114 protein-coding genes, 3 tRNA genes, 1 other RNA gene and 1 pseudogene (2 of these 119 cut by a window edge) are annotated in these 115,343 nt (G+C 33.8%); 87 read left to right on the top strand and 32 right to left on the bottom strand.

Annotated elements, in window-relative coordinates; all coding sequences use genetic code 11:
* On the top strand, nucleotides 1–157 hold the end of the coding sequence (locus ACMAWV_RS01160; RefSeq protein WP_412470496.1) for a hypothetical protein. 551 nt of this gene lie to the left of the window's left edge; only the last 157 of its 708 coding nucleotides appear in the window; its start codon lies beyond the left edge, outside the window; the stop codon is at nucleotides 155–157.
* Here ACMAWV_RS01160 and ACMAWV_RS01155 read toward each other — a convergent pair.
* On the bottom strand, nucleotides 141–1,202 hold the full coding sequence (locus ACMAWV_RS01155) for a glycosyltransferase family 4 protein (RefSeq protein ID WP_412470495.1): 1,062 nt from the start codon (nucleotides 1,200–1,202) through the stop codon (nucleotides 141–143). The genes ACMAWV_RS01160 and ACMAWV_RS01155 overlap by 17 nt on opposite strands.
* A 137-nt stretch (nucleotides 1,203–1,339) precedes the next feature.
* Here ACMAWV_RS01155 and ACMAWV_RS01150 point away from each other — a divergent pair, with 137 nt between their 5' ends.
* On the top strand, nucleotides 1,340–2,119 hold the full coding sequence (locus ACMAWV_RS01150; protein WP_412470494.1) for a glycosyltransferase family 2 protein: 780 nt from the start codon (nucleotides 1,340–1,342) through the stop codon (nucleotides 2,117–2,119).
* On the opposite strand, the gene ACMAWV_RS01145 is transcribed toward ACMAWV_RS01150, so the two are convergent.
* Entirely contained in the window at nucleotides 2,105–3,028 is a 924-nt protein-coding gene (locus ACMAWV_RS01145) for a phytanoyl-CoA dioxygenase family protein (RefSeq protein WP_412470493.1), read from the bottom strand. The genes ACMAWV_RS01150 and ACMAWV_RS01145 overlap by 15 nt on opposite strands.
* Entirely contained in the window at nucleotides 3,029–3,652 is a 624-nt protein-coding gene (locus ACMAWV_RS01140) for an acyltransferase (protein WP_412470492.1), read from the bottom strand.
* A gap of 2 nt (nucleotides 3,653–3,654) precedes the next feature.
* On the opposite strand from ACMAWV_RS01140, the gene ACMAWV_RS01135 reads away from it, so the two are divergent.
* From ACMAWV_RS01135 to ACMAWV_RS01095, 9 genes are all read left to right on the top strand, one after another.
* On the top strand, nucleotides 3,655–4,926 hold the full coding sequence (locus tag ACMAWV_RS01135; RefSeq protein ID WP_412470491.1) for a polysaccharide biosynthesis C-terminal domain-containing protein: 1,272 nt from the start codon (nucleotides 3,655–3,657) through the stop codon (nucleotides 4,924–4,926).
* 81 nt (nucleotides 4,927–5,007) lie between these two features.
* Nucleotides 5,008–5,898, top strand: coding sequence for a methyltransferase domain-containing protein (locus tag ACMAWV_RS01130; RefSeq protein WP_412470490.1), 891 nt, complete (start codon nucleotides 5,008–5,010; stop codon nucleotides 5,896–5,898).
* Nucleotides 5,899–5,916: 18 nt separating this feature from the next.
* A complete protein-coding gene (pseB, locus tag ACMAWV_RS01125) occupies nucleotides 5,917–6,933 on the top strand; it encodes a UDP-N-acetylglucosamine 4,6-dehydratase (inverting) (RefSeq protein ID WP_412470489.1) in 1,017 nt (338 codons plus the stop codon).
* Complete coding sequence (pseC, locus tag ACMAWV_RS01120) at nucleotides 6,930–8,066, top strand: UDP-4-amino-4,6-dideoxy-N-acetyl-beta-L-altrosamine transaminase (RefSeq protein WP_412470488.1); 1,137 nt, start codon at nucleotides 6,930–6,932, stop codon at nucleotides 8,064–8,066. The genes pseB and pseC overlap by 4 nt, the downstream gene beginning before the upstream one ends.
* Nucleotides 8,067–8,145: 79 nt before the next feature.
* Nucleotides 8,146–9,003, top strand: a complete 858-nt coding sequence (locus ACMAWV_RS01115) for an aldo/keto reductase (RefSeq protein ID WP_412470487.1) — start codon at nucleotides 8,146–8,148, stop codon at nucleotides 9,001–9,003.
* Nucleotides 9,000–9,755, top strand: a complete 756-nt coding sequence (locus ACMAWV_RS01110) for an SDR family oxidoreductase (RefSeq protein ID WP_412470486.1) — start codon at nucleotides 9,000–9,002, stop codon at nucleotides 9,753–9,755. Before ACMAWV_RS01115 ends, ACMAWV_RS01110 begins: the two co-directional genes overlap by 4 nt.
* Nucleotides 9,749–10,474: a cytidylyltransferase domain-containing protein gene (locus ACMAWV_RS01105; RefSeq protein WP_412470485.1), complete on the top strand. Its 726-nt coding sequence runs from the start codon at nucleotides 9,749–9,751 to the stop codon at nucleotides 10,472–10,474. The genes ACMAWV_RS01110 and ACMAWV_RS01105 overlap by 7 nt, the downstream gene beginning before the upstream one ends.
* A gap of 113 nt (nucleotides 10,475–10,587) precedes the next feature.
* Nucleotides 10,588–11,586, top strand: coding sequence for a UDP-2,4-diacetamido-2,4,6-trideoxy-beta-L-altropyranose hydrolase (gene pseG, locus ACMAWV_RS01100; protein WP_412470484.1), 999 nt, complete (start codon nucleotides 10,588–10,590; stop codon nucleotides 11,584–11,586).
* Nucleotides 11,583–12,017 (top strand): GNAT family N-acetyltransferase, encoded by a 435-nt coding sequence (locus ACMAWV_RS01095; protein WP_412470483.1) that lies wholly within the window; start codon nucleotides 11,583–11,585, stop codon nucleotides 12,015–12,017. Before pseG ends, ACMAWV_RS01095 begins: the two co-directional genes overlap by 4 nt.
* Here the strand turns inward: ACMAWV_RS01095 and pseI are convergent, their stop codons facing one another.
* Nucleotides 12,018–13,052 (bottom strand): pseudaminic acid synthase, encoded by a 1,035-nt coding sequence (gene pseI / locus ACMAWV_RS01090; protein ID WP_412470482.1) that lies wholly within the window; start codon nucleotides 13,050–13,052, stop codon nucleotides 12,018–12,020.
* A gap of 81 nt (nucleotides 13,053–13,133) precedes the next feature.
* On the opposite strand from pseI, the gene ACMAWV_RS01085 reads away from it, so the two are divergent.
* Genes ACMAWV_RS01085 through ACMAWV_RS01075 form a run of 3 tightly spaced genes read left to right on the top strand, consistent with a single transcriptional unit; the run spans nucleotide 13,134 to nucleotide 16,031 of the window.
* On the top strand, nucleotides 13,134–13,814 hold the full coding sequence (locus tag ACMAWV_RS01085) for a formyltransferase family protein (protein WP_412470481.1): 681 nt from the start codon (nucleotides 13,134–13,136) through the stop codon (nucleotides 13,812–13,814).
* Between the two features lies 1 nt (nucleotide 13,815).
* Nucleotides 13,816–14,472 carry a PIG-L deacetylase family protein gene (locus tag ACMAWV_RS01080; protein ID WP_412470480.1) on the top strand — a complete coding sequence of 219 codons (657 nt, stop codon included), beginning with the start codon at nucleotides 13,816–13,818 and terminating at the stop codon, nucleotides 14,470–14,472.
* Between the two features lie 41 nt (nucleotides 14,473–14,513).
* On the top strand, nucleotides 14,514–16,031 hold the full coding sequence (locus ACMAWV_RS01075) for a hypothetical protein (protein WP_412470479.1): 1,518 nt from the start codon (nucleotides 14,514–14,516) through the stop codon (nucleotides 16,029–16,031).
* On the opposite strand, the gene ACMAWV_RS01070 is transcribed toward ACMAWV_RS01075, so the two are convergent.
* Both ACMAWV_RS01070 and ACMAWV_RS01065 read right to left on the bottom strand, forming a co-directional pair.
* Nucleotides 16,026–17,183, bottom strand: coding sequence for a hypothetical protein (locus ACMAWV_RS01070; RefSeq protein ID WP_412470478.1), 1,158 nt, complete (start codon nucleotides 17,181–17,183; stop codon nucleotides 16,026–16,028). The genes ACMAWV_RS01075 and ACMAWV_RS01070 overlap by 6 nt on opposite strands.
* Nucleotides 17,180–18,400, bottom strand: coding sequence for a UTP--glucose-1-phosphate uridylyltransferase (locus tag ACMAWV_RS01065; protein ID WP_412470477.1), 1,221 nt, complete (start codon nucleotides 18,398–18,400; stop codon nucleotides 17,180–17,182). Before ACMAWV_RS01065 ends, ACMAWV_RS01070 begins: the two co-directional genes overlap by 4 nt.
* A 92-nt stretch (nucleotides 18,401–18,492) precedes the next feature.
* Between ACMAWV_RS01065 and ACMAWV_RS01060 the strand changes: the two genes are divergently transcribed.
* From ACMAWV_RS01060 to ACMAWV_RS01030, 7 genes are all read left to right on the top strand, one after another.
* Entirely contained in the window at nucleotides 18,493–19,683 is a 1,191-nt protein-coding gene (locus ACMAWV_RS01060) for an O-antigen ligase family protein (protein WP_412470476.1), read from the top strand.
* Nucleotides 19,676–20,704 (top strand): glycosyltransferase family 4 protein, encoded by a 1,029-nt coding sequence (locus ACMAWV_RS01055; protein WP_412470475.1) that lies wholly within the window; start codon nucleotides 19,676–19,678, stop codon nucleotides 20,702–20,704. The genes ACMAWV_RS01060 and ACMAWV_RS01055 overlap by 8 nt, the downstream gene beginning before the upstream one ends.
* Before the next feature lie 276 nt (nucleotides 20,705–20,980).
* A complete protein-coding gene (locus tag ACMAWV_RS01050; protein ID WP_199177559.1) occupies nucleotides 20,981–21,250 on the top strand; it encodes a helix-turn-helix domain-containing protein in 270 nt (89 codons plus the stop codon).
* Between the two features lie 46 nt (nucleotides 21,251–21,296).
* Nucleotides 21,297–22,019 (top strand): polyprenol monophosphomannose synthase, encoded by a 723-nt coding sequence (locus tag ACMAWV_RS01045; protein WP_392994144.1) that lies wholly within the window; start codon nucleotides 21,297–21,299, stop codon nucleotides 22,017–22,019.
* A gap of 4 nt (nucleotides 22,020–22,023) precedes the next feature.
* Nucleotides 22,024–22,962 (top strand): glycosyl transferase family 90, encoded by a 939-nt coding sequence (locus ACMAWV_RS01040; protein ID WP_412463521.1) that lies wholly within the window; start codon nucleotides 22,024–22,026, stop codon nucleotides 22,960–22,962.
* Nucleotides 22,963–23,233: 271 nt separating this feature from the next.
* The gene (locus ACMAWV_RS01035; RefSeq protein WP_412470473.1) at nucleotides 23,234–23,995 is read left to right on the top strand and encodes a hypothetical protein; all 762 of its coding nucleotides are present in this window, start codon (nucleotides 23,234–23,236) and stop codon (nucleotides 23,993–23,995) included.
* A gap of 9 nt (nucleotides 23,996–24,004) precedes the next feature.
* Nucleotides 24,005–24,403 carry a hypothetical protein gene (locus ACMAWV_RS01030; RefSeq protein ID WP_412470472.1) on the top strand — a complete coding sequence of 133 codons (399 nt, stop codon included), beginning with the start codon at nucleotides 24,005–24,007 and terminating at the stop codon, nucleotides 24,401–24,403.
* Between the two features lie 28 nt (nucleotides 24,404–24,431).
* On the opposite strand, the gene ACMAWV_RS01025 is transcribed toward ACMAWV_RS01030, so the two are convergent.
* Nucleotides 24,432–25,640 carry a hypothetical protein gene (locus tag ACMAWV_RS01025; RefSeq protein WP_412470471.1) on the bottom strand — a complete coding sequence of 403 codons (1,209 nt, stop codon included), beginning with the start codon at nucleotides 25,638–25,640 and terminating at the stop codon, nucleotides 24,432–24,434.
* Nucleotides 25,641–25,841: 201 nt separating this feature from the next.
* Between ACMAWV_RS01025 and ribD the strand changes: the two genes are divergently transcribed.
* From ribD to ribE, 4 genes and pseudogenes are all read left to right on the top strand, one after another.
* Entirely contained in the window at nucleotides 25,842–26,975 is a 1,134-nt protein-coding gene (gene ribD / locus ACMAWV_RS01020) for a bifunctional diaminohydroxyphosphoribosylaminopyrimidine deaminase/5-amino-6-(5-phosphoribosylamino)uracil reductase RibD (RefSeq protein ID WP_392993919.1), read from the top strand.
* Nucleotides 26,975–27,625, top strand: a complete 651-nt coding sequence (locus ACMAWV_RS01015) for a riboflavin synthase (RefSeq protein WP_412470470.1) — start codon at nucleotides 26,975–26,977, stop codon at nucleotides 27,623–27,625. The genes ribD and ACMAWV_RS01015 overlap by 1 nt, the downstream gene beginning before the upstream one ends.
* A pseudogene (gene ribB, locus ACMAWV_RS01010) lies at nucleotides 27,618–28,217 on the top strand (3,4-dihydroxy-2-butanone-4-phosphate synthase); the annotation flags it as partial. The gene ACMAWV_RS01015 and the pseudogene ribB, both read left to right, overlap by 8 nt.
* 40 nt (nucleotides 28,218–28,257) lie before the next feature.
* Nucleotides 28,258–28,725 carry a 6,7-dimethyl-8-ribityllumazine synthase gene (ribE, locus tag ACMAWV_RS01005; RefSeq protein ID WP_103218567.1) on the top strand — a complete coding sequence of 156 codons (468 nt, stop codon included), beginning with the start codon at nucleotides 28,258–28,260 and terminating at the stop codon, nucleotides 28,723–28,725.
* A gap of 168 nt (nucleotides 28,726–28,893) precedes the next feature.
* On the opposite strand, the gene ACMAWV_RS01000 is transcribed toward ribE, so the two are convergent.
* The 6 genes from ACMAWV_RS01000 to mfd form a co-directional block, all read right to left on the bottom strand.
* Complete coding sequence (locus ACMAWV_RS01000) at nucleotides 28,894–29,637, bottom strand: TrmH family RNA methyltransferase (RefSeq protein ID WP_412470468.1); 744 nt, start codon at nucleotides 29,635–29,637, stop codon at nucleotides 28,894–28,896.
* Entirely contained in the window at nucleotides 29,634–32,441 is a 2,808-nt protein-coding gene (uvrA, locus tag ACMAWV_RS00995; protein WP_412463526.1) for an excinuclease ABC subunit UvrA, read from the bottom strand. Before uvrA ends, ACMAWV_RS01000 begins: the two co-directional genes overlap by 4 nt.
* Entirely contained in the window at nucleotides 32,438–33,289 is an 852-nt protein-coding gene (locus tag ACMAWV_RS00990) for a PdxA family protein (protein WP_412470467.1), read from the bottom strand. Before ACMAWV_RS00990 ends, uvrA begins: the two co-directional genes overlap by 4 nt.
* Before the next feature lie 6 nt (nucleotides 33,290–33,295).
* Entirely contained in the window at nucleotides 33,296–34,216 is a 921-nt protein-coding gene (locus tag ACMAWV_RS00985; protein ID WP_412470466.1) for a hypothetical protein, read from the bottom strand.
* Between the two features lie 90 nt (nucleotides 34,217–34,306).
* On the bottom strand, nucleotides 34,307–35,113 hold the full coding sequence (locus ACMAWV_RS00980; RefSeq protein ID WP_412470465.1) for a peptidylprolyl isomerase: 807 nt from the start codon (nucleotides 35,111–35,113) through the stop codon (nucleotides 34,307–34,309).
* An 85-nt stretch (nucleotides 35,114–35,198) separates the two neighbouring features.
* Nucleotides 35,199–38,693: a transcription-repair coupling factor gene (gene mfd, locus ACMAWV_RS00975; RefSeq protein WP_412470464.1), complete on the bottom strand. Its 3,495-nt coding sequence runs from the start codon at nucleotides 38,691–38,693 to the stop codon at nucleotides 35,199–35,201.
* A 152-nt stretch (nucleotides 38,694–38,845) separates the two neighbouring features.
* On the opposite strand from mfd, the gene ACMAWV_RS00970 reads away from it, so the two are divergent.
* The 18 genes from ACMAWV_RS00970 (at nucleotide 38,846) to ACMAWV_RS00885 (ending at nucleotide 56,722) form a co-directional block, all read left to right on the top strand.
* A complete protein-coding gene (locus ACMAWV_RS00970) occupies nucleotides 38,846–39,262 on the top strand; it encodes an NADH-quinone oxidoreductase subunit A (RefSeq protein WP_103218560.1) in 417 nt (138 codons plus the stop codon).
* A complete protein-coding gene (gene nuoH / locus ACMAWV_RS00965; protein ID WP_412470463.1) occupies nucleotides 39,262–40,470 on the top strand; it encodes an NADH-quinone oxidoreductase subunit NuoH in 1,209 nt (402 codons plus the stop codon). The genes ACMAWV_RS00970 and nuoH overlap by 1 nt, the downstream gene beginning before the upstream one ends.
* A gap of 18 nt (nucleotides 40,471–40,488) precedes the next feature.
* On the top strand, nucleotides 40,489–41,022 hold the full coding sequence (locus ACMAWV_RS00960; protein ID WP_393056979.1) for an NADH-quinone oxidoreductase subunit J: 534 nt from the start codon (nucleotides 40,489–40,491) through the stop codon (nucleotides 41,020–41,022).
* A complete protein-coding gene (nuoK, locus tag ACMAWV_RS00955) occupies nucleotides 41,019–41,324 on the top strand; it encodes an NADH-quinone oxidoreductase subunit NuoK (protein WP_103218558.1) in 306 nt (101 codons plus the stop codon). The genes ACMAWV_RS00960 and nuoK overlap by 4 nt, the downstream gene beginning before the upstream one ends.
* A 21-nt stretch (nucleotides 41,325–41,345) precedes the next feature.
* Complete coding sequence (locus ACMAWV_RS00950) at nucleotides 41,346–43,529, top strand: NADH-quinone oxidoreductase subunit L (protein ID WP_103218557.1); 2,184 nt, start codon at nucleotides 41,346–41,348, stop codon at nucleotides 43,527–43,529.
* An 18-nt stretch (nucleotides 43,530–43,547) separates the two neighbouring features.
* Nucleotides 43,548–45,080: a complex I subunit 4 family protein gene (locus ACMAWV_RS00945; protein ID WP_233189724.1), complete on the top strand. Its 1,533-nt coding sequence runs from the start codon at nucleotides 43,548–43,550 to the stop codon at nucleotides 45,078–45,080.
* 18 nt (nucleotides 45,081–45,098) lie between these two features.
* Nucleotides 45,099–46,574, top strand: coding sequence for an NADH-quinone oxidoreductase subunit N (locus ACMAWV_RS00940; RefSeq protein WP_412470462.1), 1,476 nt, complete (start codon nucleotides 45,099–45,101; stop codon nucleotides 46,572–46,574).
* Nucleotide 46,575: 1 nt separating this feature from the next.
* On the top strand, nucleotides 46,576–46,875 hold the full coding sequence (locus ACMAWV_RS00935; protein WP_103218555.1) for a hypothetical protein: 300 nt from the start codon (nucleotides 46,576–46,578) through the stop codon (nucleotides 46,873–46,875).
* A 26-nt stretch (nucleotides 46,876–46,901) separates the two neighbouring features.
* On the top strand, nucleotides 46,902–47,726 hold the full coding sequence (locus ACMAWV_RS00930; protein WP_103218554.1) for a hypothetical protein: 825 nt from the start codon (nucleotides 46,902–46,904) through the stop codon (nucleotides 47,724–47,726).
* Nucleotides 47,727–48,154: 428 nt separating this feature from the next.
* A complete protein-coding gene (locus ACMAWV_RS00925; RefSeq protein WP_103218552.1) occupies nucleotides 48,155–48,415 on the top strand; it encodes a hypothetical protein in 261 nt (86 codons plus the stop codon).
* Nucleotides 48,412–49,698 carry a hypothetical protein gene (locus tag ACMAWV_RS00920; protein WP_412470461.1) on the top strand — a complete coding sequence of 429 codons (1,287 nt, stop codon included), beginning with the start codon at nucleotides 48,412–48,414 and terminating at the stop codon, nucleotides 49,696–49,698. Before ACMAWV_RS00925 ends, ACMAWV_RS00920 begins: the two co-directional genes overlap by 4 nt.
* Complete coding sequence (locus tag ACMAWV_RS00915; RefSeq protein WP_392993893.1) at nucleotides 49,695–50,534, top strand: hypothetical protein; 840 nt, start codon at nucleotides 49,695–49,697, stop codon at nucleotides 50,532–50,534. Before ACMAWV_RS00920 ends, ACMAWV_RS00915 begins: the two co-directional genes overlap by 4 nt.
* A complete protein-coding gene (locus tag ACMAWV_RS00910) occupies nucleotides 50,524–51,513 on the top strand; it encodes a hypothetical protein (protein WP_412470460.1) in 990 nt (329 codons plus the stop codon). The genes ACMAWV_RS00915 and ACMAWV_RS00910 overlap by 11 nt, the downstream gene beginning before the upstream one ends.
* 31 nt (nucleotides 51,514–51,544) lie before the next feature.
* A complete protein-coding gene (locus ACMAWV_RS00905; protein ID WP_412470459.1) occupies nucleotides 51,545–54,712 on the top strand; it encodes a hypothetical protein in 3,168 nt (1,055 codons plus the stop codon).
* Between the two features lie 59 nt (nucleotides 54,713–54,771).
* Nucleotides 54,772–54,857 (top strand) — tRNA-Ser (locus ACMAWV_RS00900).
* A 14-nt stretch (nucleotides 54,858–54,871) separates the two neighbouring features.
* A tRNA-Ser gene (locus ACMAWV_RS00895) sits at nucleotides 54,872–54,959 on the top strand.
* A 120-nt stretch (nucleotides 54,960–55,079) separates the two neighbouring features.
* The gene (locus ACMAWV_RS00890) at nucleotides 55,080–55,643 is read left to right on the top strand and encodes an outer membrane beta-barrel protein (protein WP_103218547.1); all 564 of its coding nucleotides are present in this window, start codon (nucleotides 55,080–55,082) and stop codon (nucleotides 55,641–55,643) included.
* 98 nt (nucleotides 55,644–55,741) lie between these two features.
* Nucleotides 55,742–56,722 carry an alpha/beta fold hydrolase gene (locus ACMAWV_RS00885; protein ID WP_412470458.1) on the top strand — a complete coding sequence of 327 codons (981 nt, stop codon included), beginning with the start codon at nucleotides 55,742–55,744 and terminating at the stop codon, nucleotides 56,720–56,722.
* Nucleotides 56,723–56,728: 6 nt separating this feature from the next.
* Here ACMAWV_RS00885 and ACMAWV_RS00880 read toward each other — a convergent pair whose 3' ends face one another.
* The 3 genes from ACMAWV_RS00880 to ACMAWV_RS00870 all read right to left on the bottom strand — a co-directional run bounded on the left by ACMAWV_RS00880 (nucleotide 56,729) and on the right by ACMAWV_RS00870 (nucleotide 60,521).
* On the bottom strand, nucleotides 56,729–58,225 hold the full coding sequence (locus tag ACMAWV_RS00880) for a bacteriohemerythrin (RefSeq protein WP_103218545.1): 1,497 nt from the start codon (nucleotides 58,223–58,225) through the stop codon (nucleotides 56,729–56,731).
* 137 nt (nucleotides 58,226–58,362) lie between these two features.
* A complete protein-coding gene (locus tag ACMAWV_RS00875) occupies nucleotides 58,363–59,649 on the bottom strand; it encodes a MipA/OmpV family protein (RefSeq protein WP_103218544.1) in 1,287 nt (428 codons plus the stop codon).
* On the bottom strand, nucleotides 59,646–60,521 hold the full coding sequence (locus tag ACMAWV_RS00870; RefSeq protein WP_412470457.1) for a phospholipase A: 876 nt from the start codon (nucleotides 60,519–60,521) through the stop codon (nucleotides 59,646–59,648). Before ACMAWV_RS00870 ends, ACMAWV_RS00875 begins: the two co-directional genes overlap by 4 nt.
* A gap of 134 nt (nucleotides 60,522–60,655) precedes the next feature.
* Here ACMAWV_RS00870 and ACMAWV_RS00865 point away from each other — a divergent pair.
* The 15 genes from ACMAWV_RS00865 (at nucleotide 60,656) to ACMAWV_RS00795 (ending at nucleotide 71,706) form a co-directional block, all read left to right on the top strand.
* Nucleotides 60,656–60,732 (top strand) — tRNA-Arg (locus ACMAWV_RS00865).
* Nucleotides 60,733–60,761: 29 nt separating this feature from the next.
* Entirely contained in the window at nucleotides 60,762–61,517 is a 756-nt protein-coding gene (locus ACMAWV_RS00860; protein ID WP_158246911.1) for a tRNA threonylcarbamoyladenosine dehydratase, read from the top strand.
* A gap of 82 nt (nucleotides 61,518–61,599) precedes the next feature.
* On the top strand, nucleotides 61,600–62,178 hold the full coding sequence (locus tag ACMAWV_RS00855; protein WP_392993881.1) for a hypothetical protein: 579 nt from the start codon (nucleotides 61,600–61,602) through the stop codon (nucleotides 62,176–62,178).
* The gene (locus ACMAWV_RS00850) at nucleotides 62,168–63,013 is read left to right on the top strand and encodes an LPP20 family lipoprotein (RefSeq protein WP_103218540.1); all 846 of its coding nucleotides are present in this window, start codon (nucleotides 62,168–62,170) and stop codon (nucleotides 63,011–63,013) included. Before ACMAWV_RS00855 ends, ACMAWV_RS00850 begins: the two co-directional genes overlap by 11 nt.
* A gap of 10 nt (nucleotides 63,014–63,023) precedes the next feature.
* On the top strand, nucleotides 63,024–63,629 hold the full coding sequence (locus ACMAWV_RS00845) for a CsgG/HfaB family protein (RefSeq protein WP_103218539.1): 606 nt from the start codon (nucleotides 63,024–63,026) through the stop codon (nucleotides 63,627–63,629).
* Between the two features lie 4 nt (nucleotides 63,630–63,633).
* On the top strand, nucleotides 63,634–65,097 hold the full coding sequence (locus ACMAWV_RS00840; protein WP_412470456.1) for a hypothetical protein: 1,464 nt from the start codon (nucleotides 63,634–63,636) through the stop codon (nucleotides 65,095–65,097).
* Nucleotides 65,098–65,303: 206 nt separating this feature from the next.
* Nucleotides 65,304–65,849, top strand: coding sequence for a PilZ domain-containing protein (locus ACMAWV_RS00835; RefSeq protein WP_393099625.1), 546 nt, complete (start codon nucleotides 65,304–65,306; stop codon nucleotides 65,847–65,849).
* Nucleotides 65,850–65,872: 23 nt separating this feature from the next.
* Nucleotides 65,873–66,328 (top strand): nucleoside deaminase, encoded by a 456-nt coding sequence (locus tag ACMAWV_RS00830; protein WP_199177556.1) that lies wholly within the window; start codon nucleotides 65,873–65,875, stop codon nucleotides 66,326–66,328.
* 46 nt (nucleotides 66,329–66,374) lie between these two features.
* Complete coding sequence (locus tag ACMAWV_RS00825) at nucleotides 66,375–67,643, top strand: hypothetical protein (protein WP_412470455.1); 1,269 nt, start codon at nucleotides 66,375–66,377, stop codon at nucleotides 67,641–67,643.
* A gap of 43 nt (nucleotides 67,644–67,686) precedes the next feature.
* Nucleotides 67,687–67,783, top strand: an RNA gene (ffs, locus tag ACMAWV_RS00820) — signal recognition particle sRNA small type.
* Nucleotides 67,784–67,854: 71 nt separating this feature from the next.
* Nucleotides 67,855–69,666 (top strand): DNA polymerase III subunit gamma/tau, encoded by a 1,812-nt coding sequence (gene dnaX, locus ACMAWV_RS00815; RefSeq protein WP_412470454.1) that lies wholly within the window; start codon nucleotides 67,855–67,857, stop codon nucleotides 69,664–69,666.
* A 14-nt stretch (nucleotides 69,667–69,680) separates the two neighbouring features.
* Nucleotides 69,681–69,995, top strand: coding sequence for a YbaB/EbfC family nucleoid-associated protein (locus tag ACMAWV_RS00810; RefSeq protein ID WP_103218533.1), 315 nt, complete (start codon nucleotides 69,681–69,683; stop codon nucleotides 69,993–69,995).
* 12 nt (nucleotides 69,996–70,007) lie between these two features.
* Entirely contained in the window at nucleotides 70,008–70,601 is a 594-nt protein-coding gene (recR, locus tag ACMAWV_RS00805; protein ID WP_392993869.1) for a recombination mediator RecR, read from the top strand.
* A gap of 9 nt (nucleotides 70,602–70,610) precedes the next feature.
* On the top strand, nucleotides 70,611–71,102 hold the full coding sequence (locus ACMAWV_RS00800; RefSeq protein WP_103218531.1) for a hypothetical protein: 492 nt from the start codon (nucleotides 70,611–70,613) through the stop codon (nucleotides 71,100–71,102).
* A 10-nt stretch (nucleotides 71,103–71,112) separates the two neighbouring features.
* A complete protein-coding gene (locus ACMAWV_RS00795) occupies nucleotides 71,113–71,706 on the top strand; it encodes a GTP-binding protein (RefSeq protein ID WP_103218530.1) in 594 nt (197 codons plus the stop codon).
* Here the strand turns inward: ACMAWV_RS00795 and ACMAWV_RS00790 are convergent.
* On the bottom strand, nucleotides 71,695–72,921 hold the full coding sequence (locus tag ACMAWV_RS00790) for an esterase/lipase family protein (protein WP_103218529.1): 1,227 nt from the start codon (nucleotides 72,919–72,921) through the stop codon (nucleotides 71,695–71,697). The two genes, ACMAWV_RS00795 and ACMAWV_RS00790, sit on opposite strands and share 12 nt — an antisense overlap.
* A 145-nt stretch (nucleotides 72,922–73,066) precedes the next feature.
* Here ACMAWV_RS00790 and rsmH point away from each other — a divergent pair, with 145 nt between their 5' ends.
* The 14 genes from rsmH to ftsZ all read left to right on the top strand — a co-directional run bounded on the left by rsmH (nucleotide 73,067) and on the right by ftsZ (nucleotide 89,172).
* Nucleotides 73,067–74,074 carry a 16S rRNA (cytosine(1402)-N(4))-methyltransferase RsmH gene (gene rsmH, locus ACMAWV_RS00785; RefSeq protein ID WP_412470453.1) on the top strand — a complete coding sequence of 336 codons (1,008 nt, stop codon included), beginning with the start codon at nucleotides 73,067–73,069 and terminating at the stop codon, nucleotides 74,072–74,074.
* Nucleotides 74,075–74,091: 17 nt separating this feature from the next.
* Nucleotides 74,092–74,424 (top strand): hypothetical protein, encoded by a 333-nt coding sequence (locus ACMAWV_RS00780; RefSeq protein WP_103218527.1) that lies wholly within the window; start codon nucleotides 74,092–74,094, stop codon nucleotides 74,422–74,424.
* 5 nt (nucleotides 74,425–74,429) lie between these two features.
* The gene (locus ACMAWV_RS00775; protein WP_103218526.1) at nucleotides 74,430–76,352 is read left to right on the top strand and encodes a penicillin-binding transpeptidase domain-containing protein; all 1,923 of its coding nucleotides are present in this window, start codon (nucleotides 74,430–74,432) and stop codon (nucleotides 76,350–76,352) included.
* Nucleotides 76,345–77,658, top strand: a complete 1,314-nt coding sequence (locus tag ACMAWV_RS00770) for a Mur ligase family protein (protein WP_412470452.1) — start codon at nucleotides 76,345–76,347, stop codon at nucleotides 77,656–77,658. The genes ACMAWV_RS00775 and ACMAWV_RS00770 overlap by 8 nt, the downstream gene beginning before the upstream one ends.
* Entirely contained in the window at nucleotides 77,655–78,965 is a 1,311-nt protein-coding gene (locus ACMAWV_RS00765) for a UDP-N-acetylmuramoyl-tripeptide--D-alanyl-D-alanine ligase (RefSeq protein ID WP_412470451.1), read from the top strand. Before ACMAWV_RS00770 ends, ACMAWV_RS00765 begins: the two co-directional genes overlap by 4 nt.
* A gap of 25 nt (nucleotides 78,966–78,990) precedes the next feature.
* On the top strand, nucleotides 78,991–80,067 hold the full coding sequence (gene mraY, locus ACMAWV_RS00760; protein ID WP_103218523.1) for a phospho-N-acetylmuramoyl-pentapeptide-transferase: 1,077 nt from the start codon (nucleotides 78,991–78,993) through the stop codon (nucleotides 80,065–80,067).
* 3 nt (nucleotides 80,068–80,070) lie between these two features.
* Nucleotides 80,071–81,453: a UDP-N-acetylmuramoyl-L-alanine--D-glutamate ligase gene (murD, locus tag ACMAWV_RS00755; protein ID WP_103218522.1), complete on the top strand. Its 1,383-nt coding sequence runs from the start codon at nucleotides 80,071–80,073 to the stop codon at nucleotides 81,451–81,453.
* A gap of 93 nt (nucleotides 81,454–81,546) precedes the next feature.
* A complete protein-coding gene (locus tag ACMAWV_RS00750) occupies nucleotides 81,547–82,014 on the top strand; it encodes a hypothetical protein (RefSeq protein WP_412470450.1) in 468 nt (155 codons plus the stop codon).
* A 62-nt stretch (nucleotides 82,015–82,076) separates the two neighbouring features.
* Nucleotides 82,077–83,207 carry a putative lipid II flippase FtsW gene (gene ftsW, locus ACMAWV_RS00745; protein WP_103218520.1) on the top strand — a complete coding sequence of 377 codons (1,131 nt, stop codon included), beginning with the start codon at nucleotides 82,077–82,079 and terminating at the stop codon, nucleotides 83,205–83,207.
* A 51-nt stretch (nucleotides 83,208–83,258) separates the two neighbouring features.
* Nucleotides 83,259–84,635, top strand: a complete 1,377-nt coding sequence (gene murC, locus ACMAWV_RS00740) for a UDP-N-acetylmuramate--L-alanine ligase (protein WP_412470449.1) — start codon at nucleotides 83,259–83,261, stop codon at nucleotides 84,633–84,635.
* On the top strand, nucleotides 84,628–85,536 hold the full coding sequence (murB, locus tag ACMAWV_RS00735; RefSeq protein ID WP_103218518.1) for a UDP-N-acetylmuramate dehydrogenase: 909 nt from the start codon (nucleotides 84,628–84,630) through the stop codon (nucleotides 85,534–85,536). The genes murC and murB overlap by 8 nt, the downstream gene beginning before the upstream one ends.
* The gene (locus ACMAWV_RS00730; RefSeq protein ID WP_103218517.1) at nucleotides 85,536–86,273 is read left to right on the top strand and encodes a hypothetical protein; all 738 of its coding nucleotides are present in this window, start codon (nucleotides 85,536–85,538) and stop codon (nucleotides 86,271–86,273) included. The genes murB and ACMAWV_RS00730 overlap by 1 nt, the downstream gene beginning before the upstream one ends.
* Before the next feature lie 92 nt (nucleotides 86,274–86,365).
* Nucleotides 86,366–87,619 (top strand): cell division protein FtsA, encoded by a 1,254-nt coding sequence (gene ftsA, locus ACMAWV_RS00725; RefSeq protein WP_103218516.1) that lies wholly within the window; start codon nucleotides 86,366–86,368, stop codon nucleotides 87,617–87,619.
* 14 nt (nucleotides 87,620–87,633) lie between these two features.
* Complete coding sequence (gene ftsZ, locus ACMAWV_RS00720) at nucleotides 87,634–89,172, top strand: cell division protein FtsZ (protein WP_392993849.1); 1,539 nt, start codon at nucleotides 87,634–87,636, stop codon at nucleotides 89,170–89,172.
* Between the two features lie 63 nt (nucleotides 89,173–89,235).
* Here the strand turns inward: ftsZ and ACMAWV_RS00715 are convergent, their stop codons facing one another.
* From ACMAWV_RS00715 to udk, 4 genes are read right to left on the bottom strand one after another with little or no spacing between them, the layout of a single operon-like run.
* Nucleotides 89,236–89,622, bottom strand: a complete 387-nt coding sequence (locus ACMAWV_RS00715) for a hypothetical protein (RefSeq protein WP_103218514.1) — start codon at nucleotides 89,620–89,622, stop codon at nucleotides 89,236–89,238.
* A 10-nt stretch (nucleotides 89,623–89,632) separates the two neighbouring features.
* Nucleotides 89,633–90,148 carry a hypothetical protein gene (locus ACMAWV_RS00710; RefSeq protein WP_103218513.1) on the bottom strand — a complete coding sequence of 172 codons (516 nt, stop codon included), beginning with the start codon at nucleotides 90,146–90,148 and terminating at the stop codon, nucleotides 89,633–89,635.
* Nucleotides 90,149–90,166: 18 nt separating this feature from the next.
* Nucleotides 90,167–91,774: a ribonuclease J gene (locus ACMAWV_RS00705; protein WP_412470448.1), complete on the bottom strand. Its 1,608-nt coding sequence runs from the start codon at nucleotides 91,772–91,774 to the stop codon at nucleotides 90,167–90,169.
* Complete coding sequence (gene udk, locus ACMAWV_RS00700; RefSeq protein WP_103218511.1) at nucleotides 91,774–92,424, bottom strand: uridine kinase; 651 nt, start codon at nucleotides 92,422–92,424, stop codon at nucleotides 91,774–91,776. Before udk ends, ACMAWV_RS00705 begins: the two co-directional genes overlap by 1 nt.
* 114 nt (nucleotides 92,425–92,538) lie before the next feature.
* Here udk and ACMAWV_RS00695 point away from each other — a divergent pair, with 114 nt between their 5' ends.
* The 10 genes from ACMAWV_RS00695 to ACMAWV_RS00650 all read left to right on the top strand — a co-directional run bounded on the left by ACMAWV_RS00695 (nucleotide 92,539) and on the right by ACMAWV_RS00650 (nucleotide 101,132).
* A complete protein-coding gene (locus ACMAWV_RS00695) occupies nucleotides 92,539–94,059 on the top strand; it encodes an ABC transporter substrate-binding protein (protein ID WP_412470447.1) in 1,521 nt (506 codons plus the stop codon).
* Entirely contained in the window at nucleotides 94,043–95,011 is a 969-nt protein-coding gene (locus ACMAWV_RS00690) for a 50S ribosomal protein L11 methyltransferase (RefSeq protein ID WP_103218509.1), read from the top strand. Before ACMAWV_RS00695 ends, ACMAWV_RS00690 begins: the two co-directional genes overlap by 17 nt.
* A 3-nt stretch (nucleotides 95,012–95,014) precedes the next feature.
* Nucleotides 95,015–95,737 (top strand): RsmE family RNA methyltransferase, encoded by a 723-nt coding sequence (locus ACMAWV_RS00685; RefSeq protein ID WP_103218508.1) that lies wholly within the window; start codon nucleotides 95,015–95,017, stop codon nucleotides 95,735–95,737.
* A 34-nt stretch (nucleotides 95,738–95,771) separates the two neighbouring features.
* Nucleotides 95,772–96,485, top strand: coding sequence for an RDD family protein (locus ACMAWV_RS00680; RefSeq protein WP_103218507.1), 714 nt, complete (start codon nucleotides 95,772–95,774; stop codon nucleotides 96,483–96,485).
* The gene (rfaE2, locus tag ACMAWV_RS00675) at nucleotides 96,485–96,943 is read left to right on the top strand and encodes a D-glycero-beta-D-manno-heptose 1-phosphate adenylyltransferase (RefSeq protein WP_103218506.1); all 459 of its coding nucleotides are present in this window, start codon (nucleotides 96,485–96,487) and stop codon (nucleotides 96,941–96,943) included. Before ACMAWV_RS00680 ends, rfaE2 begins: the two co-directional genes overlap by 1 nt.
* The gene (locus tag ACMAWV_RS00670; RefSeq protein ID WP_103218505.1) at nucleotides 96,944–97,249 is read left to right on the top strand and encodes a hypothetical protein; all 306 of its coding nucleotides are present in this window, start codon (nucleotides 96,944–96,946) and stop codon (nucleotides 97,247–97,249) included.
* A gap of 239 nt (nucleotides 97,250–97,488) precedes the next feature.
* On the top strand, nucleotides 97,489–98,322 hold the full coding sequence (locus ACMAWV_RS00665; protein WP_103218504.1) for a flagellin: 834 nt from the start codon (nucleotides 97,489–97,491) through the stop codon (nucleotides 98,320–98,322).
* Between the two features lie 442 nt (nucleotides 98,323–98,764).
* Nucleotides 98,765–99,595, top strand: a complete 831-nt coding sequence (locus ACMAWV_RS00660) for a flagellin (protein WP_103218503.1) — start codon at nucleotides 98,765–98,767, stop codon at nucleotides 99,593–99,595.
* Between the two features lie 112 nt (nucleotides 99,596–99,707).
* Complete coding sequence (locus ACMAWV_RS00655) at nucleotides 99,708–100,379, top strand: PilZ domain-containing protein (RefSeq protein WP_103218502.1); 672 nt, start codon at nucleotides 99,708–99,710, stop codon at nucleotides 100,377–100,379.
* 30 nt (nucleotides 100,380–100,409) lie between these two features.
* On the top strand, nucleotides 100,410–101,132 hold the full coding sequence (locus ACMAWV_RS00650; protein WP_412470446.1) for a UDP-2,3-diacylglucosamine diphosphatase: 723 nt from the start codon (nucleotides 100,410–100,412) through the stop codon (nucleotides 101,130–101,132).
* A gap of 2 nt (nucleotides 101,133–101,134) precedes the next feature.
* On the opposite strand, the gene ACMAWV_RS00645 is transcribed toward ACMAWV_RS00650, so the two are convergent.
* The 11 genes from ACMAWV_RS00645 to fliD form a co-directional block, all read right to left on the bottom strand.
* Nucleotides 101,135–102,031 (bottom strand): NAD(+)/NADH kinase, encoded by an 897-nt coding sequence (locus ACMAWV_RS00645; protein WP_103218500.1) that lies wholly within the window; start codon nucleotides 102,029–102,031, stop codon nucleotides 101,135–101,137.
* Entirely contained in the window at nucleotides 102,032–102,394 is a 363-nt protein-coding gene (locus ACMAWV_RS00640) for a response regulator (protein ID WP_103218499.1), read from the bottom strand.
* Complete coding sequence (locus tag ACMAWV_RS00635) at nucleotides 102,375–103,880, bottom strand: sensor histidine kinase (protein WP_412475811.1); 1,506 nt, start codon at nucleotides 103,878–103,880, stop codon at nucleotides 102,375–102,377. The genes ACMAWV_RS00640 and ACMAWV_RS00635 overlap by 20 nt, the downstream gene beginning before the upstream one ends.
* A complete protein-coding gene (locus ACMAWV_RS00630; protein WP_103218497.1) occupies nucleotides 103,829–104,449 on the bottom strand; it encodes a hypothetical protein in 621 nt (206 codons plus the stop codon). The genes ACMAWV_RS00635 and ACMAWV_RS00630 overlap by 52 nt, the downstream gene beginning before the upstream one ends.
* A complete protein-coding gene (locus ACMAWV_RS00625) occupies nucleotides 104,446–106,119 on the bottom strand; it encodes a glycosyltransferase family 9 protein (protein WP_412470444.1) in 1,674 nt (557 codons plus the stop codon). The genes ACMAWV_RS00630 and ACMAWV_RS00625 overlap by 4 nt, the downstream gene beginning before the upstream one ends.
* A gap of 9 nt (nucleotides 106,120–106,128) precedes the next feature.
* Complete coding sequence (locus tag ACMAWV_RS00620) at nucleotides 106,129–106,269, bottom strand: hypothetical protein (protein WP_158246910.1); 141 nt, start codon at nucleotides 106,267–106,269, stop codon at nucleotides 106,129–106,131.
* Nucleotides 106,253–107,896, bottom strand: a complete 1,644-nt coding sequence (locus ACMAWV_RS00615) for a glycosyltransferase family 9 protein (RefSeq protein WP_412470443.1) — start codon at nucleotides 107,894–107,896, stop codon at nucleotides 106,253–106,255. The genes ACMAWV_RS00620 and ACMAWV_RS00615 overlap by 17 nt, the downstream gene beginning before the upstream one ends.
* Before the next feature lie 9 nt (nucleotides 107,897–107,905).
* A complete protein-coding gene (locus tag ACMAWV_RS00610) occupies nucleotides 107,906–108,604 on the bottom strand; it encodes a hypothetical protein (RefSeq protein WP_412470442.1) in 699 nt (232 codons plus the stop codon).
* Nucleotides 108,605–108,712: 108 nt separating this feature from the next.
* Complete coding sequence (locus ACMAWV_RS00605) at nucleotides 108,713–109,123, bottom strand: hypothetical protein (RefSeq protein ID WP_103218493.1); 411 nt, start codon at nucleotides 109,121–109,123, stop codon at nucleotides 108,713–108,715.
* Nucleotides 109,123–109,512, bottom strand: coding sequence for a flagellar export chaperone FliS (fliS, locus tag ACMAWV_RS00600; RefSeq protein ID WP_103218492.1), 390 nt, complete (start codon nucleotides 109,510–109,512; stop codon nucleotides 109,123–109,125). Before fliS ends, ACMAWV_RS00605 begins: the two co-directional genes overlap by 1 nt.
* Before the next feature lie 14 nt (nucleotides 109,513–109,526).
* The gene (gene fliD / locus ACMAWV_RS00595) at nucleotides 109,527–110,894 is read right to left on the bottom strand and encodes a flagellar filament capping protein FliD (RefSeq protein WP_392993819.1); all 1,368 of its coding nucleotides are present in this window, start codon (nucleotides 110,892–110,894) and stop codon (nucleotides 109,527–109,529) included.
* Between the two features lie 357 nt (nucleotides 110,895–111,251).
* On the opposite strand from fliD, the gene ACMAWV_RS00590 reads away from it, so the two are divergent.
* The 5 genes from ACMAWV_RS00590 to lepB form a co-directional block, all read left to right on the top strand.
* The gene (locus ACMAWV_RS00590; RefSeq protein ID WP_146037877.1) at nucleotides 111,252–112,661 is read left to right on the top strand and encodes a hypothetical protein; all 1,410 of its coding nucleotides are present in this window, start codon (nucleotides 111,252–111,254) and stop codon (nucleotides 112,659–112,661) included.
* A 138-nt stretch (nucleotides 112,662–112,799) separates the two neighbouring features.
* Nucleotides 112,800–112,961 (top strand): hypothetical protein, encoded by a 162-nt coding sequence (locus ACMAWV_RS00585; RefSeq protein ID WP_158246909.1) that lies wholly within the window; start codon nucleotides 112,800–112,802, stop codon nucleotides 112,959–112,961.
* Between the two features lie 453 nt (nucleotides 112,962–113,414).
* Entirely contained in the window at nucleotides 113,415–114,017 is a 603-nt protein-coding gene (locus tag ACMAWV_RS00580) for an SAM-dependent methyltransferase (RefSeq protein ID WP_103218488.1), read from the top strand.
* A gap of 4 nt (nucleotides 114,018–114,021) precedes the next feature.
* Nucleotides 114,022–115,233 (top strand): penicillin-binding transpeptidase domain-containing protein, encoded by a 1,212-nt coding sequence (locus ACMAWV_RS00575; protein WP_146037876.1) that lies wholly within the window; start codon nucleotides 114,022–114,024, stop codon nucleotides 115,231–115,233.
* Nucleotides 115,230–115,343, top strand: partial view of a signal peptidase I gene (gene lepB, locus ACMAWV_RS00570; protein WP_103218486.1) — the 5' end (the start) only. The gene runs 612 nt beyond the window's last position; 114 of the gene's 726 nt are visible here — the first part of the coding sequence; the start codon lies at nucleotides 115,230–115,232; its stop codon lies beyond the right edge, outside the window. Before ACMAWV_RS00575 ends, lepB begins: the two co-directional genes overlap by 4 nt.

Here is a 115,343-nt window from a genome sequence, read left to right as displayed (position 1 = left end):
TCAGGTTTGTTTAGCGCGTGATCTTGTTCTAAGTTATAATAGTGAATTGCTTGGTGTTTGGTCTCCACCTGGAGCGCCTTTTGTGTGTATTGAACCGTGGTGGATAAGTCCTAGTAGTATAAGAAATTTCAATTATTCCATTAGATTGTTATATTAAAATATTTCTTACTCATTCTATTAAATGTAATTAAATTAAAAAATGTGAAAAGCACGATAAACATCGACGTAATGACGATTTTTCCTGTAATTCTATGTAGAGCGATTGCGATTATGATACAGGCTGTATTAATTGCAAATAGAATTAATGCAGCTTGAATATGGCTTAACCCTTTTTTCAGTAATATGTGATGTAGATGATTTTGATCTGGTGTAAAAGGACTTTTCTTATTTAGAATTCTAATAAACATTACTCTTAATGTATCTAGTAGTGGAATGAAAACTACGGCAACTGCGATCGATGGTGCAGATCTAAATTCGAGTATTAAATTAGTACTTTTATGATTTAAATTTATGAACCTTATTAAAAGATAAGAAATTGTAAGGCCAATAAGAAGTGAGCCAGTGTCGCCCATAAAGATCTTAGCTGGTGTTTTATTAAATTTTAAAAATGCTAATAATGAGCCGATTAGTGAAAGAGTAATACCTAATTCTACTTCAAAACCATTGATTCCAAACCAGGTGGCCAGAAATAAACACGCCGATAGAGAAATGAGTCCTGCGAGCCAATTAATACCATCTATTAAATTGAAAGCGTTAATAAGCCCAACAAATGTTAAAGTTGTGATTATATTTGATTCAATTTCATTTAATGCACCCATTCCAAGGACATTGTAGAAGTTATCAATCTTTACGCCCGAATAGAAAAATATGATTTGTGCACAAATAATTTGTACTAGTAATTTCTTTCTTGCAGACAATACAAATATGTCATCTTTTAAGCCGAGGAAGAAAATAATAAACTGTGTGGCTAATAAATATTGAATTGTCCCAAATTCACTATTTGGAGTTAGTAGAAGAGAAGAGAAGCAAATACCCATGAAAAGGGCAATTCCACCTAGCGATGGAATAGGTGTTTCATGACAAGTTCTATGATTTTTCTCTGCATATAGTCGCGTGAATTCTGCAAACTTAATAAGAATTGGGATTGTTACATAAGTAATAATAAAGGCAGAAAATAGATAGAGTAAAACTTTAAAAATCATAATGTAATTTGCTTTATGTTCAATCAATAATTGAACTTTTAAATATTTGAATTTAGATCTTATTATTAAACATTTTTTTGCTATAATCTACATGATATATCTTATATTCCAATTATTTGAATCAATGGCAATTTAAAATGAACAAATTAGTCTCAGTTATAATCCCAGTATACAATGCTTCGCAGTACATTATTGAAACTTTAGCGTCGGTTGTAGTTCAAACTTATAATAACTTAGAGATCATCGTTGTTGATGATTGTTCAAAAGATAATTCTGTTGATGTTGTTCAAGATTATCTGTCCAAGTGTGATGTGAAATTCATATTAAAGCGATGTGAAAAGAATTTTGGAGGACCAGCTGGACCTAGAAATATTGGAGTAGAATGTAGTTCGGGCGATTATATAGCTTTTCTTGATGCTGATGATATCTGGCACCCAAAGAAATTAGAGGTGCAAATCAAATTGTTAGAGAATTCTAATGCCTTATTAGTTTCATCTTTGAAGTATGATTTTTTAGATGGAGACAATTATTACTTTAATAATAATTTGAATAAACTCGAAACTGAAATAATTACTTATAATAGAACTCTTTTTAAAAATACTATCTATCTCTCTTCTGTATTAATTAGTCGTAAAAAGCTGATATATAAGTTTAATGAAGCAAAGGAATTTAGTGGTGTTGAGGATTACTACTTATGGTTGTCTTTATTGAAAAATGGATCAAAGGCTATTTTGATTAAAGAAAATTTGATAGCTTATCGTATTCTTCTTAGTAGTCTTTCGCGTAACAAGTTCAAGCATTCACTTAAAGTTTTACGTGTTTTAAAAAGCTATAAAACTTTAACTTTCCCATTTTACTTCATGACTTACTTTATAATTAGTTATTTTAGAATTTTTAAAAAATCATTCGTTAAATAATTGATAAATTGATTTATCATAAATTTTCTTTTCTTTAAGACTGTTGATAAATAGTGGAGCTTTAACGTTCTCGTATTCTTTTCCAAATGTTGAGTTACTAAATTGTAACTGAAAAATACATCTCGAGTCTTTAAGGATAGGATCACCTTTGTGAATACATCTTGTGTCTACTGCAATAATTGAACCTGGTTTTCCGGTAATTTTAACTTCTTTGTCTGCTCCATATGCTTGAGCAACTTCTTTATCAGTAAAGCGGCCCTTCTTTCTAAGTTTAAATGGAAGCTTGTTATGTGAGCCTTTGAATAGACAGTGTGGTCCATTGTCCATTTCTACATCTGTTAGATAGACAAAGAATTTGATAAACTTAATTTTATCCATATCGAAGTGATACATTTGTGCATTGATATTTTTAAGATCATTGTTCTCGGTAGGGTATGACCACCACAGTGTAATTAAATCTAATATTGGCTTCGTATCTAGATAGTTTTGCGCTAGTTTTACAAGTGTTTGTGATGATGAAAGATTAATTAACTCTTCAATTTTAAGAATTCGATTAGATGATAGATCGTAGCGATTTGATTCTGGAGATAGATTGAAATCTTTATAATATGCTAGCTGATTACTATCAGTAACATTTCTAACATTATATTCTTGTTTGGTGATTTCTTTATTTATTTCCGTTACTAAGTTTTCTGGAAGCTTATAATTGAAAATATAATAACCATTTTCTTTCATTGAATTTAGGAAAAATGATTCTTCATCTTGTAGTTTAAAAAAAGGATCCTCTTGTAAAATGTTTACCTTTTTTTTCTTTTTAAAAACATTAATTAGGAAGCTTAGAAAATCATTCCAAAGTCCACCTGTAATAATAAACAATGCTCTGTGTAGTAAATATAAAAAACGAGACATTTACATATCCTTTCTATTTCCAATGATTTTATTATTTCCAACTACAATACTATAGCTTGGAATATCTTTTGTGATAACAGAATTGGCTCCAATAATTACACCGGTTTCTATGTTAACGCCTTGAGAAATATATGTTCCAGTGCCGATCCAAACGTCATCACCAATTTTAATTTTTTTATTATATTTGTCTTTAATATGACTATATTTTGCATCTTGATGTTTTATTGGCATCATTGGTTCTTCTTTGAAAATATGTGTTCCCGAAGAAGCAAAAACATTTGGCGCAAATAAAACATTGGAACCGATTTCAACGTCTCCGATTAAATGCGTACCATCCTGAATACTTGAATTGTCTCCAAGTGTAATCTTCTGATTTCCAGTTGTTGTTAGGCTTACTCTTTTTCCAACCCAGCAGCCTTTTCCAAAGGAGACACTGATATGATTCTTTTGTTTGTTGAAAATTCTAATTTCAGTATCTTTACCTATCCCCATCCAGAATGGAATTTTAACATTTTTGTATCCATTGCACTTCATCTTAAGTCTGTGTGGATTTCTTATCCAAAAAAGTAATTGGTTTAAATTGTAAGTTATTACATTAAAAATTTTTTGTGATATTTTATTCATAAATGAATTCTCTCAATACAAAAATTTACTCTAACATTATATGGCAATTCTTTCCAAGTGTCTTGAGAATAGCTATTTCTTTTGTTGGTACGATGTATGTTGCCAATCAAATGTCTAAGGCAGATTTTGGTACTTTTCAATATCTAACATCGTACTTTTATATCTTCTTAATGTTTGAACATCTTACACATGGCAATATATTAAAAGAATACTTCCTTGAAAGTAATGATGATGACACAAGTCGATTATTCTCTTCAATATTTATTAGTATGGCTTTTTGTCTACTTGCTTTAATGATGAGTATGTTCTGGTTTAGAGAAAGCCAAGAGTGGTATCTGTGGTCATTTTTCATGATTGCTTTATTTTTTAGGTCTTTTAGTCCTATTTCTTATTATTTTGATAGCCTTTTATTGTCTAAATATGGCTCTACATCTCAATTAGTAGGTAGTTTATCATTTAATTTGCTAAGACTTTTAAATCCTATAAGTCTTTCATTTCAATGTGCAGTTTTCTCACTGCAATTTGTTATCGTTTCTTTAATCAACATATTCACATTTAAGGCTAAGATTAATAATTTTAAAAATATAAAATTACCTAGTTTTAATATTATTAAAAATATTTTTATTAAATCATTCCCACTGTTTATCTCTGTATTGTTAGTGCAATTAACGCAACGAATTGATGTGTTTATATTAAAAAACTACTTATCTTTTGAAGATGTTGCAGATTATAGTGTAGCTGTTAAATTTGCAGAGCCTTGGATGTTTTTGGCCTCGTCAGTAGTGGTATCAGTTTTTCCTAAACTGATAAGTATCAGTAAAGAAGATGTATTACTTATTAATACCTCGTACAATTTTGTTAATAAAATTTTAATTATTATCGGCGCACTTATAGCTGTCGTAACATTACTGTTCTCAGCACCAGTATTAGAGTTTGTTTTTGATCAGAAATATAATGAAAGTATAAAGCTTTTAAATATTTATATTATTTCAACACCTTTTTTATTCCTTAATTTAGTGCAACAAATATGGGAGCAAAAAAACAATTATTTGTATTTTTCAGTTATAAGGCTATGCATTGGATTAGTATCAAATGTGTTATTAAATATATATCTGATTCCAAAATATGGTACTGAAGGTGCTGTATATGCAACTTTACTTTCTTACTTTTTCTTTAGCGTGTTTTCAAATTTGTTAACAATGAAGAGTCGTGAATACCTGGTGATTCAATTATCAATTTTAAAAATTTCAAAATATAAGATGTTTTTTAAATAGGTGTTTCCAATCTTATATTTTTGTTTAAAAGTTAGGATATAACTATATAATATTTAAGTTAATATTTATTATGGAGCAACAGTGCAATCTAAAGTTAATATGGCCGAGCTAAGGGAGCTCTATAGTCAAAATGTAAATATAATACATTACTTAGAAAAGAATTATAGTTATCTAAAAAAAACCGAAATTATAAAAATTAGTTACGACCTACAAGCCGGAAGCTATATCGAATACGCAAACGCAAATAAAGAATTTTTAAATGAATATACTAGCCTTATTGCTAAGGAGCTAGAATCATTCAAATTCAGTAATATTATGGAAGTCGGTTGCGGCGAAGCCACTACATTAAAAAATGTAGTTAAAAAACTAAATGCTCCAGTTGAGTATTTAGGATTCGATATTTCATTATCTCGTCTATTATATGGGAATCAATATCTACAAGACTTAGAAAATAATGGATGTCTTTTTACTGGTGATCTGTTTAATATTCCATTATTAGATAATTCTGTTGATATTGTTTATTCATCGCATAGCCTTGAGCCAAACGGTGGCTCTGAAGAAATGATTTTAAAGGAGTTATACCGTATTGCGAAAAAGTATATTGTTCTATTGGAACCTACATATGAATTTGCAGATGAAATAGCTAAAGAAAGAATGGTTTCTCATGGTTATGTCGTTGACTTGTATAAGACAGTTTGTGAACTAGGTTATAAAATAATTGAGCATAGAAAATTTGAAACATATTCAAATCCTTTAAACCCAACAGGAATAATTATTATTGAAAAAGATGCAGAGTGTATTGAGGAAAAAGGTGAATACTTTAGATGTCCTCTTAGTAATTATCCATTAACTAGGAAAGGTGATGTATATTATTCAAAAAATGGTGGGTATGTGTATCCTATTATCAGTAACATACCTTGTTTATTAAGTGATAATGCGGTACTTTCTACTCATTACGAGAAATTTATTTAGAATAAAAGTGAGTTATTTATGAATTATAAATCAATATTAGTAACAGGTGGTACAGGGTCTTTTGGGAAGAGGTTTATTTCTAGAATTCTTGAGGACCATCCAGAGATTGAAAGAATTGTTATATTTTCTCGTGATGAATTAAAGCAATTTGAAATGTCAAACCTTCCAGAGTTTAAAAAACATGCAAGAAAACTTAGGTTCTTCATAGGTAACGTAAGAGACGGTGAAAGACTGAGAAGAGCTTGTGAAGGAATCGATGTAATTGTTCATGCTGCTGCACTTAAGCAAGTACCTGCTGCAGAATATAATCCGATGGAATGTATTAAAACTAATATTCTTGGTGCTGAAAATGTCGTTAATGCTGCATTAGATTGTGGTGTTAAAAAAGTTGTAGCCTTATCAACAGATAAAGCAGCCGCTCCAATCAACTTATATGGTGCAACTAAGTTATGCTCAGATAAATTGATTGTTGCAGCAAATAATATGCGTGGTAATAGAGAAGTAGACTTCTCAGTAGTCCGTTATGGTAACGTAATGGGATCACGAGGTTCTGTAATTCCATTCTTTATGAAAAAAGCAGCAGAAGGTGTTCTTCCTATAACAGATGCAGACATGACTAGATTCAATATTACACTAGATCAAGGTGTCGATATGGTTCTTTATGCTATGGAGAACGCATGGGGTGGAGAAATTTTTGTCCCTAAGATTCCTTCTTATAGAATACTCGATGTAGCAAATTCAATTGCACCAAACTCAGAAAAACCAGTTATTGGGATTAGGCCTGGGGAGAAGCTGCATGAGGAAATGATTACGGAAACAGATTCATTTTCTACAATTGACTGTGGAAAGTATTATGTAATTTTACCATCTGTTCTCCCATGGAATGTTGATGAATATATGAAGCATTTCAATGCTGAATATGTTGAAAAGGGATTTAAATATAATTCAGGAACAAATACTGAGTGGGTTACAGTAGAAGAATTAAGAAAACTGATTAAGGATCATGTTGATCCAAATTTTAAGGTTGTTGAATGATACCGTATGGTAAGCAAGATATTAGCACTGCAGATATTGAAGCAGTAGTTGAAGTATTAAAATCACCCTTTCTTACACAAGGTAAATGTGTACCAGAATTTGAAGGGGGTCTCGTTAGATATACTGGTGCAAAATATTGTTCAGTGATGAACTCTGCAACTAGTGCGCTTCACTTAGCATACTTGGCTTTAGGTGTTGAGCAAGATGATATAGTTTGGACTACTCCGATCACTTTTGTTGCAACATCAAATGCTGCAATAATGTGTGGTGCAAAGGTTGATTTTGTTGACATTGAAGCTGACACATTAAATATGAGCACTAAGTCTCTTGAGGATAAGCTAATCCAAGCGAAAATAGATGGTAAACTTCCTAAAGTTGTTGTGCCTGTTCATATGTGTGGCCAAAGTTGTGATATGTTCGAAATATTTGAACTATCTAAAAAATATGGATTTAAAATTGTAGAGGATGCTTCTCACGCGGTTGGTGGCGAATACTTAGATACAAAAGTTGGTTCATGTAAGTATAGTGATATTTGTATTTTTAGTTTCCATCCAGTTAAGATTATCACGACTGCTGAAGGTGGAGCACTTCTTACAAATGATTCTGAAATTGATAAAAAAGTTAAGCTTTTAAGAACTCATGGTGTAACAAAAGAAAATCTTCATAACCCTAATGAAGGGCCTTGGTATTATGAACAACATGAATTAGGTTATAATTATCGAATGACTGAGCTTCAAGCTGCACTTGGGGTGTCTCAATTAACTCGCCTAGATTCTTTTATTGAAAGAAGAAATGAAATTGCGAATATCTATATTTCATTTTTAAACGAAGAGAAAATTGATTTTATAAAGGTTAGGGAAGATCGTAAGAGCTCTTATCACTTATTTGTAATTAAAGTTGCGGCCGTAAGACGTAAGGAGATATTTGAAAAACTACACTCTTTAAATATTGGAGCTCAAATACACTATTATCCTGTACATAAGCAGCCATATTATAAGGGAATAGCTAAATATTCTAACTTAGAAACATCCGAAATAACTTACGAGCAGATTATTTCCATTCCGATGTATCCCACACTTAATTTGGACGAAATTAATTATATTTGCAAGAGTTTATCAGAGTTACTCATATAGTATTAATTAATACTTCATTAGTTATACACGGCTTTGTAAATATAAAAGTATTTTGATTAAATCAATAAGGGGATTATGTATGAAGCTAGCTTTAGGAACTGCCCAATTTGGATTGGATTATGGAATTTCTAATAAATCCGGTAAAACTAACGTTACAGAAATCGAGAGAATTCTTTCATATTGTAAAAAAAATAATGTGGGCTTAATTGATACTGCATATGCATATGGAGATAGTGAGCATCGCTTAGGAATGTTTGAGCATTTATCAGATTTCGATATCGTAACTAAGTTACCATTAGAAGTTGTGAAGAGTGGTAGTGTGCATGAATATTTTAATGAATCCCTTAGAAGACTTGGGGTAAATCATGTTTCTACATATATGCTACACAATTCTGCAATTTTAAGTTCATCTAAAGGTGATAAAATTTATAATGAAATGCTCCGCTTAAAGAACGAAGGGTTTATAGATAAAGTAGGCTGCTCAGTATACACATCTCAAGAACTCGATTCCTTAATTGAAAGATATGATTTTGATGTGTTTCAAGTGCCATTTAGTCCTTTTGATCAAGAGATCTTAAATTCCAAATACATTAACAACAGAAAGCAAATTGAAATTCATGTGAGATCAATATTTTTACAAGGTTTATATTTTATAAGTATTGATGATATTCATCCATATTTCGAACCTGTTAAAGATAAGATACTAAAATATAGAGAAATATTGAATTGCAATAACTTTTCAGTTCAAGAATTTATTTATGGATTCTTAAAAAGCTATGATAGCATTTTGAGTTATATACTTTTGGCCGTTGAGAATGAGGAACAACTTAAAGAGAATATTGATTTTTACAGAAGCTCAAAGCCTTTAGATATAGATTATAGTGTATTTGACTTTGGGGATAACGCATTTAGAAAAGCTAATAGTTGGAAATTATGAAAAAAATAGATAATAAAATTATTTTGATTACTGGTGGTTACGGATATCTTGGGAGAGAAATTTCTAAAGGTCTTGCACTGGAAGGGGCGAGAGTAATTGTAGCTGGTAGAGATGTTGAAAAGTTTAATTTATATTTCTCTAACAACCCAGAAATTGATTTTGTTGAAATGGATATACTTGATCGTAACTCTATAGAGAATGCGGCTTTATTGATTAAAAATAAGTATGAGTATATAGATGGATTAATTAATAATGCATTTTCATTGCAGGGTGGAACAGTTGAAAATAGTACATTTGAAAGAGGTATATTAGGATCATTATCATCAGTAGAAATAGTTACAGATAGATTTTTACCACTACTTCTTGAATCATCTTCAGCTAGTATTATTAATATTTCTTCAATGTATGGCGTAGTAGCACCTGACTTTACGATTTACGAAACTTGTAAAAGTCAAGAAAGTCCAATTGCGTATGGAGCAGCTAAGGCAGGCGTAATTCAGTTAACAAAATATTATGCGAGTAAGTTAGGTCAAAAAGGAGTTAGGGTTAATAGTATTTCACCTGGTCCATTTCCAAACATCGAAAATGTTACGGATTCTAAATTTTTAAGTGAATTACAAAGAAAAACACTTCTTAAGAGGGTTGGAAATCCTGAAGAGTTGATTGGGCCGTGTGAATTTTTAATATCAGATTCAAGTTCATTTATGACTGGTCATAATTTGATTGTAGATGGTGGCTGGACAGTATGTTAAATGGAAAAAGAATAGTAATTATACTACAAGCTAGACTTTCTTCTAGTCGCCTACCAAATAAGGTTTTATTACCAATAGGCGCAAATTTTGTACCAATGCTAAGAATATTGACAGAGTCAATACTATTACTAGATTGCGTAGATTCGTGTTACGTTGCGATTCCTAATAATGAAGAGTCAAAACTTCTTTCCAATAATATTGCATCTTCTGTAAATATATTTAAAGGAGATTTGTATAATGTATTTAGTCGCTTTTATAGTATTTGTGAAAATGAAGAAGAGTCTATTGTAATAAGGATGACTGCTGATAATCCTATTATTATTGAAGACCTTTTTTCTGAGGCTGTATGCAAACATATTGAAAGTGAAAATGACTATACATATACTGAAGGATTACCTTTGGGATGTAATTTTGAAATATTTAATGCATCTTCGATGTTAAAAATAGAAATGAATGACCTAACTGCTTCTGAATTGGAACATGTAACACTTCACTTTAAAAATAGTGATAAGTTCAAAACAGGCACTATAAAGTTTGAGACATCTATAAAAGATTACAGATTAACTCTAGATGAATTTAGTGATTATTGTTTCGTTCAAGCACTCTCAAATAAAATAGAGCTAGGTTTAGTGAACTATAAAAATCTTGAACAAATTTTATTAGAGAATGTATATTTAAAAAATATAAATACTCATGTTGTTCAAAAGGTTTGTAATTGATAATCCTAGAAAAAAATTAAGCTTTGTTCCTTATGTTGTCGATTCTTATCTAATACAATATATAGTTTTTTAAAAAAATTGGCATAAAGTAGAATTCACGTTTAGGAATTTTGATGAAAAAAGTACTATTTAAAGTAGATGCATCTGAAGATATCGGATATGGACATTTTTTTAGATGTTTAAATTTAGCAAAATTTTTATATGCTAACAACTATGATATTTCTTTCTTGTGTCAATCTGAGAAAGGAAACATTAATCATATTATTCCAAAAGAATTTCATAAAATAGAAACAAATATTTTTGGTTATGTTGACCCATCAGAAGTGATATCTATTATTCGTAACAAATCTATAGATTTTCTAATTATGGATAATTATGAAATTGATTATTTTTATGAAAAAGCTATTCTTGAGCAAACCAGTGTTAAGTATTTAGCATTAGATGATATTGGTAGAGAACATTATTGTGATATTATTGTGGATCAAAATATAAATGCTCATGAATCCCAATATATTAATGATAGAGTGAAAAAAGTTCTTTGTGGTTTAGAATATGTAATTCTTGGTAATCACTTTTTAAGTAATATAGAAAATATAAAACCTAGAAAGAGTATTAATAAAGTTCTTGTTTTCTTTGGTGGTTCTGACATGACCCAAGAAACGAAAAAAGTTTTAGATGCTTTGTGTGAGTGCGATTATAATTTAAACTTTACTGTTATTAGTAAGGAAGCAAAAGAGCTTAGAGAGTTATATCATAATTTGAAAAATATTTCTTATTTCGAATTTGTAGATAACATGGCCACTACTATGTTGGAACATGACCTAATGTTTGGAGCTTATGGTACGACGACATGGGAACGTTTTTATCTAGGTTTACCTTCTGCTTGTGTCACAATTGCAGACAATCAAGAAGAAAATGCAAAGTATTTAACACAGAAGGAATTGGTAACATTTGTAGGCGATGGAAGGTTTACAACTAGTAATGATTGGATAAGAGTAATTCAAAGTATTGCTTCAGAATCTTCTAGGTATATAAAGAATTCTAAGAAAATTTTAGAGCTAGTTGATGGTAGAGGTCTTACAAGAATTAAAGAAGAAATGGAGAAATTATGATTGATTTTCATTTGAGAAAAGCTTTGATTGAGGATAGTGAGTTTTTATTAGAAAATAGAAATAATCCAGAAATTTATAAATACTTTCATAATAATAAACCTGTTGAAAGAAGTGACCATGAGAAATGGTATGCGTCTGCTTTAACAAGTAATAATAACTTAGTTTATATTGCTGAAAGTGATAGTGAGAAAGTTGGTGTGATTCAATTGAGAATTATAGATTCAACTGGCTTAGTAAGTATTTATATTTCACCGATCCATCATGGTAAAGGTTACGCATTGAGATCTTTGAATGCTCTTAAAGTCTATGCACAAGAAATGGGATTAAAGAATTTAACTGCTGAAGTAGTAATTGAGAATGAAGCCTCTCAGAGACTTTTTGAAAAGTCTGGCTTTAATAAAAGTTACATAACCTATACTTATAATTTATAATTAATCAAAGTCTTCCCAAGAAGTTGCTTGAGCAAATTTTACTGATATTTTCAGTTTTTTACCAACTACATCATTGTACAGCTTTGCAGGAATTCCATAACCAGGTCTAACTCTTTTGATGTCTTCTTCTTTAATTGTGGCACCAGCTTCAAGATCTTTAATGTAATAAATAGATCTTCGAAATTTTAAGTTTGTTAATTCTTTCTCACCTCTTCTAATTCCATGTACACCAAGAGCTTCCCATGCAGCTTTTGTTAATTTACAAAGCTCTGTAAGTTCATCTGGTTCAAGAGAGAATTCAGAATCTGGTCCTTTATCTGTACGAGATTTGATAAAGTGCTTTTCTATTACTGTCGCACCTAAAGCTACACTAGTGATTGAGGCAATATTAGAAAGAGAATGATCTGATAATCCAACATTAATATTAAATTTTTCTTTAAGATAAGATATGCTATTTAAATTGAATTCGTTGTATTCAGCAGGATAACTACTTACACAATGTAGAAGAACAACATTTCTGTGATATTTGAATATCACATTTAATGCGTCAGAAATTTCATCAATATTAGACATTCCTGAAGATATAATAATAGGTTTACCTGTTTTGGCAATATACTCAATCAGAAGTAGATCAGTCATTTCAAATGATGCTACTTTGTATGCAGGTACATTTAGGCTTTCGAGGAAATCAACAGCTGATTCGTCAAATGGAGTACTAAATATTGTTATACCTAATTCTTTAGCGTAGTCAAAAAGCTCTTGATGCCACTCCCATGGTGTGTAAGCTTCTTCATACAGATTATATAGAGTATAGCCATCCCATAATCCACCCGTGATTCTAAAATCTTCAGTATCTGCATTCAATGTCATCGTGTCAGCTGTATATGTTTGAATTTTTACTGCATCAGCTCCAGATTCTTTTGCAAGCTTAATGAGTTCTTTTGCTTTTTCTATGTCACCATTATGGTTTGCAGATACTTCTGCAATGATATATGGATTATTATTTAGACCAATTTCTCTATTGTTGATTTTCATACTATTAACCTCTGTGTATGATGATTATATATTAATTATTTTGAAAAATATAGATGACGAGCTGTTTCATAGGGAGAAAATTTGGATAAATTTGTTATTGCAACTTGGGGGGAGTGGAATGTTAAAAACTACGAAAAAAACTTCTCTAATGACGATAGATATATCTTAATTAAGGAGAAACATGAATTAACTCAGGAATATTTAGAAGATGTTAATCCAAAATATGTTTTTTTTCCTCATTGGTCGCATATTATTCCGAAGTCAATTTACGAAAATTTTGAATGTGTAGTATTTCATATGACTGATCTACCTTATGGAAGAGGAGGGAGTCCATTACAAAATTTAATTGTGAATGGACAGACTGAAACGAAAATTTCGGCAATTAAAGTCGTGAAAGAATTAGATGCTGGCCCAGTTTATTTTAAGTTACCTCTAAGTTTGGAAGGAACAGCGCAAGAAATATATACTAGAGCCTCTAGTGTAATATTTGAAAAATTAATTCCAATGATTGTTACTGATAATCCGCAACCAGTTGAACAAGTTGGTGAAGTTTTTAATTTTAAGAGAAGAAAGCCCGAAGATGGCAACTTGGAAAATTGTAAAGGTATAAATCAGATTTATGATTATATTAGAATGTTAGATGCAGAAGGTTATCCCAATGCATTCTTAGAATTTAAAGATTATGTTTTAACATTCAAAAAAGCTCAATTACTAAACGGTGAAGTTAAAGCAGAGGTTATCTTTAAGCGAAAAGAGGATTAATATGGAAGTATTAGTTATCGTAGCTCATTCTGATGATGAAGTAATAGGATGTGGCGGTACAATTGCAAAGCATGTATCTAATGGAGACACCGTTTCATTATTAGTAATGACTGACGGTGTAAGTGCTCGTGGAAGTTCAGATAAGGCAGAATTACGCGAATCTGCACTTTCAGCTTCTTGTAAAAATTTAGGAATAACTGAGTATAAGCAGTTATCATATCCGGATAATGAAATGGATAGCGTCAGTCTTTTATCTATTGTTAAGGGGATTGAAGATTTTGTTGAAAACAAAAGTCCTCAAATAGTTTATACTCATTCAAGTAAAGATTTAAACGTTGATCATCAACTTACTATGAGAGCTGTAATGACTGCGTTTAGGCCACAACCAAATAGTTCGGTTGAAAGTATTTATGGTTTTGAAGTATTGTCTTCAACTGAATGGAATACCGATCAATTTCATCCAATGATGTTCAATGTCTTAGAGAATGAACATATAAATAGATTAGAAAAATCATTGAAGATTTATAAAGATGAAATGAGAGATGAACCACATTCTAGATCAATTAAGAATATTATTAGACAACGTGAATATCGAGGTTCATGTGTTGGTCATAATTATGTAGAAGCTTTTGAAGTTTATAGGGAAATCAAAAAATAATGAGAGTAGGTTTAATTAATTTTTTTCCAATGCGTCCGCATGTGGAACATATGTATTTTATTTCGAAATGTTTAGATAAACTAGGTCATGAGGTTCAATATTTATCATGTGCTGGTGGTGAAGCTAAATGCTACTATAAGATTATTTCACAAAAGTCGGACAAACTTGCATGTCTTCAATGTAAGTTAGGTGGATTTAAGTCATACGATAATTCAAATATCTCATATATTGATATTGATAGAAAAGTAGAAGTAGATCAAAAGATGTTTGATTGGCCTAGATCTTCTAGTTATACAGCATTCAGAGTTGAAGAAGGTTTTGAAGAGATTTTCATGGAAAAATCCAATGAACTTTACAACGAATTACTTTTATCTGTAGCAAGTGTATATGAACAGACTAAAGAGTGGATTCAAAATAATAATATTGAATATGTTATGGTTTTTAATGGGAGGATGGACATTTTACGTGCTTCTCTAGAAGCTTGCAGTGATCTAAATATACCTGTTAATACAGTTGAACGTACATGGTTTGGAGATGGTATACAGTTAAATTTTAGAGGAAATTGTTTAAATTTAAAAGATATCACATTTCTACATGAAGGTTTTAAAGACAAGCCCTTAACAAAATTACAAATAGAAAAGGTTAAAAGTGCATTTCTTCCAAGGTTTAGTAATGAAGATAATAATGAGTGGAGAAATTATAATAGAAATAGATCTGATTATGAATGGAGTTCTTCAGAATCAGGTTTGAAATGTTTAATCTTACCATCAAGTAAAAATGAGGTACTAGGTCATCCTGACTGGATGAATCCTCATAATGACAGTTATAAAGATGTATTTTTAAAATGTATCGATAAGCTTGGAATTGAAAGACATAATGTTATTCTACGTGGTCATCCTAATTGGTCAGAAAGAATCGGCTCTGCAGAGGGCATACATATAAATAATGATTTTAAAAAATGGGCATCTGAAGTTGGGATTAATTATATTGAATCTCACGATTCTGCGGATACTCTTGGATTAATTAAACAAGCAGATGTTGTACTACTTAATGGTAGTTCTTCTGTATATGAAGCTGCATTTCTTGGAACCCCTGCGGTTTTAGTATCGCCTTGTTTTTATCATAGTGCAGGGATTAGTACGAATGTGTTTACAGAACAGGCTATTGATAAACTAGATTTAAGTTTTATAACAAATTATAATCATAGTGACACCCTTGCTAAAGCTGCTCGCTTTATCTATACGCATGGTTTTAGATATGCACAATTTAGTGAAAGTGTTAAGGCAATTACTACGACGGAATACATTTATAATTTTGATGAAAAAGTAATGTCAAAACTAAAATATATTCTAGAGAAGAATGACATCATTTCAAATGACGAATCTTATAGTGACTCAACAAAAGATGAAGATGATTTCGTTAAAGCAATCATAAATGGAGACTTTAGTTACACTCGCAATCAAAATACGATTGAAGAGGGATTTGTAAAAATTAATCGTAGGTTTTTTTATAAACCAGTTGACTGGATAAGATCAATTATGAAAAGAGGCGATTTATAATTTGTTATTTTTTTTTGTAAGTCCAATGACGTAGTAACAAATCAATGCACCACTAGGTATATATCTCATTATTGGTGTAAAGATCATTGTTAATAGGATTAGAGTTATTAAAGCTGTATCTTTGAATACAAGGTTTTTAATACTGAGAACTAAATATCTAGTAAGTATTCCATAAAACAATAAAAATGGAACTAGTCCTTGATTTATTAATATTTCAAAATATTGAAAATCTGATTGAATATATTTTCCTGAGAAGTTGATAAGGCTGAACTTGATTTGATTAACTGAACTTAGCTGCGCAGTTCTATTACTTAGACTAAGCGATGTTGTATATTCAAGATCTATTATATTACCAATATATGGTATTTTACTTAATAATATTTTTAATAAGTACATATTGAATAAATGTGGGAATGACATATGAATTAAAAATATTATTGATGTCATTAGAGTTATGAGTTTTAAATAGATACTTATACTTTTTTTCAAATTTCTATTACTTATTTGTAGTTTAATAATAAATATATGGACTATTGCTAGGTAAATAATAATGGCTGCAAGTGACCCACAACTAACTATTGCAATATTTAAAATAATCATATCTATATAATTAAACTCTAATCCTTTTTCTTTGAATCTTAGACTACTGTTTAGTTTAAGAGTCGTGTAAAAAAGTAATATAAAATAGAAGTTAGAAGGTGAGCCTAAAGCTCCAATCATATCTTGTGATTCCCATGGTGAGAGAGGGAAAAATACTAAGCCAAATAGAATAGAGAGTCTTAAGTTAAATAATATGAAATTGTAAACTTTCTTGCTTTCAAAACAATTTAAAATATTACCTATAACGATTGAGTATAATAAATTTCTTTGATGGATAAGAATGTTTGTATTAAATGTTATAGCTAAGTTCGATAACGTGGGGGCAATAATTGCTATAGAAAAAAGGTTGCTAAATGATTTTAAAATATATTTTACATTTATTACGAGTATGGAAATGACAATTAGGTCTTTTATTCCCTTGATGTATTTTGGAGCAAGTGAAGTACCTTGTTTAAAATCAAAAAAATATATGTAAACTAAATAGTAAAATAATAATGAAAATAAACAAAGAGTAATATTTTCAATTGTATAATACTTCGAAATCTTTCTCATGTTTGTATATGATTGAAATGAAAAATCTTTTCATTAAAGCTTTGATTATCTAGTATAAAATCAAAGTCATCCATCTTCTTAATAGGGTTAAAAAACTTAGTTCTATTTTCTTTATTTACATTTAAAATGTGAACTAATTTTTTACCTTCATCGCGTGATAGGCGGTCTGAATTAAGAAGTACTGAGCCCATTGCTCCTTCAAGCTGTACAAATTCGCCTTTTTGATTCTTAATCAAATCAGGAAGTGCAATTTTACAATCAGAAAGGGCATTGAAGTTCACGAGTACTAGATTCGTATTGAAAAATGCATCTTCATCTTCTTTACGAAGACCGAGCTTTTCAAAATATTCTAGTTGCCCAGCTTGTTCAGCTTGAGCTTTTTCTACAATTGTAAGATATGTTTTATCGCCTTCGACTTTAAGAGCAATTTGTCCGCCCTTCATATCCCTTTTTGTCTTTGTTGTAGTAACCATTACGACAGGAATATTCTCTGTTAGCATCCAATTTACAATTGCACGATCAGGTGTTGAGCTCAAGTCTTCACCATTTCCAATACATGCAATTAGATTTTCACCTTCTGGACGATGACCTTTGAAGACTTCATAGCCAAATATGCCGTGGCCAGCTGGTGCAATTCTTTGAGTTGTAAGTTCGCCATTCTTAATAGTTGGAAGCTTTTGTTGAACAACAGAAGTAAGTCTTTGGAAGTCTTCATTTAAAAGGTGAGAGTGTTTATCCCACATCTCATCAAGTATTGGTTTTACCTCATTGTTAACTAGGTCCTGTAGGACCACTTTTCTGAATGAACTAGTTTTTTTTGAGGCTTGTATAATTTGCGCTTCAGCTAATGAGATAGCGCCAAATTCTTTAGTTTCAATATAAAGATCAGTAGATTTTGAGCCTGGAGTGATACGGCCGTACTTTTTAAGATAGTCAGAACGATCAATACTTGAACCAAGGCCACCGTGCATTTTCCTAAGCCACAAGGTGCAATCAACTACGTCTTTTGTAGAGTAGCGCTGTTTTATATCTTCGTATGAATGAAAAGGTAGCTCTTTTCTCATTAAATCACGGGGAGCAATAGCAGTAGGATAAACGCCTGTATCATATTCAGGTGTTGCTATTGTTAAAACCTGCTTCTTATCATCTAATTGTGAAAGTAGGCCTTCGAAGTATTCTAGTTCTATTGGATTCGTGATAATTTCTTTTAAATTCATAAGAAACAATAATATCAAAAGGTAGACAGGATTTGAAATAAATATGTAAATATAGCTTTACTAATATAATTAGGAACATTTAGCATTTACATATGAACTACCTCATCTTTTTCAGTATTGTCTTTACGACATTAGGGATTTGTTTTTCACCATCATTGCTTGGAGTTGGTGATATCCTAATGCTTTTTCCTATAATATACTCAGCATATTGGGCATATAAGAATAAAATTAAACTTCCTGTGGCTAGTAAATTCTTAATTCTAACTTTTGCAATTTCTTGTATCATGAGCTTTATAGCGATTGATGATACTAGTCTTGCGATTAAGGCAGTCAAGAAATCTAGGTATTTTCTTATAGGAGCATTAAGCTTTTATCCTCTATATCACTTTTTCAATAGTAACAATAAGTTAAAAGATTTTGTCAAAAAGTACTATATGGGATTTTTTCTTGCATGTTTTGCAACATCTTTCGCATATGGTCTTTTTCAAATTATTCAAAATGAAGGGAATATATTTGCACTTTTAAGCGGTGCTAGAATGCCAGGATCTATTCATATTACCAAGTTTGCGTATATTAGTTCTTTTACAGCAAGTTTAGTGATTTCATTTATCTCATTATTGAAGTTAGATAGAGGAAACAAAAAATCTGCAATTGCTTTAGCAGCTTTATCAGTAGTAGGTGTTCTTGTAGCAAAAACAAGAGGGGCATTACTCTCTTTATTAGTAAGTTTAAGTGCAACAATATATTATAAATCTAAAAAGCTAGCGCTTGTATTATTTAGTGCATTTATCATTCTTATTGGCTTAATGATTGCTCTACAGTCGACAGAATTTGCTAAGTCGACTCGTTTTCTAACTCTAAAAAATAACTCAACTTCATACAGAATCTCCTTATATGAAGCTGGGATTAAAATTTTTCAAGAAAAGCCTCTTACAGGTTATGGTTACAAACAATCAGTAAATGAAATTGAAAGAGTTAAAACTCAATATAATATAGACCATCCTCAATTTATTGAAAGAATCCACCACACATTCTTAGAAATTGCTGCCGATATTGGTATCTTCGGCTTATTAGCATTTAGTGGCTGGTTCTTTTCTTGGGGATACTTAACTTTAGTAAGTCCGTCTGCATTCACAAAGTCTACTTTGGCTTTGGTTATTAATGCTTTTGTCTGTGCGCAATTCGATGTTTTTAATCAAACAGTAATGTTTGCTTTCATTTTACTAGCTTTTAATATGAGTCTTGTAACTGATAGGCTAGCGAGGAATAAGCTTAATGAATGATGTAATTATTGATTTAGAAAGACTTAAGGATTTTCACTCAGGCCTTGGGCAATTCTCGCATCATTTATATAAGAATATTTCTTCTATGACTAAAGCGAGCTATCTGATTGATCGCTCTAGCGCTGATTTGTTTTCAAAGGATGACACTCTTTTTTATACAAATCCTTTACAAAAACTGGGGTTGTTTCTGCCTAAAGCTAAGGTGTGGCATTCGACTCATCAGGATTCATCATATTTTCCTTATAGTAAGAAGCAGAAGACGATCTTAACTGTTCATGATTTAAATTATATTCATCAAAGAGCTCACCGAAAAAATAAGGTAGAGTCTTACATGAAGTATATTGAAAAAAAATTGAAGTATACGGACGTTCTGACTTTTATTTCTGAAAGTACTAAGAAAGATTTTGAAAAGTATTTTGATATATCGAATATTGAAAATCATATAATTTACAATGGGCTTACACTTGATTTAAGTTCTGAGCCGAAGAAGCCTGATTTCAATTTTGAAGGTGAATTTTTATTCACCATTTCTAAGCTTCTCCCAAAGAAGAATATTCACGCTATCTATCCACTAATCGAAGCTTATCCAGATTTAAAGCTTATTATCGCAGGTGATAATTCAACTGGGTACGCTAGTGAACTAGTTGAAAGAGCAAAAGAGCTAGGTATCTCTGATCGTGTATTTCTAATCGGAAAGGTTTCAGAAGGTGAAAAATCTTGGTTATATGAGAATTGCAAGGCCTTTTTTATGACAAGCCTTCTTGAGGGATTTGGCCTTCCTGTTCTTGAAGCTCAGTATTTTAATAAACCAGTTTTTATAAGTAATAAGACCTCTCTTCCAGAAATTGGTGGTGATGCAGCTATTGCTTTTGAATCATTCGATGCTGATTCGATGCAGAATTTATACAAGTCTACAATGGAGACGTTTGACGCTAGTACTTGGGAAGCCAAGTGTAGAGAGAACTTGAATAGATTTTCTTGGGAATTAAGCGCACAAAAGTATATCGAATTATATAAGTAAGAAAAAATATTCAGTTTAATGCATAATTTTTATTCCTTGGAGTGCATATACAAACTTCATATTTACGTTTTATGCACACAAGTGAATATTTTGTGGATAATGCTTAGATATATGCACTTAAGTACATATTAGATTGAAGGCCGTGATTTATATTCACTAGAGTGAATACTTGAGTGCTTCGATATGCATTGTAAGGAATAGTCGCACAAAATTTGATTCATGTTATAATTATAAGAAATCAATATCTGTTTTACGGATGAAACAGGGAGAAACTTAATGAGTTATGACAACTTAGACCTCGAGTTTTTTGAGTATGCCAAGACGGCCATCAAACAAAACGATTACTATGACATTGACCTAAAGGCCTTAAGAAAATCACTCGGTTTGAAACAAACTGATCTTATTGGTATTGATCAGCCAGATGTTTCAAAAATTGAAAGTCGTCTTGATTTAAAATTATCGACTTTAAATAAGTATGCCAAGGCGTGTGGGCTTGAGATGGAGATCGTATTTAAGGCTAAAAACTCTGGAAAATTGGTGCAATAAACGATATCTTGAATCCTCATAAATTATGGAGAAATCAGTGAATCAACTGCCTTGGAACAAGTCGTTAATTATCATTCCTACTTATAATGAAATCATGAATATCGAGCGCATGATCGATACTATCTTTGAAAAATACCCAGAGGTATCTCTACTTATTATTGAAGATGGCTCACCAGATGGAACGGCCGATATCGTGAAGAAGAAAATGGAAACAAATTCAAATCTTCACATCATTGAAAGAAAAGGAAAGCTTGGTCTAGGAACTGCATATATCACAGGGTTTAAGTGGGCCCTTGAAAGAGAGTACGATTTTGTTTTTGAAATGGACTGTGATTTTTCTCATGATCCAGACTCAGTAAAAGATCTTTTAGCTGCTGCTCAAGAAAATGATCTTGTCATCGGTTCACGCTATATTGATGGAATTAGAATTATCAATTGGCCGTTTAGAAGACTATTACTATCATACTGTGCTTCAATTTATACGAGATTCATGACAGGTATTCCTGTTCAAGATACGACTGGTGGATTTAAGTGTTTTACACGAAAAGCTCTATCATCTCTGAATCTAGATGGAATAATTTCTAATGGATATATCTTTCAACTAGAGCTTAATTATAAGGTTTGGGCAAAAGGTCTTTCAGTAAAAGAAGTTCCAATCATTTTCTATGAACGTCGTGATGGACAATCAAAGATGGGTGGCGGAATTATTTTTGAAGCTTTCTTTAACGTAATTAATTTAAGACTTAGAAAGATTTTTGGTATTTTATAAATAAATGAAACACTTCTATTATATAAAAAATGCTTTTAAATTTCTGATTCCAAAATGCTGGTATCAAAGCAAAGCACGTAAAATCTTAAGTGCTTATGAGCAAACGCCAGATCAATATATTGAAGATCGAGTCAGCTATTATAATAAGTTAAAAGAACCATTTAAGTTAGAGCTCGAAAATGAAAATACAAATAGAAGACATATTCCTCACGCATTAAAAATTAAAGATTTTAAAAAAGTAGATGGTACAACATACTACTTTGATATTCTTGAGATCATTAGAAACTTCTCTGGCAATTATATGTTTCGTTATGAAGCAGGTGATGTCATTGAAGCACCAACAATTCCAACTATCGTAAAGAGTAGGCCTGTTGTCGACAATGAGAACTCTGTTGTTTTAAAACTTAATAAAGTGAGGCACTTTAATTTCATACAAGACAAAATCTCATTTGAAGAGAAGCTTGATAAAGTTGTATGGCGTGGAACTAATACAATGCCACATCGAGATATTGTCATTAAGCAGTTCTACGATCATCCACTATGCGATATCGGACAAACAGCACCTAAAAAAGATGTTGCTTGGCTTAAAGATTTTCTAAGTATTGAAGATCAACTTCATTATAAATTCATACTATGTATGGAAGGTAATGATGTTGCTACAAATTTAAAGTGGGCCATGTCTTCTAACTCTCTTTGCATTATGTCGAAACCTAAATATGAAACTTGGTTCATGGAAGGTAGATTAGTGGCCGGCAAGCACTATGTAGAAGTGAAAGATGACTACTCTGATCTACCAGAGAAAATCGAATATTATTTAGCACATCCAGAAGAAGCAAAGCTCATCACTAAAAATGCAAATGAGTGGGTAGAGCAGTTTAAGGATGAGGATAGAGAATTTCTAATCTCACTTTTAGTTGCAAAAAAATACTTTTCATTACAGTAAATTCAGTAAGATACTCCATTAATAGTAATTATTTTATAGTTGTCCTGTCATAATTACAGCTACTTACAGTATCAGTTATTCCAATTTGAAATAAATCATTCCACTTTCGAAAAAATCGAGAAATTTCACTTATGAAATTTTATTTATGTCCCATCAAATACTTAACAATAAGTTTTATTAATAGTTTTTACAGTGTTCATAAATTCTATTGGATTCTGTTGTATGAAGAACTACTAAACAACATTGGGATTAATAGAGAGAGGAGAGCAGAATGGACAAGGTTTTTTTAGAAAGACCTTCGGTTAACGAAGTTTTGCGGGACAAGATCAGAAAATACAAAAAAGAGCACTCCCGCTTAAGTAGCAATCAAATTGCTAGAAGGCTTGGACTTCCACCTTCAACATTTCATCGACTAGAAATGGGTGATGTTAAAAACCCTGGACTCGATATTTGTGTCACAGTCCTCAACGGCCTGTGCTCAAAGAAAGAGACAGCTGAGTTTGTACGTGAGTACTTCCCGGAAGTGCATGAAAGTTTGTATGGGCATTTTCAGGAGTCACAAACACTTGAAGCTTTTGATGAGTCTGAAGAAAGATATTTTCATGATGATTCAACGTATAGAATGATGATTCTTGCGACAACAAAGGCAGGCTTATCTGAGAATTATGTTTTGCAAGAATATGGACGTAAAGGGCATGCAAAGTTTATGAAGCTTGCTGCAAAAGGGATTCTTACAAATAAAAATGGCAATTTTTATGCTTCAAAAGATAGCGGATTATTATCAGATTATACGTTGAATAAATTATTAACTTTTGTTCATACAGATATGTGTAATGAAATAAATGAACTCGGTTCCCCTGTTAGTACCCTTAGAAATACTTGGTATGCTTCTGTTGACTTAAAGAAGGTTAGTTCAGAATTTACGCAGTTAACGGATGAGTATATTTATCAGATTCGAAGAATAATGAACAAAGAAGAGTATAAAGGTAATGACGTCGTTTTAATAAATAATTTAATAAGACATGTTAAATAGGAAAATAATATGAAAAAGATAGTTTTAAGTTTTATTGCTGTGTTTCAATTTATCAATGTTAATGCATTGAATTTAAGCTTAGTAGGCGAAACAGGTGGAAATTCAAATACTTTACCAATTGAAAGAATAAAAGAAATATATGACTTTGATAAAGATAAATGGAATATTGGAGATTATAGTTATGATTCATATTTAAATAGATGGATATTGAAGACAAAGACAAGAGTACTTAGTGTAGACAGTATTGAAATGGTTGATATGTACACAGATAAGCAAACAGAAGTACTAAACGTTTCAAATGATTTTAAAAATAAGTATAAAAACAAAGTTCCAGCAAAGCTTTTAGAAAAAAGATTGAAAATGAAAGTTAAGTTTAAGGATTATAAAATTGATGATTTTAAATATTAAAAGTAGGAGAGGTTTTACCTCTCCTTTTTTATTTACAGAATTCTAAGTTATATTTTTTAAAAGTTTTAGGATTGTATAGATATTTGATTTTTTCTTGTCTCGTAGTGTTGTCATTAAAGCCTCTTAGAGTAGGACCATTAATTTCAGTTTTTGTAAAATCTAATTTAACATCTTCAATATCACCATCGTAGAGGTAGTAATCATAATCTTTAAAATCAGCATCATTTAAAATAAAAATATCTGAGCGTACGATATAGGCACTATGACTAATAGAAGATAAAGTTGTCTTCTCATTTATTTCAAAAATATTATTATCAAAATTGATGTTATAGTTAGAATCAATACTTGTACTTTGAGGTGCTTTTGTAAAACATTTCGTTTTAGTTACGAATCTATTTGGTTTAATAAAGTTAATATCAAGTAATGAGTCTTCAAGTTCCATTAGTGGATATTCCATAGCAAACATTCCAATAGCGAAAGCGTCTGAAGAATCAAGATTTATAGTTATATTATCAATCTTAGATATTATATCAATTTCAACCTTATCCCCCTCAAGACTAATCCCTTCATACAACGCAATCTCTTCATGCTTCTTAGTTAAAAAACCAATGACATTTCCATCTTGAGAAATTAGTGAACCGTCTTTTACCCCATCACAGTTTTTGATATTTAAGAGTTGTGATTCATTATCAAATGAATTGGCATAGGCGAGTGAAGCGTAAGTGATTTCACAGCTTTGTTTTGTGAGAGCTCCATACTTATCAAAAGCTAGAACTTCTACAAAGTTGTTATCTGAGTTTGGAATAGATATAGATGCCGAGTTTTTAATTTCTTTGGCCGTCGTAAGTTTAAGAACCTTGTCATTGAATTCGTTTGAAAGCTCTTCTTCTACTGATTCAACTTTTACGATTTCGCCATCAGTTGTTTGTATGTGAAAAGTCTCATTTGTGTCGGCACAGTTTTGAGAGATCAATACTTCTGTTTCTGACTTTATAATTCCTGGGCAAGTTACTGATTTATCGAGTGTTTTAACCGCTACAATGCCTTCTGGACAATCCTGTCCTTCACAGAAATTGTTAAGCTTTGCATTTAAAATGATCTTATCTGAATCATTAACAACTGGCCCAACTGGAGATTGAGTTGGAGTGTTGGACTTGATAATTTTTTGCGTATCTTTCGAACACGAGGCTATAGAGAAGGCAAAAATTAAGATAAGTGGTGCGATTAACTTGTTCATAAAACCAATTTATCTAATATTTGAGAATTAGTGTTTGTTAGTGAAATTTATTTATAGGGTGTAAAGAAGTAGAACACGTAGTAAGTGCCTGATTTTATGAGTATTTGTGTGTCGTTCGGGCCTATAGGTCCATTAGTGTCAAAAGTACCAACGTGCTGAATTTATGAGTGCGACTTATGGCCAGATATGTTATGAAAAGGCATGGAAAATCAGGCTTCTAGAGATATTGCTTATATGCAAATGGCGCTTAATCTTGCGAAATTGGGTGAAGGAACAACTTCTCCAAATCCAATGGTAGGTGCTGTCATTGTTAAAGACGGAATTGTACTTGGAAAGGGTTGGCATAAAAAAGCCGGGCTTCCACATGCAGAGCCTGAAGCAATTGCTGATGTAGCTGAAGAACAAAAGGGCGAACTTAAGGGTGCCACAATTTATGTAACTCTTGAGCCTTGTTGCCATACAAATAAAAGAACACCTCCATGTGCACACGAACTTTTAAAACACGGTTTTGCTCGTGTTGTTGTTGCTTGTCTTGATCCAAATCCTCAGGTTGCAGGAAATGGAATCAAGATATTGGAAGCTGCGGGGATTGAATGTGAAGTAGGCGTTCTTGAACAAGAGTCGATGGAGCTTAATCGCGTTTTCTTTAAATCGATGAAAAGTAATCTTCCTTTTGTTCACCTTAAACTTGCACAAACTCTTGATGGAAAGCTTTCAACAATGACCGGGGACTCGAAATGGATTACTGATGAGTCTGCACGAAAGATGGTTCATTCTTTTAGAAAAAGATACGACGGGGTTATGGTTGGTCGTAAAACTCTTAATAACGATGATCCAAGTTTAAATATTCGTTTTGGTTTAGATGATAGTGGAAAGATTCCTTATCGAATTGTGATGGGGTCAATTTCTAAAATGGATCCTCTTTCAAAAGTATTCAATGATCAATACACAAAGAAGACTATCATTGTAACAACTGGAGCAGATTACCAATCAGCACCAGATGATGTTGTTAAATTCTTTACTGAAAAACAGATTCGAATTGTTTTTGCGAAATGTGAAAGAAATGAAATTGTTATTGAAGATGCACTGGCACAACTAAAAGCAATTGGTGTTCATTCGATTCTTGTTGAAGGTGGTGGGATGCTCGCTTCGACTATTTTGAAGAAGCAACTTGCAGATAAGATGACAATTTTTGTAGCGCCTAAAATTTTAGGAAATGGCATAGGTTATTACGATGAACAACTTGATTCGATGGCCGATGCTTTAAATTTTAAAAACGTTGAAGTTAAAAATATAGGATCTCAAGCAATGTTTGAGATTGATACGAGGTCATAGTGTTTACTGGACTAGTTAAAGAAATTGGAAAAGTTGTAAGTGTACGCTCAAATGCTGAGGGGAAACTTATAGAAGTTAGCTGTAAAGAGCTTCTTCCAGAAATTGAAATTGATGATTCAGTTGCAATTAATGGCGCCTGCCAAACTGCTGTTAAAATTACTGATTCTACATTTGTTGTGCAAACAGTACATACTAGTTTGGAGAAAACGACACTTGGAAATTTAAGATCTGGAGATGAAGTTAATCTCGAGCTTGCGCTACGTGCAAGTGATCGACTAGGTGGACACATTGTTCAAGGTCACGTTAATGACGTTGGTCAAATTGTTCAAATTCAAAGCCGCGGTAACAACTATCTGGTGACAATTAAAGTTAACTCAAAGCAAATGAAATATATTGTGAAAGAAGGTTCAATAACAATTGATGGAATTTCACTGACTGTAGCGGATGTATTTAAGGCCGACTCGTCATTTCAACTATCAATCATTCCACATACTTGGCAGAACACAGTTCTAAGAAACCGCAGTGTTCAGAGTTTGGTGAATATTGAAGTGGATATCCTGGGAAAATATATAGAAAACTTGCTTTTTAACGGTGCTAGACGTAGTAATGGAGCAAGCACACAAAATTTGGAGTCATTCCTAAATGATTAAATTTGATAAAATTGAAGAGGCCATTGAAGATATTCGTCTTGGGAAGATGGTAATTGTAATTGATGATGAAGACCGTGAAAATGAAGGAGACTTTGTTATGGCGGCTGACCGAATTACTCCTGAGGCAATTAACTTTATGGCGACAGTTGGTCGCGGATTAATTTGTGCTCCTATTACAAAAGAGCGTGCAGATGAATTAGATCTTCCACTAATGGTGAAAGAAAACGACTCTGTTCATCACACAGCATTCACTGTTTCAATTGATGCTGCAAATGGTGGTACTGGTATTTCATGCCAAGATCGTGCATTAACGATTTCACTACTTGCTAATAAAAATTCGACGGCCGATAGTTTTATGAGACCAGGTCACATCTTTCCACTTATTGCAAAAACTGGTGGTGTTTTAGAAAGAGATGGTCACACTGAAGCTGCTGTAGATATGGCCAGAATTGCTGGTTGTTACCCTGCTGGTGTGATTTGTGAAATCATGAGCGCTGATGGGACAATGGCAAAAGCTCCTGAGCTTTCTAAGATTGCTGAGGAACATGGTTTAAAATTTGTAACAATTAAAGACTTAATTAAATATAGAAAAGAAGCACTTGGTGAAAGTGCTGATAATTTGGGAGAAACACATGCCTAGAAATCTAGAAGGTAACTTAAATGCATCTGGAAAGAAATTTGCTGTAGTAGCAGGACGTTTTAACGAACTAATTACAAGCAAACTATTAGGTGGTGCAATTGATTGCATTAAAAGACATGATGGAAATATTGATGAAATGGATATTGCTTGGGTACCAGGTGCCTTTGAAATTCCTTTAATTGCTCAAAAACTTGCTGCTTCGAAAAAATATGATGCTGTAATCACACTTGGTGCAGTTATTCGTGGATCAACTCCACACTTTGATTTTGTTTCTAATGAAGTTGCTAAAGGTATTTCAAAAGTATCACTTGAAACAGGTGTTCCAGTAACATTTGGTGTTTTAACTGTTGATACAATTGAGCAAGCAATTGAAAGAGCAGGAACTAAAGCTGGAAATAAAGGTTGGGAAGCTGCAATGTCTGCAATTGAGATGGCGACACTTCTTAAATCAATCGACTAATCAAATTTGAAAATATAGTAAAAGAAAAGGCCACTCGACAGTGGCCTTTTTTATTGGAAAAAAACGAAAAAGATACAAACTCTATCGGTGTGTGGTGATGAGCTTATGGGCCTAAGTTATAGACTATCATCACCAATGTCAGGTTAATAAATATAAATAAAAATCTAATTAAAAGATCGAGTGATAAAGAAAAATTGAAGCTGCACTTGCTGCATTTAAGTGTGCAACGTAATTTGTTATCGGAATAAATAGCTTCTTATCACAAGCGTCAATTACTTCACGATCCATACCATTGCCCTCATTTCCAATAATTAAAGCAACTTTTTGTGGATACTTGTATTCAGTAATCGATAAGGCACCTTCTTCATTGGCCGTAGCACAAACTGCATAGCCAAGTTTTTGAAGTAAAGAAATGTCATCAATTAAGTTAAGTGACTTACATATATTAGCTTCAAATGCATTTCCCATTGAAACTCTGATACAACGTCTTAGATAAGGAGATGCACTTTTTGCATCATAGATAATGTTATCAAAACCAAAGGCCATTGCTGCCCTCGTCATCGTTCCTACATTTTCTGGAGAAGTTACTCCATTAAAGATAAGTATTCGATCACCAAGCTCATTAATTTTTTTAAGTCCATTTGTTTTAACTTTAGCAAGAATTCCATGATGAAGTTTAAAGCCTGTAATCTCCTCTAAATCATTCTTGTCTTTTATTAGAACGTGCTTGCAGTTGTTATCAATCAACTCTTTATTTGAATCATAAAATTCTTGAGTTGCTATAATCTTTTCAACTTCATGATTTGATCGTAGTGCTTTACACACAACTTTTTCTGTTTCAGCGATACAATAATCTTCTTTAATTAGATTCTTATCTTTTAAATTATAGAATTCTTCAAAACCATTTATCACTTCAGAATTTCCTTTAAAAATTTACCCGTATGAGAAGCTTTAATCTTTGCAATCTCTTCTGGTGTTCCTGTTCCAACAATTGTTCCACCTCGATGACCACCTTCAGGTCCTAGATCAATTATTTGATCAGCTACTTTTAGTACATCTAAGTTATGTTCAATGATAAGAACAGAATTATCACTTTCTACAAGTTCATTGATTGCTTTCATTAATACTTTAATATCTTCAAAGTGAAGACCAGTAGTAGGCTCATCAAGAACATAAAGCGTGTGGCCTTTCGTCGACTTTGCTAATTCTCTAGCTAATTTAAGCCTTTGTGCTTCTCCACCTGAAAGTGTGGTTGCTGGTTGACCTAATGTCATATAACCAAGACCTACATCATTCATCGTCTTTAGAATTTTTCCAAGCCTACGATGATTTTTGAAGAATTCATACCCTTCTTCAATCGTCATTTCTAGAATATCAGCGATAGACTTACCTTTATAAAGAACTGAAAGAGTTTCATTATTATAGCGACGTCCATTACATTCATTACAAGTTACATAGACATCAGGAAGAAAGTGCATTTCAATTTTCTGTGTTCCATTTCCTTCACATTCTTCACAACGGCCACCTTTAACATTAAAACTAAAACGTCCTTGCTTATAACCGCGGATTTGCGACTCGTTTGTTGCTGCAAATAGCTTTCTTACATCATCAAAGAGACCTGAATATGTAGCCGGATTTGAGTGGGGAGTACGCCCAATAGGTGATTGATCTAATTCAATTACAGATTTAATTTTATCGAGTCCTGTAATTGATTTGTAGTTTGCTTTCTCATAAATTGAGCGATTGATTCGAGTTAGTTTACTCTTAACTGCTGGAATTAAAACTTCGTGCACAAGAGTTGATTTACCTGAACCAGAAACTCCACTAATACAAACAAGTCCTCCTAGAGGGAAGTCGACATCAACCTTTTTGAGGTTATTGTGTTCAGCTCCGCGAAGTTTAATAAACTCGTTAAGTTTGCGACGCTCTTTTGGAACTTCAATTTTTACTTTATGATTTAAATAGTCTGCAGTCAGAGATTTCTTCTTTAAGAAGTCTTTAGTTGTTGCATGTGCAACAATTTCTCCACCGTGAACACCTGCACCTGGTCCCATATCAATAATATAATCACTAGCTTTCATTGTATCTTCATCATGTTCAACGACAAGAACAGTATTACCAAGATCACGTAACTCTTTAAGTGTATGAATAAGCCTTACGTTGTCTCTTTGGTGAAGACCAATGCTTGGCTCATCTAGAACATAGAGGACGCCAGAAAGAGCTGAACCAATTTGAGTAGCTAGGCGAATACGTTGTGATTCTCCACCACTTAGTGTTCCTGCCGAGCGATTAAGTGTTAAATAGTCCAGGCCAACATCATTAAGAAATTTTAAGCGTGATGTGATTTCAACGAGAAGCTTAGCACCAATCTTTTCTTTAATGCCTTCTAGTTTTAAATTATCGAAATATTGATAAGTTTCACTTAAAGGTACTTCACATAATTCAATAATATTCTTTTCCCCAACTTTAGTACTTAGAGCAATAGTGTTAAGGCGGCGACCTTTACACTCTGAACATTTTTGAACACGCATGCTTTTTTCAAGCTCTGAGCGTACTCGCTCAGAAGTAGACTCTTGATACTTCTTATCTAGCCAGTTGATAAGACCAGGGAATGGTTTGGAAAATTCAAAAACTGAATTTTCTGACTTAAATTTATATGTATAAACCTTATCAGTACCTTCAGTAAGAATTTTAAAAATCTTCTTTGGCATTTTTGACAGAGGAAGTTTTAAATCAAAACCTTCTTCTTTAAGCATGCACTCTACCATTTTATGAAGAAAATTATTCTTCTTCGTAAGAAGAGGGATCGCCCCCTTTAAAACCGGGAGTGAGTCATCAAAGATAATTTCACTTAGAACAAATTCTTTTGATTCACCTAGGCCATTACATTTTCCACAAGCTCCAACAGGTGAGTTGAAAGAGAATAGCCTTGGCTCTAGATCAGGAAATACTTCTCCGGTTACATGAGACATATTGATTTCAGAGTATGTGTGGTATTCATCATCAATCATGACGTGAATAATTCCATTTCCTAGCTTTAGTCCTAACTCAACTGAATCAGTTAAGCGTTTTTCTATATCTGCTTTAACTAAGATTCGATCAATAACGACAAGAATTTCATCAGATGCTTTTAATGATTTGATTTCACTACTATCAAGTAACATGATTTCATCATTTACAATAAATCGTGAAAATCCCATTGAAAGATACTTGGCCATTTGCTGCTCAAGTGCTTTTTTGGTTTCATCTGTTATTTCAACTGTAATATGTAATTTTGTCTTTTCAGGTAAATCCATTAGGTCTCTAGTAATCTGACCCGGCGTATAGCTAATAACTTTTTCACCATTGTTTGGATCGTAAAGATCACCTACTCTCGCAAAGAGTACTCTCATATAATCGTAAACTTCAGTAATTGTTCCAACAGTTGATCTTGGGTTTTTACTTGTGGTCTTTTGGTCAATGGCAATGGCCGGAGAGAGACCAGTTATTGATTCAACATCCGGAGCTTGTTGTTGACCTAAAAATTGTCTGGCATACGAAGAGAGTGATTCAATATAGCGTCTTTGTCCCTCAGCATAGATTGTATCAAAGGCCAGTGAACTCTTTCCTGAACCAGAAGGACCTGTAATGACAGTTAATTGATTTTTAGGAATATTGATAGTGACGTCTTTCAAATTGTGAACACGTGCTTTTACTACTTTAATTTCATTATTCATTTTTTAATAACCTTTAATGCTAACTTTAAAACATAATAGCAGCCCATATAATTGGCGCTATCCTTTCCAAAGAGATCAAATGCCGTACCGTGATCAACACTTAGGCGAAGGTAGGGCATTCCCAGAGTGATATTTGCTCCCTTAGATTTAAAGATCGTTTTAAATGGCGCTAATCCCTGGTCATGGTACATGTAGACGTAAAGCTTATCGCTTGCAAAACTATCATTTAGAAAGAGTCCATCAGCAGGAAGTGGGCCAATAATTCTCTCTCTCAGATCAAGATCTTTAATAGCTTTAACAATTTCTTTTTCTTCTGTTCCTAGTATCCCACCTTCACCAGCATGGGGATTAATACCAGAAATAATGACATCGTTTAAATGTCCGAAATATTTTTTGTAATTATCAACACAGATTTTAATTTTACTGTGAATAAGCTCATGATTTATTTTTGTTGCGACTTCTCTAAGCGGTATATGATCGGTAATTAATAAAACATTTGCATCATATGACTTAAAGAACATCACGAGATTTTCGTTTTGATATCTTTTACGAAAGTATTCTGTGTGTCCTGAAACAGATTTGCCATCAAAGAAAAGTTCATTCTTAGTTGTAGGCATTGTTACGAGAATGTCATTTGGTCCACATCGGTCACAAGCCTGTTCTAGTGCGTTGTGAGAATAGGGTTTTTGAACAAGTGTATATTTTAATTCGGATGGTAGATCGTTTTTGAATTCATCACCAACAAAGAGGTGAAATTCTTCCTGCTGACTTGATGAAAGAAGGCTCCAAGCTTTTAAAAAAACTTCAAGTCCTATTCCTCTTTCATGGCCAGCAGTAACATAGATCATTTTCTTTTATAATGTTTTTACGTAGTGATTAGCTTTTTCACGCTCAAACCACATTTGTGTAACTTCTTTCGCTTTTGATTCATATAGAAGCGCTCTAATTCTATTCTTTGCATTTTGAAATAGAGAAGATTCAACAACGTCACGTGTTTTTACATAGAAAATATGTGTTTCACCCATCATATTGATTGGTTGAGTGAATTGCCCTTCTTGTGTCTTATTAAGAAGCTTTTGTAAGTCTGCAGTTAAACCATCTGCTGTGATATCTCCAAGTGTTGAAGTCTCAATAGATCCATACTTGCTAGGTAGTGGCCCACCTTTTTGGAAAGATTCCATTGTCTTCTTAAAACTTGCATAGTCTTTCTTTGTTACGATTGATTCATCAATAGAGAAGTCAACTAATGTGTATCGGTATGAAACAGTTTTATTGTTTACATTTTCTTTAAAGAATTCATTTTTAATTTCTTGTTCACTTACAGAAATTAATGGAATGATAACAACTGAATTAAAGTGATTGAATTCAATCGCTTCTTTGTTGAGTTCAAAGAACTCTTCAAAATTCGTATTAGACTTTTTTAGAAATGCGATTAGATCGTTACGACTAAGTCCTAGTCTTTGCTCTTTTCTTTTAATTTCTTTCTCTACTGTTGCATCTGAAATTACATAACCTTGTTCTGCGAGAGTAGAGCGAATAATAAATTTTCTAATGATAAGATCAGCAACTTCCTTGTCTGTATACTTCATTTCTTTCTTATAAATGAAAGGAGAAATATTCTGACGAATTGGAAGCGATTTCTTAACACGTTCGATCATCGACTTTGTTATGACATGTTCATCAACAACGGCCGTAATTTTATCTAATAATTTTGTATTTTTTGCTTGTAGATTTAATGTTGAAAAAAGTAGGGCCAAAAAAAGAAAAAGCCTCATGAACACCTCTTATTACTGTTCTTATATGTGCGATATATAGAACAATAATTTATCGTGCCCATGAGGCTTGTGCAAATTATTTAATCTTATTTACTTTAGATTTTTGTCTAAAATTTTAATATTGGCTTTTTTACGTAAGCCTGCGAAATAATCTTCGATGATTTTATCGCGCTTCCTGTCATAAACAAACTTTTTGTAAACGCCAAGATTGATATCTTCATACTTTTTCACACCAAGTACCTTGATTACATGATAACCAAGTTGTGTGCGTACTGGACGAGTGATAAATCCGTCTTTCTTACCCTTGATGGCCGCAAAATACTCAGGTGCCATAAAGAAAGCTGGTTGATATCCTACATCTCCACCAGTGTGAGCATTTGGTGATTGTGAGAATTTGTTTGCAAGTTCAGCAAATTTAGATGGCTCTTGCGTAACTTGTTCATGAATTTCGAAAATCTTCTTTTGAGCAGCATTGATCTCATTTTCTGAAGGAGCAACTCTAACTCTTAGTAAGATATGAGCTGTACGGTACTCTGGGAAGTCACTATAGAATCTCTTTACATCTGCATCAGTTACCTTAATTTTCTGGAATTCTCCTTCCAGATCTTTTGAAACTTGTGCATTGAATATAACTTCTTCAAGTTTTTTTACAACAATTGGATCTTGATCTAACTTTGCTTTCTTCGCTTTTTCCACACCTAATTTTTTATTAATAAGGTCTGTAAGCACTTTTTTCATTGTTACAGGATCATCAGAAACAACATACTTATTTAATAAGTAAGCTTGATCTAACTCTTCTTTTGTAATTTTCTGACCATTAACTTCTGCTACAACTTTTTTTGGTGCAGCTTCTAGTCCTAGTGCAAGTAGTAAAACTAAAATGATTTTACCGTACATATAGATATCCTTTTCAAATTATCGAAATCAAATTCTTAAACTATATCTAATTGTACCAAAAATTCTTAAAAACTTATAAATTTCACTAAGATGGAACTATTTTTTCCGCAATTTCCTGACAGAACTCGACTAATCCACTCGGAGATATTGTCGTTTTATTCGTAAAAATTAGCTTGAAGTCCGGTGTGAAACGATATTTTCGAGGCATTGCTAAGAAGTTATTTAAAATATTATTTCGAAGCTGTTCATTGGCTTCAACCATATTCTGATCAAATTGAAATACGATAGTATTGTCTATTAATTGCGCTGACTTTACACCACAAGGCATAAGGTGAGAGCGTGCCTCAAGAATAGCAATAAGCTGATTAAATTCCTCAGGGCCTGGCCCATAGATATCAAAGATTGTTTCTTTCAATGCAGTAATTTCATCGATCGATTTTGAGTTAGATAGCTGCTTGTAATATTTTAAGCGCTCACTCGATTCACTAATAAAGTGAGCAGGAATGAATGCTGCAAACGGAGTATTGATTTCGATATCCTTCGTGATAACTTTCTTTTCACCGCGAAGTTCTTGAATTGCTTCTGTAAGAAGTTCCATATAAAGCTCAAGACCAATGGCCTCGATATGTCCTGATTGGTGAGCACCGAGAATATCTCCTGCACCACGAATTTCAAGGTCACAATTTGCAATTTGAAAGCCACTTCCCATGTCAGCATAAGTTTGTAGTGCCTTTAGTCTTTTGGCCGCTACTTCAGTTATATTGCGATTATTTGGAACGACAAAGTAACAGTAAGCCTTCTTGTCTGATCGACCAATTCGTCCACGAAGTTGATGAAGCTGCGCTAGTCCATAGCGATCTGCACGATCAACAATCATTGTGTTTGCATTTGGTATATCAATTCCAGATTCGATAATTGTCGTTGAAATAAGGATTTGGTAAGCACCACTATAGAAAGCAGAGATTCGAGACTCGAGTTCTTTTTCGGCCATCTGTCCGTGAGCAAAAACAATCTTTGCATCAGGAACTAGCTCCCTAATATATGCAGTGTAATTTTCTATATCTTGAACGCGATTGTGTACGATAAAGACCTGGCCACCACGCTTTAATTCACGATTAATGGCCGATTGAATCGTATGATCGTCTTCTTTAATAACATAAGTTTTAATAGACTGCCTTCTTGGAGGAGCCGTCTTAATTAGTGCAAGATCCTTAAGTCCTAAGAAAGATAATTGTAACGTTCTAGGAATTGGAGTTGCTGTTAACGTTAAGAAATCAACTGATGACTTAAGCAGTTTAAGTTGGTTTTTATGGCCAACACCAAAGCGTTGTTCTTCATCGACAATAACAAGACCTAAATCTTTATAACGAATAGTTTTACCAAGAAGTTTATGAGTACCAACGATAATATCAATTTCGCCTTTTTCTAATTTTTCCTTTGTTTCTTTCTCATCCTTTCCAGTTTTAAAACGTGAAAGATAATCAATTCGAACTGGAAACTTTTCAAAGCGTTTAACAAAAGAATTATAATGTTGAAGGGCAAGAACCGTTGTTGGAACTAATACTGCTACTTGTTTTCCATCAAGTACTGCTTTAAAAGCCGCTCGCATGGCCACTTCTGTTTTACCAAAACCAACGTCTCCACACACAAGAAAATCCATCGCTGTACTTGCTTGCATTTTATCAATTACTGAATCAATGGCATTTTTCTGGTCTGGAGTTTCATTGAATGGGAATGAAAGCTCAAACTCTTTATAGTCATGATCAGGAGGAGAAAATTGAAAAGCCTTAGCAGAAGCTCTTTCTGCTTGAAGCTTTAAAAGATCAAAAGCTAACTTTTTAATCGATTCACGTGCTCTAGAAGTTAGTGCAGAGAACTTATTAGTTCTTAAGCTATCGACATTAACATTAAGTTCGCCGCCAGCATGCTTTTGAATTAGATTCATCTTATAAATTGGTACGAATACTTTATCATTACCTTTATAAAGAAGAACCAAATAGTCTGTTTTAGAACCACCAATGTCCATTGCTTCTAAACCTAGATATTTTCCAATACCGTGCTTAGAGTGGATGACATAGTCACCTTCTTTTAGTGAAGCAAGTTGTTCTGCAAAGAGATCGTAGTCGTGAATTTTTGAAACCTTGGCCTTATCTCTTCTAATTGAAAATAGATCACTATCTGAAATAGTAAGTAATTTATCACTAGGATAGAAGAAGCCTTCACTTAATTTAAATGGTACAAACTCAATTCGTTTTTTAATTTCACCATCAACTTCAAATGTTTCAATTAAGTGTTCAATTTCTTTGCGTGAATTTTCATTTTGAATTGTGAAAATTATTTTTCCAGAATATTTAAATTCACTTTTAATATGCTTAAAAAGACCTGTTAAAAATTCCTTTTTAACTAAGTAATTAATATCGTGGAAAGAGATATAAGATTTAAAAGGTCTAAATCCTAGATCGACAATATTACTGTCATTATCAAGGTTAACAGTAATATTTAAATGGTTGAGATTTAGACAAGCAATATCTCTCAGTCGCTCAATTGTTGATAAGTCATAAAAATATTTTGGTTCAGGAAGTAGCTCTTCACAGGCTTCAAAATCTTTCGCTAGCTCATCACAATAATTAGAATAAAAGTCTTCTACATTATCGCGATCAAAAATTGAAACTAGCCAATTATCATCTATATAATCGAGTAGTGTGCGTGTTTCTTCTGTATTAAAAAAGAGTGGTGTATAAATCGGATGATTTTCAAAAAGCATTCCACTTGAAAGCTTACTGAAGATATCATTTCTTTTTTCTAATAACTCTCTTTGATTTGCTCTAGGTCGCGGAATATTATTTCTTAGATTATTTGAATACTGAGATTCACAAAAAATAGTTGGCCCAGGTGCTATAATAATTGAATCAAGTTTTTTATCTTTAATAGTCTTTAATGTTTCTTTATCAATTTCATAAATTTCTTCAATCATTTCATCGAAGTAATGAATTCGAATTGGATGATGACCAACTGGATAAATATCAAAGATTTCACCTTTCTTAGAAAATGTCCCTTGTTCCTCAACAGTGAAAGAAGAACTGTAGCCAAGTTGAACTAATTTTCCTGCTAACTCGTCAGGAGAAATTATATCAGATTCATTAATTTCAATTTTTGTATCGCTAAAGAAATTAGCTGGTGGAACTTTTAGTCCAAGAGATTCTATTGAAGTGATAACTATTATTTCTCTATATTCTGAACGGATAATTTTTTCTAATGCTGAGTGTCGGGCAAGTTGTGCACTTTCTGACGCAAACATTCCTGAATATGGTGACGCGTCTAGTCCTGGATAGAAAACAAGTTTTGTTTTAGAAAAGCTTGTTTTGACTAGCTCATAGAATTGTTCTGCATCATCATAATCTTCAAAAATAAATAAATTCGATGGATTAATTTTACCATTTTTTTCTTGTAACAAGAACTTAGCAAATGCCCAGTGCTCCCTGTTAATACCGTCAATGGTAAGGTCGTGTTGCCTAGTGTCTAACCAGCTTTCTAGTTTTGTGCGTAGTGGTGCAAATAAATCCATGTCGTTTTTTAACATAAAATATAGTGAGAACAAAGAATTTATGCATTGGCCCATGCGTTACTAAATAGAAGATATTACTCAAAAAAAGAGGGGCCAATTTATTTCCAAAGTGCTAGTAATCGTGTAATATTTGGGAACTTACTTTACTTATACATGGAGATAAATCGATGTCGCAAAACTTTGACGTCTATATGCCGGTGTTAATTTTAGCCGCTGTAGCAGTAGTCGCTTTCTTTGGAACATTACTTGTCGGTCGTCTTGTAAGGCCAAATAATCCAACAGAATTGAAACTTACGCCATATGAATGTGGTGAGGAACCAACTGGTACTGCGTGGTCTAACTTTAACGTACGTTTCTATGTTATCGCTCTAGTATTCTTAATCTTTGATGTTGAAGGAGCTTTAATGTTCCCTGTTGCAACAGTTTATAAAAACTTTGTCGACATCGGACAGGGTGGTGCAGTTCTTGGATCACTTCTTCTATTCATTGTTATTTTAAGTTTAGGTTTAGTTTATTGCTGGAAGAAAGGTGACCTTGATTGGGTAAAATCTTTCCAAGCAAATATTAATGGAAAGGATAAATAATGAATTCAACGATTGTATCGTATTTATCACAAGCACCAGGCTACTCAATGGCCGTGGATGCACTATCAAAACTTTTAGGAACTGATGCAACTGGAATCGTAACGTTTTTACTTTTCTTAGTTTTCTCATTAATCGTTGTTGGAGCTCTTGCTACAGTTGGTGGTCTTGGTACTTATGCTGAAAGAAAGATTTCTGCTGACCTTCAAATGAGACAGGGTCCTAACCGTGTTGGTCCTTTTGGTATTCTTCAGTTTTTAGCTGATGGTGTGAAGATGATTCTTAAAGAGGACGTTGTTCCACGTGATGCGGACAAGTTCTTATTTAACATTGCTCCTCTACTAGCGTTAGTAGGTGTTTTCATGTCACTTGCTGTTGTACCATTCTCAAGTGGATTTACTCTAACTCACCTTAGTGTTGGTGTTTTCTACTTACTAGGTGTTTCATCATTAGTAGGTGTAGGTATTTTCCTTGGTGGTTATGCATCTAACTCTAAATGGTCAATGCTTGGTGGTATGAGGGGTGCTTCACAAATCATCTCTTACGAAGTTCCAGTAACTCTTTCAATTCTAGCAATTGTAATCATGACTGGTTCATTATCATTTAAAACAATTACAGAAGCTCAGGGTGGATTACCACACCAATGGTTTGTTCTTCATAACCCATTTACATTTATTGGGTTCTTCGTACTTTTTATTGGTGCACTTGCTGAAACAAACAGAGCTCCTTTTGATCTTCCTGAAGCGGAATCAGAACTTGTATCTGGTTACCACACTGAATTTACAGGTATGAAGTTTGCATTCTTTGCACTTGCAGAATACATCGAAGTTTTCGTTGTTTGTGGTGTTTGTGCTGCTTTATTCCTAGGTGGTTATCAAGTTCCTTTCGGTCTTGGTTCAGGTGAATTCGTAAATAAACTTATTCCTTCAGCTCACCCTATGATCGGTAAGCAAATTGGAAACTTTTTACAACTTGGATCTTTCGTAACTAAGACTCTTGCTCTTTATTACGTTGTAATTTGGATCAGATGGACACTACCAAGAATGAGAGTTGACTCTCTAATGGTACTTTGTTGGAAATATCTAACTCCAATTGCACTATTTAATATGATTGGTTGTGCTGTATGGCTTTACCTATTTAACGGTAAGTCTATGTGGGCAATTCTTGGAAAAGTTATCGCATCTGCATCTGCTGGTGCGGGCGGACACTAATATTTAAGGATATTTGAAATGTTTATTAACACAATGTTTTTAATTTCAGCAGCGGCTACAGTTATAGGAGCATTCCTTGTCGCCGTTTCAAAAAATTTAATGCATGCATGTATCTACCTACTACTTACTCTTTTTGGAGTAGCTGGTCTTTATGCAACTTTAGGAGCTGACTTCTTAGCTGCTACTCAATTAGTTGTATATGCAGGTGGTGTTGTAATTCTCATGCTATTTGCCATCATGTTAACTGGTGGGATCGAACAAGCTTACAATAAGCTAGGGATCAAGAAAGTAGCAGCAATGGGAACAACTAAGACATACACTATTGCAGCAATCATGATGCTTGTAATCAGTTTTGTATTAATGAAAATCCTAGCACCTGTACTTAAAATTCAAAAACATGTGCAACTGGAAGATATGCAATCAACAGTAGAAGAGATCGGAACTAAGCTAATTACAGATCACGTACTAGCTTTCGAAATTTCTTCAATCCTTCTTTTAGGTGCACTTGTTGGTGCTGCAGTAATTTCTAGACCAAGGAGATTAAAAAAATGATGACTTTATCTTCTTACTTACTAATTTCTTTCTTCTTATTCCTTGCAGGTATTGCAGTAATGGTAGCGAGAAAGAATATTATCGCGATCCTTCTTGGTGTTGAGCTAATTTTAAACGCAGCTGCTCTTAACTTTGCTGCGTACACAAGATACGCAAACCAGAATATTGACGGAAATATCATGTCACTATTCATTATTATTGTTGCTGCTGCTGAAGCGGCCGTTGGTTTAGCAATCGTGATTCGTTTCTTCCAAGTTAAAGATTCGATTCATATTGATGATGCAACTGAACTAAAAAGTTAATTAGAGATATAAGGGAAAAAAATGGATTATACGATTTCAAGTATTGCTCCAATTGTTCTACTACCGTTCTTTGCTTTCGTGATAAATGCGTTTATCGCTTCACGTTTTACTAGAACAGCTGTAGCAATCAGTTGTGCAGCAATCGCAGGTTCGACAATTTATGCGTGGAGAATTTTTAGCGACTTCGTTTTCGGAACGTACTCTGCTAATTATCACATTCACAAAGTATTCACTTGGTTTGACCTAACTGGTGGTGGGCAAGAGTTCGTAGTAAACATGGGTATCTATATTGATAACATGACTGCTGTACTTCTTATGATGGTTACGGCCGTTGCTACACTTATCCACGTTTTCTCAACTTGGTATATGAAAGATGACATGAACTACGGTAGAAACGGTCGTTTCTTCACTTATATGTCACTCTTTACTTCTGCAATGCTTGGTCTTGCACTTTCAGATAACTTATTTTCAGTATTTATCTTTTGGGAGCTTATGGGATTCTGTTCATACTCTCTAATTGGTCACTACTACGAGAAAGAAGTTGCTGGTGCTGCTAACGTTAAGGCCTTCATGACAACAAGAGTAGGGGATGTTTTCTTCCTTCTAGGTATTGTTGCTCTTTGGACTGTTGTTGGTTCAGTAAGTTTTGTAGACCTATATAAAGCAATCGATGCTGGTGGATTAGCTGGTCAGGCGGTACTTGGTATCCCTCTAGCAACATTTGCAGGTTTCTGTATCTTTATGGGAACAATTGGTAAGTCAGCGCAATTCCCTTTAAACGTTTGGCTACCAGATGCGATGAATGGTCCAACTCCATGTTCTGCACTTATCCACGCTGCGACAATGGTTGCTGCTGGTGTTTATCTTTCACTAAGAATTTACCCGCTTCTTGATGCTGGTGGACTATTAACTCTTGTTGCTTATATCGGTGGTATTACTGCTTTCGGTGCTGCAACAATTGCACTAGTTCAAACAGACTTTAAAGCGGTACTAGCTTTCTCAACAATCTCTCAACTAGGTTACATGGTACTTGGTATTGGTGTTGGGTCATATAATGCTGCATTCATGCACCTGATTACACACGCTGTTTTCAAGGCATGTTTATTCCTAGCTGCTGGTTCTGTAATTCACTCACTTCACGATCACCACACGCATGCTCACGTACAAGAGATGCCAAGAATGGGTGGTCTAAGACATAAAATGAAATTTACTTGGATTGCAATGTGGTGTTGTACTCTTGCAATTGCAGGTATTCCTTTCTTCTCAGGTTTCGTATCGAAAGATAGAATTCTAGGAGATGCTTTAATTGAGGCACTTCACTCACCAGTAATGATTGCTCCGGCAGTTCTTGGTTTCATGGGTGCACTTCTTACAGCTTTCTATATGTGTCGTATGATGTTCCTTGCTTTCCACGGTAAGCCAAGAGACAAAGAAGTTTACGATCACTGTCATGAAGAAAAGCTTACTTGGAACAGAAACGTACCTCTACTTATCCTTGCGGTATTTACTCTTGGTGTTTGGTTCTCTGGTTCATTAACAGGACAAGGTTTTGTTAAAGTTGCAGATAAAGCAAACGGAAAATATGAGTGGTTCCAAACTTTAATTCAAAAACCTAAGAAAGGTCAGTTTGAAAATTATAAGCGTGAGCAACTTGGACAAATTGATGTACGTGAAAAAGGTACATTTACAACTTCTAAGTACGACTCAACTTACGGACTTTCTGAAGAAGAAGCACACCACATCCACCAGGTTCACTATATTGGTGCTGGTATGTCGATTGTGATTGCTTTTTCTGGTGTATTCATCGCGATGATGATGTACCTATGGGGTAAATGGAATCCAGGATTCTGGGTTAATTCGTTTAACCGTTATTACAGAACTCTACAGAATAAATACTTTATGGATGATCTTTATATTGGTGGATTCATCAAGAAGGGATTACTTCCATTTAACAACCTATTAGCTAAGTTTGACATGGGATTCTATGACAGATACGCCGTTGATGGTTGGGCTTCAGTTACGAAGTTTATTATGAGAGTTTCTGCGTGGTTCGATAACTTATTTGTCGACACAATGATGGTAGATGGTACTGGTGCAAGTGTACGTTTATTTAACGTTATCTTAAGAACTTTCCAAAACGGGAAGATCCAGTTCTACATCGCAATGATTATTTTAGTACTATTTGGTTATATTTTAGCTTTATAAGAGAATTAAGGAGTTACAGTGAACGCACATTCTAATCTATTAAGTTGGATTCTGTGGATGCCTATGATCGGTGTTCTTGGGGTACTTTTATTACCTAAGACGAAAGAGACGGCAATTAGAGTATGGTCTTTGATTAATACTGTGATCACGCTGGTTTTATCAGGTTGTCTATACATGAAATTCGACAACACTGTGCCAGGTATGCAAGAAATGTTTACAATTAAACATTCTTGGATTTCACAGTTTAACATTTTTTATCACCTAGGAATTGATGGTATTTCATTACCAATGGTTCTTTTAACTTCGCTACTTTTTGCGATCTGTATCCTTTCTTCATGGACAGTTAAAAAGCAAGTTAAGGGATACTTTGCATTACTACTAATGCTTCAATCAACTGTTTACGGTGTATTCTTATCAATGGATTTCTTCCTGTTCTATGTTTACTGGGAAGTAATGCTAATCCCAATGTTCTTCCTTATCGGTATTTGGGGTGGTGAGAACAGAGAATATGCAGCTGTTAAATTCTTCTTATATACATTCTTTGGTTCAATCCTAATGCTTGTTGGTATGGTTGCACTATACTTCGTAACAGGACAAGGTGTTGATTCATTCAATATTCTAGCGCTTTCAGGCGGTAAATTTGTAAACGAAACTGTAAATATCTTTGGTATGGCACTTCCATTTGCAAAAGTATTCTTCGTAGCACTTTTCATCGGTTTTGCAATCAAGGTTCCAGTTTTCCCATTCCATACTTGGCTACCACACGCTCACGTACAGGCACCAACAGCGATCTCAGTTATCCTTGCCGGTGTACTACTTAAGATGGGTACTTATGGTTTCCTAAGAATTGCATTCCCAATCTTCCCATCAGCTTCTGTTTACTTTGCAGATGCTATCGCATGGCTAGGTTTAATTAACGTTATTTACGGTGCGTTCTGTGCAATGGCACAAACAGATGTTAAGAAACTTGTTGCATACTCTTCAGTTTCTCACATGGGATTCGTAATGCTAGGTCTTGCTGCTATGACAGTTCAAGGTATGAACGGTGCTGTTCTTCAGATGTTCAACCACGGTACTTCAACAGCTATGATGTTCCTTCTTATTGGTATTCTTTATGAAAGATCTCACCACAGATGGATCGTTAGACCAGACGGAACTAAAGGTTTTGGTGGTCTTTATACACAATTACCAAAATTCTCGATTGTTTTCATCATTGCGATGTTCGCATCAATGGGTCTTCCAGGACTTTCAGGTTTCATCTCTGAAGCTCTAATTTTCCTAGGGATCTACAATAGATTTACAACAATTACTGTTCTTGCAGTTATTGGTCTTCTTCTTGGTGCTGCTTACCTTCTATGGATGTTCAAGAGAATGTTCTTTGGTGAAGTTATTGAAGAAAACAAATCTTATACAGATATGAATGCTAGAGAAATCTTCTACATGGTTCCACTATGTATCGCAGTAATCCTATTTGGTATTTGGCCATCTCCATTACTAGATATGATGAAGGCTTCTGTAGGTAAACTAGTTTCATTATTAGCGACTTTTTAATAGTCAATAGGTGAAGTGATGGCTTTAAATTATTTAGCGAGTATCTCACATTATATTCCGGAGCTTTTAGTATGCTTCACGATGGGGGCCTTAATCCTCATCGAAGCTACTTACGGAAATGATGAAAAAGGTAGCTCAAAGAACATGTTTTACTGGGGTTCAATGCTTGGACTACTTTGTGCGCTTATTTATCAAGTCAAAGGACTTGGTGTTGAGCCGACACAAATTTTTACTAAGTCTTTAGTTATTGATCACTTCTCAGGTTTTGCAAAGATCGTAATGATCCTAAGTACAGCTGGTGTTATTTATCTTTCTAAGATTTCAAAAGATCTTTACGAAGGAACTAAAGCTGAATACACAATCCTTGCAATGGGAGTTTTAGTCGGTGGGATGCTTCTAGCTTCTGCAAACAATATGCTTCTATTCTACTTAGGTATTGAAACACTTTCACTACTTTCATATGCAATGGCCGCTCTTAAGAAGAACGATGAACGTTCAACTGAAGCAGGTCTTAAGTATGTTCTATATGGTGGTGTAACAGCTGGTATGATGTTATTTGGTATGAGTCACATCTTTGGTGTACTTGGAACGATTAACTTCTCTGAACTTATGCCAATGCTAACAACTCTTTCAACTGAGCAAACAGCAATTCTTATTCCTTCATTTCTACTTTTCTTTGTAGGGATTGGTTATAAGATTTCTTGTGTTCCTTTCCACATGTGGTCTCCAGATGTTTACGAAGGTTCACCTCTGCCAGTTACAGCATTCTTCTCACTAGTTCCTAAGTTTGCAGGTATCGTAGCATTTGCTCGTCTTACTCAAGTATTCTTTGGTGGTGATGTTGGTGTTCTTAAGGACTCTTGGTTAGTTCTTCTAAGTATTGTAGCTGCTCTTACAATGACAGTTGGTAACGTATCAGCAATCGGTCAGCGCTCAATTAAGAGAATGCTAGCTTTCTCTTCAATCTCACACGCTGGTGTAATGATGCTTGGTGCGATCGTACTTGGTAAATCAGGATGGACTGCAATTCTTTTCTATTCTGTAACTTACTTATTTATGACACTTGTAGCTTTCTATGTTGCTTCATTTATTCAAGATCACTACGGTAATGATCACATCGATCGTTTCTCTGGTCTTATTAAAAAGCATCCGGCTATGGCAATTGCTATGGCAATTACAATGTTCTCTTTAGCAGGTCTTCCTCCTTTATCTGGATTCGTTGCAAAGTTCAACATTCTAGCTGCAATTATTGATAAGAAATTCTACGTACTAGCGGTAATCACAGCTCTTAACTCTGTAATCTCTCTTTACTACTACATGAAAGTTGTTCGTGTAATGGTTCTTAAAGATGCTGAGTCTGATGAGCAAATTGGTGGCCTAGGATTCGTAAACCAACTAGTAATCGGAGCTTACACGCTTCCAGTTGTACTTCTTGGTATTTTCTGGCAAAAGCTTATCGCTCTTGCTAACGGAGCATTGCTCCTAATTAAGTAGTATGGAATTAGTACTACTAACATCTTTAATTTTCTTTTTAATTCTTGGGGTAGTCTTAGGCTACCCCTTGTTTTTCAAACCTAAAGTGGCCCAGGCTCCATTTAAGAAACTTAATCGCGAGTCTCATCTGGCCAAATCTAATTTAAAATCACTTAAAGCTACTTTTAAACTTCTTATTGTCTTTCAAGTTGTGGCCATGATTACAGTAGTGATTCTAGGTGCTCAAACCCTAGATTTTTACAAAGAAGCGTATTCAATATTGATTGGTCTTGCTACAATTTTAATACTACTAATTTTGTAATTATCTAAAATTAAAGAGGATAGTTCTTGGAACTAATTATTACTTTGCCACTATGGCTTATCGTTATTCAATTAATGGGTTCTCTTCTTAATTCAAAAGAGATACTACCGATCTTAAGTTTAAAGAGGTACTTAGCTTCAACTCACAATATTGAAAGAGTTGATGCTCTAAGTTTTAATTCTTTTATAGTTATTTTGTTTTTAGCTATTTTTGGACAAACACTTAGTGCATATTTCTTATTAACTAATGAAATACGCTACATCTTGCCTTTTTATGCTCTAATTATTGCAACTACAGTTTTTGTAGGTATTTTCAGATTTAGGCTATCACTTATTCGTTCAGAAATAATTGAAAAAACACAAATTGTACTTACTCAGGCAATTATCCTAAGCATATTATTATTAGTTTATTCCCTGATTCAATCAAATATCTTTCTCTTAAAACTCTGTTTCAGCTTACCGTTATTAATTCTTTTTTATACTACTGAAGTTGAAGTTATTAAGGCCGGCACTATTTATTCAGATAAGAAGTATATAAGCATACAGTGTTCTTACGTTAGACTCTTATATCAGTGTTTAGTTACTTTATTCTTTATCAATTTAACTTTTACTAATAGTGATTGGTCACATTTATTTAAAGCTAAATTTGATTCAGTACCACTATATTATTTTGTCTTAACGTTATTTGTACTCTTTTTTCAGGCAGTGTTAATTATTTTAAGTAATACATATTTAAAATTTCAGCCTTTGAAAGATTACTCGACAATACTTCTTAGTGCGAGAAGTAGAACTGTCTATAGCTTAGTGGTTGTTATGATTCTATGTATAACAAAGGTATTCAATGTATTTTAATATCTTAATTATAATATTTTTCTTATTAGCGGCATTCTCTAGAAAGAGATATACAATGATTATCTATCCAATATCTCTTACGATGTTACTTCTAAATTTTCTAGGAGTATCTTCAACGGTATTATTGTATTTCTTATTTATTTTCTTATCACTTTTTATATTAATCTTAAGTGTTATTGAATATTGCTTTCCAACCTCAGAAGTACGCTTTAAGCGTTTTGAATACTTACCGTACTTTTTATTTACGACAATTATACTAGGTGTGTTTTCTGTTAATATTTATCACCTTAAAAGTTCTGGTGGTTTAATTGGGGCCATTAATAACTTTAATGTCGATACACATGTTGATTGGACAATATTACTGAAATTTAGTGTTTTGCTTGTGTTTATAGCATTTTTATCAATTGTAAATTTAGATGGAGATAAGAATGCATAATATCGATCCATTTTCACTTCTTTCAATTTTATTTGTTATAAATATTGGCGTTTATCTTTTTACGAAGAGATTTACTAAGAAGCTGTTTTCTCTTTTTACTATTATCACAATTTTTCTACTACTGATCGATTTAAGAGTACAAGAGTCGATTAGCTTAGGAGATGGTGTGATGATCTTTATTTATTCTGCACCAATCTTCTTAATCATTAATTCTATTTTTAAAGAGTTTAAAGTAAGGCAGGGGTTAAAATGATTTATATAAATATCTCATTATTTATCCTTTCTCTAATAGGATTACACTTTAGTAATCGTATAAATAATTATGGAAAAGCATTTATTAGTATTTTTCCTATTTTATTGAACTTTATTTATTTCTTCTCCGGTGTCGAGTTTGATTTTTTCAATACAATTATACCTTTCGTTCTCTCATATCTAGTTATTGATCAGGGGCAACGTAAGGTTTATGAAGTACTTCCATTTGCAGTTTTACTTCTGCCAGTTGATATAAATCTAAAGATAATTGGTTTTAGTGCATGTAGTTTATTTAATTTTGCCAAGCCTGATTTAAAATATCGCTCTTTGGATATTTTGAAGATTGCAATTATTTGCTTTTTAACTTTGGTTGATAAATCTACATCTTTTAAGTATTTATTTACAGTATATTTAGTTTTAAGTTTTATGCATTCAAGCGACGAAGATTTTGCAATTACTGACGGTGTGATCATGTCGGTGTTATTGCTTTCTAATATTCAGCATATATCTCCAACGCTTAATGTTTTTCTGATTTCATTGTCAATTTTACTATTTATAACTGTAATCAGTAAGGCAACTATATTTAAAACAGTTTTCTTACTTTCTTCAATCATAGCGGTACTATTAAATTTAGAAACCTTACTTATGTCGATTATAGTTTTTTATTACGTAAGTAAGTCACTTATTACAACAAAGAATCTATTAGTTTTAGAGTCAGAAGTACTAAAAAAGTACTTTTCTTATGAGCTTTTTGATCAGATCTGGATAGTTGGTTTACTCACATTAGCTTTCTCTATTCAAAATTTAACAATTATTATTTTGAGTTTTGTTATTGCCATCATAATCTTATTACTGAATACGGATTCAACAATACACAATAAGTTCGGATTACAATGGTTTGAGTTTCTTTATAGTTTGATAACAATGAGCCTAATTTCATTCGGTTTAATTTTATTTCAAGGGGCCATCGGTGAGGTTGATAAGACTTCTATTTATTATGCGATTAGCTCTTATCTTATATTGAGTCTTATAGTGTTTGGATTTGTATCGAAATTACCGGTTAGTGTTTCTTTAATCGGAACAAAAATTAATTTAGGTAACTTAAAGCGATTTGCATTTTTAGATGGAGTATTTGCTCTTAAGGATAGCTCTAAGCAGCAGTTTAATATTCAAAAATCGCATTTGGGCGTATTTGCTCTATCATATCGTAGTGTACGAGCATTAAGCATGATAATTATGGCCACTTATTTTCTAGTATTAATTATTCAGGTGGTAACTAAATGAGAATAAATAGAGATCATCTAACATTTGCGACTTCGATCATCCTTTCTACACTTCTGTGCTTCTTCTTAAGTGGCGTAATGTATTACACTGGTTTTTCAGGATTAAGTTTAGGGATAAACTTTGGTTTTCTTCCTGTGGTTGGGGCGCTTTTTACTCTATATTTAATGAGAAAGTCAGATTCATTAAGTTTAACACTGATGGCACCGTTGTCCTTTGTCACATTTGGTGCAGCAAACTTGGCAACATTTGTACTGGCATCAATGTCGCTACTATCAATTGCTAAGTTACATAACTTTAAGTTTTTAGCTTATTTATTTATAAATTTATTAGGACTGTTAATTTTTAAAGATAAGTTTTATTACCTTTTTTACGCGCTTGTCATATCATCTTTGATTTTCATATTTTTCTCTAAAGACGATAGTGTTTTTTTATCACTTTTCATCTTAAAATATTTAACTTTAATTAATTATTCTGATTATGTTGTAAGTACGTCTTTGTTAGTAATACCACTAATTGTAATTTTATTAGTTTTTCTTCACTTCAGAGAAGGCGTTACTAATTCAATTAATATCCTTGCGATATCTATTTTATTATTAAATGAAGTTCATGGCCTACCGTTATTATTAACGGCTTTAAGTTTACTCGGCCTATCTGAATTTATTAAGGGATATAAGGATCGCTTACAATTTATCATTACATCGAATATAGCGATGCTAACGATTATTTTATCCCTTTCATTTCTTACTGGACTAGCGAAACTAATACCGTTAGTTGTTCTACTCTCAATTTTTGTCGAGTTCTGTAATAAGAGTGTGGAGTTAAACCATGCAAGCTAGTTTTTATTCATTACTACTTTTTTATCCTGTAACATATTTTTTAAATTCAATTTTAGAAAAGTATTCTGGAATTAATGAGAAGCAGAGAACTTCAATACTATCAATAATATTTCTGGGTGTTTTCTATTTCTTATTTAAAGACTATGTTTTTTCTTCAACAGAAAGAAGCTACTTCGCTGTAATGGCCGTAACTTTCTCTTTTTTCTTTTTTAATAGTAAGGGAGATCTTCGATCTTTATTCAAAGGTTTTACGCTCCTTTGGTTCTCACTTTTTAATATTTGGAATTTTACAGGTGTTACGGATATTGTTCTTCTCTTAGGGGCTTTATGTTTCTTCGATACAGATAAAAAAAGCGAACATAGTTTATTTTATATACTTGCTTGGATTGTAATTGCTGTTGTTTATTTCTTTGTGAAAGAATTTCAAGGCGTAGAGTTGGGTAACTTCTTTTACGAAATTTTGATTGTCGTAACAACGGCACTACTAATGCCTAAAGAGAAGAATCGTCCTTATCTATCGATTCTACAGTATATTTTCTGTCTTTCAGTATTAGAGAGATTTATTGGTTTAAATATTGAGCTTAGTCCTTATTTCTATCTTCTATTCCTAAGTCTGCAAGTTATCTTTTCTTTTATTAAAGTAGATACTCGCTTTCAAGCGATTCAATTGATGTCGATTTGTTTAGCAAGTGCAATTATCTATTTGCCGACTTTTGGTCTTGATAGTTTTTATCAGTTATTTCTAGTCGTATATTTGTTAGTTTTTGCAAATAAAGTTGATTATTCGCCACTAGTTTCTAAGCTCATGAGCATTATTCATGTAGCTTATCTATTTCTTATTGGGCATATAGTTTATTTGCATATTGATTATTTAACGAATTTACAGTTACTTTCAACGATATTCCTGATTATTTCGCTAGCTTACAGGCAAAATATTTTTGGTATTGTGAAAAATAGTCCACGCAAAGCCTATATTTGATTTAATTTCATATACTTAGGATAATAAAGGCATGATAAAGTTTCGTGTCAAAACCAAAGCAAATAAGGTTTTGGGCCCCTTTGTATTTTCCGAATTAATTGAGCTGGGTCATAAAGATGCAATCGATGATTCGTGTCTATTCCAAAAATTTCCAACAGGGGATTGGGCCCCTGTAAATGCTATTCCAGAACTTAGTGACCTTTTCAGAAAAATAGAAGAGCCTACACAAGTTAAAGATAAAACAGAAAAAGAAGTGAAATATGCTCAAACAGATAGTGAGCAAAAACATCATACGTTAATAGGCGAAGATAAAACCGCATTTAATGAATTCAAATTTTCGAAAGATAAAGATATTGATATTGACTATCAGGAAATTGAAGAAAAATTTAAAGCGAAAAAAGAGCTTGAAGATGAAGCACGAGACGAAGTCGAATTAGAGGAAGAGCCTCCTGCAATTGATAAAACAGTTCTTGTTAATGTTTCAAGTCTCAAAAAACAAAAGCAGCAAGCAGATGACGATAAGGATATCGCAAAGACGGTTGTCATCAATAATTTCAAAGATGAATTTGATCTTGATGACGAAGATGATGATAATGGTGAATCAGGTGAATCCAAAGAAAAAGAGCCTGAGCCAGAGCCTGAAGAAATCGTAGATGCAGATGCTGCAACACAGATGTTTAATCTTGCAGAACTTAAGAGGGAAGAGCTTCCTACAAAAACTGAAGATTATAGTGATATTGAACTTCAGATTATGCAAGAAGAGCGTAGACTCAAAAAGAAGCCTAAAAAGAAAATTATCGAGAAGAAGGCCGAGAAAAAAATAGTAACAAGTAATAAGAAAAGAAACCTTACTGTTGCACTCTTTTTGGTCGTGGCCATTATATTTTTAATGCCGGAAGAAAAGAAGGAAATTGAGACAGTAGTTGTTCCAAAAATCTCCTTTCCTGTTGCAACTGAAATCGCACAGCCTCAAAAGGCTCAAATTGCTTATACAGAAGGTTTGGCATTTTTTAAAAAAGATGGATTCGTAAACAGAATCAGTGCTGCAAACAAATTTAATCTTTCACTTCGATATAAGTTCTCAGGTAATCCGGCGATAAGTAAACTAATTCATTCGTATAGTGATTTACTAATTGATACTCAAAATAAGTTTGAAGCGGGACAAGTATTATCGAAGTTGATTAGAATCGAAGACTCTAAGCTTTTATCTGATATTGACGTTGTAATTGGTGCAGCTCAATTCTATGCTTACTTTCAAAAGTATGAAACTGCCATATTTACAATAGAAAGATATAATTATTTAAAATCAAATAAACCATCGATTAAGCTATTTTCAATTTATCTAAATTATCTACTTAAGGCGGGAGAGCTTGAAAAGGCAAAGATTGTCTATGATAAGCTTTTTAACGCAAAAATTAGAACCGTCGAATCTATCGATGCGATGGTTAATTATTTGCTTTTAAATGAAAATAGTACTCAGGCCTTAAAGCTTATTACAGAGAATCAGTCTAAATTTCAAAGTGATTATAGATTTCTAATCATCTATGGTGATTTACTTTTAGAGTTAGAAAAGATGGGGGAGCTTAATAAAATTGCATCAATTTTGATTGCAAAATACGGTGGTGGATCTCCTTATAATTTTGCTCAGGGTTTAAAATTTATGGGCTTTGTTAAAGCTTATAATAAAGACATCCAGGGGGCGACTAAGCTTTTTCAACAATCATTAAAAATATATGATGACGAATCTCTACGCGATACACTAGCAACTTTGGATGTTGCAGGTAGTGATCTTACACAGAAGGTTATTTCAACGAGTAAGATAAAAGTCTTAATTAGACAATCTAAGGACGAAGTCGCTCTTCTAAACTGGGATAGAGCATTTGAGTTGGCCCTTAGAGCTGTTTCATTAGATGAAACAAGTATTGATGCAAAACTCTACTTAGCAGAGTTGCAAGTTAAAAGAGGGTATTTTGACTTTGCTATCACGACGCTTACAAAGCTAAGAGCATTACATCCAGTTAACCCACGTATCAACTACGCACTTATTAAGGCCAATATAATGTCTTATAAGAAGGATGAGGCCAAACGCTTATTATCGGCACTTTCAACAAGTGAGAAGTTTAGAGAGACCTTTGAATTTCATATGTTACTTGGTCTTTACTACAATCTTATTTCAAATGATAAAATGGCATTTGATAAATTTAAAGCAGCCATAAGAGTTAACCCATTAAGTGATGTTGCTCAATTTGAAATGGCCAAAATTGCTTTTAAGAATAAGAGATTCAAACAAACTAAGATTTTCCTTAATGAAGCGATGGGACTGAATCCTTCTAATATTGATTATAAGATTTTAAATAGTAAGGTCCTTTATGAAACAGACGGTGTTACAACCGCTATTGGATATCTACGCCAAGAATTATTAGAGCATAGAGATAATCCAAAGTTATATGGCCAAATTGCTGTCTTCTACTATCGTGATCAAAACTATGAAGCTTATCGTGAAATGAAAGAAGTGCTAGATCGTCTTAATAAGAAAGATGGTGCACTTTATTCTTACTTAGTAGAAGTTTCAGAAATTGAAAGAAATTATAAAGAACTTGTAGAGAATGCTATTAAGTTACTTGTCTATGAGCCTGGAAATCTTCTTGTAAGAGAGAAGTTGATTATTACTTATATTCATATGAATAATTTTGGCCTTGCTAATCAACATATCGATATTTTAGAAAAGAGATTACCTACATATCCTAGAATTAATTATTATCGTTCTAAAATTTTATTCAGCCAGAGAAAGTTTAAAGAAGCAGAGAAAGCAGCACTTGTTGAAATTGAAAAGCATCCTAATTCTGAATTTGGTTACTATGTACTAGGAGAAATTTATTTAATAGGCAAAAAAGTTCAGGAGGCCAAAAAGAATTTATCTAAGGCAATCCAGATTAATAAGAACTACTTTGATGCGATCTTTTCAATGGGTAAGCTAACGTTTCAAACACGAGAGTTTGTACCCTCGCTACAGTTCTTTCAGCGCGCTAACAGGCTTAATCCGAACGATGCGGACTTAAATAAGATGATGGGATTTCTCTATAAAGAGCTAGGTCAACCTAACCTTGCGATTGATAAATTTCAGAGATATTTGACGCTTAGCCCAGCTGCAAGAGACAGGGAAAATATTCTTGCATTAATAAATGCATTAAAGCGTTGACAAATGTGTGTAAGAATCTTAATAATATATCTCACGAATGCAAAATATTTGTATTTTGCGGAGGATTGGCTGAGTGGTCGAAAGCGGCGGTTTTGAAAACCGTTGAGCGCGAGCTCCGCAGGTTCGAATCCTGTGTCCTCCGCCACTTTTTTTCTTAATGGAGAAGTGGGAGAGTGGCCGAATCCAGCACCTTGCTAAGGTGTCGTACCTCCGGGTACCGCGAGTTCAAATCTCGCCTTCTCCGCCATTTTAAAATTCCCAATTATTATCAGATCGCAAAAGCGATCTTTTTTTGTGCCTAAATTTAAGGTTAGGCCAAATTTACCCCTTCGATACGTTGCCCCTATAGACATGCGATAATAAGCTCATGAAGACTCAACTATTATTAGCAGTACTGACAATTATTATTTCTCTTTCTACTTTTGCTCAAGGGCGAAGTTTTGGTGGCTTTAAAAGTGGCAATCTAGAAATTGAACCAGTTGTAGGATATGAGCGTGTACAAAAAATTCTTCCTACTCCTCATACGTCTAGTCGTCTGTTTTATGGCCTTAGAGCTAATTATGGACCAAAGTACCTATCACTTGAAGCAGAGGTAACTCAGGCCAAGGAAGATGAGTCATTTGATTCAGGTATTGATATTAGTGATTCATCGACAAATTATATGCTTGGGCTTAGAAGTTCATTTAATCTTGGACGTGCACTTAATTGGTATTTGAGAGCTGGTGCTCATGCTAGAGATAGTAAGTACGAAAGAACAGAAGCCGGTGTAACGACGATTGTAGAGCCTGCTACCTATGTTAATCCATACGCTGGTACAGGTCTTGCGATAAATCTAATGAATGTATTTACACTAAATGCAGGTGTAAATGTTATCTTCACTGATGATAAAGAAGAGCTCCAGTCATCATTAGGATTTGGTATCCGAATCTAATATCCGAGTTAAACATTTGATTTGTTAACTCTTTGTTAGATGGGTTTACATCCTTGTTAGTCATTTTTAAAATTTAGAAAGCTAACAAAGGATGTAAAATGAAAATTATAACTACGCTAATTCTAGCGGTGTTTCTTGTATCTTGTTCCACTAATACAAAAAATAAATTGAGCTTTGACGCTGAATTAACTGAATTTAGTTATCCATTTCCTGTAAAGACTTTTGAACTTTCGTCACAAAGGCAAAAGCTAAAAATGCGCTATATGGATATAGGAAGTTCGAAACATAAAGTAGCTGTACTTCTGCACGGTAAAAATTTTGCAGGATTTTATTGGGAGAGAGTCGCAAATGATCTTGTAAAGAAAGGTTACAGAGTTATCATTCCTGATCAAATTGGCTTTGGGAAAAGCTCTAAACCAAAGAGCTATAGCTACAGCTTTCCTCAGTTGGCCAAGAACACTCATGAACTTCTAAAATCGATAGGCATAAAAAAATATACTCTTGTTGGTCACTCTATGGGAGGGATGCTTGCAGTAAATATGGGTTCAATGTATCGAGACATTAAAAAAATTATTCTAGTAAATCCAATCGGTCTTGAAGCCTATCTGGATTATGCTGAATATAAAGATCCTGACTTCTTTTATAATATTGAAAAAAATAAAACAGTTGATGGTGCGAGAAACTATCAAAAGAAAAACTACTATGATGGCACTTGGGCCGATTCTTATGAAGAGCTTCTGACTCCTTTTAAAGGATGGCTAAATGGTCCTGATTATGATGTTGTTGCCTGGAATGCCGCTTTAACTTACGGGCCAATATTCAATGATAATATTGTTGTTAAATTTCCAAAAATTAAAGCAAAAACAGTTTTAATTTTAGGAACTCGTGACCGAACTGGTCCAGGTCGCGGGTGGAAGAAAAAAGGTGTGAAGAGAAAACTTGGTCAATATCAAAAACTTGGTAAAGACATAAAGAAAAATAACCCTAAGCTAAAATTGATTGAATTAGATGGCTTAGGGCATATGCCTCAATTTGAAAATTATTCTCGATTCGCGAAAGTTTTTTATCCCGAATTCTAATTTTGCTTAGGCAGCGAACTTTGTCGTTCGCTGCTTTTTCGCATGATCTGCATATTTAGTATCAATACCCATAATATGTGTAAATAACCAGTTCTTTAAGAAACTTGCTAGCTTATCTTTTTCTAGCGTTCCATTGTGTAGCTGTTGTTCAAAACGTGCTACGGCAGATAGAAGTTTCTCGTGTACCCTTTTATGTGATTCATAAGAAGGGTAGTTAATGCTTAACATGTATTCTTCTTCTTCATCAAAATGGAACACAGTGTATTCTTTAAGCGTCTGGAAAGCTTCTTTCATACCTCTACCAGTATTCATTGAATTAATAAGGCCATTAATTTTACGTAGTAATTCTTGGTGTTCACCATCTACTTTTGAAATTCCAATGTTGTACTTATCTTCCCAAGGGATTAATTCAATGTTTTCATTAATTGTAATATTTTGTGTTTTCTTAGTGTTATTAATAGATCCCGAAAGTTCACCTAAGTACTGACTAATTGTATTTGCTAGATTTAGTGTTTGCGATACAACAAGTGCACTTCTTTGAGTCGAGTTATTAATTGCGTGAATTGCATCACGAAGTTCGATAACACCATTCTCCTGTTCCTTCGCCGCAATTGTTACTTCTTGAATTTGCTCGTTCATCTTCATTGTTTCATCATTAGTTTGATTAAAACTGTGTCTAAATTCTTGAAGTGTGTTGTCACAAGAGTCAGCTGTTTGATCAAGCCTTTCGTTTAGGCTTTTGCTGTTCTCTTGAATATTTGAAATTAGAGTATTAAGTTTTAATTGTGCTTCATGAAGAGTCGCATTGATCGCCTCAGCACTTTCTCCACTAGTTGATGCAAGCTTACCGATTTCTTCCGCTACAACTGAAAACCCTTTTCCGTGCTCACCTGCACGTGCGGCTTCAACCGAAGCATTGAATGAAAGTAGTTTTGTTTGGAAAACAATATCATTAATAAGCATTGCTTTTGATTCAACGTCAGTAAATGTTGATAGGAATCCATTTAGATTAACAACGATATCACTAAGAGAATTAGTAATATCACGACTTGTTGTTAAACTTGATTGGATATTCTTTTCAAGTTTAGATAGAGAGTGATCACTTCTACTGATTAGTCCATTGATCTCTTTTATATTTGCTTCAAATGAGTCAATAGATCCTGTCGTTTTAGTAATCATGGCACTGATTTCATCACTCGTTGCACTTGTTTGAATAACGGCACTTGCTTGCTCTTCTGTACTTTCGTCTAGTTGCTCACATGATTCAAAAAACTGTGCATTCGTTCCAACGATATTTCGTTGTAAGTAATCTAGCTTTTGTACAAATGATTGAAGATTAATTCGATGCTTTCTTCTTTCTTTAACTGCAAAGATTGTGAAAGGAATAAGTGCACTAAAGAAAGCAAGTCCTTGAGTTAGACTAATCTGACTATAGTAAACGCTAAGTCCTGTGATAGTGGTCGATAAAAATAATGGAGTGAATACATAGTTTATATTTTTCATGCACCCATTATCGGATGAATATCATGTTTCTAGAGCGAAATTTTACTGATAATAGTCAGGAAAGAAGAATTTTCCACTATAGAGATTATTGAAATCATTGAGTTTTTCAACTTTTTTAATTTAAACCTTCGGGGATTCTACAGATCTTGTTGAATATAAGTTCCTATGTAGTTACTACCACCTTTGATTCTTCCAAACATAGATGATGATTCAAAAATTGCTGAGCGATGATGAATCATAAGTCCTAGCCAAGTATGTTTAAGGCCGGCCTTTTCTAAGCTAAAATCGATTGAAAAATCTAAGTAATTCATGAACTTACTACTTCGATATCCCTTTCCTGAAATATCGAATTCTTCGATATAGGTAATTTGATCAGCATATGAAATACCTTCGGCCAAACCAAGACGCCAGTTAATCGGCCAGTGAAATGGAATAAAGATCTTTACTGCTAATGCAAATTCATTACTTCTTTCTTGAACTTCACTTTTAAGGTGACCAACATATTGTGGCAGTAGATAAACGGGAATATCTGATCCAAGAAACTTATCGGCCATTGGAATACCATAGGCAAAAGAAACCATGTCATTATTATATTTATCAGTAGCCGTATGAAAAGAAAGGATATCGCTTAGGTTTGATGGAGTGGCCATTGCATAAGCAGCTCTAACAAAAGTTTTAGATTTTAGCTTAGTGCGCTTTGAAATATCATGACCATTCATATGAATTAAGTGAGGGTCCATGAAGCCAATACCTAAAAAGGTTTCAGTATTTACTTGGTTGCGAATAGTTGGAGCATCTGCTGTTTCATTATCCAAAGTACTTACTTTTACATGAGTAAGAATGTTGAAGTCTTTATGTACTCTAATGGCGGCTTTTACACCTGTTCCAATTTCATAACCTGTCCCAGGTCTTGATACATCTAATCCATAATACTTATTATTAAATTCAGCACTTCTTATTGTTAAAAAAGCATATGGGCGAAAGAATACATTCTTCCATACATAATCCGCTTCAGTTTTTAACGTTAAATAACTTCTAGTTGAATGATCTGCTAGAAGTTGAGCACTTGTTCTCCACATTTTTGAGTGTTCATATTGTGCTTCGAGACCGTAGTCAAAACCGGCATTTCTAATCGTATTTTGACTATCTTTTGGTATGTCAAAAAAGCGATATTGTGACATTAAATTAATATTGAGATTTTTTAATGGCCTATAGAAAGTGAAGTGCGCAGATAGCCCGTCAAGATGAAAGTCACCACGCTTGTAAAAGAATAGTGGAATAATATCAGATACTTTTTTATCTTTTACTTTAAATGGTATGTCCGCATTTCTGTAACCGAAACCTATACCCCAGTACTGTGGTTTATAGTTGCTCGCAAGAGTAAAAGTAGAGAATAAAATTGTAACTAAGATTTTTTTCATCATAACCAATCTGTAAATGCGACCCCAAGTCCAATGCGAGTCATATTGTAATCATAATCAATTAGTGTCTCACCATAGCCAGTAAAAAATTGTACATAACCTTTAAGACGAGTTTCAGGTAATGGAAAAGACCAATCGATTTCTAAGGCACCTTTATTATCTTTTTTTAAGTTATTTCTAACCATCCAAGAAAGTGTATGCCCATCTATTTTATGAATACCTGTAAGTTCAAAGTAGCCAAGATAATCAGTAATGTCTGGATTGTCATCACCTGTATAATCGGTTGGCCCTGATTTTGGCTCTTCATTTAAGCGATACCACACCTTAAGCATAAAAAGAGTTTTTTGCCATTCGAAGAATGTTGTAGCAAAGACTCTGTTCCAGCTTCTAGATAGTGGTAAGTCTTTACCATTTGATTGATGAACAAAACCAAAGTGGTAGTAATTTTTAAAAATACGCCAATCTTCTTTAAATGGTTCAAACGATATAAATAGTTCAGGCTCATAATTAGTATCTCTAAAAGCTGCCGAGTTTTTCTTATTATAAAGTTGCCAGAAAGATTTTTGAGTATAGGCAAAATCTAAATCAGTTTTCGAACCAAAAATTTGCGAGAGGACGGTAAATTTAAAACTTAGTTGAAACTTTGTTTCAATATTTTTTAATTCATCATCTGCAGGATAAGGAGCCTCATTTGGATCGTGCATATAGGTGATTGGTAAAATGTAATTTGGCCTATGTGCTGTAACTAGGGAAGACGTATGATTTGAATGCTCATCTTCCTTTATTCTTTTCTCGAGTGATTGTTGAAGTTCACTACTTTCTTGTGCGAATGAAAAAAGTGGAAGTATTAAAAATATAATTAGAAATTTGTTCATGTAAAATAGCTGTAAATAATTAATAAATTGAGGCTATTGTCCAATGATTTGGCCCTCTCTGACAAATTATTTCCCTGAATGCAAGAACGCATTGACAATATGAGCAGTTAGGGGCTATAAATACTTCTACATGCGCACTCGTAGCTCAGCTGGATAGAGTGTCTGACTACGGATCAGAAGGTCGCAGGTTCGACTCCTGCCGAGTGCGCCATGTTCTTAAGCACCTGTTTTTACAAGCCTATGTCAAATCACGAACAAAGATTTAATGGAATAGCCGCCCTACTGGGAACGGAAGCTTTTTCTGTTATTAAAGATTCACACTTTATGATTATTGGCCTTGGCGGAGTGGGGACTTGGTGTGTGGAATCTATCGCACGTCTTGGTGTTAATAAAATCACTTTAGTTGATCTTGATGATATCTGTGTTTCAAATACAAATCGTCAACTACATGCTCATGATGGAAATTATGGAAAGATGAAAGCTGATGCTCTTAAGGAGAGGATCGCTACTATTAATCCAGACTGTGAAGTCGTCTGCCATTATTGCTTTTTCAATGAAAAGAATATGGAAAAGATTTTTGCAGAATCACCATCAATTATTATTGATACAATTGATGCCCCTCGTGAGAAAGCAATTCTTATTAACGAATGCTATAAGCGTGAAGTCAAAATTGTAAGTTCTGGGGCCATTGGTGGCAAAGTTGATCCTACAATGATTACAGTCGCTGAGTTATCTAAAACAAAACAAGACATGCTTTATCGTAAAGTAAGGCAAGAGCTAAAAAAGAAACATCTTTATCCACTAGGCCGCTCAAAAGCAAAAGTTCAATGTGTATATTCACCAGAGCCTTCTAAGAAGATTAAAAAGTGCGAATTAGATAATACTTCAGCTGCACTAAAGCTTGATTGTGATGGTGGTCTAGGTACTGCCACATACATGACAGGAACAGTAGGCTTCTTACTCAGTCACATCGCCGTTAAGGAATTATTAAAATAATTTTTCATTGATTATATCTCAACGTAAAGTAAAATTAGTTGACTTAGAAAAGTCTAATAAGGCTATTTTTTCGGGAGATACCATGACAAAAATTTTATCATTCTTTTTAATATCAATTACTTTATTTTCTTGTTCCTCTGGTAAGAAGGCAAGAGAGTTTGAAATTGATTATAAAATCTTAAATGCTTCAAACAAAATTGAACCTGATTGGTTAGAAAGTACTGACAATTACAAAGGTGATAAAGACTATCATTACTTCTTATCTCAATCAGAAAATAGAAATAGAAGACTTTGTGTAAAGTCAGCAACAGCAAGATCGACAGCAGTAATTGCTTCTGAAATTTCTCAAGAAATTGCAAACGATTATACTGAAGTAACAAATCTTGATGAAGACTCACAAGAGGTGAAAACATTCTCTGAAACTCTTACTCAATCAATTAGAACTAAAGTATCTGGTGTTAGAGTTAAGGAACAGTATTGGGAAAAGAGACAGAAAATGAAAGATGATAAGTTAATTGGTGATCCATACTATGCTTGTTATTCTTTAGTTGGCATTAAGGAAGAAACGCTACAAAGAGCGATTCGTTATGCTCAAGAAAAAGCTATTGCAGTTGCAAAAGATTCACACAAAGAAGAGCTGAGACAGAAATTTGAAGAATAAAATTTTATTACTATCACTTGTTAGTCTATATTCATTTGGACAAATTAAGTCTTGTCCAAAGGATTTCCTATGTGCGAAGACTTGTGGCCTTAGTGAAAAAGAAGCTACGGAAGATGCACGTGTTGAAATAGCAAAAAATTTTCAAGTTAAAGTAAAAGCTAAGTTTACCTCAATAGAAAGTTCTAATGGCAAATTAGATGAAGGTGAATATTCTGATTTTGTAAGTGAAGAAGTTTCAGAGAATCTTTTTGGCGTTGAAATGATAGAATCCTTTGTCGATGAGGATTCATATTATTGTGTCCTGATGGGGTTGAACACGAAGAAGTTTATCTCTAAATTGAGAAGTGATATTTCAGATCTTAAGAAAGAAAATGAAGAGCTATATAATAGTGGTAATAATTTAGTTTTTTCTAAGATTAGGGCCAATAATAGTGTCATTAAAAAATTAGAATTATATATGATGACTTTAGTGGATAAATATAAATCTAATATTAAAAAATATGACTCTCGATCTAAGAAAGACATTACATTACATATTTATTCACAACCTAAGTTTGAAATAGTTGATAAATTGTTAATAAGTGAATTGAATAAGAATAATGTATTTTCTGGAAAAAGTGAGACACGTTTAAATATTGCGATAGCTCTCATCGACGAGTTCTTAAACGTTGATGGTTTCGTAAAGAAAACATTAGAAATTAATTTCAGAAAAGGAAAATTGAATATTACAAAAAGGTATACACAGACAGGCCGTTCTGAAAATGCAATTATCAAACAGGTTGTTGATGAACTTGCAGATGATATACCTGATATTTTTGTAGATTTAAAAATTTAATGGAGGATATATGAAAAAGATTTTAACGCTAACAATGCTTTTCGCACTAGCTTCTTGTGGGGGATTTCAAGCAGAACGTGTTTCAGGTGATACTTCAGATGAGAAGTCATTAGAAATTACAGATGCATGGGTTACTCGAGACACTGAAAACTCAGTTGAAACAGTAATTCAAAAAATGAAACAACATAAAGGTTTTAAAAATTATTTATTAAAGCTAGGTCGTCGTCCAAAGGTGTTTGTTGCTGAATTTAGTAATCAAACTGCTGAGCCATACTTTCCTTCAGATGATATTTCAGATGAATTCTTAACTCAGTTAAGTGAGTCAGGTGAGTATATTTTAATTGATGCGTCTGCGCGTGAAGCTCTTTTAAAAGAAATTCAATATCAAAATGACGGTATGGTAAGTCCTGCAGAAGCTAAAAAAATTGGTAATGCAGCTGGTGCTGATATTATGATTTTTGGTAATGTAAGAATGCAACCACGCTCTAGAAGCGGAAAAACTCTAAAAGAGTATACGATGAATATTCGAATGACTGATATCTCAAGAGGTGTTGAAGTTATGAGAACAAGAACTCGTGTAAATAAATACTCTGAGAAATCTAAAGTAGGTTGGTAATTAGTTGAAGCAAGCCTATTTTAATAGAATTCTTATTCTTTCATTCCTTATTTTATTTGTCTCATGTGCAGCCAGAAAAGTAAGGGATGAAGGAGATCTAATCTCTTCTTTATATTCTAAGAATGACTACAAGTCAGTTGTTGAAAAAATCAATAAAGGTGAAGTTTATAAAAGAGATGAGGATCGTTTTTTAAAACAGGCCGAGCTTGGAATTGCTTTCTTTAATTTAAAAGATTATGACAATGCTCTTATACATCTGAACAATGCAAAAGAAATTGCAAATGATCTCTATAAAATTAGTATCTCTAATAAAGTAGAATCTCTATTCATTGGTGAAGCTACTGATATTTATTACCCAAATCAATTTGAGCAAGCCAATATTAGATTTTATGAAATCCTTGCTCACTATATGAAAAGCAAAGAAGTTGATTCTGATAATAAAAGAAGATTTCATCAACAGGCGATGGTTTCAACGTTAAGAGATTGGAGTGCCTATATTGAAAATTTCAAGGCACAAAATAGAGGTCGTGCAGTCTATAAAGGATCAACCTTTATTGATCTTATGGGTATTGTTGTTCATGATACTTATGGTAGAGCAAAGGATCGATCAATTGTTAACAATTTCAAAATGATTGGAAAAAAAGATTTAGTACAACAGATGGGTCTTTATCCAAGTTTTAATTCATCTCATAAGAAATATCAGGAAGACTACAAGAAACTTCACTTAGTTTCTCAAGATGAATTATCGAAATATATAACTGAGACGCAAACTTATAAGCGTACACAAGATTTTTTTAATAGTAAGAAATCGTATAACACTTATCTTATCATTATGAATGGACATGTAATTAAAAAGACTGCCAAGGTATATGATTTTCCTCTTGGTTTACCTGTAGGAGTTTATATTTCTAATAATGAAGGTATGGACGATTTTGTCTCTTTCTCTTTAAAAATGCTTGCTCTTACAAGAGGAGCAGAACCAAAAATTTACTTTGAACTTCCTAAAATAGATTCAAAAGATATATCTACACCTAAAAAGATTAATATTAAAAACTCAAAGGGTGAAGAACTAGATAGTGGTGAATTGATCCTCATGGCAAATACGTCGGAAGTCTTAAGTAGTTCTCTTAAGAATGATGTCGCATTATTAGAGGCCAAGGTTGGTGCAAGGCTTGCCGCCAAACATATTGCGCTTCTTACTTCTGCTTATCAAACATATCGTAGTCTCTATAACAACGGTAGCTTGATTGCTTACTTATCAGCTAGTGCAGCATATGCAGCCGGAAATCGAGCAATACAAGAATCTGAATTGGCAGACCTACGATCTTGGTATGGTATTTATGATCATATTTACATGTATCCTTTGAATTTGGCTCCTGGTGAATATGAACTTCAGATTGATGGCAAAGGCTATAAATTTACTCGTGAAAAAGGAGCTAAGCAAATAGTTCCACTAATTATCAAATAATCCTATTTTGTTAAAATAGAACAATGTTAATAAGTATAAGTAAGCTATCGATCAAAAGTGATTTTAATAAAGTTCAGGCGTTATTTTCGCTACACATGTTTTTATTCTTCTTAGCGAAAGGATATGAATTCTTCAAATTCCAATTTAACTTTATTGCCTTATTTGGAATAATTTTTTCTGTAATTTTATATAGACTCTATTATCGCATGCAAAAAAATGTTCACTATTCTTTTTGGACATTAAGTGTCGTCGTAGGACTATTTATTATTTTTTATATTTTAAGATCCCTATACTACTACAATGATTTTTCACTATTCTTTCTTTATACAATGTCATTGATGCTATTAGGTGTGCTCTGCTTTTCTTTATATACACCTGTTTTCTATCCTGTCATTGGTTGGTGGGAATACGATTTTAGATACCGTAATGACTTAAAGACTAAAGTATATTGCGATGACTTAGATGGGATTGAAGGAAGGTTAGTAGACTTACGACGTAAAGCAGGTGGATTAACTTTATTTGATGATTTGAAAATTGGTCAAAAGCTTGAAATCGAGCCATTCACAACAAGCATTGATGGACGCTTAAGTGTTGAGGTGGTATCTAAGAGACAACATTCAATTGGTAGGCCATATACTTACGGGGTAAGGTTTCACAATACCGATGAAGATTCTCGTCGTCGATACGGCGAATTAGAGAAGTACTGGAACTTTGAGCGAAAAGCTAAGAAAGACAAAAAATTTAAATCATGAATATTAAATCTCACATATGGAATATGAATTTGGCACTTGAAGAAGCGGAAATAGCTTTCAAGGCCGGAGAAGTGCCTGTTGGAGCAATTATTGTTGATGAAAATGATAATGTCATTGCCAGGGCCCATAATCTAAAAGAGCAGCAAAAAGATACAACAGCGCATGCTGAAATAATTGCCATTAAAGAAGCAAGTGAAAAAATGGGGGATTGGAGATTACTTAATTGTACTATCTATATAACTCTTGAGCCTTGTCCGATGTGTCTCTATGCGATTTTACAGGCACGTTTCAAAAATGTTGTCTTCGGTGCTTATGATCAAAAAGCTGGTTCTGTATCACTTGGTTATAGCTTTCAAAAAGATAAAAGATTTAATCATAAATTTTCTATCATCGGTGGTGTCGAGCACTTTAAATGCTCGAAAGTATTATCGGATTTCTTTAAATTACGTCGAAAAACTTATCGAAAGCGTCAAAGTTAAATCTCTAGTATTTACATTCTGACGTTATTTATCGAACATATAACATATGTTTAAATTTTTCTTACCTGCAACATTCGCACTTTCGTGCATGGCAAATTCAATGTATTTTGAGGTTGATTCAATCAATCTTAATAGAGCAATTGGAAGTGATTTTCTTAGTGGAAAGGCCCATGCTAGAGATGTTTATATTAAGTATGATGCAGTGGAGTTTGATTTAGCTGAAAATGGGGAATTATTTTTAGTTGATACTTTCTTATTTAATAACAGAATCAATTTCAAAAAAGATAATTTGAACCTAACAACACATCTACCTCAGTTTACAGAAATTGATTTTCTTAACATGATCTATGCAAGGGAAGCGAAAATTGAATTTGCACAGTCTGGATTCTTTGCTAATGGACCTCAGTTAAGCATTGGTGCTGATCAATTCCTTTTTGATATCAAAGATGTTGATATTAAATGTCAGAGTGATGAATTTACATTTAAGCTTGATGAGATTTGTTTGAAAGATATGCATATCAAACCTCTTGAAGGTAAGGAATTTGCAATTGTCGAAATTAAGCAAAATAGTACGAGTCAATCGAATGTAAACATTAGAGGAAAAGAAGTTGCCTTTACTGAAGATAGCATAGTCATTGACGCTCAAAGCGCTACGGGTAATTTATTAAATAGCTCGATCAACTTTAAGAATATAAATATTAACTGTTATAAAGATCCTAATATTAATGCTTTTAATATTGATTTAATTTTTGCTGGCTGCCTAGAAGAGTCACGAATTGCCGGGAAAGAGATTAAGTTATTAAGAGAAGGAATGCCGTTTAATGTTTTTGATGGCCAAGTATATTTTGAGAGAGAACACCTTGGTCTAATTGCTAACCAGCTAGAGGCAAGAACAAAGAAGGGTGAGTTCACTTTCACAAAAATAGAAGCTCGATGTGTGAAGATTGAGCCAACAGATAAAGAAGTTGATGCAGTCTCTATTTATGAAGGCTGTCTGAGAAGATCTGATTTCAGTATTCAAAAGATTAGTGAAGATAAGGCCGAGTCAGATAAGAATCGTATCCGTGATTTGAAAATCACTGTTGCAAATGGTCATTTTAGTATGAAGGCCAAGTTGAAATCTGTTTTCACATTTAATTTTAAGGCCGCTGGTAAATTGGATGTCCATCCTGATCAACGAGAAGTACGTATTAAAGTTGATAGGGCCCGTGTTGCTGGTATGACAGCAACAAAATTCGTTTTAAAATTTGTTATGAAGTTCATTAATTCCGACTCAGTGAGTCTGAAAGGTGAGACGATTATCATTAAATACTAGCTTTCATTGACATCGTGCTAAGATAAATATTATATTCAAGGACGGTAGCCGGTCAGACAAATGCAGCGGGGCTAACTCCGCCAGGTCGGGAACGAAGCAACGGTAACCTTTGTTGCATTGTGTTTGTATCGGCTGCCCCTTTCCAATACCTATAATTTTTCCTATAGTTAACAAGTAAAATTTTTAAAATCATATAAAGTGATGGTGCTCAATGTCATATCAGGTCTTGGCCAGAAAATATCGTCCTGCAAAATTTCAAGATTTTGTTGGGCAAGAACATATTGTTAAAACTTTAGTTAATTCTTTAAGAGAAGATCGACTTGGTCATGCGTATATTTTTTCTGGTACTCGTGGAATTGGTAAGACAACAATAGCAAGAATTTTTGCAAAAGCATTAAGATGTGAAGCTCGTGATGAAAACCAAAATCCATGTGGTGAATGTAATGCATGTCATGATTTTGATTCTGCAGCTTCGATGAATGTAATTGAAATCGATGGTGCATCTAATAATAGTGTTGATGATGTAAGAGAGTTAATTAGTAATATTTCTTATCTTCCTTCTAGTGGAAAATATAAAGTTTATATTATTGATGAAGTTCACATGCTTTCTAATAGTGCTTTCAATGCACTTTTAAAAACATTAGAAGAACCACCAGAACATGCCATATTTTTAATGGCAACGACAGAGCCTGAAAAGTTACTTGGAACTGTTCTTTCAAGATGTCAGCGCTTTGATTTTGTTAATGCAACAGTTGAGGAATTAAAGTCTCACATTGTTAATATTGCAAAACTAGAAAATATTACTTTTGCTAATTCTGAGTTAATTGAAACACTTGCAAAATTAGGGAACGGATCTTTTAGAGATACTCTTTCTCTATTTGATCAAGTTTTAAGTTTCTCTTTCGGCCAAGATATTAATGAAGATATTTTTGCTCAAGCCTTAGGGATAGCAAAACTTAGCTCAATTAAAACACTAATTGATTCAACTCTTTCTGGTAATGTAGAAGAGTTAACAAATATGTTTAGTGCATTGATCTCACAGAATATCTCACTTCAAAATATTGTGAAATCAATTCTTGAAAACCTTTTTTCAATCGTTATTGCTAAAGATTTCAATGATAGATCACGAGTTTTATCAAAAGTTGATGGTGAAATTTTTGATAAAACGACACGAGCAGAGCTTTACTGGGTTTATGAGACTCTTGCTAAAGATTTTACTTGGACGCTTGAATCAATCATCCCAACAGATGCAACTCTGCTTGCGATGAGAAAAGTAGCATTAAGACATCAAATTATTGCAGATACCCAAGTGGAGGATACTGCGGGAAAGCCTAAGGCCCAAGTTGTGGCCCAAGCTGATGAAGTAAATACTAGTGAAATTCAAACACAGCCACAACCACAACCAGAAAAAATTGAAGTTATAGAATCTGAGGCTGAAATAATAGTTGAAGAGCCTAAAGTTGAAGAAGTTACAAAACCTCATAAGATTATTTTTGATGATCCTATAGAACCAGTAGAACAATCAACTGAAGAAGTCGTTGAAGCCGAAGAAATTAATGAAGTTTCGGCCGTTGAGGAAGTTGTTATTGAAGGACCAAGAACATGGGATGGATTTCTTGCTTACTTGGCAAAGACATCACCAGTAATGGGTGCCAACATGGAACAAGGTAACTTAATTGGCGATCTTGTTGTTCAGCTCGAAAAGGTATCACTTCTAATTGGTTATCCTATTGGCGCAAAAGTTTTTTACGATCATATGAATAATCAGGAAACACTTGAAAAGGTAAGAGAGCATCTTAGAAGTTACTTTCAAGTTCAGGATATCGATCTTTCTATTGAATTAGTTGAAAAGAAAAAAGCAGAAGAGACAGACTTTAAATCAAAGTTTGAAATTAATATAGAAAATGAAAATATTGAAAAGCAAAATCAAAGAAAGGAAATTGAAGGTGATGAAATGCTTCAATTAGCCAGTTCAATATTTAATTCTAAAATTGATAAAATTATCTTAAATGAAGATGAATAAAATCGGAGAATAAAATGGCAAAGGGAATGCAAGGCCTAATGAAACAGGCTCAACAAATGCAGCAAAAAATTAGTACACTTCAAAAAGAACTTGAAAAGCGTGAGCTTGAAGTATCTTCAGGTGGTGGAGCTATTAAAATTACAATTACTGGTAAGCAAGAAATTCAAGCTATCAAAATTGATCCTGAAGCAGTAGATCCGAATGATGTTGAAACTCTTGAAGATCTTGTTTTAACTGCTGTTAACCAGGCTATTAAAGAGTCTCAAGATATGGTTTCGAATGCAATGAGTAAGGTAACTGGCGGTCTAAACATTCCAGGACTTTTCTAAGGCTATAACTTAATGAAACTACCTGAAAGAATTAATAATCTTGTTGATTCATTTTCTAAAGTACCTGGTATCGGTGAGAAGAGTGCTCTAAGACATGTTCTCAGCCTGGCCAAGTGGACTAAAGAAGAGTTAGGCGACTTTGCAATCGCACTAAATGAATTAGCAGAATTAAAAAAATGTAATCAATGTGGCGTTTTTGCGGATGAAGATATCTGTGCAGTTTGTAGTGATATTCATCGTAAAGAATCAACAGAGATTTGTGTTGTTGAGTCTATTACAGATTATATGGCCATTGAAAGAAGCGGCCAATATCGCGGATTGTATCATGTTCTAGGTGGAGTTCTTAATCCTCTTCTTGGAGTTGGTCCAGCGGAACTGAATATTGATAAGCTTAAAAAACGTGTTGATGAGTTAAAAATCAAATCAGTGGTTCTTGCTATTGGTCCTTCTGTTGAAGGCGACGCTACTTGTAGCTACATAAAATCAGTACTTTCAGACGAAGTTAATGTTGATAGAATTGGCTTCGGGATTCCTATGGGAGGGAATCTCGACTACTTAGATACAATGACTATATCTAAGGCATTAGAAAATAAAACCAAAATGTAAGGAAGGTTTATGGATAACATTGAAGTCGTTATTCAAGAGTTTTTTAGAGAATATAGTGGACTAGATTCTCTTGTAAATAGTGGATTGATTGTCTGTCGACAAGATGGAATACCACTTTATTCATTTAAAAGCGTTGAAACTGATTTCGATAGTGATACTGCTGGTGCACTAATTGCTGGTGTATGGCAGGCAAGTTCAGTTCTTTCTCAATTTATCCCTGAAGAAACACAAGATGAATTTAGATTTAATTATGCGACTTCATCAAAAGGGATTTATATAACAAAGCTCTCAGGACTTTTCGATGACATTTATCTAAGCCTTATCTATTTTGATGTCGATAATCCGGCCAAATTAAAATCAAGAATTAGAAGTATTGAATCGAAGCTTCCAGAATTTATTGAAGCACACTTATCAGGGGATAGTGATCCAAATGAGGTTTTTCTATTTGATGATATTAGTGATAACGAAGTCGATGACCTCTTTGCAGGCGTTTTAGGATAACGGGGGCCAGATGTCTTTTGTAAATTACAATACGAAGGAAATTAATTGTAAGATCGTTTATTACGGGCCAGGTCTTGGCGGTAAGACAACGAATATCCAATACATATATCAGAAAACTGCTGGTGGAAATAAAGGTGAGATGGTTTCTCTCGATTCTGAAAATGAGAGAACAATCTTCTTTGATTTCCTACCACTTGATCTAGGTGAGATAAGAGGATTTAAAACTCGCTTTCACTTATATACAGTTCCTGGTCAAGTTTTCTATGAATCTTCACGTAAGTTAATTCTTCGTGGTGTTGATGGTGTGATCTTTGTAGCAGATTCTCAACTAGAGAGAATGGAAGCTAATATTGAATCATTAAAAAGTCTTGAAGCGAATCTAACTGAACAGGGTTACGATATTGATCAAATTCCAATTGTTTTTCAATGGAATAAGAGAGATCTACCAAACGTAACACCAGTAGAAGATATGAATCAAACACTCAATGCCGATGAGAGGCCAGCATTTGATGCTGTTGCAGTTAAGGGTGTGGGTGTTTTTGAAACCCTAAAAGTAATGTCAAAATTAGTACTAATGAATTTAAAGGGCGGCTTAAAAGAGTAGCCCTTTATATTTTAAAAAGTGAATATGAGCTTCGATTAGTGCCTCTTGGCAGTAGAAAGATGATCTTCTCCCAATGAGGTGGTGGCCATCAAGGATACCTAGCTTAATTCCTCGTTCAAAGTAGTAGGGAAATAAAGAGCTTTCCGTATCAACAACTCCGTCATTGTCATTTTTACTTCTAATGAACATTTTCATTAACATCATCCATAGATGACTCTCGTACCACTTTGAAGAAAATCCAATCGATGTATAAAATAAATTTGGATTTAGTTTTTCGTGATTATTTCTCATCCATGGCCTTCGAAAAGTTGAAGAGAGAGATTTTTGCATTTCTTTTGCTAAAATATCTTTTTTACCATCAATGAGTTGATAGAGTTTTGAATCAGAGAAATTATGAATAAGATTCAGCGTTTTAATAAATTTCTTATTAAATGAATTCGATCCCAAGATAGGAGAAGCAATTGTAGAAAGTCCTATAATCGAGTCTTGTTCTTTACTATATTCTGTTAAGTAATGAAGAGAGTCTAGTCCACCTTTAGAAAATGCCACTAACCACAACTTTTCATCTGGATGTTCACTTACATATTGAGAGATTTGATCACGCAGTGACTTAGAGTTTTTTAAGCAATTATCAAAACCGTTAACTTCTGGAGTATAATACTTAATATTATAATTCATTTTCAGGTGCTGACATGCTCTCTCGAATGAAGGAGTAGAGAATAACTCATTGAATACTCCTGGAACTAGAACAATAGTAATATCCGTCTTTGGCTCGTCTAGGTTAGAAATATATGTCGGATGATACTTTGCATATTCTACTTCGTTGTAGATTATTTTAAAGATTTCTTCATCTGTAAGTTCTATTGGTTTACGTGCCTTTAAATCGTTGAAGAAACGATAATTGACCTTATCAAAATCAAATTTATTATCAAAGCTTTTGAAGTTAGTCAGTGAATGAATATAACGAGCAGTTGAAAAGCTAATCCAAGCACTTGAGGTAACAAGATTTCGCATAAGCTTAAGTGCTTCATTAGGTGAGAGATTATTCTTAACTAAATTAAATCTTTCAAGTAGATCTGATTTAGTTAATTCTTTTGCAGAGTTTAAGAAGCTTTTAGAATAATTTTTTCTAGCGTTATATGCGTTAACACGATTCTTAAAATCTAAAACTTTTGATTCAATATATTTATTTAAAATTAAATCAGTATCTCTCATAGTTCTTTTAAATTCCTTGCGCTAGATGTAAAATTTTGGCATTGGTAGTGTATACAAGTCAAATAAATGAAAGATAATAAAAGTTTGTTCACTTTTTTTTCGTGTAAATTGTAACTGCTAACTAGTTGTAAAATAAGGTTATTTAATGGTTGATGAATATAAAGAGCACTATTCGGTCTTAAAAAAAGAATGTCTCGACTATCTTTATTTAGATGGTGAAGAACATGATCAATTACTTTTTGCTGATTGCACATTTGGGGCCGGAGGCCACTCATTAGCAATTGTAAAAAGAGATACTAAGGCCAAGTTAATTTCTTTCGACCAAGATCCTGATGCGTTAAAAAATGGACGTGAATTAATTAAGAAAAACGGTGTTGAGGACAGACTCTTCTTACACGATTCAAACTTTTGTCATTTTGAAAATATTGTCATGGGCAACCATGCTGATCTCGTAAAAGAAAATGGCGGACTCAATGGTGTCCTTCTTGATTTAGGTGTTTCTTCTCACCATTTTGATGAAGGCTCACGTGGTTTTTCTTTTCGTGTTGATGCGCCGCTTGATATGCGAATGGATTACGATAATGACAGTATTCAAACCGCTAAAGATATTATCAATCGATACTCTGCCCAAGACTTAGCAAATCTTTTTAGAGATTATGGTGAGGAAAAATACGCTTGGAGAATCGCTGAACGAATTGTCCTTGAAAGGGACAAGAATGGCCCGATTAATACAACATTTCAGTTAGCAGAATTGATTAAAGATTGTTATCCGAAGAAATTACAATTTGGTCGTATCCATCCAGCAACAAAATGTTTTCAAGCGTTAAGAATCGAAGTTAATCGCGAGCTTGATGTAATAACCGATGTAATTAATCAGGTGCTACCATTATTAAAGATTGGTGGTAGAATATTAATTATAAGTTTTCATTCATTAGAAGATAGAATAGTGAAGAAACTTTTTAAAGATTATGAAAAAAATGGACTTGGAGAAATGCTTTTCGAAAATGAAGTTAAAAAGCCAATTATCCCAAGTGATGAAGAGATTGCTGAAAACTCTCGATCAAGAAGTGCTAAGCTTAGAATTCTTAAAAGAGTCGTGAGTAAGAAATCGAAGAATAAATACGAAAAGTTTTCAAAGATTGAAAATGAGTAACAATAGGAGATTGTTAAATGGCCTCAAGGATGAGTCGAACAAAATCTAAGAGTGATGGTATTGGATCAAAGCTAAAAGGAATAGTTTTAAGTTCACAAGGTTTACCAATTGTTCTTAGTTTAGTTGTGATTACAGTTTTATTTGTTCTTTTTAGAATGAAAGGGATAGAGCTGAACTATGAAATCGCAACAGTTAAAAAAGAAGTAGAGAGAATTAAAGTTGAGGGCAAAGAGTTGAAAGCTAAAAAAGCTAGACTTCTATCTGTATCGAATTTAAGAAAGATGGCCCGTAACTATAACTTAGCACAGCCGAAGCAGCATCAAATTATTGTTGTTCCAGCTAAGAAGTAATTATAGTGAGTGATAATAATTTAAAGAACAGATTAAAAGTTATATACGTAATTTTCACAATTGCATTTGTTGCTATACTTGTGAAAGCATTTCGTATTCAAGTAGTCGATCGCGGACATTTATTATCACAATCTAAGAAGCAGTTCTTTAGAGAGAGAAAAGTCTTTCCTAGACGTGGCCATATTTATGATCGTAATGGAAATCCTCTTGCTATCAATATTAGAACATATTCTATCTTCACAATTCCTAAGAATATTTCAGATAAGAAAGTTTATGAAAAATTGAAGGCCATTCTACCTGAAATGGAATTAGAGGGCATAGCTGAGAAAGCTCTTGAGAGAAATCGTTTTACTTGGATTACCAGAAAATCTAAGTTAACAGAAGAGCAGGTTGCCGCGATTAAAAAACTTAAGGGTATTTATATTGAAGAGATACCAAAGAGGATTTATCCAAACCATGAGTTAGCTGCTCAAACACTAGGTTTTGTTGGATTAGACAATAATGGGCTTGCTGGTATTGAGCACAGATTTGATAAAGAACTTAGAGGTGAGCCACAAATTATTAAATACTTTAAGGATAATAAAGGTCGTCCAGTAAGATATGTAAGTCAAAATATCCCAACGGAAAGAGCAAACGATGTTTATCTTTCGATCGATAAAGAAGTTCAAGCGGTTGCTGAAAAGGCCATTAAAGAAGCCGTAGAGAATGTTGATGCGAAACGTGGTGGTGTTGGTGTAATGGATGCCGAAACAGGTGAAATCATTGCAATGGCCAATTATCCTACATTTGATCCTAATGATGTTGGTGACTCAAAAAGTAGTGATCGTAAATTGGCGTTTATTAGTGATCCGTTTGAACCTGGTTCAACACTTAAAGTACTAACATTAGCTTCTGCCTTAGAAAATAAGGTTGTTCGTCCCGATACTAATTACTACTGCGAACAAGGCCGTTTAAAAGTTGAAGATCATATTATTAAAGAAGCTGAATCAAGAAAGAAATTTGAATGGCTTTCTGTCGAAGAAATTCTTATGTATTCATCTAATATTGGAACAACTAAAATTGCCTTTGATTTAACATTTCCAAAATTAAAGAAAACTCTAAATGAATTCAAAATAGGTGAGAAGACAGGAATTGAACTTCCTGCTGAGTCACGTGGAATTTTTACAGACGATAAAAATGTATCGCCTCTGTCATTAAGTAATATCAGTTTCGGACAAGGCGTTGCTACAACTGGAATTCAAATGCTTGCAGCCTTTGCAGCAATTTCAAATGACGGTGTTTATGTTCAACCTACAATTTTAAAAGTTGATGACCCGAAGAAAGTTAAGTCAAAAAGAGTTCTACCACCAGAGATTGCAAAATCTATAACAGATATGATGGTAAATACTGTTGAGAGAGGAACTGCGAGAAAAGGAAGAATTCCTTATTTTAAAATTGCTGCAAAAACGTCAACAGCACAAAGAGCTGATAATAACGGCCGTTATACTGGTTATATTCCTGGATTTCTAGGCTTTCCAGTAGGAGTTAAGAAGAAGTTTGTCGTTTACTCATATGTTGATAAACCAGCGCGTGGTAAATCATATTATGGAAACTCTGTCGCAGGACCGGTCTTTAGAAAAGTAACTGAATACCTACTTTACAAAAATAAAGAATTTGAAGGTCTAGCTGAGAATGAAGCTTATAAGAACGATATTGCATTCGACTCTGTGAAGAGGGTTCAATCAGCTAAGCGCTATACTGGACGTGGCACAGTTCCAAATTTTGTGGGCCTTGATAAAAAGTCTGCAATGGCACTGGCGCAAAAGTTAGAAATCGACTTAAGTCATATCGGAGTTGGTGTTGTTAAGGAACAAACACCTGAAGCCGGAAGTACTCGCGATGGAGAAGTCATTGTAAAGCTTAAGTACGCACCACCAACATATGAATAAATTAATCTCAAAATATAAAATTATATTAAAAGGTCTAAGCGACTTAACTGCCAATCTTGATCAAGCAAAACCTTGTGATATTGCTTTTTATCGTATTCATGACAATGAAAAGGCTATGGCCCTTTTTCGTGAGCGTTATCAAAAAGGAAGTGCAGGACTTGTTATAACAAATAGAGAAGTCTCAGATATTACAACTCTCGTAGTAGATGATAATGATTTTTATAAATTACAAGAAGAGCTTGTAGAAGAGCTATATCCTATAAATCGTGAAGTGAAGTTAATTGGTATTACTGGGACGAATGGAAAATCTTCGGTTGCTCATTTGTGTCAGTTAATTTTGAATGCAAATAATTTAGATGCTTGTTGTATTGGTACTGTAGGTGTCGTTAAAAATGAAAGTGAAATCATGGAGAGCTTATCAGCTACTACACCTTCTTTCATTGACCTACGAAGAATAATTTTCAAGTTAAAAAATATTACTTACTTTTGTTTAGAAGTTAGTTCTCACGCATTAGAGCAAGAGCGTGTTAAGAAAATGAAGTTTGATTCGATAGGTTGGACTAATTTTACTCAAGATCACCTCGACTATCATGGAACAATGGAATCTTACTTTAATGCCAAAGCAAAACTTGCTAAGTATTGTGATACAAACTTTATCATACCGCGCTCACAAAAAAATGAATTCCAAGATAAGTTAGATTTTGATTTAGCCCCAGAGACTAAGAATTTATATGGAGAGGAATTTAACCTCAGCTATAACATAGATAACTTAGAGCTTGCCTTTGCTCTATGTGAAAGAGCTTGCGGTATTAAGTTAAATAAAAATATAAAGCTATCTTTACCAAAAGGAAGATTTAATCTTTTTAGAAAAGGGGATAGTGTATTTATTGTCGATTACGCACATACTCCAGATGCTATTGTAAATATTTGTCGTGAAACAAAAAAGCATTTTGCCTCTTATGACATTATTACTCTTTTTGGTTGTGGTGGCGATCGCGATCGTACAAAACGTCCAAAGATGCTTGCAGCAGCACTTGAGTTTAGTGACAAGGTTGTCGTTACAAGTGATAACCCAAGAACTGAAGAACCTGCAGATATTATTAATGATATTCTTGAGGGCAATAAAAGCGAAGTCGATGTTGTTGTTGATCGAAAAGAAGCAATTCATAAATATGTAAGAGAATATAAACGTCCTACTGCAGTGATTATTGCAGGTAAGGGACATGAAGAGTATCAGGACATTAAAGGTGTAAAACACCACTTTAGTGATATAGAAGAAGTAAAGAGTGCATTAGGTGAATTATGATAATTTCAGATTTTAATAAAATCACTGGTCTAGTGAAAAAGATTGGTAAGGATTTAGATAGTGAAATTCTTCTATCAACTGACTCGCGTATGCCTAATGGAAAAAATACATTTGTAGCTCTAAAAGGTGAGCGCTTTGATGCATATGATTTTATAGAGGATGCCATTAAAAATGGCGCGAAATCGATTGTTCTAACTTATTCGCTTGAGAGAGAAGAACAAATTAAAACTCTTTCAAATAAATACACTGAGACATGTTTCTTTCTTGTTAATGACAGCCTTTCATTTCTCCAAGAAGCTGCAAAATATAGAATTACTGAATGGAAGTGTAATGGAGGTTTTGTTTTTGGACTAACTGGTTCAAATGGAAAGACAACGACAAAGGAATTATTGTTTTCCTTAGCAAAATCTATTCTTCATGATGCAGTTATTTGTACTCAGGGAAATTTAAATAATCATATAGGAGTGCCACTCACAATATTCTCAATTAAAGATGATCACAAATTTGCGATTGTTGAGATGGGAACAAATCATTTTGGTGAGATTGAAGTTCTTTGTGAAATAGCTCAACCTGATTATGGTTATATAACAAATGTTGGCCATGCCCACACAGAATTCCTTATTGATCTTGATGGAGTATTAAAAGAGAAGTCTGCTCTTTATCGTTGGGTAAAAGATCATGGGAAGAAATTCTTCTTAAATATGGAAGATGAAAAACTAGCAACACTTGCGATTACTGATAAGATTATTCCTGTTTCTTCAGATAATGTATGTGAGTTTGAAAGTGAGTTTATTAAGGAATCATACAATCGCTGGAATGTTCAAGCTGCCTGTTTTATTTTAGAAAATATTTTTTCATTAAGTTTATTTCATGAACTTAAAAAACTGAGGTTGCCAGAAAATAAAAGAGCGCAGTGGATTAATGTTAATGATTCAAAAATATATTTAGATGCATACAATGCAAATCCAACTTCTATGAAGTTAGCGATCACAGAGTTTGCAAAACAAGTTCCATCTCAAAAAAATGTTATCTTTGTAATTGGTGACATGAATGAGTTGGGGGATAAGACCCAAGAGCATCATGAAGAAATAGCAGAGCTCTTAAATGATTTAAAGATTAAGGATGCTATCTTTATTGGACGATTTTCAGAATTTTATGCAAATAAATATAGCGGCGAGTCTAAAACGTTTAAAAATCTTGATGATTTCATCCCAAATTGGCCATCAGTATTAAATTCGTACGATTATATTTTTTTAAAAGCTTCTCGTTCTTTACAACTAGAGAGGCTAATAGATATAACTATGTAATATAATTTAAAAACCAGGTGATTACATGCTGTATCATTTCCTCTATCCCTTAAGGGATGAATTCTTCGCATTTAATATTTTTAAATACATCACATTTAGAACAGTTGTGGCCTTCTTGCTCGCGACAGTTATCTCAGTTATTTGGGGTAAGTACTTTATCGGCTTCATGCAACGAAAGCAGTTTGGACAAGTGATTCGTGATGATGGACCAGAGTCTCACTTAAAAAAGGCCGGAACTCCAACAATGGGTGGTGTTTTTATCTTGGGTACGATTCTGTTGACTCTGTTAATAACTGGTAATTTTAATTCTCTTCCAGTTCTTATCACTTGTGGTGTTACAGCATCATATTTCGTTCTTGGCTTTATTGATGATTATGCAAAGATCTCTAAAGGAAATACAAAAGGTGTTTCGGCCAGAGGTAAGCTTATATGGCAATTTGCAACAGCGCTTATTGCAGTATTTGCAATGGTCCATTTTAACGTCATTGATACACAACTATTCGTTCCTTTTGTTAAGGGGCCAGTTTTTAATTTGATGAGTTTCTTTGTCATCTTTGGTGCCATCGTTATTGTCGGCTCGAGTAACGCCGTAAACTTAACAGATGGTCTAGATGGTTTGGCCATCGGTCCAATTATCACATCTGCAGCAACTCTTGGCTTTATTGCTTATGCAACAGGTCACAGAGAGATCGCATCATACCTTTTTGTGCCGTACGTTGAAAATGTTGGTGAATTAGCTGTCATTGGTGCTGCAATCGTCGGTGCAGGCGTTGGATTTTTATGGTATAACACATACCCAGCTCAGATTTTTATGGGTGACGTGGGGTCCCTTGCCTTAGGTGGTACACTAGGGACAATGGCCGTACTGACAAGAAGTGAATTACTTTTTGTTATTATTGGTGGTGTTTTTGTTGCCGAAGCAGTTTCGGTAATTTTACAGGTTGCTTCTTATAAAACTCGCAAGAAGAGAATTTTTAAGATGGCGCCGATACATCATCACTTTGAGCTGCTCGGTTGGGCCGAGCCAAAAGTAATTGTTAGATTTTGGATTATAAGTATATTTTTAGCGATTCTAGCAATCGCAACTTTGAAGATGAGGTAATTAATGGATAGATTTAGAAACAAGAATATTCTAATCGTAGGTATTGGAAAAACTGGTTTCAGACTCATAAACTTCTTTAATCGTCTTGAATGTAATATTCGAGTAACAGATATTAAACCTATCTTCGATCTCAATAAAGCAGTTAAGAAACTTCGTAAGATTAAGCCAGCAGTTGAAATGACTTTTGGTGAACACCTTGACGATGACTTTATTAATGCAGACGTTGTTGTGTACTCTGGATCGGTTGATCCGAATATGCCACAACTAGAGCTTGCAAGACGTGAAGGTAAAGAGGTTTACTCAGAATTCGCTCTTGGTAATAAGCTTTGCCGTAAGCCAATCATCGCTGTTTGTGGATCTCATGGTCGTACAACTGTAGCACACATGATTGGATTTACTCTAAGACAAGATGGAAAGAATGTATTCGTTGGTGGAACAAGTGAAAGTCCATTTATTGAGTATTCAATGCTTCCAAACAAAGATGAAATCGATTACGTAGTTGTTGAAGTTTCAGCAGTACAAATGAGACGTCTAACAGACTTCCACCCTAAGATGGTTGTCTTTACTGATATCGCAGATACTTACCCACAAGGACAATTCACGTCGATGGGTGAGTACATGGAAACAAAACTAAGTATCATTAAGACTTTATCTCCTGATGACACTTTAATTGTTAACTTCGATAAGCTTGCAAATAATAGCTTCTTTAGAAATGCAAATTGCCAAACTTATTGGTACTCGAGAAGGTCATTCGTTAAGCTTGGTGTAATGGAAGAGATTCAAGGAACGCACTTCCACGATCGTCGTATCCATTCAAATATCAATTACCACTCAGAATTTGTTGTTAAGAAAATGAGAATCATTGGTCAAAACAACCGTGAAAACTTACTAGCTGCTATCACTGCATGTAAGGCACTAGACCTTTCTGATGAAGCAATTCAAACATGTGTAACAAAATTCCCAGGAATTCCACACAGAATTGAATTCTTAATGGAAAAGAACGGTGTATCTTTCTATAACGATTCAAAAGCTACTGATATGAGAACACTAGTTGAGACAACTAAGGCGTTTAAAACTCCTGTTATCTTAATTGCTGGTGGGAAAGACATTGAAGAACTTGAGTATGAAGCATTCACTGATGAGCTAATCCAAACGACAAGAATCATTGTTCTAGTTGGTGAGGCAAAAGAAAGAATGAACCGTGCTCTTGGTGAGCACCCACAAACTTTCATTGTTGGATCTTTTGAAGAGTCTGTTCTATTTGCTTATCAAAAGTCGAGAACTGGTGACACGATTATTCTTTCACCAGGTAACCCTGCAACGGATTTCTTTAGAGATTACGAAGAGCGTGGGAACTACTTCAAAAAACTTGTTTATCAATTGTAATTTTTTGAAATAATAATTATAGAAATGCCTGCTTTATGCAGGCATTTTTTTTATGCCTAATACAGAACAAGTTTTAAGTCATATGATCTCGTCATGAAGGTTCTGTTATTTTTTATTTTTGTTTCTATTTTTTCTACTCAAATCAAAGCTAATCCAGATTATGTAAAAGTCTGTAAAAATCTAGTTGATAAGCGCTTAACAAAGTACAACCAATTTCGTTTTAAAAAACAATGCTCGCAAATTACAACAAAGTATCAGTACCAATGCTTAACAGATATTTTAGATAATCGAAGGGCCTTAAGCCTAGTTGAGTTTAATGCTTGTACATATGTGAAGAGCGCAGAGACTTATGCAAGTATTCGTGAAGTGGCCAAGTATTACCACAGTAGTGTGAATAGTTTTCACGTAACAGTAGCGGCATTAGTTAAAAATAAAAAAGAAAGAGAGTGTGTTTTAAGTATCATTCAAAGGGAAGGTCTGGATCCATTCAACGCATATACTTGTTTTGATGAGCGTGGATTTGATCCAATAAGACAATTTGCTCAGATGTACATCAAGTAATCCAACGCACAGCTTCTTATATTTATACTGCATCGAATTCAAAATTCATATATTATGAATATATGAACACTCTTGAAAACACGGATCGTTTTGGAAAACTCTTTTTAATTATCACATCAATTATCGTTGGTGTTGGTATTGTCATGGTTTACTCCTCATCTTATATGTTTTCAAAAGAAGTTTACGGTACAAGTCTTCACTTCTTTTCAAGACAAATACTTTTTGCACTAGTAGGCGTAGCAATGGCCTATGTTGTCGCAAAGACGAAGTATCAATTTTGGATTAAGTTTTCATTTCACTTAAATCTTGTGGTCGCTTTTCTATTAGTTCTAACTTTTATTCCTGGATTAGGGGTTGTTGCAAAAGGTGCCAACCGATGGATCAACTTAGGATTTGGATCTCTTCAGCCTGGAGAGCTTGCAAAGTACACAATCCTTATGATGTCTCTTTTCTTTTTTGAAAATTATGAAAAGCTAAATTTAAAGAATCGACTAAAGTACGTTGCAAATATAGGCTTAGTCTTATTACTACTTCTTTTACAACCAGATTTTGGTACATTTTTTATTTGTGCTTTAGGAATGGGTTTTTCTTGTTTCATTTCAAACTTCAATAGAAAGTACTTTTATATCATGGGCGTAACAGGCACGATTCTCTCGGCGCTAATTCTCGTTGCTCAGCCTTATCGTGTTAAGCGTCTAATGGCATTTCTTGATCCTTGGGCCAATCCAAGAGGAAGTGGTTTTCAGGTAATTCAGTCATGGATTGGGTTTGCTAATGGTGGCTTTTTTGGAAAGGGTATTGGCAATAGTTTGGAAAAATTATTTTTTCTTCCAGAAGCACATAACGACTTTATTTTCTCAGTTATTGGTGAAGAATTTGGTTTCTTAGGGGTTCTAGGTTTTGTCGTACTTTTCATTGCCTTTACTCATATTGGTTTTAAGCTTGCCTTAACTTTAAAAGACGACATCGCTAAGAAAATGGTCATGTCCATTATTTTTATCATTGGTGTTCAAGCATGTTTAAATATGGGTGTGGTTTTAGGACTTCTTCCAACTAAAGGCTTAAACCTTCCTTTTGTTAGTTATGGAGGCTCATCTCTAATGAGTAATCTAATTGCAATCGGTGTAATCTTCTCTTGTGTGTCACGTCAACGATCGATATCAAATGAGAAGCCGTTTTTTTCTCAACAATAGCCAATATATGCGCTAAATTTAGAAGAAGTAATCTTGTGAAAAGGAACAAGTATGAATATTAATATTCAAAATATTAGCGTGCATTTTATTGGAATTGGTGGAATTGGTATGAGCGGTATCGCTGAGATTCTACTAAGCCTTGGCTATAAAGTAACAGGTTCAGATATTAGTGAATCAGCAAATGTTGCAAGACTTAGAAGTCTAGGAGCTGAAGTATTTATTGGACACAAGCGTGAGAATATCACACCGGATACTACTGTGGTGGTTTACTCATCTGCTGTTAACGAAACAAATCCAGAAATGCAGATGGCGCGTGAAAAACAAATTCCTATTATGAGAAGAGCTGAGATGTTAGCTGAACTTATGAGACTTAAAAGAGGAATCGCAATTGCTGGTACTCATGGCAAGACGACGACAACGAGTTTTTTAGCGACGATCTTACAGGCCAGTAACTATGAGCCAACATATATAATTGGTGGTATTGTTTCCAATCTTGCTGGTCATGCAAAAGTTGGTACTGGTGAGTATCTTGTTGCAGAAGCGGACGAATCAGATGGATCATTTCTTATGCTAAATCCAATTATGTCTGTCGTAACAAACATCGATCTTGATCACATGGATCACTATGGAAGTGAAGATGTATTAATGGATAGCTTTGAAGAATTTATTAATAAAGTTCCATTCTATGGCCTTTCTTCTTTAAATGCAGATGATAAGAGACTAATGAGTCTCGTGCCAAAGGTTAAAAAACCTATTGTTACTTTTGGAATTGAAAAAGAAGCAGATTATAGGGCCGTCGATATTAAAATGTCTGACCTTTGCTCTGAGTTTGATCTTATTGTTGAGTCGCAAAATCTTGGACGTTTCACAATTAATCTTCCAGGTAAGCACAATGTTCAAAATGCTCTAGGGGCTATCTCTATTGCACATAAAATGGGAGTTCCTGTCGACATGATTAGAAGCTCAATTCAAAGCTTTGAAAATGTAGGGCGTCGTTTCCAGTTACTATATAAAACAGATGAAGTGGAAATCTTAGATGATTATGGTCATCATCCAACAGAAATTGCTAACACTCTAAATACTTTAAAAGAAATTAGATCACATAAGAAGATTGCAATCTTTGAACCGCACCGTTTTTCAAGAACTAAAGACTGTTGGAATGAATTCCTACATTGCTTTAATGATGTTGATGAATTGTATATGTGTCCAATATATCCTGCCAGTGAAAGTCCTATCCCAGGAATTACTTCAGAAAGATTAGTTGAAGATATTAATCGTCTTCACCCTGGACTTGCAAAGAATATTGAGCTTAAAGATTTAGATACAATTATTAAGTCTAATAAGAATTCGACAATTATGACTTTGGGAGCTGGTTCTATTGGCCGTGTGATTAGAGAATGGGTTTTAGATAACGATCGCAATGAATAAGATTGAAGATATCCTAAGTAATATTCAAAATATTGAAGTTGAGATAGATAAAGATCTATCAAAATATTCAACGATGAGACTTCAGTCTAAAGGTGACCTAATTACTGTAAAGGATTTGGTTGCCCTTAAAGAAGTTGTAAGAACACTTACATCTAAAAATATAACTTATATGCTTTTAGGTCTTGGTGCTAACCAACTTTTAAATGAGAGAATTGTAAATCCAATAATTAATTTAGACTTTGATTATGATCGTGCGATTTTTAATCAATATAGAGAAAGTTATATTCTTCCTGCGTCAGTGAAGTTATCAAGCTTAACTTCTCATGCCTCAAAATTTGGTAACAAAGGATGGGAGGTTATAACAGGGATACCTGCAACTCTTGGTGGGGCCGTATTTATGAATGCTGGCACAGGCCTTGGCTGGATTAGTGAAATCATCGCCTGCGTTTGGTATATTGATAAAGAGGGGAATGAGTATCTTCATGAGGTAACGAAAGATAGTTTTTCTTATCGTCAAAACAACTTTCTAAAGCCAGGTGATGTTGTTTATAAAGTCGAGCTAGTTGCTAATGGGCAAGATAAATACCTTGGAGAAAAGATTCGTAACTACTTACTAATGAGAAATAAGTCACAGCCATTAAAGGAAAAAACTTGTGGAAGTGTCTTTAAAAATATCGTTGGAGATAAGCGAACTTGCACTGCAGGACAATTTATTGATATACTTAATTTGAAAGGATTACAGGTTGGTGACGTACGAGTAAGTAATCTCCATGGGAATTTTATGGAGAATTTCGATAAAGCCACGGCCAGCGATGTAAAAGAACTTATTAAAATTGTTCAGGATGAGCTTTACCTCAATTACGGTTTAAAGTTTGAGCCTGAAGTCAGGATAGATATTTAATGAAAAAAGCTATTTCAATTATTTCTTTTCTTCTTTTGAGTGGATCTGCATTAGCAGTCTCTCAACCTACGGAGAAGATTAAATATAAGACAGCTTTTGGTAAATGTCCTTCACGTGCTGCTGGAACACTTACACTGAAACTAGTGAAAGACTTTGAAAAGAATCGTTCTTTAAGAAGTATGAAGAATCTTATTGCAGCAGATAAATTGAAAGAAAAACATTTCTTATCAGATTACGCTATTAAGTATGATCCAATGGAAGGAATGCTAAACTTTATCTACGAATGTCCATCCCCATTAATGAAAGTTCAAATCTATAAAGAGAATGGGATGGAGTCTTATGAAGCAATTCTTGTTGATAATGGTCAACTATTTGATCCTACTTATGAGATACTTCTAAGAACTGAAAAAAAATTAAATTATGCTCTACCATACCTTGCTATCCCAGTAGGGGAAATGGATAAGACTGTTCAGAAAAATATCACTCGTATTATTGCAGATCTTGATCTTGTTTTTAGAAAGTTAATTTCTGAAGTTATCATCAGTGATGATAAAGAGTTAACGATGATTCTTTCAATTAAAGGAAAGCCTTCGAGCGTCTTTATGGGTAAAGATGAATGGCCTCTTAAAGTTGAAAAGTTGACTCAAATCATTGGTTATATGAACAAGAAAAAGAAAATTCCATCTGTGATAAATATTACAAATTCCAAAAAAGTTGTTGTCAAGTTCAACGACTAATTCTAAAATTTCATTATATGCGGTAAAAATTGCCGTTAGATTTCTTTATTAACAGAATGATTCTGTAAGAAAAACTAGAGAAAGGATTCTCAATGAAAGAAAAAAACATCGTTGTCGGTTTAGACGTTGGTACAACTAAAGTCTGCACAATCGTAGGTATCCAAAACATTTCTAATCAAAACACTGGTAAAGCTGAGCTTGAAATCATTGGTATTGGTACACATCCAAGTCATGGTTTAAAGAAAGGCAGTGTTGTAAATATCGATAAAACAGTACGCTCAATTCATAACTCGCTTGAAGAAGCTAGGCTAATGGCAGGAGTTGATATCCATAGCGCAACTATTGGAATCGCTGGAAGTCATATCTACAGCTTCAATAGTTCTGGTGTTGTTGCTGTTAAAGGAAATGAAATTTCTCAAGATGATGTTGATCGCGTACTTGAAGCAGCAAAGGCTGTTGTAATGCCAAGTGATCGCGAAATCATTCACGTAATTGCACAAGAGTATAAAGTTGATAATACAACTGGTATTAAAAATCCAATTGGTATGTGTGGAACTCGTCTAGAGGCACACGTTCATATTGTTACTGGATCAATCTCTTTGATTCAAAATTTAGTGAAGTGTGTTGAGCATACAGGTGTTAAAGTTGAAAACGTTACACTTCAACCAATTGCTTCTTCTGAATCAGTTCTTTCTCCTGAAGAAAAAGAAATGGGGACATTACTAGTTGATATCGGTGGTGGAACAACAGATCTTGCACTATGGAAAGATGGTGCTCTTGTTCATACACAGGTAATTCCAGTTGGTGGAAATCATTTCACAAATGATCTAGCTGTAGCACTTAAGATTCCTCATGCAGAAGCTGAAAGAATTAAAATTAACCACGGATCTGTTCTTCCAGAACAAGTTAATCAATCAGCTCATATTACAGTTCAAGGGATTTCTGGAACTAAGCCAAGAGAAGTACAACTGCACACAGTCGCAAATGTACTTGGTGCAAGAGCGGAAGAATTATTTGATCTAATAAAAAATATTATTAAAGAAAAAAATCTTGGTGATGAAATCAGTGGGGGAGTTGTTCTTACTGGTGGTGGTGCCATGATTAAGGGAATGCCTGAGATTGGTGAGTATCTTCTAGAGAGACCACTTAAAATAGGTTTCCCAATAGCTTTTGGTGGCATGACAAATATTATGCAAAATCCAAAATTTTCAACTGTATTAGGTCTTCTACTTGAAGCCTCAAAAGGCAGAGAAGTTGAAGTAGAAGAGGAAGAAGATATTAATCAAATAGATATTGTAAGCAAATTATCAGGATCTATTAAATCAGTATTCAGAGAAATTTTTTAAATAAGGGGGAACTTATGTTCGAAATTTCTGACAACAACGAATTAAAACTAACTGAAGGCGCGAAGATTCGCGTTGTTGGTGTTGGTGGCGGTGGCTGTAATGCCGTAAACACAATGATTAAGGCCGGTCTAACTGGTGTTGAATATATTGTTGCTAACACTGACTCACAAGCACTTGCTGTAAACTTAGCACCAACAAAAGTACAACTAGGTGTTGAGCTAACTAAAGGTCTTGGCGCTGGGGCCAACCCAGAAGTAGGTCGTAAAGCAGCTCTAGATGAGTATGAAATGCTAAGCCAGGTTCTAGAGGGATCTGACATGGTATTTATCACTGCCGGTATGGGTGGTGGAACAGGAACTGGTGCAGCTCCTGTAATTGCAAAACTTGCACGTGAGCTTGGTGCTCTTACTGTTGGTGTTGTTACAAAACCATTTATCTTCGAAGGTAAGAAGAGAATGAGACAAGCATCAACTGGTATCCAAACTCTAGAGGAAAATGTTGATTCACTAATTACAATTCCTAACCAAAGACTTCTTCAATTAGCAGGTGAAAGCTTATCTTTAGTAGAAACTTTCATGAAAGCTGATGAAGTACTTTTAAATGCAGTTAGAGGTATCTCTGACCTTATCAATACTACTGGTCATATCAATGCTGACTTTGCAGACGTTTCAACTGTTATGTCTAATAAAGGTCTTGCTCTAATGGGTACAGGTCTTTGTGCAGGTCCAGATAGAGCTATTAAGGCCGCTAATGAAGCTATCTCTTCACCACTACTGGAAGATATTTCAATTGATGGTGCAACAGGTATCATCATTAACATCACTGGTGGTTCTTCAATGACTATGCATGAAGTTAATGAAGCAGCTACTTTAATTATGGAAGCAGCTGATGAAGATGCAGAAGTAATCTTTGGTTCTGTAGTTGATGATGAGCTTGAAGATAATATCAAAGTAACAGTAATCGCTACTGGTCTTGGTGGTCGTGAAGCAGCTGTTAATGTAGCTCCTCAACAAGAACTTAGAAGACCAGTTGTTCAAGAGTCTAAGCCAGTATATGTAGCACCTGTAGCTCCAGCTGCTCCAGTTGTTGAAGAAAAGCCAGTTTATGAGCAACCAGTTGCTCAACCTGCTATGCAACAAGCTGCTTACCATGAAGCTCCTGTTCAATCTAACCCACAGGTAGATGCAATGAGAGAGATTCAAATGGAAGCTCAACGTGAACAACTTGTACAAGATACAGTTGTTGAAAGTTCAAGAGCTCACTCATTTGATGGTGATAACTTAGAAACGACTCAAAGACCAAGTCTTACTGATTCAATTAGAGAAGCTGCATCTCAATATGAAGCTTCAAAGTCTGAAGTAGACCCATGGGCCAATGAGAAAGTATTAACTGGGAACAATACTGCTGAGAAATCAGATCGTCCAAAATCAATTGCGGAAAAACTAGGTTTTATCAATTTTGATGAAGATGAATTAGATACTCCTTCATACTTAAGAAAAGAAGAAACACAACAACCTTCTGGAACTGAAACTTTTCGCCAAGTAGAGCGATAGGATTCCCCCCAAAGTATATTTGATGGAAACATCAAAAAAGAGGGCCCGTAAGGGCCCTTTTTTTTATAATGAATTTGATTTTAAAATATTTGATTTGAATGATTCTAACAGCTCTGCTGTATCGGCCTTAAAATCTTCTGGAAGCTTAATTAAGAGTTTTGAATTATTGTGCGGAATATTTCTTAAGACAAGTCTGTAGTTTCCTTCCCATTCTTGCCAGCTCAATTCATATTGCCAACGACTAAATTGACCACCACCAAATTTCACATCTCTTTTTTCAGGCATTAAAGCATCAATAGTATAAGATACTTTTTGTTTTAAACCAGCTGATGTTAAATCCTTTTCACATTCTCTAATTAAGCGGTCATGTTTAGAATCAAAGACAATATTTGGTTTATTCTCTTTCATGATCTGATTAATTTGGCCTTTTAGTATTTCAAGATCGTTCACTTTTACTTCCTTACTTTTCTATTTTCAATCTCTCCCTCATTTCATCTTCAATTTCTTTTTGAACGTGCAATTGTACATAAGTTTCAATTAAGTCACTTTCAACATCAATTTTGTACTCGCATAAGATGAAAGTTGGGATTTTATGTTTATTCCAAGTATTCTTTTTAAAATTATAAATATAAACACCCTTTTCTGGTGTTTCACTAGTTGTTCTTTCGTTTGTGATAGATACCCACTCGTGTTTTGAGTACAAGTTGAAGTGTTCACGGCATAGGTGAAGAGCATCAACATTGAAGTAATCATTTTCAACAAGTTCTTTTTCACAAATACTACAAAGACCAAGAATTTTTTCTTGAGGCTTGTTTTTTTCTAAGAGATTATTAATTTTATCAGTTAGCTTTCCGTCTTGTGTTTCTTCTTTCTTTATTTCTTTTCGAAAAGCAATGAATGCAAATACTCCAATGAGCATAAATAGCGCAATAGCAATGATTACAAGTAATGCAATGATGATAACTGAATTGTCCATGTTATTAGTTTAATGGACTTAGCAAATATGAACAATGGCCAGGGGCCTATATCCTAGTATATTTTGAAAATATCTTCTTACCGCTACCCTGATGCGTTCTGTTCTCTGATCGATCGTTCCATTTTCGTTGAAGTAATCAAAGCAAATTTCTTGTAGTTGACTAATTTGATCTGAATCCTCAGGGATTCCCATTGTTGTTACGTGAACTCTATGTTTTGAACGTTTTAGACTATTATTTGAAATAGAAACAAAGACTGTACCGAGGGTGGCCATTTTTCTTCTTTCTGAAATTTTTTCGCGCTCAATAACAATTCTATTGCCGTGGATTAAAATTGGAGGAATCTCCTGTGAACGATTAACTTTTAATTTACCATCTTGTGTAAATGAAATGCAGTCGTGATTCTTAATCTCAATAGCTTGTGTATTAGGAAGGATTGATTTTATAAATTCGCAATGCTTTCTTAGAAAATATGTTTCCCCATGAATTGGAATAGCAATCGTTGGTTTATAGTGATCGTATACATCTTTAAGGTCTGCTTTACCAGGATGGCCAGATGCGTGAATCATTCCATTGTAATGTGTTATGACTTCACAACCCTTATCTGTAATTTCATTATAAAGAAGAGATAATTTTTTTTCATTTCCCGGTATAGCTTTTGAACTAAAGATGAAAGTATCGGTTTCATTAAGTTTATAATACTTATCACTTGTACTTGTAATTCTTTTTACTGTTCCTCTGAACTCGCCTTGGCTACCTGAGCAAAGAATAATATGTTTTTTCTTTAAGTCTGCTACTGACTCAACTTCACGCACTAGTCCATGATCATTGAAGATTTCACATTCTCTAGCAATTTGTGTGTACTTAAGTAATGAACGACCATAGGGAACGACTTTCAATTTGAGTTCTTGAGCAATATTGAAAATAGTTTGTAGGCGATGAATGTTAGAAGCAAAGCAAGTTATGAATACTCGTCCCTTAGCGTCTGAAATAAAAGTAGCTAAGTCTTTTTTTAGTTCCGACTCTGATGTCGTTCTATCATTGCTGCTTGTAATATTTGTAGAATCTAGCATTGCAATTCTATTACTAAATTTCTTAGACAGAAGATTGATCTTTTCTAATTCAATCGGTTCCTCGTATTCCGAATTAAAATCACACTTGAAATCGGAAATAAAAAGCACTCCAGTATCGATTTCTTTGATACCAAGATGAATCCCTTTAGTGTTTGGAATAGAGTGATTAACATGGACGATGTCTATTTCAATTTCATTGAGGATTAATTGACTCTCTAAGCGATTTATTTTTTTTGAAAGATTCAAATACGATAATTTATCTTCAATTAGTTCTTTTGCGAAAGTTGGAGCATATACTTCTGCTTCAGGAAATCTTTCAATATAGTGAGATATCGCACCAATATGATCTTCGTGGCCGTGAGTAATAATTAAAGCATCAATCTCAACTTCAACATTTTTTAAATCTGGAATCAAGTAGTTGATATCAAAACAGTCTTCGTAAGGAAATAGAATTCCACTATCGATAATCAGGTTTGTATTTTTATATGATACTAAAGTCGCGTTAGAACCAATCTGTCCAACTCCGCCGAGAGGTGAAATATTTAAGTTAGACATTAAGATCCTTTTGTCGAATTCAGCAATAATTCGAATTCTTTATTGTGTTCAACTAATTGTAGTAATCTTGCAGCTAATATCTCAGATGCAACATCAGTTTCTTCTCCAACGATGAAGTCTGCATATTGTCTTTGAGGTGCTAAAAACTTTTCATACATTGGACGTACGCTATCGTAGTATTGATTGATAACACTTTCTAAACTTCTACCTCTTTCTGCAACATCTCGATTAAGTCTTCTTGTGAAGCGAATATCTGCTTCAACATGGAGAAAGCAACGTATATCTAATTTCTCTCTAATTTCTTGATCAAAAAGTGTGAAGATTCCTTCAAAGAGAACAACTGGTGTAGGTTTTAAAGTCGTCGTTGTAGCGGTACGATTACTCGTTTTGAAATCGTAATTTGGAACTTCAATCGACTCGTCATTCTTCAGTGCTGTAATATGTTGTTGAAGAAGAGGCCAGTCAAATGCTTGAGGATGGTCGTAATTTGGTCGTCCTGATTTCGTATAATGCTCTTTTGGTTGCTCTGGTAGATAGTAAGAGTCCATTGATAGAACTGACACTTTCTCTTTTGGTAGTTTAGAAATTACCTTTGATGCAAAAGTAGTTTTTCCTGAACCTGAACCACCAGTGATTCCAATTAGCTTCATAGATGACCTTTGTTTTAATGTTTTCAGTAACTTATCACAGATTGAGTTCACATCAAATAAAAGAGGTGATAATCTTATAATAATTACATTTGTGTCATTCGTCAGGGATATTCGATGTCTAGAATTTTATCTATTTTGCTAATTTCTTTCCTAAGTTCAATGGTTTACGGAGCGAGTCTTAATGTCGCAATCTCATCATCGCCTAATAGCTTAAGCCCATTTTTTTCAACTGATGCAAATTCGCAAAATATCAATCGTCTTATTAATGCATCACTAATCGACTTTGACAGTAATATGCAACCTATTTGTCAGTTGTGTGAATCGTTCAAGGAATTTCGCACAAAGGATAATTATAAGATTCGCTTTAAACTTAAGCCAGGTCTCAAATTTTCTAACGGTGAAGAATTAACTTCTAAAGATGTTCAAAAGTCTCATTTTTATTTCACAGAAACGGCTAAGATCAAATCAATTTTTAGATTCGCATTTGGAAATATAACAGAAGTTAAGATTATAGATAAATTAACATTCGAATTAATTTATATGAGTTTTGGCCTTGATCATCTTCCTAACTTAGTTCTATTTAAAATTATTCAAATTCCTAATTACGACGTTATCGATAAGGTTGAAATGGTCGATATTGTAGGTGCAGGTGATTATAAGATAACTAAAATTGCTCCACTACAAATCGACTTGAAGTCACTTAAGAAAGGTCATTATGATTTAAATTTTGTTGTCGTTAAAGATGAAACAACCCTTTCTTTGAAGCTTATTAAAGGTGAGATTGATCTTTCTGTCGCTAATATTTCACCTCGTAAGGTTAACTACTTAGAAAAGAATAGTGATGTGAATGTTCAAAAGGTTTTGGGAACAGATTATAATTTTATAGGACTAAATCAAAAGAAGGGTGTTCTACAAAATGTTAATATTAGAAAGGCGTTAAGCCATCTCGTTCCACGTAACAAAATTATAGAATATAAATTTAAAAATAATGCTGTTGCATCTAATGGACTGTTCGCAAAATCATTTAAGAGTTTCTATATAGACATGCCCGTCGATGAGTTTGATCCTAAAGTCGCTTATGATCTTTTTTTAAAAGCGGGCTTTGTAAGGAAGAATGGTGTTTGGTACGACCCAGAAGGTAAGACATTCTCTCTAACTTGGAAGACTAGTAGTAATAAGTTTCAACAAGAACTTGTAACAATTATCAAGAATGAATTCGAAAAATTTGGTCTCGTTGTTAATGTTGTCCCTCAGGAGTGGGGAACATTTCTTAGGGGAGTCAAAAGAGGGGAATATGATCTTTATTTAGGGCGTTGGATCGGCTTTACTGGTCAAGATATGCTTAAGTTCGCTTTTTACTCTGAAAATATGGCCCCAAAAGGTGCAAATCGTGTCTTTTTTGATAATAAAGAATTCGATAATTTAATTGTAAAGGCAGAGCAAACTATTGATAAGAAGAAGGAAGTTGCTCTTTATAAAAAAGCCAATATTGTAGTAAACGAACAATACCCATATATTAGTTTATGGCACCCGCATGTTATTTGGGTGATGAGTAAATGTATAAAACTGAAAGAGATATATCCAAATGGAAACTTTCTAGTTTTAAAGGAAATTGAGAATGTCTGTAAAAACTGAAATCTTTAAAATTGTTACGATCGAGTTTCAAAGTAGCTCACAGTGTGAAGAAGTAAATAAAATCGCCCTTAATGACTTTGAAGTTGATGGGATTGAAGAATTCTCAATGGAAGAAGCTCGTGTTGATGAAATTTTAGGAGAAAGAGCCTATTCTGGTGGAGATGTTCCAGAATCTGTTATTGATGAAGTCGTTGATATATCAGATGACCAAGATGTGAAAAAGTTTAATTACTTTTTCTTCCAAGGTGACATTAATAGGGCCCATGATTTTGTTAAAGCGATTGAAGGTATGGACTTATCTATTGAAGTTAAGGATGAGGAATACTCAGATTGGAATGAAGTTTGGAAAAAGCACTATGCACCTATTGAAGTAACTCCAGAGCTAAGTGTAATTCCTGAATGGTTTAAAGAAGAAGATTACAAATCAAATAATAACAATATCTATATTATTCCTGGAATGGGCTTCGGTACAGGTGAGCATGAAACAACTTATTTATGCTTGAAACATTTTATGGCCGTTAAGGATTCATTTAAGGATAAAGATCTGTGTCTAGACTTTGGATGTGGCTCTGGAATTCTAGGTATTGGTGCAATCAAAAAGAGTAATATGCTCGTAGACTTTGTTGATATTGATCCAGCAGCACTTGATAATTGTCATGAAAACTTAAAACTTAATTTAGATGAAGATCGCTTAAATGGACATCGACTAGTTGCTCGTAAACGCTTTAATCTTGATGATAAGTACAAGTTAGTTTTTGCAAATATACTTATGCATGTTCTTGTTTCAGAAAAGGAAGTGCTCCTAGATTCCCTAGATGATAATGGTTATTTAGTTTTATCTGGAATCTTAAATGAACAAGTTAATGATGTAATTGAAGAGTATAAGTCTTTGAAGAAAATTGATGTATTATCTAAAGGTGATTGGTCTGCAATTCTTTTAAGAAAGGAGTAGTTCATGCGTGCTATTTATACTCGAGATGATCTTTCTCCATCGATTGATGGAATACTAAGCTTTTCAGATGATCGAAGCCACCACTTAATTAAAGTCGTAAGAGTTAAAAAAGGCGATGAAGTACTACTACTTGATGGTCAAGGTGGTCGTTATACAAGTGAAGTTATAAATTGCACCAAGAGAGAAGTTTCTCTTAAAATAAAATCCTTTGAGAAAGTAGATAAGTTTTCAAATATCGACTTAGCAATAGGTCTTCCAAAAAGAGAGGCTTTTGAAAACGCACTTAAGAATGCAACTCAAGTCGGTATCTCTGAAGTATTTCCGTTTCAAGCAGATTATTCTAACTGGTCAATAAAGAACTTTGATCGTGTTAGCTCTGTAATTGAAAGCTCGTTAATTCAATCTAATAATCCTTATATGCCGATTGTGCATCATGAAACTGCTAGTCTAGATGCTCTTTTTGAGATCTTCCATCAGTATGATTATATATTCCTAACGACATTATCCCGTGCAAATGGTAATGATATCGAAGACATTAAAAGCATCAAAGATAAACGTATTTTAATTATCATTGGACCGGAGGGTGGTCTCTCTAACCGTGAAGAAGAACTTATGTTTAAAGAGAATAATGTAATTGGCCTTAGGCTAGCGACACCTATTCTCAAAACGGAAAGTGCAGTACTGACAATTGTGGGCTATGTACTTGGAAAATTTGATGTTAAATAAAAAATGTGTCATCCTATTATAAGAGGGCTCAGGGATGAATTTAGATACACAACATAATAAGAAACCAATAAATTTAAATGACTTCGAAGAATTTGAAGACTTTGAAATTGAAGATATACCATTTAAGCCAATTAATGAAGGTCTAGGCTTTCACCATGGAAGAGCAAGTAAAGAAGTATTAAAAAGTGCCAGAGTTGAAGTTACACCAACTCAGTCACATGTTAATAACTTTAATAAAGTTCTTGGCCGTGAAAAAGAAATGAGTGTTCCATCAGAACTTGAAGCTTTCTATCGTAAAGGAACTGAGTCTGAGATTCCTAAAGTAAATCGTGAAATTGAAATTAAGAGTAAAGCTCAAGATGTTTCAATTGCAAGGCGTTTTGCTTCTTACATAATTGATATGAGTGTGTCTTTAGTTGTTTTTGCTGTCACATTAGCTGCAATGTTTTTAGTAAGTGGCCTACCTCAAGAGTCATTTATTGAAATCACACTTCAAAATTCAAATTATAGATTTTTGATTGCTTTATTTGTGCTGATTCATATTATCTATCGTATAACATCAGTTTATAGACCTACTTTTGGTCAATACATCTGTGGATTAAAACCAAAGCTTTCTAATGAAGCAGCATTTAATACTATTATTGAAAGAACTTTATTTGAATTCATTTCAATTCCACTTTTAGGTCTTCCGTATATTCTAGGGCTTGATAAGAAGTTCTTTGGAAATAGTTTAAAAAAGAGTAAGTAATGAAATATCAAGAAGCAAAGGATTATGTTGAAGCTAACTTTAGTGGGCAAAAAATTGTTTTTACAAATGGCTGCTTTGATATTCTCCATCGTGGACATTTAATGTACTTAAATGAAGCGAAGAAGCTCGGTGATGTACTTATCATTGGACTCAATTCAGATAGCAGCGTTAAGCGTTTGAAAGGTGAAGATAGACCTGTTAATCCAGAGAATGATCGCCAATTTATGCTTGAAAATTTAAAAGCCGTTGATAAGGTTTTTATTTTTGATGAAGATACGCCGTATGAATTGATTAATGCTGTTTTACCAAATACTCTAGTTAAAGGTGGAGACTGGGCCATTGAGCAAATTGTTGGACATGATGTTGTAACGGCCAATGGTGGACAAGTGCTAAGTCTAAACTTTGAAGACGGCTATTCTACGACGAATTTAATCGAAAAGATTCAAGGTAGATCGTAAGTGTATATACATTTACATCAAGATTACGCTGTTATTTCTAACGAAGAATCTAGTATTGAAATTCCTTTTTCGCAAATTTTAAAAACAATTAAAGCTACTCTCAAATCTGGATTAGTCGTTGTTGTAAAATTTCAAGATTGTAATTTTAAATTATCAAATTTAAGAAGTAAGCACTATGTTGCTAATAATGATTTTGCATTTATTAATACTTCATTAAAAAATAGATTTCCTATTGATTATAAAATTAAATCACCGAGTGAAATGCTCCAGTATATGCTTGATTTGAACGATTTGTTTCTTAAGTAATTGATTCTCCTGAGCTCCTGTAGTAGTCGGTCGGAGCTGTTCGGCATCATATTGTCATCGTGGCAAATACTGCGTCCAAAAAAGTAAAAAATCTTCCACTTTTCTCTCAAGAATATTTCCGAGTAACCGTTATGGGTATTGCAACCAGATGGGTCTGGTTGTTTGGGATTTAAAATTGTTGAGACAAGGAGTTTCAACGCAAATTACACAAGGAGGTTGCTTATTCGAGGAGAATAGTAATGGGATTAAGAATTAACACGAACACACAGTCAATTTCAGCACAAAGAAGTCTAGGTCAAGTTAAGAGAACACAAGATGAGTCTTTAAACAAGCTTTCATCAGGTTCAAGAATTAACAAGGCAAGTGACGATGCTGCAGGACTTGCGATATCTGAAAAGTTAAGAGCGAATATCAGAGGTACTCAACAAGCGGCAAGAAACGCGGGTGATGGTATCTCAATGATTCAGATCGCTGAAGGTGGGATGAACGAAGTATCAAATATTTTAGTTCGTCTAAGAGAGCTTTCAGTACAATCTGCATCAGATACAATTGGTGATACTGAACGTGAATTTACTGATAAAGAATTCCAACAACTAACTAAAGAAGTTGATAGAATTGCAGAGTCAGTACAGTTTAACGGAACATCACTAATTAATGGTGAAGGTGACGATAAGGAATTCCAAATTGGTTTATATAATGATGAAACTAATGACAGAATTGCTTACAAGCCATCAGCAGTATCAGTTAAGACAGAAGACCTAGGTATTGGTGGGCTTTCTGTTGCAACAAAAGGTGACGCTCAGACTAACCTTGAGGCTATTGATAAGGCGATGACATCAGTGTCTGGTGGACGTGCGGAGCTAGGGGCTTTACAAAATAGACTACAGTCTACAATTAATAACCTAGAAATCTCTAATGAAAATATGAGTGCCGCAAATTCACGAATCAGAGATACAGATGTAGCAGCAGAGTCTGCAAACTTAGCTAAGGCGAATATCCTTACTAACTCTGCAACTTCGGTACTTTCGCAAGCAAACGCTTCGAGCCAATCTGCACTGAGACTGATCGGTTAAGTAAAAATCTAAATCGAAAGCAACATCTACAAGTAAGGGCCTTCTTCGGAAGGCCCTTATTCATTTATCTTATACTTTCATTTTGAAAAATTGAGCTTAAATAAATAGACCACGTTTTCACGTGGCCCACTAGAATCTTGAAAGAGCAGAAACTCAGGAGAGAGAATCGCTCATTTCTAATTATATTCATAAATCTTATTTCAAAATATGATCCTAATCATTTATTAGTGGCAAAAAATAATGTCGATTTTCATCCACTTTTTAAGTACTTATTATTGATACCTTAATTTCTAACCTATTGAATTCATGTTAATTTATATACTTTTTTCCAAATATTTGAGGGATTAACTAAAGTATTTAACCGAGTGTAACGAACAGGTATTTGTGAACACTAATTTTGTCTGAAAGCTATTTTAGTAGGACGTGAGGAAAGGAGAAAAAAATGGGTTTACGTATTGCAACTAATACCGCTGCGCAAATGGTGCAGAAAAACATTAAACAAACAGGTAAAGCTTCCGGGGAGGCCTTGGAGAAGTTATCGAGTGGTAAGAGGATTAACAAGTCCGCAGATGATGCTGCCGGTTTAGCGATTGCTAAGAATATGGAAGCACAAGTTAAGGGTTTACGTCAGGCTTCTCGAAACGCAAATGATGGTATTTCAATGGTTCAGACTGCTGAAGGTGCCATGAATGAAACAAGTAATATTTTAGTAAGATTGAGAGAGCTATCAGTTCAGGCCGCATCGGATACGATTGGTGATACTGAACGTGGCTTCCTTGATAAAGAATATCAGCAATTGGTTAAAGAAGTTGATCGTATTGCTGAGTCGACAAAGTATGGATCGATTGAATTATTAAATGGATCAGGTTCCGAGATGGATATTCAGGTTGGTACATTTGCTGGCGATAGTGGGCAAATTCAATATGACCCTTCTCAAACAAATGCAACTTCATCCGCACTGAATATTTCAGGTTTAAGCGTTTCTTCTAAAGATGATGCAAGATCGTCAATGGAGAACGTGGATGAGGCCATTACGAGTTTATCAGAGCAACGAGCGAATCTCGGTGCGATTCAGTCAAGGCTGCAATCTTCGGTTAATAACCTTGAGATTCAAGCGACTAACTTAGACTCGTCAAGATCTGTAATTGAGGATGCTGACGTGGCCTTCGAGTCATCTCAATTAGCTTCTTCTAATATTGCTAAGCAAGCAGGTATCTCATCGTTAGCACAGGCTAATAATCTGAACTCTGCAGCACTTAGATTAGTAGGTTAATAAATATGGGGGTCCTGCCCCCACTCCTTTCTTAAATAATTAAGCGGCCTTGTGTAGGAGAGACCAAGGCCGCCTTTTTAGGAGAAAGAAGTATACTAAGGTTGAGAGACAAATGAGCACAAAGAAGTTTGAACAAGATATTATTGAATCAATAAATGAAAACAGTGAAGTTATTGTCTGGGACGTTATTGATCATAATATCGTTAGACTTCCGGCCAAAATAAAAAGTCTTAATGCCTTTGCCAAACAAATCTTTTTAACAATAGAAGATGGTTTAAGAGATAGCTTGGCCCACTTTGTTCGAGGGCCAGGACTGTTAAAGTTCTATATTCCAGATTTACAATTAATATTCATTAGCGAGTTAAATGCATCACATGGTAATAGCTTAGAGATCTCGTATCCAGTAAAGGAGAAGAGACTCGAGAGACGTGAACATGAACGCTTTGAGCCTTTGATTCCACTTTATAGTTGTTTTCAAAATATAAAATATGAAATCTTCGATATAAGTGAAGGAGGGATTTCTTTTGTCTTGGGTGCATCTCAATATGAACAGCTCTTTAGTAATAAGAATGAGGTATTAAATTTTGAGGTAGGATTTGCAAAAGAAAAAATTCATGTGAAAGGCCATGTTGTAAATAAAAAGAAGATCAGACCTTATCAGATTTCAAGATTTCCATACGGTGCTTATCGAATTGCAGTTGCAATTGATAATAACCCCGAATATCGAAAGCATGTGAAAAAGCTTCAAGCGGGTTGTGATAATCTTATTAAAGATCTACTTTGATTATCTGCACTAATCCTATATGATTACTTTATGAGTTGTTATGTGATTTCTGATGTCCACGTGAAATGGGATCAAAAAAATTCTGAATTTCTTAAAAAATTTCTATCTATTGATTTCAATGAAAATGATCGTATTTATTTACTAGGTGATATTTTTGACTTAATGGTTGGAAGCTACCAAGAGTATGAAAAGCAATACGACTGGTTCTTTACACGTATCAAGGAAATTAAAGATATAGGTGCGACAATTTTCTATATACAAGGAAATCACGATTTTCATATTGAAGACTTACTAACTGATAATGGAATAATTGTAAAAACTAAACCATTTGTAGAAATTGTGAATGAAAGAAAAGTTTTATTCTGCCATGGCGATGAGATAGAAATTGAAAATTTCAATTACCGAGTATGGCGTGGCTTTATTAGGAGTTACCCTTTAGCACTTATTTCAAAATATATATTCAATTATAAGATCGTAAAGGCGATTGGGGATTACCTTTCTCATAAAAGTAGACAAAGAAATGAAAAACGATATGGTCAAACACAATTGAATGATGGAATTCGCGATAAGTTTAGAAAGAGTGCTGAAATTGCTTCAAGAGAATACAATGTCGATATAATTATCTGTGGCCATAGTCATTATCAAGATGAATACGTTTCTGAGAATTTTTCATACTATAACTGTGGATACGTACCAGCTTCAAATAAGTTTTTAATTATCAATGATGACTATAGTTTTGAAGAATTAATTTAATCTTATCTTCTTCCGTATTTAAACTTCTCTTTTAAAGTTCTAAAGTAATTTCTTTCTTCGTTAATATAGAAGTTTACATGACTACTTCTAGATTTTTTTATTTGAATCTCGTCTTTAGGCTCTAGTTTAAATTCTTTTTGTCCATCAATAGTAAGATAAATGTCTTCTTGCCCACGTGGAATAATAATACTTAATGTTTCATTATCTGGTAGAACCATCGGTCTATGGGTTAGGGCATGTGGACAAATTGGAGTGAGGACAACTCCTTTAACACTAGGGTGTAGAATTGGTCCATTCGCAGCTAGTGAGTATGCTGTTGACCCAATCGGTGTACTCACGATTAATCCATCTCCTGCTAGGTTGTATATACTCTCGCCATTTGCCTCTAGTTCAAGATTAAACATTCTTGAAATACCAGATTTAGTAATAACAGCATCATTCATAAAGTTTAGTTTAATTTTCTTGTGTCCAGGGCGTGTAATCTCAGCTTGGTATATCTGAACTTTGCGAGTTTTTAATTTTCCCTTCAGTGCCATTTCAAGACCTTCATAGAAATCGTGCTTTGCAAACTCAGCGATAAATCCAAGATTACCCATGTTTATTCCAAAGATATTCACCTTCTTAATGTCTTTACTTCTTACAGCACCAATTAAGGTCCCATCACCACCAAGCGTAATTAGTATTTTGCATTTTTTAGCAATATCATCTCGATTAATGAAATTAAAATTTTCAGGTTGGCTGTTTTTGAATATTTTTAAGATGCGTGATTCTTGAGATTTTTCAAAGTAGACATCGACCTTTCTTCTTATTAGCCAATTTGTTAAATTTGGTAGAACAGTTGAAAATTCTGTCACTACTTTTGGCTTTAAGATTATTGCTACTTTGTTTGTTATTGCCATTTATTCCTCAATTATAACTTCATTTAAAAAGTTATTTATATCATCAAAAGGTTTCTGTATTACTTTACAACCATAACTTGCAGCCCTTTGAACAATTTGCTCAGAACTGTATGCAGTAATAATATAAAAAATCTTTGAAATTTCTGATTCATTATATTTAGTTTTGGATTCTTCTATTATATCAAAACCAGTAATATCTTGAAGCATTAAATCACAAATAATACGCTCATAATTGTGTTCTTTGATAAGTTCTATTGCTTCTTTTCCACTGGCCGTAGACATAACATCTACCCCTTTTCGTTTAAGTAGAGTTACAATAGTTTTCTGTATCAGAAGCTCATCTTCAACAACTAGTATTTTCATGATTTACCTTGGGAATATTTATTTGGAAGTGGGCGCCTTCTTCGGATTCAATGAGATAAATATCACCATTAATCTTTTTAGTTAAATTTTTACAAATTGCTAAGCCTAGTCCTGTTCCAGTGTCTTTTGTTGTAAAAAACGGATTGAATATATTGTTTTCTATATCTTTAGATATTCCAGGCCCATTATCAATTATATCGATCAAAATCTTATTATTAACTTCACTAACGTTAATATCGATTCTTGAGTTTGCAATATTGTTAACATTAAGTGATTGTGAGCTGTTAATAAGTAAATTAAATATAACCTGACTTAATAATGTTCCGTTAGTCATTATTTCGATATCATTGCTCATGTCAAAATTAACTTTGTGGGATCTTGATTCCGATTTTGTTAAAATGATTGTTTCAGCAATTAAGTTTTTTAATGATGTTGAAGTGAACTCTTCATCATCCTTATATAAATTTGAAAACTCTTGAATAATAGCTTGTGATCTTTTTACGCTGTTTGATATATGCGAAAGTGTATCTTTTACATCGAAGTCTTCAGTTTGTTCTATGAGAAGATTGTGAGAAAGATCAATTCCAAAAAGTGGGTTACTGAGTTCGTGCCTTAGTGTGTTTAAGAGTTCTCCCATTAGTAGTATTCTTTCATGATGAAGTGAGCTTGTGTCTTGTTGATGATCTTCAATACCGATTTGATTGATCTTAACTCCATCATCTTCAATAACAAAAGAATTGATAGGGAAATTAGAGAGAATTTTATCTCTTTCGATTTTTGATTGCCTGCTACTTTCTACAGTTATTATATTAAATAACTTAGGAATAGATTTAATGATCAACTTGTCGAAGTTTGTTCTGTCTATATCTGCAATAGGGAATAGGTCATTACGTGATAGGAGAATAATTAAGTTAAAGTCACGAAACGATAATTCTTTTGCTAAGAAATGTCCGTCTAATTGTATATCCTTATTAAGTAACTCTTTTTGATCAAAAGACTTATTTTTACTCTTTCTAACTTTTGCGAATAAAGTGTTAAAAAAAGTAGGTTCTTGATAAGTCTCATAATATTCATCATTTTTGTAGGTGATAGAGTATATATTAGTAGTACCTTTTTGATGAATGAGCATTTGAGAGGAGCTAAATCCATTTAACTCATCTGCATTTGTAAGTGCCTTTAGGAATGATCGAATACTATCTTTCTTTTTAAATTGAAATTCTTTGCTTGGCAGTAGAGTTAGCTCTTTTGCATCACATATTTTATCAGAAAGAAAATCTGTCGAATTCATTAGAACGAATTTCTTACTATTGATTTTTAATTCAATTTCATCTTTATTATATTTAACGATCTGTAGTTGAGAATTTTTTTTTGAGGTAGTTAAAAATTTGCTGTCTTGAAATAATGAATCCAAGACAGCTTTATCTGCATAAATATTTAAAAATTTATCTTTGACTCTTGAATGAGTGGTATTGCTCTGATTTTCCACTGTTTAAGATTATCTATTAGTTCATACTCTAGCAAGTCAGAAAGCATTACAATATCATTGTTTTCACGTGCTGGGATAAGTGCTTTAATAACTGAAAATAGGTGAATCTCAAGATTCTTAATTACTTCTTTATCTGAGAAGAAATTCTTGTTTGCTTTTCTTGCCGTAGCATGAATTCTCGTAATTAAGTGAACATATAGATCGAGTAACTCAATTAAATCTGCAAAAAATAAGTTCCCTTGATCAATATTTCCTTTATTGAACTCATCTGTAGTAATTAAGATTTTATCAACTAATTCATCAATATATCTTTTACAATCTTCCAATGCTTCAAAAGCCAATTCATAAGAGTTTTTAATTTGTAGACTAGGGTAGCCAAGCTCTTCGAGCGTGTAGTCTAATAATTCTCCAACTTCATCAATTGAAAAAGATTTGCCTTCAATGACAACTGCTGTGATTGATTCATTATCTGATATACCATCTGTTTCAATTGCTGTTATGGCCTGTCTAAGGGAAATCGAATTTCCATCTAAAGAAAAGCTATCGTTTCCTAGTTCTAATGTGATCATATATTTTCCCTTGCCTCTGGTTTGGACTTGTTAATGAGTGAGCATTTTTCGAAAAATTCGTAAAGGACACTACACATAAGAGATATCTCGTTATACGTGTAGAATGCAGCTTCGGATAATTTTACAAGATTATTTCCTTGTAGATTGTTTTTAGCAACTTTCGCAAAGTCTATGACTGGTGCTAATAGTGGATAAGAAGTCGATACAAGATCACTAAGACGATCGATTTCATCTAGTTTTGCTGAAAACTTCTTTATCTCTTCTAAGCTTGGTGTATTCTTACTAATTTCTTCGATTATGTATCGCGAGTACTTTTTACCAAATTCTGACAGCTCATATAATGTTTCAATACCTTTTGACTGTGAACTTAGTTGTGCTTTAGTTTGAATATTAAAAGAAGGGATATCCATGCTAGTGTTAATTTCAGTAAAAATGCTAGTCCACGCAATGTGATAGAAATTTCGCATAACTTCTTTTGCATCTTGATCCTTATGTAGTGATTCTCTAATATATAAGTCTCCATTATCAAGCATGTCAGAATGATAAAGCTTTACTCTACTTAAAGAGAGAGACGAACATGAGCTATTTAATTCCTCGATATTAATTTTGTTATTATTTAATAACTGTCCAATACATTGATGAGTAATGTTGTATGGAACATCGTTGTGACATTTGAACTCAGTGCACTCATCCTTTGGGAAACAAGGTGCACACTCTGTTTTAGGCGCTAGGTTGTAGTTGTCTAGAGCATAAGGAGTTGTTTCATGCGGCCTAACAGTACCTAGGGATATTGTTAAAGTTTTTATGTTTTTGAAACTTAGAAGATTCCCAATCATTGAATCATGGCCCACGAATAAAAAAGAACTATCGACTTTTGAATATAGTTCTTTTAGATCAAAACCAATCCATAGATTAACACGATCCTTAAAGGGCCTAATTAGCTCAGAATTTAAAATTTCATCTGCTGATTTTTGATCTTGATTAGAGCCGCAAATATATACTTTTACATTCTCATTCTTTTTTAATGTTTGGTAAATAACTTCAACCCATCGGTTCGCTTTCCACATCTTTTTTTCATTTGATGCAAATGGGTGAATTAATAAATTTGTTTTCTTTTCACTTGAATAATCTTTATTACTTAAATGAGTGAGCTTCTTTGTTGTCCCAATGATTGAAGAGAATAGGTCAACTAGATTAAATGGGTTAAGATCACCTCTCATTACTGTTGAGTAAAGGTATTGTGACCATCTGTCTGTGATCACTCTCTCATGTAAGTCGTTGAAGTATGGACCTACTTTATTACTTGATTCAATAAGCGAATGTAGATATGTCGCAGATTTAGAAAAAGCGAGGTTGATTGATACATCGATATTTTGTTCATTAATTTCTTTAAGTTGTTTCTTTAATTTAGAGAGGGCCTCTCTCACATTGTCAGCTCCAAACATTGCTGTTTTGTGCTCAATTGTTACAACTTTATCAAATACCTTTTCTAACAAGAACATGATCGGTGTAGCAAATTTTTTACGCGCTACTAGGACAACTCTATATTCGGGATGATTTTCTTTTAGTAGCTTAACGGCATGAGATGTTTGCAGAAGATCACCAATTCTTGTTGTTTGAATTATTGCAATGGTCTTTTTATTATCTGCTTCGTTTTTTAAGGCGTTCATTGATTGCTCCTATTCTTCTTCTAGGACAGAACATAGATATAAAAAGGCCATGTCGTCTTCGCTCAAGTTTTCTCTTTTGACTTGTTTCTCTTGAATTCTTTCAAGTTCTTTGAAGAATTCAGTCCTTAAATTGTTATGATCTTGATTCATTTAATAATTCCTTTGTAGATTCTTCTCGTAATCTACTACGACTCTCTCTTACTAAATTTGATACTTCTTTAATTTGTTCAAATTGTATTTGTAGATCATTTTTTAAAGCGATTAAAATATGCTCTACTTCTGATAGAGTCGGTGTTTCGATATTATTAATTTTTGCTCTGTAGAATAAAAATGGAAGTGCGCAGTAATCAGATGTATGACCTATATATAAATTAATATCCGCTAACTTTGCTTGTAGTTTTTGCGCGTCTTGTGCAAGTGTTGCCTTAATTGCTGCTAACACATGACGTGAGGATTTAATTAATTCCCCCTGAGCTTGCTCTAGCCAGTTGGACGTAAAGTTTAAGTCACTTTCGACAATACCGTGTCCAGAAAGTGTTTTTCGTTCTATTTTTCGATATAAGAAATCTCTTGATAGATACCTTTCAAGCTCTATTTCTGTATCGATACGTCCTTCTATATTTTTATAGAAACCACCTAATTCGTCGTGTTTGATTTGATAAATCGATATGTCAGTGTTTTGTAGATATTGTTCTTCTTTATTTAGGAAATACTTATTAAGTACATAAATAATATCTTCAGCTTTAATGATTTCATTATTTCTAACTTGTTTTTCCGTGTGTGCACTTGGGCCATAAGCAAAGTCACGATCTTTAATTCGTGGAGTGATAATCATACTTTCTAGATTTGTTGTTCCTTGTTTAAGAAATGGTGAAGGACCCATTGAAAGCTCAATTGTTGGAACATCTAATATATCTGCCATATGCTTTATTGCTGTATCTGGTGTAATTAAAAGATCACAGTTGATTAACACTGATGGAAGAGCACTGAACTGTGCTTCAATTGTTACAGCTTTCTTGTCTAGTTCTGAATTGATTTTATTAGCATAAGATCTTTCGTCTGATGTCGGAGCGATCACTAGCAATGGGATCGTATCTTCTTGTGCATTAAGTTTGTTGATTAGATTGATAAGTTCTTGCCTTTCAATCATTTTGTTAATATTTGATGCTGTTAGTTGAATAGCTATCAGCTTAGGATCGATTTTTCCTTCGGCCTTTCTCATTTTTAAGAAATTTTGATGGCATACCTTATTGTATTCATTTGAAACGTGTAGGGCATTGAATGAGTTGTTTTCTTCAATTCCAACCATCTTATGATAGCAATCATTGAAATTTAGTGGAGCATATTTTTGCTGTGTAAGTACATCATTAAATACAACTGCCCATTCGTTTGAGTATTTAACATTACAGTTGAGGTCAAATTGAATACCTTTAAATTCTTTGTTTATATATGATGCTAAACTCGTTGAGATTCTATCGTTAGAGTAGTTTATTACTAAATTCCAACTTTTATTAATTTCTTTTATCGTTTTACCAAATTCATCGAGAGCAAAGCCGTTTGAATAGATCTTATTTTTTTTGTAGCTAACAATCTTTTTTCTATCAAGTGTGATGATATTTTTAACACCATTTAGTAACTCAGCAGACTTTTCAAATTCTTTGTTAATTAAAATCGTTATATTTGCTTCAGGGTGTTTGTTCTTTAGTGATGAGACAAGTCGTCCCATTTGAAAAATGTCACCATGTCTTTTGAAGTTGATAATTAGTATATCTTTCATCTATTCCTCTTAACCTTGCTTGATTACGGCATCAAAAGCCAGGAGTAAAAAATCATTTTTATTTTTAAATTGATTTGTTTGATATATTGCTCTTTCGATATGTTGATCAATTGTTAAGTCTTGATCAGCATTATAGAGTAGGGACTTAAGTTCGCTCGATTTAATATGCTCGATACAGTCACCGATTTTGCTACTCGCTTCAAAATCTAAAAAGTCTTTGTAGAACTTATTGTAAAGAGAGAATGAGGGAGCATGAGTAAGTATAGTTGGTTTTTGAGAAAGAAATGATGCGACATTCTTTTCTTTATAGATACTCGCCACATCATCAGTGGCATATACTTCGATATTTTTATTTGGAAATAAATTGTTCTTTATACATTCTGTGTATGTTTGCTCATTAGGTTCAATGACAATAACTTTATAATCTTGACCATGGTATATCTCAAGAAGCTTACATGCTTCATAGACGTGGTAGGCAAAACCTAAACCTAAAATTAATAAATTCTTATTCTCTTTAAGTTGATGCTCGATATTGGCGATTAGCTTTTTAGCTTCCTTTGCAGGATGGTAATTCGAATGTAGGTGTACGCCGTTAATAACAGGTACCTTTAAATTACTTCGTGATTGTTTAATTTCGTACGAATGTATATCTAAGAAAGAAAGTGATTTTGCAGGAATTGCTTGTACTAATTCTTTTGCTAGTTCCATAATTTCCTCGTCCTAAGGCCCAATGGTCTTTATATAAAGTGAAGCTCTTTCCTAGAGCTCCACCATATTATACTATAATTTCGATTAAGGGGGCAAACTGGTCTAGTATTACCTGTTTTTTACATTGTTCAGGTTGTAGCCCTGAAATTGTTGACGTTTTTTGAAGACAGTTGAGATTTCTTTAGTAGTTGACTCTTTTGCTTGTGATAGTAGGTTTAAGCACTCATCATCAAGCTTTTGATTTTCATGAACAAGTTCCGTGACATCTTGTATCCAAGATTTAAAGATTTCGATATCTTCTTGTGGATAAATCACTTTATTATTCTGAATTTCAGCTTCAATATCATCTTGGAGTAGGCGAATGATATTAATCAGTCGCTCTCTATTTTCAGAGATATTATCAACGAGGTCAAATCTTCCATTGTTACATGAAGTGATCATAGACTTTGTAGAGTTAACGAGAAGTCCCAGTAAATCTAGATGTCTAGTGATCTTATTAAAGATCTCTATTGTGTTCATTATTTAGCCTTTTGCTCAACTCTAAGTTGCTTAACAGCTTCTTGCCAACCTTCATATAGCGTCGTTAAAACTTCAAGGACTCCTTTTAATGGCTCCTTGTCAATTTTGATATTTGCCTGTGTACTTGAAAAAAGCATAAAGTCATATAAAGATGAAAGTTCTTTGGCCACATCTCCACCAACTTCAAAGTCTAAACTACTGTTAAGCTCGATGATAATATCTTGTAGCTTTCCAATAAATTGTCCTTTCGCAGATAAGTCCTTCTTTTCAATTGCTTCAATTGCTTTTTTACAATTTTTAATAGCAGCTTGATAAAGCATAAGTAGGATTTGCTCCTTACTTGCTGTTTTTACAGATGTTTGTTTGTAGGCACCTAAACCGTAACTCATTTACTTCTCCTTAATTATCCCATCGGCTGAGGTCCGCCAAGGCCTGCACCTTGTGAACGAATCCTAGACATGGTTCCTTCTAAGCGTGAAAATTTATCTTTTAAGTTCTTTTCTTTTTGTTGAAGCATGTTCTCTCTTTGAGCAATCCTTCTATCAATTGTTTCAATATTATTTTCTAGTGATCTTTTTCTTGAAGAGAGTAGACCATTTGGAAACTGAAGAAGCTGGCCTACAGTTTCTTTGAGGTTATCGATGAATCCATTAGTTTTTGTACCGTCTTCGTAGCGACCAGTTAGAACTTCAGCAATATGATCGTAATCTTTCTCCATTACTGTTTGAAATTTCTTCTGATCAAACTCAAGTAAACCTTCCCTTGAAAATTGGATACCTAGTTCTCCAATACGAGAAGTCCCTCCGTCTTTAAGAGGAATATCTTTAAAGATTGCACTTCTTAATCGAGATTCGATTGATTGTAGAAGAATATCTCCACCTAGAGTTCTAGAGGTATCAGTCGTTTCATCCATTGTGTTTTGTTGTTTAATGAATGAGAATACACCGTTAATTTGATCAATTAGAGATTTTACTTTCTCTCCAATTTTTCCAGCATCTTCACTAATGTTGATAGTGAACTCATCACCAGGCTTTGCCTTTTTAAGATCAAGAGTTACACCAGGTATTAGTTCTGCCGCTTTGTTTTCAGGTAATTCGATTTCAAAACCATCAAGTGCAACGACTGCGTCTTGGGCCTCTCTTTCAAATTCAATATAAAAATCTTGTTCACCATCTACGAAATAGAAGTGTGGGAATTCTGCCTTGTTAATATCACCAGTATCTTTTAGCGATAGGATTAGACGCCAAGGTGTATCTGATTCCGAACCGTCATTGATAACACTGGCTCTTAGTCCTGATTCTTCATCTTTGTTAATTAGTTTTGCTACTGACTTTAATGAAGCGTTGTCAGCATCTACGTATATTTCTTTTGTATCGCCACTTGGTAGTGAGTATTGAATAAACCCAACACCAATATAACTTTCATCTGGATCAGCAAAACCAGATGTCATGGCCGAAGACTTCTGTGCAAGTTGTTTAACTTCGAATTGATATGTTGCTGGTTCCGCAACGTTCTTATCCGCAGTAATTCCTACGATATCATCATTTCCAATAACACTTAATTCTCTTAGAGATCTGGCACTACCGTTTTGGAGGAGGGTTCCACGCATACCTTCAACTAGGGACGTAAGCTCTTGGACAAGTGCTTTCTTGTCAGAGATCTTACCTTTACGCATTTCCATATTTTGAATAGGAATTCGTTCAGCTTTCATAATTTGCTGAACAATATCCTTTGGAAGTCCCGTGTTAATGGAGCCCATTGCTATCGACAAAAATCCTCCTGATTTTAGATGTGAAAATCCTTTTCACACTTGTCTCCAACTCTGATTTTATCACACTTGAGCTTTTTTTTCCGTCGCATCATTAGTGGAAGAATTTTCTAGGCAAGGCCTCTTCGTCATTTGATGTTTTAGGGGCTATAATAGATAAATCCCTGAAAATAAAAAACCCGCCTTGTGGGCGGGTACTTTTCGAGAAAGTAATTTTTTTGGGATTGGGATTTTGTACTAAATTTATCGGGTATTACTGTGAAAACTTTAGAGAAAAAGTCGGATATTTACATTGAAAAGACAAAATTCTTGTTATTTCGACTAGTTACATATTTTACATTCTTATTATTGCCAATCTATTTGCAAAAAGAAGTTAATCTCGAGCCAATTTGGCAAATTATCGCAATGATTTTCTTTTCAATGTTTATTGTTTCTCAGTGGTTCTTACTGGGAAAGGAAATTGACCACCGATTAAAGATATATTTCAAAGTGAACTCATCCATCGATAGAGTCGTTTATCGACTTTTTATGGGGATGTTCTTTATGGCCATTTATTTCAACTTGCTAAGCCTTTTGCCTCACAAGTGGAGTTACAATATTTTTTGGCTTACGTGGATTGTGATGGGGCTATTTTATTCATGGCCTACGCGAGGAAAGATCATTAAGGAGTCGGTTTCGACTAACTTCCATGAGTATCGCTATCTTGATAAGTTTGAAAAGACAGTACTATTTTTAACAGTAGTTATGTTCTTTACTTCGCTACCTCAGTTGCCAAATTTATTTTCGACAAGTTCTCTAAGGCTGTTCTTTGATCCAAGTGAACGAGTCTCAGGAGCATTCTGGAACTTTATATCAATTAACTATATTCCATTTAGTAAGTATCCAAAGCTTTTAAATCTATCATGGTCGATTCATTTTTACTTTGTAACGATGTCTCTATTTTTGATGACCTTCTACGCTCTTCTTCGAAATTTTGTTTCAAGGAGACTATCTCTTCTTGGAGTATTCGCGTTAGTTTCTTCTTGGTCATTTTCAAAGATACTTGCAAATAACTACGGATTTACCCTTTTAACGACTTTTTCTGTTGTGTGGGTATGGTCTACACTCTGGTCGACAAAGAGTTCTACGTACCGTTCTGGGCTGTTTATAGGTCTGCTAGGTGCTTGGGGAACAGTTATTGATAAGTCGAATATAATCTTATTAATAGTTCAACTCCTATTAATCCATTTTGTTTTCTTCAAAGAGGAAACTGCATGGTATAAGAGACAATTTTTCAAATATACATTGTTGGGAGTCTTTCTCTCTATTTCTCTGTTCTTTTTATCAACGAGCACCGTTTCAATCGAAATGATTGAAAGTGTAAACATAATTTCTGCAGAGATAATGAGGCTCGTGTCTCGTAAATCATTCTTTATTCTCTCAATTTTTGGCCTAATAGTTTTTATGTATAAAATTTTAGGGCAAACGCGAAGTGAGAAGCACAAAATACTAAATATCTCGCATGATTCTTCCATTAAGGTTGCTATCTCTATTCTGTGCCTCCTTCTAATTGATGTTCTCTTTAGTTCGCGAACATTTCAGGACTTTTCTATACTGTGGTTATTGGCATTTTTTAGTGTCTTACTTATCGAAGTTATCTTCCAGAAAATCAGAGGGCTTAGAAGCTCTAGGAATATGATATACGCGGTTTATATTATTATCTGTCTACTGGACTCACACTTTGAAGGACGAGTTAAAATCCTATTAAGAACGATCGGAGCAATTGACTAAAATCCTAGGACTTAAAATTATTTATTTATATGAGAATTAATTTATAATTTAATTAACGTTAACGATGAAAGGGAGTTTCATCTGTTTAAGTCTCATATAACAAGACAATTGTTTGAAGAGTTTTCTGATTCCTACAAAATGCGTAAAGACGCGGCCACTTCACATCCATTTGTATTTGTCGACCCAGCTGATAGTAGTATCAAGCTGATAGCTAGTTCATTTACTTATGATGATGGTGAAGAGTATGGAGCGATCCTAGCAGGTAGTGAAGAATTAGAATTCATGGTTACTTCCGAGTAACTGCCTCTACCTTACTGAAATAACTATTATTGTGCTTTGAGCATAAGGGAAATCCATCCCTCAAAATCTTACTTCAGATATTCGAAAAATATTATTGACAAGCTTTAAAAGCACTTTGAAATGTGCATATGTGGATAAGTTAGCTTTTTTTGTTGGTAAGTTTACTTGCGACCTGTCAAAACCTGTCATCACATCGCAACATCTAAGGTAAAGTGTTGAAAATAAGGCATTTCATTAGTAAAAGTTAAATTAATGAAAAATAACCAAGCATTATGGTCAAGTGTGGATAACTCTGTTAATAATGTTAGTAAAAAACCTGAGTCAATAAGTTTTTTCACAAAAGAAATTTTTTTTTCGCGCTCAGATGTAAGAAAAATGTCGTGGACTTACAAAAAGCGACTTTTTCAGTTTTTTGAATAATGTTGGTCTAATATCAGGTATAAGGTTTAGTTAATGACGTTTAAAGTAAAAGATTATTATTACAACAAGGCTAAGAAAGAGAACTTTTTGGCCCGCTCTATTTATAAGCTAGAAGAAATTGATAAGAAGTATAAGGTTATCGAAAAGGGTAATAATGTACTCGACTTAGGTTATTTTCCAGGCTCTTGGATGCAGTATACGAGCAAGAAGATTGGGCCAGAAGGCTTTGCAGTGGGTATTGATATCAAGCCAGTAAATAAGAAACTTTTAGGAGTTAAGAATGTCAGGCTTTTTGAAAAGTCGATTTTTGATGTAACAACTGTGGAGGAGCTTGATTTTGATCGCAAATTTGATGTTGTTATTTCTGATATGGCCCCAAACACTACTGGTGTACGCTCTGTAGACCAATTAAGAAGTTTAAATTTAATTGAACAAGTTTTTGCACATCTTGATGTCTTTTTAAAAAAAGATGGAAACTTTGTAATTAAAGTATTTGATGGCCATGAGGCCCAAGTCTTTTTAAAATCACAAAGAAGTATTTTTAAAGAATTCCATTTCCTAAAGCCGAAATCTACACGTTCGGTTAGTAAGGAGTTCTTTGTGATTGGTAAGGGCTATAAAGGTGTTCAAATATAGGTTTTTGTATAAGTATTTATTAGTTTTAGCTCCGCTCGCTTTAATAGGATATTTTTTAGTAGGAAAAGACGAGCAAAAGAAAATAGAAGTTAAGCCAAAGGCGAGTGAAATTGATAATCATCAATTGAAGCACTACCTCTCAAGCCAACTTTTAGATCCTAAAACTCCATTTAAACAAACAATTTCACATAATTCGAAATCTTACAAAGTGAACTATTCAACAGATCCTGAATTAGAGAGCTTTGTAAGAAAACGACTTCGTTATTATCGTCCTGATAAAGCAGCTATTGTTGTTATGGATAATAACAATGGTAATCTATTAGTCAGTATTGGATTTACAAGAGAAGGAAAGGTTTTTGATTACCTTCTTCCTTTTACTGGGACACATCCGGCAGCAAGTGTTTTTAAGATTGTTACAAGTGCAGATCTTATCAATAATGAAGATTTTAATATTCATGATAAGTTTAAATATCGTGGTCGCGGAACGACTCTTTATAAATATCAGTTAAAGAATAAAAAATCGCGTTGGCAGCGAACAACATCTTTTGATAAGGCTTTTGCATATTCTAATAATGTAATTTTTGGAAAGGCTGCAATTAATAATACAACTCCTGAAGAGTTAGAGGAGATGGCAAAGCGCCTTGGCTTTAATGACGAGTTAATGAAGGAAATTGACTTGGCCAAGTCGACATTTGAAATTCCTCAAACAGACTATGCAATGGCCGAAATAGCGTCGGGCTTTAATAAACGTACGCAAATCTCTCCGGTTCATTGTGCTGTACTATCAAGTGTTGTTGCTAATGATGGGGTTTTACAATATCCACGACTGGCAACTGACTTAGTTGATGAACAGAATCAAAAGGTTTGGCAAAACGAAATTCGTAAAGATCAGGTTATTGGCCAAGATACTGCTAAAGAACTATCTGAACTAATGCAAGGAACGATTAAACGCGGTACTGCAAGAAGAACTTTTCGAAGATACATGAGTAGACGTATTGCTAATAAACTCGAGATAGGCGGTAAAACTGGTTCAATTACTGGTGGTTTTCCGTTTGGGAAAAGAGATTGGTTTACATCTTATGCTAAACCGAAAAATAATTTAGACGATAAGGGTATCTCTGTTTGTGTCATGATTATTAACTATAAGAAATGGTATGTGAAATCGACTAAGTTGGCGCAAGAAATTATTTCAAAGTATTATCGAGGAATTAAGTGAGTGATATTTTAGACGAGAAAATTGCTAGTCGTAAGAAAAGTTTTCTAAGGATGAGTCGAGACTCATTTCTAATAATATTATTTCTTTTGGTTTTTAGATCTTCTTTTTAT

This window comes from Halobacteriovorax sp. RT-1-1, from assembly GCF_047085455.1.
GTDB lineage: Bacteria > Bdellovibrionota > Bacteriovoracia > Bacteriovoracales > Bacteriovoracaceae > Halobacteriovorax_A.
The sequence above is the reverse complement of the archived record's forward strand: the minus strand, read 5'-3'. Positions and strand labels throughout refer to the sequence as shown.

Excerpts from the sequence above, each read along its gene's own strand:
- ACMAWV_RS00985 (WP_412470466.1), bottom strand. The coding sequence starts at position 34,216 with ATGAGGCTTTTTCTTTTTTTGGCCCTACTTTTTTCAACATTAAATCTA.
- dnaX (WP_412470454.1), top strand. The coding sequence starts at position 67,855 with ATGTCATATCAGGTCTTGGCCAGAAAATATCGTCCTGCAAAATTTCAA.
- ACMAWV_RS00705 (WP_412470448.1), bottom strand. The coding sequence starts at position 91,774 with ATGTCTAACTTAAATATTTCACCTCTCGGCGGAGTTGGACAGATTGGT.
- nuoH (WP_412470463.1), top strand. The coding sequence starts at position 39,262 with ATGAATTCAACGATTGTATCGTATTTATCACAAGCACCAGGCTACTCA.
- ACMAWV_RS00645 (WP_103218500.1), bottom strand. The coding sequence starts at position 102,031 with ATGGCAATAACAAACAAAGTAGCAATAATCTTAAAGCCAAAAGTAGTG.
- ACMAWV_RS00935 (WP_103218555.1), top strand. The coding sequence starts at position 46,576 with ATGGAATTAGTACTACTAACATCTTTAATTTTCTTTTTAATTCTTGGG.
- ACMAWV_RS00655 (WP_103218502.1), top strand. The coding sequence starts at position 99,708 with ATGAGCACAAAGAAGTTTGAACAAGATATTATTGAATCAATAAATGAA.
- recR (WP_392993869.1), top strand. The coding sequence starts at position 70,008 with ATGAAACTACCTGAAAGAATTAATAATCTTGTTGATTCATTTTCTAAA.
- ACMAWV_RS00680 (WP_103218507.1), top strand. The coding sequence starts at position 95,772 with ATGAATTTAGATACACAACATAATAAGAAACCAATAAATTTAAATGAC.
- ACMAWV_RS00885 (WP_412470458.1), top strand. The coding sequence starts at position 55,742 with ATGAAAATTATAACTACGCTAATTCTAGCGGTGTTTCTTGTATCTTGT.
- ACMAWV_RS01155 (WP_412470495.1), bottom strand. The coding sequence starts at position 1,202 with ATGATTTTTAAAGTTTTACTCTATCTATTTTCTGCCTTTATTATTACT.
- murC (WP_412470449.1), top strand. The coding sequence starts at position 83,259 with ATGAATATTAATATTCAAAATATTAGCGTGCATTTTATTGGAATTGGT.
- ACMAWV_RS00890 (WP_103218547.1), top strand. The coding sequence starts at position 55,080 with ATGAAGACTCAACTATTATTAGCAGTACTGACAATTATTATTTCTCTT.
- ACMAWV_RS00650 (WP_412470446.1), top strand. The coding sequence starts at position 100,410 with ATGAGTTGTTATGTGATTTCTGATGTCCACGTGAAATGGGATCAAAAA.
- ACMAWV_RS00860 (WP_158246911.1), top strand. The coding sequence starts at position 60,762 with ATGTCAAATCACGAACAAAGATTTAATGGAATAGCCGCCCTACTGGGA.
- ACMAWV_RS00585 (WP_158246909.1), top strand. The coding sequence starts at position 112,800 with ATGCGTAAAGACGCGGCCACTTCACATCCATTTGTATTTGTCGACCCA.
- murB (WP_103218518.1), top strand. The coding sequence starts at position 84,628 with ATGAATAAGATTGAAGATATCCTAAGTAATATTCAAAATATTGAAGTT.
- ACMAWV_RS01060 (WP_412470476.1), top strand. The coding sequence starts at position 18,493 with ATGAACTACCTCATCTTTTTCAGTATTGTCTTTACGACATTAGGGATT.
- ACMAWV_RS00845 (WP_103218539.1), top strand. The coding sequence starts at position 63,024 with ATGAAAAAGATTTTAACGCTAACAATGCTTTTCGCACTAGCTTCTTGT.
- ACMAWV_RS01065 (WP_412470477.1), bottom strand. The coding sequence starts at position 18,400 with ATGAATTTAAAAGAAATTATCACGAATCCAATAGAACTAGAATACTTC.
- ftsA (WP_103218516.1), top strand. The coding sequence starts at position 86,366 with ATGAAAGAAAAAAACATCGTTGTCGGTTTAGACGTTGGTACAACTAAA.
- ACMAWV_RS01115 (WP_412470487.1), top strand. The coding sequence starts at position 8,146 with ATGAAGCTAGCTTTAGGAACTGCCCAATTTGGATTGGATTATGGAATT.
- ACMAWV_RS00880 (WP_103218545.1), bottom strand. The coding sequence starts at position 58,225 with ATGAAAAATATAAACTATGTATTCACTCCATTATTTTTATCGACCACT.
- ACMAWV_RS00795 (WP_103218530.1), top strand. The coding sequence starts at position 71,113 with ATGTCTTTTGTAAATTACAATACGAAGGAAATTAATTGTAAGATCGTT.
- ACMAWV_RS00765 (WP_412470451.1), top strand. The coding sequence starts at position 77,655 with ATGATAATTTCAGATTTTAATAAAATCACTGGTCTAGTGAAAAAGATT.
- ACMAWV_RS00855 (WP_392993881.1), top strand. The coding sequence starts at position 61,600 with ATGACAAAAATTTTATCATTCTTTTTAATATCAATTACTTTATTTTCT.
- ACMAWV_RS00910 (WP_412470460.1), top strand. The coding sequence starts at position 50,524 with ATGCAAGCTAGTTTTTATTCATTACTACTTTTTTATCCTGTAACATAT.
- ACMAWV_RS01105 (WP_412470485.1), top strand. The coding sequence starts at position 9,749 with ATGTTAAATGGAAAAAGAATAGTAATTATACTACAAGCTAGACTTTCT.
- ACMAWV_RS01035 (WP_412470473.1), top strand. The coding sequence starts at position 23,234 with ATGGACAAGGTTTTTTTAGAAAGACCTTCGGTTAACGAAGTTTTGCGG.
- ACMAWV_RS01145 (WP_412470493.1), bottom strand. The coding sequence starts at position 3,028 with ATGTCTCGTTTTTTATATTTACTACACAGAGCATTGTTTATTATTACA.
- ftsZ (WP_392993849.1), top strand. The coding sequence starts at position 87,634 with ATGTTCGAAATTTCTGACAACAACGAATTAAAACTAACTGAAGGCGCG.
- ACMAWV_RS00980 (WP_412470465.1), bottom strand. The coding sequence starts at position 35,113 with ATGTACGGTAAAATCATTTTAGTTTTACTACTTGCACTAGGACTAGAA.
- ACMAWV_RS01050 (WP_199177559.1), top strand. The coding sequence starts at position 20,981 with ATGAGTTATGACAACTTAGACCTCGAGTTTTTTGAGTATGCCAAGACG.
- pseC (WP_412470488.1), top strand. The coding sequence starts at position 6,930 with ATGATACCGTATGGTAAGCAAGATATTAGCACTGCAGATATTGAAGCA.
- ACMAWV_RS00960 (WP_393056979.1), top strand. The coding sequence starts at position 40,489 with ATGTTTATTAACACAATGTTTTTAATTTCAGCAGCGGCTACAGTTATA.
- ACMAWV_RS00640 (WP_103218499.1), bottom strand. The coding sequence starts at position 102,394 with ATGAAAATACTAGTTGTTGAAGATGAGCTTCTGATACAGAAAACTATT.
- ACMAWV_RS00610 (WP_412470442.1), bottom strand. The coding sequence starts at position 108,604 with ATGGAACTAGCAAAAGAATTAGTACAAGCAATTCCTGCAAAATCACTT.
- ACMAWV_RS01110 (WP_412470486.1), top strand. The coding sequence starts at position 9,000 with ATGAAAAAAATAGATAATAAAATTATTTTGATTACTGGTGGTTACGGA.
- ACMAWV_RS00920 (WP_412470461.1), top strand. The coding sequence starts at position 48,412 with ATGATTTATATAAATATCTCATTATTTATCCTTTCTCTAATAGGATTA.
- ACMAWV_RS00835 (WP_393099625.1), top strand. The coding sequence starts at position 65,304 with ATGCAAAAAAATGTTCACTATTCTTTTTGGACATTAAGTGTCGTCGTA.
- ACMAWV_RS01025 (WP_412470471.1), bottom strand. The coding sequence starts at position 25,640 with ATGAACAAGTTAATCGCACCACTTATCTTAATTTTTGCCTTCTCTATA.
- ACMAWV_RS01095 (WP_412470483.1), top strand. The coding sequence starts at position 11,583 with ATGATTGATTTTCATTTGAGAAAAGCTTTGATTGAGGATAGTGAGTTT.
- ACMAWV_RS00970 (WP_103218560.1), top strand. The coding sequence starts at position 38,846 with ATGTCGCAAAACTTTGACGTCTATATGCCGGTGTTAATTTTAGCCGCT.
- ACMAWV_RS00825 (WP_412470455.1), top strand. The coding sequence starts at position 66,375 with ATGTTTAAATTTTTCTTACCTGCAACATTCGCACTTTCGTGCATGGCA.
- ACMAWV_RS00800 (WP_103218531.1), top strand. The coding sequence starts at position 70,611 with ATGGATAACATTGAAGTCGTTATTCAAGAGTTTTTTAGAGAATATAGT.
- ACMAWV_RS00870 (WP_412470457.1), bottom strand. The coding sequence starts at position 60,521 with ATGAACAAATTTCTAATTATATTTTTAATACTTCCACTTTTTTCATTC.
- ACMAWV_RS00915 (WP_392993893.1), top strand. The coding sequence starts at position 49,695 with ATGAGAATAAATAGAGATCATCTAACATTTGCGACTTCGATCATCCTT.
- pseI (WP_412470482.1), bottom strand. The coding sequence starts at position 13,052 with ATGAAAATCAACAATAGAGAAATTGGTCTAAATAATAATCCATATATC.
- ACMAWV_RS00710 (WP_103218513.1), bottom strand. The coding sequence starts at position 90,148 with ATGGACAATTCAGTTATCATCATTGCATTACTTGTAATCATTGCTATT.
- ACMAWV_RS00685 (WP_103218508.1), top strand. The coding sequence starts at position 95,015 with ATGCGTGCTATTTATACTCGAGATGATCTTTCTCCATCGATTGATGGA.
- fliS (WP_103218492.1), bottom strand. The coding sequence starts at position 109,512 with ATGAGTTACGGTTTAGGTGCCTACAAACAAACATCTGTAAAAACAGCA.
- ACMAWV_RS00630 (WP_103218497.1), bottom strand. The coding sequence starts at position 104,449 with ATGATCACATTAGAACTAGGAAACGATAGCTTTTCTTTAGATGGAAAT.
- murD (WP_103218522.1), top strand. The coding sequence starts at position 80,071 with ATGGATAGATTTAGAAACAAGAATATTCTAATCGTAGGTATTGGAAAA.
- ACMAWV_RS00950 (WP_103218557.1), top strand. The coding sequence starts at position 41,346 with ATGGATTATACGATTTCAAGTATTGCTCCAATTGTTCTACTACCGTTC.
- rsmH (WP_412470453.1), top strand. The coding sequence starts at position 73,067 with ATGGTTGATGAATATAAAGAGCACTATTCGGTCTTAAAAAAAGAATGT.
- ACMAWV_RS00625 (WP_412470444.1), bottom strand. The coding sequence starts at position 106,119 with ATGAACGCCTTAAAAAACGAAGCAGATAATAAAAAGACCATTGCAATA.
- udk (WP_103218511.1), bottom strand. The coding sequence starts at position 92,424 with ATGAAGCTAATTGGAATCACTGGTGGTTCAGGTTCAGGAAAAACTACT.
- pseG (WP_412470484.1), top strand. The coding sequence starts at position 10,588 with ATGAAAAAAGTACTATTTAAAGTAGATGCATCTGAAGATATCGGATAT.
- ACMAWV_RS00810 (WP_103218533.1), top strand. The coding sequence starts at position 69,681 with ATGGCAAAGGGAATGCAAGGCCTAATGAAACAGGCTCAACAAATGCAG.
- ACMAWV_RS00750 (WP_412470450.1), top strand. The coding sequence starts at position 81,547 with ATGAAGGTTCTGTTATTTTTTATTTTTGTTTCTATTTTTTCTACTCAA.
- ACMAWV_RS01040 (WP_412463521.1), top strand. The coding sequence starts at position 22,024 with ATGAAACACTTCTATTATATAAAAAATGCTTTTAAATTTCTGATTCCA.
- ACMAWV_RS00875 (WP_103218544.1), bottom strand. The coding sequence starts at position 59,649 with ATGATGAAAAAAATCTTAGTTACAATTTTATTCTCTACTTTTACTCTT.
- ribD (WP_392993919.1), top strand. The coding sequence starts at position 25,842 with ATGGAAAATCAGGCTTCTAGAGATATTGCTTATATGCAAATGGCGCTT.
- ACMAWV_RS00830 (WP_199177556.1), top strand. The coding sequence starts at position 65,873 with ATGAATTTGGCACTTGAAGAAGCGGAAATAGCTTTCAAGGCCGGAGAA.
- ACMAWV_RS00940 (WP_412470462.1), top strand. The coding sequence starts at position 45,099 with ATGGCTTTAAATTATTTAGCGAGTATCTCACATTATATTCCGGAGCTT.
- ACMAWV_RS01135 (WP_412470491.1), top strand. The coding sequence starts at position 3,655 with ATGAATTCTCTCAATACAAAAATTTACTCTAACATTATATGGCAATTC.
- ACMAWV_RS00925 (WP_103218552.1), top strand. The coding sequence starts at position 48,155 with ATGCATAATATCGATCCATTTTCACTTCTTTCAATTTTATTTGTTATA.
- ACMAWV_RS00580 (WP_103218488.1), top strand. The coding sequence starts at position 113,415 with ATGACGTTTAAAGTAAAAGATTATTATTACAACAAGGCTAAGAAAGAG.
- ACMAWV_RS01030 (WP_412470472.1), top strand. The coding sequence starts at position 24,005 with ATGAAAAAGATAGTTTTAAGTTTTATTGCTGTGTTTCAATTTATCAAT.
- ACMAWV_RS00905 (WP_412470459.1), top strand. The coding sequence starts at position 51,545 with ATGATAAAGTTTCGTGTCAAAACCAAAGCAAATAAGGTTTTGGGCCCC.
- ACMAWV_RS00620 (WP_158246910.1), bottom strand. The coding sequence starts at position 106,269 with ATGAATCAAGATCATAACAATTTAAGGACTGAATTCTTCAAAGAACTT.
- ACMAWV_RS01140 (WP_412470492.1), bottom strand. The coding sequence starts at position 3,652 with ATGAATAAAATATCACAAAAAATTTTTAATGTAATAACTTACAATTTA.
- nuoK (WP_103218558.1), top strand. The coding sequence starts at position 41,019 with ATGATGACTTTATCTTCTTACTTACTAATTTCTTTCTTCTTATTCCTT.
- ACMAWV_RS00780 (WP_103218527.1), top strand. The coding sequence starts at position 74,092 with ATGGCCTCAAGGATGAGTCGAACAAAATCTAAGAGTGATGGTATTGGA.
- ACMAWV_RS01070 (WP_412470478.1), bottom strand. The coding sequence starts at position 17,183 with ATGAGAAAGATTTCGAAGTATTATACAATTGAAAATATTACTCTTTGT.
- ACMAWV_RS00770 (WP_412470452.1), top strand. The coding sequence starts at position 76,345 with ATGAATAAATTAATCTCAAAATATAAAATTATATTAAAAGGTCTAAGC.
- pseB (WP_412470489.1), top strand. The coding sequence starts at position 5,917 with ATGAATTATAAATCAATATTAGTAACAGGTGGTACAGGGTCTTTTGGG.
- ftsW (WP_103218520.1), top strand. The coding sequence starts at position 82,077 with ATGAACACTCTTGAAAACACGGATCGTTTTGGAAAACTCTTTTTAATT.
- rfaE2 (WP_103218506.1), top strand. The coding sequence starts at position 96,485 with ATGAAATATCAAGAAGCAAAGGATTATGTTGAAGCTAACTTTAGTGGG.
- ACMAWV_RS00665 (WP_103218504.1), top strand. The coding sequence starts at position 97,489 with ATGGGATTAAGAATTAACACGAACACACAGTCAATTTCAGCACAAAGA.
- ACMAWV_RS00730 (WP_103218517.1), top strand. The coding sequence starts at position 85,536 with ATGAAAAAAGCTATTTCAATTATTTCTTTTCTTCTTTTGAGTGGATCT.
- mraY (WP_103218523.1), top strand. The coding sequence starts at position 78,991 with ATGCTGTATCATTTCCTCTATCCCTTAAGGGATGAATTCTTCGCATTT.
- ACMAWV_RS01080 (WP_412470480.1), top strand. The coding sequence starts at position 13,816 with ATGGAAGTATTAGTTATCGTAGCTCATTCTGATGATGAAGTAATAGGA.
- ACMAWV_RS01055 (WP_412470475.1), top strand. The coding sequence starts at position 19,676 with ATGAATGATGTAATTATTGATTTAGAAAGACTTAAGGATTTTCACTCA.
- ACMAWV_RS00615 (WP_412470443.1), bottom strand. The coding sequence starts at position 107,896 with ATGAAAGATATACTAATTATCAACTTCAAAAGACATGGTGACATTTTT.
- ACMAWV_RS00790 (WP_103218529.1), bottom strand. The coding sequence starts at position 72,921 with ATGAGAGATACTGATTTAATTTTAAATAAATATATTGAATCAAAAGTT.
- mfd (WP_412470464.1), bottom strand. The coding sequence starts at position 38,693 with ATGTTAAAAAACGACATGGATTTATTTGCACCACTACGCACAAAACTA.
- ACMAWV_RS00690 (WP_103218509.1), top strand. The coding sequence starts at position 94,043 with ATGTCTGTAAAAACTGAAATCTTTAAAATTGTTACGATCGAGTTTCAA.
- ACMAWV_RS00660 (WP_103218503.1), top strand. The coding sequence starts at position 98,765 with ATGGGTTTACGTATTGCAACTAATACCGCTGCGCAAATGGTGCAGAAA.
- ACMAWV_RS00695 (WP_412470447.1), top strand. The coding sequence starts at position 92,539 with ATGTCTAGAATTTTATCTATTTTGCTAATTTCTTTCCTAAGTTCAATG.
- ACMAWV_RS00605 (WP_103218493.1), bottom strand. The coding sequence starts at position 109,123 with ATGAACACAATAGAGATCTTTAATAAGATCACTAGACATCTAGATTTA.
- ACMAWV_RS01150 (WP_412470494.1), top strand. The coding sequence starts at position 1,340 with ATGAACAAATTAGTCTCAGTTATAATCCCAGTATACAATGCTTCGCAG.
- ribE (WP_103218567.1), top strand. The coding sequence starts at position 28,258 with ATGCCTAGAAATCTAGAAGGTAACTTAAATGCATCTGGAAAGAAATTT.
- uvrA (WP_412463526.1), bottom strand. The coding sequence starts at position 32,441 with ATGAATAATGAAATTAAAGTAGTAAAAGCACGTGTTCACAATTTGAAA.
- ACMAWV_RS00990 (WP_412470467.1), bottom strand. The coding sequence starts at position 33,289 with ATGATCTATGTTACTGCTGGCCATGAAAGAGGAATAGGACTTGAAGTT.